This window comes from Hymenobacter arizonensis (genome assembly GCF_900115775.1).
In the GTDB taxonomy this organism is placed as follows: Bacteria; Bacteroidota; Bacteroidia; order Cytophagales; family Hymenobacteraceae; genus Hymenobacter; species Hymenobacter arizonensis.
The window spans coordinates 689,641-804,218 of the sequence record NZ_FOXS01000001.1 but is presented as its reverse complement, the minus strand read 5'-3'; the positions used below and the strand labels follow the sequence as shown (position 1 = coordinate 804,218).

Annotated in this window: 99 protein-coding genes (1 of these 99 running past the window's edge); 51 read left to right on the top strand and 48 right to left on the bottom strand. The window is 58.5% G+C overall.

Annotation, left to right across the window (positions count from 1 at the left end; all coding sequences use genetic code 11):
- Positions 1-53: 53 nt before the first annotated feature.
- On the bottom strand, positions 54-1,379 hold the full coding sequence (locus BMZ66_RS03365; protein ID WP_092668949.1) for an MFS transporter: 1,326 nt from the start codon (positions 1,377-1,379) through the stop codon (positions 54-56).
- Between the two features lie 240 nt (positions 1,380-1,619).
- Here BMZ66_RS03365 and BMZ66_RS03360 point away from each other — a divergent pair, with 240 nt between their 5' ends.
- Both BMZ66_RS03360 and BMZ66_RS03355 read left to right on the top strand, forming a co-directional pair.
- Positions 1,620-3,188 carry an NAD(P)/FAD-dependent oxidoreductase gene (locus tag BMZ66_RS03360; RefSeq protein ID WP_092668947.1) on the top strand — a complete coding sequence of 523 codons (1,569 nt, stop codon included), beginning with the start codon at positions 1,620-1,622 and terminating at the stop codon, positions 3,186-3,188.
- A 108-nt stretch (positions 3,189-3,296) separates the two neighbouring features.
- Entirely contained in the window at positions 3,297-3,656 is a 360-nt protein-coding gene (locus tag BMZ66_RS03355; protein ID WP_092668945.1) for a CoA-binding protein, read from the top strand.
- A gap of 365 nt (positions 3,657-4,021) precedes the next feature.
- Here the strand turns inward: BMZ66_RS03355 and BMZ66_RS03350 are convergent, their stop codons facing one another.
- Entirely contained in the window at positions 4,022-4,522 is a 501-nt protein-coding gene (locus BMZ66_RS03350; protein ID WP_143080036.1) for a hypothetical protein, read from the bottom strand.
- Positions 4,523-4,760: 238 nt separating this feature from the next.
- A complete protein-coding gene (locus tag BMZ66_RS03345; protein WP_092668941.1) occupies positions 4,761-5,750 on the bottom strand; it encodes an ABC transporter ATP-binding protein in 990 nt (329 codons plus the stop codon).
- Between the two features lie 399 nt (positions 5,751-6,149).
- Between BMZ66_RS03345 and BMZ66_RS03340 the strand changes: the two genes are divergently transcribed.
- On the top strand, positions 6,150-8,429 hold the full coding sequence (locus BMZ66_RS03340) for a heavy metal translocating P-type ATPase (RefSeq protein ID WP_092668939.1): 2,280 nt from the start codon (positions 6,150-6,152) through the stop codon (positions 8,427-8,429).
- Here BMZ66_RS03340 and BMZ66_RS03335 read toward each other — a convergent pair.
- Positions 8,417-9,292 (bottom strand): bestrophin family protein, encoded by an 876-nt coding sequence (locus BMZ66_RS03335; RefSeq protein WP_234794957.1) that lies wholly within the window; start codon positions 9,290-9,292, stop codon positions 8,417-8,419. The genes BMZ66_RS03340 and BMZ66_RS03335 overlap by 13 nt on opposite strands.
- A gap of 226 nt (positions 9,293-9,518) precedes the next feature.
- Here BMZ66_RS03335 and BMZ66_RS03330 point away from each other — a divergent pair, with 226 nt between their 5' ends.
- Genes BMZ66_RS03330 through BMZ66_RS03320 form a run of 3 tightly spaced genes read left to right on the top strand, consistent with a single transcriptional unit; the run spans position 9,519 to position 12,350 of the window.
- Complete coding sequence (locus BMZ66_RS03330; RefSeq protein ID WP_234794956.1) at positions 9,519-10,079, top strand: RNA polymerase sigma factor; 561 nt, start codon at positions 9,519-9,521, stop codon at positions 10,077-10,079.
- Between the two features lie 4 nt (positions 10,080-10,083).
- The gene (locus BMZ66_RS03325; protein WP_092668935.1) at positions 10,084-11,178 is read left to right on the top strand and encodes a hypothetical protein; all 1,095 of its coding nucleotides are present in this window, start codon (positions 10,084-10,086) and stop codon (positions 11,176-11,178) included.
- Between the two features lie 20 nt (positions 11,179-11,198).
- A complete protein-coding gene (locus BMZ66_RS03320; protein WP_092668933.1) occupies positions 11,199-12,350 on the top strand; it encodes an outer membrane beta-barrel protein in 1,152 nt (383 codons plus the stop codon).
- 121 nt (positions 12,351-12,471) lie between these two features.
- Here BMZ66_RS03320 and BMZ66_RS03315 read toward each other — a convergent pair whose 3' ends face one another.
- The gene (locus BMZ66_RS03315) at positions 12,472-13,230 is read right to left on the bottom strand and encodes an RNA methyltransferase (protein WP_092668931.1); all 759 of its coding nucleotides are present in this window, start codon (positions 13,228-13,230) and stop codon (positions 12,472-12,474) included.
- A gap of 2 nt (positions 13,231-13,232) precedes the next feature.
- Here BMZ66_RS03315 and tamL point away from each other — a divergent pair, with 2 nt between their 5' ends.
- Complete coding sequence (gene tamL / locus BMZ66_RS03310) at positions 13,233-15,908, top strand: translocation and assembly module lipoprotein TamL (RefSeq protein ID WP_143080035.1); 2,676 nt, start codon at positions 13,233-13,235, stop codon at positions 15,906-15,908.
- 75 nt (positions 15,909-15,983) lie between these two features.
- On the opposite strand, the gene BMZ66_RS03305 is transcribed toward tamL, so the two are convergent.
- Positions 15,984-18,188, bottom strand: a complete 2,205-nt coding sequence (locus BMZ66_RS03305) for an alpha-ketoacid dehydrogenase subunit alpha/beta (RefSeq protein WP_092668927.1) — start codon at positions 18,186-18,188, stop codon at positions 15,984-15,986.
- A 133-nt stretch (positions 18,189-18,321) separates the two neighbouring features.
- On the opposite strand from BMZ66_RS03305, the gene hemF reads away from it, so the two are divergent.
- From hemF to BMZ66_RS03290, 3 genes are read left to right on the top strand one after another with little or no spacing between them, the layout of a single operon-like run.
- On the top strand, positions 18,322-19,254 hold the full coding sequence (gene hemF, locus BMZ66_RS03300; protein ID WP_092668925.1) for an oxygen-dependent coproporphyrinogen oxidase: 933 nt from the start codon (positions 18,322-18,324) through the stop codon (positions 19,252-19,254).
- Complete coding sequence (locus BMZ66_RS03295) at positions 19,247-19,825, top strand: phosphatase PAP2 family protein (protein ID WP_092668923.1); 579 nt, start codon at positions 19,247-19,249, stop codon at positions 19,823-19,825. Before hemF ends, BMZ66_RS03295 begins: the two co-directional genes overlap by 8 nt.
- 12 nt (positions 19,826-19,837) lie before the next feature.
- On the top strand, positions 19,838-20,398 hold the full coding sequence (locus BMZ66_RS03290) for a flavodoxin family protein (RefSeq protein ID WP_092668921.1): 561 nt from the start codon (positions 19,838-19,840) through the stop codon (positions 20,396-20,398).
- 84 nt (positions 20,399-20,482) lie between these two features.
- On the opposite strand, the gene BMZ66_RS03285 is transcribed toward BMZ66_RS03290, so the two are convergent.
- The 6 genes from BMZ66_RS03285 to mnmA all read right to left on the bottom strand — a co-directional run bounded on the left by BMZ66_RS03285 (position 20,483) and on the right by mnmA (position 25,803).
- Positions 20,483-20,683, bottom strand: coding sequence for a hypothetical protein (locus BMZ66_RS03285; RefSeq protein WP_092668919.1), 201 nt, complete (start codon positions 20,681-20,683; stop codon positions 20,483-20,485).
- 63 nt (positions 20,684-20,746) lie between these two features.
- A complete protein-coding gene (locus BMZ66_RS03280) occupies positions 20,747-21,337 on the bottom strand; it encodes a riboflavin synthase (RefSeq protein WP_092668917.1) in 591 nt (196 codons plus the stop codon).
- Between the two features lie 120 nt (positions 21,338-21,457).
- Positions 21,458-21,790 (bottom strand): hypothetical protein, encoded by a 333-nt coding sequence (locus tag BMZ66_RS03275; RefSeq protein ID WP_143080034.1) that lies wholly within the window; start codon positions 21,788-21,790, stop codon positions 21,458-21,460.
- Between the two features lie 126 nt (positions 21,791-21,916).
- Positions 21,917-23,611, bottom strand: coding sequence for a S8 family serine peptidase (locus tag BMZ66_RS03270; RefSeq protein ID WP_177204576.1), 1,695 nt, complete (start codon positions 23,609-23,611; stop codon positions 21,917-21,919).
- 183 nt (positions 23,612-23,794) lie between these two features.
- Complete coding sequence (locus BMZ66_RS03265; RefSeq protein WP_092668911.1) at positions 23,795-24,616, bottom strand: hypothetical protein; 822 nt, start codon at positions 24,614-24,616, stop codon at positions 23,795-23,797.
- 29 nt (positions 24,617-24,645) lie between these two features.
- Positions 24,646-25,803 (bottom strand): tRNA 2-thiouridine(34) synthase MnmA, encoded by a 1,158-nt coding sequence (gene mnmA, locus BMZ66_RS03260; RefSeq protein ID WP_092668909.1) that lies wholly within the window; start codon positions 25,801-25,803, stop codon positions 24,646-24,648.
- Positions 25,804-26,365: 562 nt separating this feature from the next.
- Here mnmA and BMZ66_RS03255 point away from each other — a divergent pair.
- Positions 26,366-26,953, top strand: coding sequence for a BLUF domain-containing protein (locus BMZ66_RS03255; RefSeq protein ID WP_092670244.1), 588 nt, complete (start codon positions 26,366-26,368; stop codon positions 26,951-26,953).
- A 53-nt stretch (positions 26,954-27,006) separates the two neighbouring features.
- On the opposite strand, the gene BMZ66_RS03250 is transcribed toward BMZ66_RS03255, so the two are convergent.
- A complete protein-coding gene (locus BMZ66_RS03250) occupies positions 27,007-28,428 on the bottom strand; it encodes a sugar transferase (RefSeq protein WP_234794955.1) in 1,422 nt (473 codons plus the stop codon).
- A 260-nt stretch (positions 28,429-28,688) separates the two neighbouring features.
- On the opposite strand from BMZ66_RS03250, the gene BMZ66_RS03245 reads away from it, so the two are divergent.
- The 3 genes from BMZ66_RS03245 to BMZ66_RS03235 all read left to right on the top strand — a co-directional run bounded on the left by BMZ66_RS03245 (position 28,689) and on the right by BMZ66_RS03235 (position 30,958).
- The gene (locus BMZ66_RS03245) at positions 28,689-29,348 is read left to right on the top strand and encodes a protein-L-isoaspartate(D-aspartate) O-methyltransferase (RefSeq protein WP_092668907.1); all 660 of its coding nucleotides are present in this window, start codon (positions 28,689-28,691) and stop codon (positions 29,346-29,348) included.
- Between the two features lie 247 nt (positions 29,349-29,595).
- A complete protein-coding gene (locus BMZ66_RS03240) occupies positions 29,596-30,114 on the top strand; it encodes an acyl-CoA thioesterase (protein ID WP_092668905.1) in 519 nt (172 codons plus the stop codon).
- Between the two features lie 70 nt (positions 30,115-30,184).
- Positions 30,185-30,958 carry a hypothetical protein gene (locus BMZ66_RS03235; RefSeq protein ID WP_092668903.1) on the top strand — a complete coding sequence of 258 codons (774 nt, stop codon included), beginning with the start codon at positions 30,185-30,187 and terminating at the stop codon, positions 30,956-30,958.
- 254 nt (positions 30,959-31,212) lie between these two features.
- Here the strand turns inward: BMZ66_RS03235 and BMZ66_RS03230 are convergent, their stop codons facing one another.
- From BMZ66_RS03230 to alaS, 6 genes are all read right to left on the bottom strand, one after another.
- Positions 31,213-32,328 (bottom strand): TlpA disulfide reductase family protein, encoded by a 1,116-nt coding sequence (locus tag BMZ66_RS03230; RefSeq protein ID WP_214606945.1) that lies wholly within the window; start codon positions 32,326-32,328, stop codon positions 31,213-31,215.
- A gap of 168 nt (positions 32,329-32,496) precedes the next feature.
- Positions 32,497-33,954, bottom strand: a complete 1,458-nt coding sequence (gene gatB, locus BMZ66_RS03225) for an Asp-tRNA(Asn)/Glu-tRNA(Gln) amidotransferase subunit GatB (RefSeq protein WP_092668899.1) — start codon at positions 33,952-33,954, stop codon at positions 32,497-32,499.
- A 164-nt stretch (positions 33,955-34,118) separates the two neighbouring features.
- Complete coding sequence (locus BMZ66_RS03220) at positions 34,119-34,973, bottom strand: TonB family protein (protein WP_092668897.1); 855 nt, start codon at positions 34,971-34,973, stop codon at positions 34,119-34,121.
- Between the two features lie 262 nt (positions 34,974-35,235).
- Positions 35,236-36,003, bottom strand: a complete 768-nt coding sequence (locus BMZ66_RS03215; RefSeq protein WP_092668895.1) for an energy transducer TonB — start codon at positions 36,001-36,003, stop codon at positions 35,236-35,238.
- Between the two features lie 47 nt (positions 36,004-36,050).
- Positions 36,051-36,857, bottom strand: coding sequence for an energy transducer TonB (locus BMZ66_RS03210; RefSeq protein WP_092668893.1), 807 nt, complete (start codon positions 36,855-36,857; stop codon positions 36,051-36,053).
- Between the two features lie 10 nt (positions 36,858-36,867).
- On the bottom strand, positions 36,868-39,552 hold the full coding sequence (gene alaS, locus BMZ66_RS03205) for an alanine--tRNA ligase (RefSeq protein WP_092668891.1): 2,685 nt from the start codon (positions 39,550-39,552) through the stop codon (positions 36,868-36,870).
- Between the two features lie 82 nt (positions 39,553-39,634).
- On the opposite strand from alaS, the gene BMZ66_RS03200 reads away from it, so the two are divergent.
- The 3 genes from BMZ66_RS03200 to BMZ66_RS03190 all read left to right on the top strand — a co-directional run bounded on the left by BMZ66_RS03200 (position 39,635) and on the right by BMZ66_RS03190 (position 42,110).
- Positions 39,635-40,000: a MerR family transcriptional regulator gene (locus BMZ66_RS03200; protein WP_092668889.1), complete on the top strand. Its 366-nt coding sequence runs from the start codon at positions 39,635-39,637 to the stop codon at positions 39,998-40,000.
- Positions 40,001-40,132: 132 nt separating this feature from the next.
- Positions 40,133-41,260 (top strand): DNA-processing protein DprA, encoded by a 1,128-nt coding sequence (dprA, locus tag BMZ66_RS03195; protein WP_092668887.1) that lies wholly within the window; start codon positions 40,133-40,135, stop codon positions 41,258-41,260.
- A gap of 52 nt (positions 41,261-41,312) precedes the next feature.
- Complete coding sequence (locus BMZ66_RS03190; protein WP_092668885.1) at positions 41,313-42,110, top strand: aminotransferase class IV; 798 nt, start codon at positions 41,313-41,315, stop codon at positions 42,108-42,110.
- Here the strand turns inward: BMZ66_RS03190 and BMZ66_RS03185 are convergent.
- The 5 genes from BMZ66_RS03185 to BMZ66_RS03165 form a co-directional block, all read right to left on the bottom strand.
- Positions 42,105-42,848: an energy transducer TonB gene (locus BMZ66_RS03185; protein WP_143080033.1), complete on the bottom strand. Its 744-nt coding sequence runs from the start codon at positions 42,846-42,848 to the stop codon at positions 42,105-42,107. The genes BMZ66_RS03190 and BMZ66_RS03185 overlap by 6 nt on opposite strands.
- A gap of 103 nt (positions 42,849-42,951) precedes the next feature.
- Positions 42,952-43,746, bottom strand: coding sequence for a thymidylate synthase (locus tag BMZ66_RS03180; protein WP_092668881.1), 795 nt, complete (start codon positions 43,744-43,746; stop codon positions 42,952-42,954).
- A 231-nt stretch (positions 43,747-43,977) separates the two neighbouring features.
- Positions 43,978-47,118, bottom strand: a complete 3,141-nt coding sequence (locus BMZ66_RS03175) for a T9SS-dependent M36 family metallopeptidase (RefSeq protein ID WP_234794954.1) — start codon at positions 47,116-47,118, stop codon at positions 43,978-43,980.
- A gap of 682 nt (positions 47,119-47,800) precedes the next feature.
- Positions 47,801-48,010, bottom strand: coding sequence for a hypothetical protein (locus BMZ66_RS03170; protein ID WP_092668877.1), 210 nt, complete (start codon positions 48,008-48,010; stop codon positions 47,801-47,803).
- Positions 48,011-48,097: 87 nt separating this feature from the next.
- Complete coding sequence (locus tag BMZ66_RS03165) at positions 48,098-48,550, bottom strand: ankyrin repeat domain-containing protein (RefSeq protein ID WP_177204575.1); 453 nt, start codon at positions 48,548-48,550, stop codon at positions 48,098-48,100.
- Between the two features lie 300 nt (positions 48,551-48,850).
- On the opposite strand from BMZ66_RS03165, the gene BMZ66_RS03160 reads away from it, so the two are divergent.
- From BMZ66_RS03160 to BMZ66_RS03145, 4 genes are all read left to right on the top strand, one after another.
- Positions 48,851-51,160, top strand: coding sequence for an efflux RND transporter permease subunit (locus BMZ66_RS03160; RefSeq protein WP_092668873.1), 2,310 nt, complete (start codon positions 48,851-48,853; stop codon positions 51,158-51,160).
- A gap of 166 nt (positions 51,161-51,326) precedes the next feature.
- Positions 51,327-52,748: a Glu/Leu/Phe/Val family dehydrogenase gene (locus tag BMZ66_RS03155; protein WP_092668871.1), complete on the top strand. Its 1,422-nt coding sequence runs from the start codon at positions 51,327-51,329 to the stop codon at positions 52,746-52,748.
- Positions 52,749-52,959: 211 nt separating this feature from the next.
- Positions 52,960-53,433, top strand: coding sequence for an FKBP-type peptidyl-prolyl cis-trans isomerase (locus BMZ66_RS03150; RefSeq protein ID WP_234794953.1), 474 nt, complete (start codon positions 52,960-52,962; stop codon positions 53,431-53,433).
- 188 nt (positions 53,434-53,621) lie between these two features.
- Positions 53,622-54,509, top strand: coding sequence for an FKBP-type peptidyl-prolyl cis-trans isomerase (locus BMZ66_RS03145; RefSeq protein WP_177204574.1), 888 nt, complete (start codon positions 53,622-53,624; stop codon positions 54,507-54,509).
- A gap of 128 nt (positions 54,510-54,637) precedes the next feature.
- Here the strand turns inward: BMZ66_RS03145 and BMZ66_RS03140 are convergent, their stop codons facing one another.
- Positions 54,638-58,252: a DEAD/DEAH box helicase gene (locus tag BMZ66_RS03140; RefSeq protein ID WP_092668865.1), complete on the bottom strand. Its 3,615-nt coding sequence runs from the start codon at positions 58,250-58,252 to the stop codon at positions 54,638-54,640.
- 72 nt (positions 58,253-58,324) lie between these two features.
- A complete protein-coding gene (locus BMZ66_RS03135; RefSeq protein ID WP_214606944.1) occupies positions 58,325-58,714 on the bottom strand; it encodes a hypothetical protein in 390 nt (129 codons plus the stop codon).
- Between the two features lie 127 nt (positions 58,715-58,841).
- Here BMZ66_RS03135 and BMZ66_RS03130 point away from each other — a divergent pair, with 127 nt between their 5' ends.
- The 4 genes from BMZ66_RS03130 (at position 58,842) to BMZ66_RS03120 (ending at position 62,476) form a co-directional block, all read left to right on the top strand.
- Positions 58,842-59,450, top strand: a complete 609-nt coding sequence (locus BMZ66_RS03130) for a hypothetical protein (RefSeq protein WP_092668861.1) — start codon at positions 58,842-58,844, stop codon at positions 59,448-59,450.
- A gap of 15 nt (positions 59,451-59,465) precedes the next feature.
- Entirely contained in the window at positions 59,466-59,825 is a 360-nt protein-coding gene (locus BMZ66_RS03125) for an Imm51 family immunity protein (RefSeq protein ID WP_092668859.1), read from the top strand.
- A 35-nt stretch (positions 59,826-59,860) separates the two neighbouring features.
- Complete coding sequence (locus BMZ66_RS25020) at positions 59,861-60,385, top strand: carboxypeptidase-like regulatory domain-containing protein (RefSeq protein WP_143080031.1); 525 nt, start codon at positions 59,861-59,863, stop codon at positions 60,383-60,385.
- Positions 60,386-60,487: 102 nt separating this feature from the next.
- Positions 60,488-62,476 (top strand): AAA domain-containing protein, encoded by a 1,989-nt coding sequence (locus BMZ66_RS03120; protein WP_092668857.1) that lies wholly within the window; start codon positions 60,488-60,490, stop codon positions 62,474-62,476.
- A 202-nt stretch (positions 62,477-62,678) separates the two neighbouring features.
- Here the strand turns inward: BMZ66_RS03120 and BMZ66_RS03115 are convergent, their stop codons facing one another.
- A complete protein-coding gene (locus tag BMZ66_RS03115) occupies positions 62,679-63,827 on the bottom strand; it encodes an SMP-30/gluconolactonase/LRE family protein (RefSeq protein WP_092668855.1) in 1,149 nt (382 codons plus the stop codon).
- 215 nt (positions 63,828-64,042) lie between these two features.
- Between BMZ66_RS03115 and BMZ66_RS03110 the strand changes: the two genes are divergently transcribed.
- A complete protein-coding gene (locus BMZ66_RS03110; protein ID WP_092668853.1) occupies positions 64,043-64,558 on the top strand; it encodes an FKBP-type peptidyl-prolyl cis-trans isomerase in 516 nt (171 codons plus the stop codon).
- A 168-nt stretch (positions 64,559-64,726) separates the two neighbouring features.
- On the opposite strand, the gene BMZ66_RS03105 is transcribed toward BMZ66_RS03110, so the two are convergent.
- Entirely contained in the window at positions 64,727-65,323 is a 597-nt protein-coding gene (locus BMZ66_RS03105; protein ID WP_092668851.1) for an acyl carrier protein phosphodiesterase, read from the bottom strand.
- 114 nt (positions 65,324-65,437) lie between these two features.
- Here BMZ66_RS03105 and BMZ66_RS03100 point away from each other — a divergent pair, with 114 nt between their 5' ends.
- On the top strand, positions 65,438-65,947 hold the full coding sequence (locus tag BMZ66_RS03100) for a pyridoxamine 5'-phosphate oxidase family protein (RefSeq protein WP_092668849.1): 510 nt from the start codon (positions 65,438-65,440) through the stop codon (positions 65,945-65,947).
- A 105-nt stretch (positions 65,948-66,052) separates the two neighbouring features.
- Positions 66,053-66,781, top strand: coding sequence for a spheroidene monooxygenase (locus BMZ66_RS03095; RefSeq protein WP_092668847.1), 729 nt, complete (start codon positions 66,053-66,055; stop codon positions 66,779-66,781).
- Here BMZ66_RS03095 and BMZ66_RS03090 read toward each other — a convergent pair.
- The gene (locus BMZ66_RS03090; protein ID WP_143080030.1) at positions 66,769-68,370 is read right to left on the bottom strand and encodes a hypothetical protein; all 1,602 of its coding nucleotides are present in this window, start codon (positions 68,368-68,370) and stop codon (positions 66,769-66,771) included. The two genes, BMZ66_RS03095 and BMZ66_RS03090, sit on opposite strands and share 13 nt — an antisense overlap.
- Before the next feature lie 173 nt (positions 68,371-68,543).
- On the opposite strand from BMZ66_RS03090, the gene BMZ66_RS03085 reads away from it, so the two are divergent.
- The gene (locus tag BMZ66_RS03085) at positions 68,544-70,166 is read left to right on the top strand and encodes a hypothetical protein (protein WP_143080029.1); all 1,623 of its coding nucleotides are present in this window, start codon (positions 68,544-68,546) and stop codon (positions 70,164-70,166) included.
- 110 nt (positions 70,167-70,276) lie between these two features.
- Complete coding sequence (locus BMZ66_RS03080) at positions 70,277-71,800, top strand: hypothetical protein (RefSeq protein ID WP_092668841.1); 1,524 nt, start codon at positions 70,277-70,279, stop codon at positions 71,798-71,800.
- A gap of 117 nt (positions 71,801-71,917) precedes the next feature.
- On the opposite strand, the gene BMZ66_RS03075 is transcribed toward BMZ66_RS03080, so the two are convergent.
- The gene (locus BMZ66_RS03075) at positions 71,918-73,321 is read right to left on the bottom strand and encodes a S41 family peptidase (RefSeq protein WP_177204572.1); all 1,404 of its coding nucleotides are present in this window, start codon (positions 73,319-73,321) and stop codon (positions 71,918-71,920) included.
- Between the two features lie 180 nt (positions 73,322-73,501).
- Positions 73,502-74,611: a DNA topoisomerase IB gene (locus BMZ66_RS03070; protein WP_092668837.1), complete on the bottom strand. Its 1,110-nt coding sequence runs from the start codon at positions 74,609-74,611 to the stop codon at positions 73,502-73,504.
- 105 nt (positions 74,612-74,716) lie between these two features.
- On the opposite strand from BMZ66_RS03070, the gene BMZ66_RS03065 reads away from it, so the two are divergent.
- On the top strand, positions 74,717-75,874 hold the full coding sequence (locus BMZ66_RS03065; protein ID WP_092668835.1) for an App1 family protein phosphatidate phosphatase: 1,158 nt from the start codon (positions 74,717-74,719) through the stop codon (positions 75,872-75,874).
- Positions 75,875-75,897: 23 nt separating this feature from the next.
- Here BMZ66_RS03065 and BMZ66_RS03060 read toward each other — a convergent pair whose 3' ends face one another.
- On the bottom strand, positions 75,898-76,359 hold the full coding sequence (locus tag BMZ66_RS03060) for a YybH family protein (protein ID WP_092670240.1): 462 nt from the start codon (positions 76,357-76,359) through the stop codon (positions 75,898-75,900).
- A gap of 26 nt (positions 76,360-76,385) precedes the next feature.
- On the bottom strand, positions 76,386-77,150 hold the full coding sequence (mtgA, locus tag BMZ66_RS03055) for a monofunctional biosynthetic peptidoglycan transglycosylase (protein WP_092668833.1): 765 nt from the start codon (positions 77,148-77,150) through the stop codon (positions 76,386-76,388).
- A 168-nt stretch (positions 77,151-77,318) separates the two neighbouring features.
- Here mtgA and BMZ66_RS03050 point away from each other — a divergent pair, with 168 nt between their 5' ends.
- A complete protein-coding gene (locus BMZ66_RS03050) occupies positions 77,319-77,954 on the top strand; it encodes an LON peptidase substrate-binding domain-containing protein (protein WP_092668831.1) in 636 nt (211 codons plus the stop codon).
- 197 nt (positions 77,955-78,151) lie between these two features.
- Here the strand turns inward: BMZ66_RS03050 and BMZ66_RS03045 are convergent, their stop codons facing one another.
- On the bottom strand, positions 78,152-78,964 hold the full coding sequence (locus tag BMZ66_RS03045; protein ID WP_092668829.1) for a M48 family metallopeptidase: 813 nt from the start codon (positions 78,962-78,964) through the stop codon (positions 78,152-78,154).
- A gap of 120 nt (positions 78,965-79,084) precedes the next feature.
- Positions 79,085-79,834 carry a murein L,D-transpeptidase catalytic domain family protein gene (locus tag BMZ66_RS03040; RefSeq protein WP_177204571.1) on the bottom strand — a complete coding sequence of 250 codons (750 nt, stop codon included), beginning with the start codon at positions 79,832-79,834 and terminating at the stop codon, positions 79,085-79,087.
- Positions 79,835-79,991: 157 nt separating this feature from the next.
- Between BMZ66_RS03040 and BMZ66_RS03035 the strand changes: the two genes are divergently transcribed.
- On the top strand, positions 79,992-80,411 hold the full coding sequence (locus tag BMZ66_RS03035; protein ID WP_143080028.1) for a hypothetical protein: 420 nt from the start codon (positions 79,992-79,994) through the stop codon (positions 80,409-80,411).
- 58 nt (positions 80,412-80,469) lie between these two features.
- Here BMZ66_RS03035 and BMZ66_RS03030 read toward each other — a convergent pair whose 3' ends face one another.
- Both BMZ66_RS03030 and BMZ66_RS03025 read right to left on the bottom strand, forming a co-directional pair.
- The gene (locus tag BMZ66_RS03030; protein WP_092668823.1) at positions 80,470-80,880 is read right to left on the bottom strand and encodes a hypothetical protein; all 411 of its coding nucleotides are present in this window, start codon (positions 80,878-80,880) and stop codon (positions 80,470-80,472) included.
- Positions 80,881-81,061: 181 nt separating this feature from the next.
- Positions 81,062-81,541 carry a DUF4199 domain-containing protein gene (locus BMZ66_RS03025; protein WP_092668821.1) on the bottom strand — a complete coding sequence of 160 codons (480 nt, stop codon included), beginning with the start codon at positions 81,539-81,541 and terminating at the stop codon, positions 81,062-81,064.
- A gap of 280 nt (positions 81,542-81,821) precedes the next feature.
- Here BMZ66_RS03025 and BMZ66_RS03020 point away from each other — a divergent pair, with 280 nt between their 5' ends.
- Together BMZ66_RS03020 and BMZ66_RS03015 are read left to right on the top strand one after the other, a co-directional pair.
- Entirely contained in the window at positions 81,822-83,444 is a 1,623-nt protein-coding gene (locus BMZ66_RS03020) for an ABC-F family ATP-binding cassette domain-containing protein (protein WP_092668819.1), read from the top strand.
- A gap of 99 nt (positions 83,445-83,543) precedes the next feature.
- On the top strand, positions 83,544-84,368 hold the full coding sequence (locus BMZ66_RS03015; protein ID WP_092668817.1) for a hypothetical protein: 825 nt from the start codon (positions 83,544-83,546) through the stop codon (positions 84,366-84,368).
- A gap of 81 nt (positions 84,369-84,449) precedes the next feature.
- On the opposite strand, the gene BMZ66_RS25015 is transcribed toward BMZ66_RS03015, so the two are convergent.
- Positions 84,450-84,608, bottom strand: a complete 159-nt coding sequence (locus BMZ66_RS25015; protein WP_143080027.1) for a lmo0937 family membrane protein — start codon at positions 84,606-84,608, stop codon at positions 84,450-84,452.
- A 202-nt stretch (positions 84,609-84,810) separates the two neighbouring features.
- Between BMZ66_RS25015 and BMZ66_RS03010 the strand changes: the two genes are divergently transcribed.
- Complete coding sequence (locus BMZ66_RS03010; protein ID WP_092668815.1) at positions 84,811-85,698, top strand: 3-hydroxybutyryl-CoA dehydrogenase; 888 nt, start codon at positions 84,811-84,813, stop codon at positions 85,696-85,698.
- 138 nt (positions 85,699-85,836) lie between these two features.
- The gene (msrA, locus tag BMZ66_RS03005; RefSeq protein ID WP_092668813.1) at positions 85,837-86,370 is read left to right on the top strand and encodes a peptide-methionine (S)-S-oxide reductase MsrA; all 534 of its coding nucleotides are present in this window, start codon (positions 85,837-85,839) and stop codon (positions 86,368-86,370) included.
- Positions 86,371-86,542: 172 nt separating this feature from the next.
- On the opposite strand, the gene BMZ66_RS03000 is transcribed toward msrA, so the two are convergent.
- The gene (locus tag BMZ66_RS03000; protein ID WP_092668811.1) at positions 86,543-87,364 is read right to left on the bottom strand and encodes a 2,3,4,5-tetrahydropyridine-2,6-dicarboxylate N-succinyltransferase; all 822 of its coding nucleotides are present in this window, start codon (positions 87,362-87,364) and stop codon (positions 86,543-86,545) included.
- 81 nt (positions 87,365-87,445) lie between these two features.
- Here BMZ66_RS03000 and BMZ66_RS02995 point away from each other — a divergent pair, with 81 nt between their 5' ends.
- The 5 genes from BMZ66_RS02995 to BMZ66_RS02975 all read left to right on the top strand — a co-directional run bounded on the left by BMZ66_RS02995 (position 87,446) and on the right by BMZ66_RS02975 (position 93,511).
- Complete coding sequence (locus tag BMZ66_RS02995; RefSeq protein ID WP_143080026.1) at positions 87,446-88,627, top strand: glycosyltransferase; 1,182 nt, start codon at positions 87,446-87,448, stop codon at positions 88,625-88,627.
- 111 nt (positions 88,628-88,738) lie between these two features.
- Positions 88,739-89,749, top strand: coding sequence for a 3-oxoacyl-ACP synthase III family protein (locus tag BMZ66_RS02990; protein WP_092668807.1), 1,011 nt, complete (start codon positions 88,739-88,741; stop codon positions 89,747-89,749).
- A gap of 118 nt (positions 89,750-89,867) precedes the next feature.
- A complete protein-coding gene (locus BMZ66_RS02985) occupies positions 89,868-90,530 on the top strand; it encodes a metal-dependent transcriptional regulator (RefSeq protein ID WP_092668805.1) in 663 nt (220 codons plus the stop codon).
- Between the two features lie 57 nt (positions 90,531-90,587).
- On the top strand, positions 90,588-92,012 hold the full coding sequence (mnmE, locus tag BMZ66_RS02980; protein ID WP_092668803.1) for a tRNA uridine-5-carboxymethylaminomethyl(34) synthesis GTPase MnmE: 1,425 nt from the start codon (positions 90,588-90,590) through the stop codon (positions 92,010-92,012).
- 206 nt (positions 92,013-92,218) lie between these two features.
- Positions 92,219-93,511, top strand: a complete 1,293-nt coding sequence (locus BMZ66_RS02975) for a citrate synthase (RefSeq protein ID WP_092668801.1) — start codon at positions 92,219-92,221, stop codon at positions 93,509-93,511.
- Between the two features lie 107 nt (positions 93,512-93,618).
- Here the strand turns inward: BMZ66_RS02975 and BMZ66_RS02970 are convergent, their stop codons facing one another.
- From BMZ66_RS02970 to lepA, 5 genes are all read right to left on the bottom strand, one after another.
- Positions 93,619-93,996: a hypothetical protein gene (locus BMZ66_RS02970; RefSeq protein WP_092668799.1), complete on the bottom strand. Its 378-nt coding sequence runs from the start codon at positions 93,994-93,996 to the stop codon at positions 93,619-93,621.
- A gap of 730 nt (positions 93,997-94,726) precedes the next feature.
- Positions 94,727-96,703 carry an OmpA family protein gene (locus BMZ66_RS02965; RefSeq protein WP_234794952.1) on the bottom strand — a complete coding sequence of 659 codons (1,977 nt, stop codon included), beginning with the start codon at positions 96,701-96,703 and terminating at the stop codon, positions 94,727-94,729.
- Between the two features lie 8 nt (positions 96,704-96,711).
- Positions 96,712-97,293: a 7-carboxy-7-deazaguanine synthase QueE gene (locus tag BMZ66_RS02960; protein ID WP_214606960.1), complete on the bottom strand. Its 582-nt coding sequence runs from the start codon at positions 97,291-97,293 to the stop codon at positions 96,712-96,714.
- 207 nt (positions 97,294-97,500) lie between these two features.
- Positions 97,501-98,409 (bottom strand): bifunctional 5,10-methylenetetrahydrofolate dehydrogenase/5,10-methenyltetrahydrofolate cyclohydrolase, encoded by a 909-nt coding sequence (locus BMZ66_RS02955; RefSeq protein ID WP_092668795.1) that lies wholly within the window; start codon positions 98,407-98,409, stop codon positions 97,501-97,503.
- Between the two features lie 156 nt (positions 98,410-98,565).
- The gene (lepA, locus tag BMZ66_RS02950) at positions 98,566-100,353 is read right to left on the bottom strand and encodes a translation elongation factor 4 (RefSeq protein WP_092670236.1); all 1,788 of its coding nucleotides are present in this window, start codon (positions 100,351-100,353) and stop codon (positions 98,566-98,568) included.
- A gap of 156 nt (positions 100,354-100,509) precedes the next feature.
- Here lepA and BMZ66_RS02945 point away from each other — a divergent pair, with 156 nt between their 5' ends.
- From BMZ66_RS02945 to fdhA, 3 genes are all read left to right on the top strand, one after another.
- Positions 100,510-101,373: a hypothetical protein gene (locus tag BMZ66_RS02945; RefSeq protein WP_092668793.1), complete on the top strand. Its 864-nt coding sequence runs from the start codon at positions 100,510-100,512 to the stop codon at positions 101,371-101,373.
- Between the two features lie 139 nt (positions 101,374-101,512).
- Positions 101,513-101,920 (top strand): GlcG/HbpS family heme-binding protein, encoded by a 408-nt coding sequence (locus BMZ66_RS02940; RefSeq protein ID WP_092668791.1) that lies wholly within the window; start codon positions 101,513-101,515, stop codon positions 101,918-101,920.
- A 93-nt stretch (positions 101,921-102,013) separates the two neighbouring features.
- Complete coding sequence (fdhA, locus tag BMZ66_RS02935; protein ID WP_092668789.1) at positions 102,014-103,240, top strand: formaldehyde dehydrogenase, glutathione-independent; 1,227 nt, start codon at positions 102,014-102,016, stop codon at positions 103,238-103,240.
- 112 nt (positions 103,241-103,352) lie between these two features.
- On the opposite strand, the gene BMZ66_RS02930 is transcribed toward fdhA, so the two are convergent.
- The gene (locus BMZ66_RS02930) at positions 103,353-103,637 is read right to left on the bottom strand and encodes a TIGR03643 family protein (RefSeq protein WP_092670234.1); all 285 of its coding nucleotides are present in this window, start codon (positions 103,635-103,637) and stop codon (positions 103,353-103,355) included.
- A 190-nt stretch (positions 103,638-103,827) separates the two neighbouring features.
- Between BMZ66_RS02930 and BMZ66_RS02925 the strand changes: the two genes are divergently transcribed.
- From BMZ66_RS02925 to BMZ66_RS02915, 3 genes are all read left to right on the top strand, one after another.
- Positions 103,828-104,694, top strand: a complete 867-nt coding sequence (locus BMZ66_RS02925; RefSeq protein WP_092668787.1) for a carboxypeptidase-like regulatory domain-containing protein — start codon at positions 103,828-103,830, stop codon at positions 104,692-104,694.
- A gap of 109 nt (positions 104,695-104,803) precedes the next feature.
- The gene (locus BMZ66_RS02920; protein WP_092668785.1) at positions 104,804-108,220 is read left to right on the top strand and encodes a methylmalonyl-CoA mutase family protein; all 3,417 of its coding nucleotides are present in this window, start codon (positions 104,804-104,806) and stop codon (positions 108,218-108,220) included.
- Between the two features lie 80 nt (positions 108,221-108,300).
- Complete coding sequence (locus BMZ66_RS02915; protein ID WP_092668783.1) at positions 108,301-109,632, top strand: hypothetical protein; 1,332 nt, start codon at positions 108,301-108,303, stop codon at positions 109,630-109,632.
- A 190-nt stretch (positions 109,633-109,822) separates the two neighbouring features.
- On the opposite strand, the gene BMZ66_RS02910 is transcribed toward BMZ66_RS02915, so the two are convergent.
- Together BMZ66_RS02910 and BMZ66_RS02905 are read right to left on the bottom strand one after the other, a co-directional pair.
- Entirely contained in the window at positions 109,823-110,668 is an 846-nt protein-coding gene (locus BMZ66_RS02910; protein ID WP_092668781.1) for an aminotransferase class IV, read from the bottom strand.
- Positions 110,658-111,782 (bottom strand): DmpA family aminopeptidase, encoded by a 1,125-nt coding sequence (locus BMZ66_RS02905; RefSeq protein ID WP_092668779.1) that lies wholly within the window; start codon positions 111,780-111,782, stop codon positions 110,658-110,660. The genes BMZ66_RS02910 and BMZ66_RS02905 overlap by 11 nt, the downstream gene beginning before the upstream one ends.
- Before the next feature lie 164 nt (positions 111,783-111,946).
- Between BMZ66_RS02905 and BMZ66_RS02900 the strand changes: the two genes are divergently transcribed.
- Together BMZ66_RS02900 and BMZ66_RS02895 are read left to right on the top strand one after the other, a co-directional pair.
- Positions 111,947-112,573 (top strand): chloramphenicol acetyltransferase, encoded by a 627-nt coding sequence (locus BMZ66_RS02900; protein WP_092668777.1) that lies wholly within the window; start codon positions 111,947-111,949, stop codon positions 112,571-112,573.
- A gap of 416 nt (positions 112,574-112,989) precedes the next feature.
- Complete coding sequence (locus BMZ66_RS02895) at positions 112,990-113,244, top strand: hypothetical protein (RefSeq protein WP_092668775.1); 255 nt, start codon at positions 112,990-112,992, stop codon at positions 113,242-113,244.
- A 235-nt stretch (positions 113,245-113,479) separates the two neighbouring features.
- Here BMZ66_RS02895 and BMZ66_RS25010 read toward each other — a convergent pair whose 3' ends face one another.
- On the bottom strand, positions 113,480-113,770 hold the full coding sequence (locus BMZ66_RS25010) for a hypothetical protein (protein WP_143080025.1): 291 nt from the start codon (positions 113,768-113,770) through the stop codon (positions 113,480-113,482).
- A gap of 168 nt (positions 113,771-113,938) precedes the next feature.
- Here BMZ66_RS25010 and BMZ66_RS02890 point away from each other — a divergent pair, with 168 nt between their 5' ends.
- Positions 113,939-114,578, top strand: the beginning of a protein-coding gene (locus tag BMZ66_RS02890; protein WP_092670232.1) for a TonB-dependent receptor. 1,715 nt of this gene lie beyond the right edge of the window; only the first 640 of its 2,355 coding nucleotides appear in the window; the start codon lies at positions 113,939-113,941; the stop codon falls past the right edge of the window.

Below are 114,578 nucleotides of genomic sequence, written 5' to 3'. Positions count from 1 at the left end.
GCGTCTCTACACCACCGGTTCAATAGTCGCATAAAAGCACATTAAACTGCGCCCTACTCCGGCGCCATGCGGGAGTTTTTCTGGGTTTCGCTCATGCGCCAATACACGAGCAGAGACAGGAAAGAACACACCGTGACATACCAGTAGAACCACTCCTCTACGCCCTGGTTTTTCGCGAAAAGGGCAACGTATTCGGCCGTGCCACCGAAGATGGCCACCGTGAGGGCAAACGGCAGGCCCACGCCCAGGGCACGGATTTCCGTAGGGAACAGCTCGGCTTTCACCACCGCACTGATGGAAGTATAACCGCTCACCACAAACAGGGCGGCCACCAGCAGGCCTGCCGCCACCCAGGCATCCTGGGTTTGGGCCAGTAGGCGTAGCAGTGGCACCGTGCCCAGCGTGGCGCCTATGCCAAACATCAACAAGACCGGCCGCCGGCCCACCCGGTCCGAGAGCGCGCCCAGCAAGGGCTGGAAGAGCAGCGCCACGGCCATCACGCTAAAGGATATCAACGTGGCCATTTCCTTGGTAAAGCCGGAGGTGTTGACCAGGAACTTCTGCGCGTAGGTGGTGAACGTGTAAAAGGCCAGGGTGCCGCCGAGCGTGAGCCCCACCACCGTCATCACCGCTCGTGGGTGCTGCATGAGGCGGCGCATTTGGCCGGGCGGCGCCGGGGCTTGCTCTACCCCGGCCGCCCGGGCCGCGACTAGCCCGTGCTGCTGCTCTTCAAAGGCGGCGGTTTCGCCCATGTGCGTGCGCAGATATAAGGCTCCAATGGCGGCCACGGCCCCAATCACAAAGGGAATGCGCCAGCCCCACTCGCCAAGCTCGGCGGGCGTAAGCACCCGTTGCAATCCCAGCTGCACCACCAAGGCCAGCAGCTGCCCGCCCATGAGCGTGAGGTACTGAAAGCTGGACCAGAACCCGCGGTGCCGGGCGCCGGCCATCTCGCTGAGGTAAGTAGCCGAAGTGCCGTACTCGCCTCCCACGCTGATGCCCTGAATTAAGCGGGCGAGTAGCAGCAGGGCCGGTGCCGCAACCCCAATGCGAGCAAACCCCGGCGTGGCGGCAATCAACAACGAGCCTCCGGCCATGAGGCGCACCGAGAGCAGCAGGGCAGCCTTGCGGCCGTGCCGGTCGGCGTAGGCGCCCAGCATCCAGGCTCCGAGTGGGCGCATCAGAAAGCCGACGGCGAAAATGGCCGCCGTGTTCAGGAGCTGTGCCGTGGGGCTACCCTTGGGAAAAAACACCGGCGCGAAATACAGGGCAAACGCGGAGTAGGCATACCAATCGTACCACTCTACCAGGTTGCCAATCGAACCGCTGACGATGGAACGCAAGCGAGAAATGGGGCGTGCGGAAGGAGGAGAAATCATGCGGCAAAGAGAGTGGAAAGAATGCGTGTTGAAGGCTTGAGCCAGATTCAGACTTAGTATTTAAGCCAAGCTTATCTGTTTAGTATATGCGCCTTTCGGTTCAGACGCATTCTTCCTACCTGATGTTGCCCGCCAGTTTTTATGCGGGAACTAAGCCACAACCAAGGGCCTTAACTTTGCGAATTCAAGATGCTGGAAAGCACATCAACCTAAAGGATAGCCACCTTTCATATTATACAAATGTTAAAACAAGAGTTGGAGGTATTATTAACTCCAGAAGTAGCTTTTGATGAATTATCCCGTTACGAGGCCATATTGCAGCAGGCAGGGTTAAAACCGGGGGAAGCTGATTTTGTGCACTTACGCCGGCGTTCAATTGATGCCCGGGGCCGGCAGCCTTTGGTTCGGCTGCGTGCCGATGTATATACAACGCCCGCACCAAGCGACCTGTTTGGACCATGGTTTATTTATCCAAATGTGAAAGGAAATGCGGCCCGGGTTCTCATAATTGGAGCTGGTCCAGCCGGGTTGTTCGCGGCCTTGCGCTGCATTGAGCTTGGTTTAAAACCTATAGTGTTGGAGCGGGGGCTGGACGTACGCGCCCGGCGCCGTGACCTTGCGGCCATCAATAAAGAGCAATTGGTAAACCCCGATTCTAATTACTGTTTCGGTGAAGGCGGGGCCGGTACATATTCCGATGGCAAACTTTATACCCGCGCCACCAAGCGCGGCGATGTGGGCCGCGTGCTGCGTCGCTTGGTGCAGCACGGCGCTACCCCCGACATTCTGGTAGACGCCCACCCGCACATCGGCACCAACAAACTCCCGGCCGTGGTGCAGGCCCTGCGCGAAGCCATAATAGAAGCCGGCGGGGAAGTGCGCTTCGACACGCGCGTGACCGACTTGATTTTGGAGCGCGACCACCTGCGCGGCGTAGTCACGGCCAAAGGCGAGGCCCTGGAAGCCGAAGCCACCATCCTGGCAACCGGCCACTCGGCCCGCGACATCTACGAGCTGCTGCATCGGCGCGGGGTGCTCATCGAGGCCAAGCCCTTTGCCCTGGGTGTCCGGGTAGAACACCCGCAGGCCCTCATCGACCAGGCCCAGTACCGGCGCCCCGAACGCGGCCTGCTGCCGGCTGCCTCTTATGCGCTGGTGCACCAGACGGAAGTGCGCGGCGAGCAGCGCGGCGTGTTTTCGTTTTGCATGTGCCCGGGCGGGTTCATAGTGCCGGCGGCCACGGCCCCGGGCGAGGTGGTGGTGAACGGCATGTCGCCGAGCCGGCGCGACTCTCGCTTTGCCAACTCCGGCATAGTGGCGGCCGTGGAGCTGGCCGACATGAACGTAAAAGAGTACGGGCCCTTGGCCGGCCTGTATTTCCAGCAGGAGATTGAGCAGCTGGCCTGCCGCGCGGCGGGCGGCACCCAGCGGGCCCCGGCGCAGCTCTTGGGCGACTTTCTCAAGAACAAGCGTTCAACTGACCTGCTCGAAACTTCTTACCAGCCCGGCCTGGTATCAACCCGCATGGACGACGTGCTCGGGCCCATACTGGCCGAGCGCCTGCGCCAGGGCTTCCGCGACTTCGGCCGCAAGATTCCCGGCTATGCCACCAACGCCGCCCAGATTGTGGGCGTGGAAAGCCGGACCTCGGCTCCCGTGCGCATCCCCCGCGACAAAGTCACCCTGCAGCACCCGGTGGTGCGGGGGCTTTTCCCCTGCGGCGAAGGCGCGGGCTACGCCGGCGGCATCGTGTCGGCGGCCATGGACGGTGAACGCTGCGCGGAAGCAGTGCTGGCTATCCGGAATTAGCGCCGGGCTTTTACCTGTGCTCTGGGGTTTTTCGTATCTGCAGGAAGTAATCGTTTGTTTCAGCATCATCTCAGGCGGTGGGCCAACTGCCCGCCGCTACTTACTCCTATGAAAAAGACCCTCGTTCTCGGCGCTTCCGACAATCCGGACCGCTACTCGTTTCGCGCAGCCCACATGTTGAAAAACCATGGCCACGAAGTGGTGCCCGTGGGCCTACGCAAGGGCCAAGTGGCGGGCCTGGACATCCACACCGACCGCCCCCAGGCCGATGACATTGATACCGTCACGCTCTACGTGGGCACCCGCAACCAGCCCGTTTGGTACGACTACATCCTGGACTTGAAGCCCAAACGCATCTTGTTTAATCCGGGCACCGAGAACCCGGAACTTGAGCGCCTGGCTCACGAGCGCGGCATTCAAACCGAGGAAGCCTGTACCCTAGTGCTGCTCTCGATTGGGCAGTATTAGGCAATGGCGTTTTATGCGCCAATAACAAGTTTATTGAGTCTTTAGACCGAAAAAGGCCCGCATACTTTGCGGGCCTTTTTCGGTCTATCCTATATTATATGAGCGTGTTTGGGAATTCGAAGAAACGTCATGCTGAGCTTGTCGAAGCAGCTCTACCGCTTCGTTAGTGCCATTCAACGGAGCGGTAGAACTGCTTCGACAAGCTCAGCATGACGTGCTATTTACGAATCAAGCAAAATCCGAACACGCTCTGAGGCTACGCGGATTGCCTCGACTTTAATATTGCACTGCGAAGGGTGCGTAAGGAGTCCTTGTTGTGTGCTGCGGCCTGTTCGCTACGGCCAATAGAAACAGGTTGAGAAACCTTAAAAGTTAAATCGCAGTTGCTCGCCCTGTTTTTTATAGTCCAAGGCTGGCGGAAGCATTGACTTGGGCCCGCATTCGTGGGCACCTTGCTTCCGGAGCCAAGCCAAAGCGGGTTCCTCTTCTTTAAACCAACCTACCCGGGCGCCCCAGGCTGGCCAGGCACTCAGCGGGTCGAGGCTGGGCTGTTGCAGGCCCTGCCACATGGAGGGCGCCACCACCATCGCAATGCACGGAAATAGCCCCAACTGGGCCCGAACCCTTGGAAAGTAGTCTTCCTCCAGCCACTCGTGCAGTGCGGCTGGCTGCTCCTGCGGACTCACCCGTCCGTCGAGCAGCCAGTACCGACAGCGCCGCCGCAGAGCTGCCGCGAGCAGCACTTCACAGGTTTTGGTTATCTCTTCAGCCGTTAGGGCCCGCCGTGTGCGGCCACGCAACAGCGAGGAACCATCTCTACACGAGACCGGAAAAAAAGTAAGAGTAGACAATGGAGCGTGCATCATAGGGCGGGTACTGGGCTAAAATTCACAATCAACCCGCCAAAGAAACACTATTTCCTCTTTATATCATATTATTAATATGAAAATAATTTCTTTCGCTTATACTTTGAGGAGATGCATAATGAATAGCATAAGCAGTCAGCGCTTTTATTTCGAAATTATAGATTGACAACCAGCAATTTAATAAGCAGTCGCATTAGATAACCTGCAAACTAGTTCGTTAGCAATGCACCAAATATTATTACTTCTTCATATTCCATTCAGCGCCCGGCAATACAGAAATCGGCACTAAACTCCCTGGCTTCCATTCATTGCGAGCAGTCCGGACCCGTATCATGGTTTCGGGAAGGACAATTTCCAGCTCATAATAGCTTCCATAAAATCGAACAGCTTTCACTGTGCCAAGCAGGGTGCCGCGAGACTGGGGGCCGAGCACAAACTGCTCGGGCCGAACCAGCAGCACGGTTTCGGCAGCCTTGCGCTTAACTACCGGTGCCAGGGCCTGGCGGTCGGCCCCGCGCACAATATTATAGTCGCCGAATAAAGCCGCAGTGTATTCATCCACGGGTTGCTGATAGACTTGCTCGGGCGGGCCCTGCTGCACAATGCGGCCCTGGCGCATCACCATTATTTCATCAGCCCACGACAAGGTGTCGGCCGGGTCGTGCGAAACCAGCAGGCAGGTTATGCCCAGGCGCTGGCCCAGGTCCTCTATGATGCCCTGCAGGATGCGCTTGTGCACGCGGTCCAGGTTGGAAAACGGCTCGTCAAGCAGCAACAGCCGGGGCGACCCCAGCAGCAGGCGCGCCAGGGCCACCCGTTGCTGCTCGCCGCCGGAGAGTTGGTCGGTGCGGCGCTCGGCCAGGTGGCTGATGTGGCACAGCTCGTAAAGAGCTTGGGCCTCGGCGGCGGGGCGCTTGTTGGCGTAGCGCAGCACCTGCTCGACGCGCAGTGAATGCGGCAGGGCCGAATTTTGGGTGAGGTAGGCCACGCCGGGGTGGTCGGGCACTAGGATGTCGGCGGGCCCACGCACGCGGCTGCCGTTGGCGTGCACCTCTCCGGCGCTGGGCTGAATGAGGCCGGCTATTACCTGCAGCAAAGTGCTTTTGCCAGTGCCTGACTCGCCGGCCAGCGCAACCTTTTGGCCGGCCTGCTGGGTGAAGCTCACGTTCTGCAGCACTACCGTTTCCCGTTCCGTTAGGCTGATACCTGAAACCGTGAGCAAATCCATGCGGGGCTGAATGAGAAGCGGGCGGCAAAGGCTGCCGCCAATTGGTGGGAAGGCTGGTTTTGCCCGACCGGGAGTGCAAGCTACGCAAGCCGGGCGCTTGCGGCTGGCGCGGGAGGAGCATTAGCAGAGTGCGAACCTGGCAGTGTGGCGTGGCCCGCCCGCTCCGTTGGGGCGAGTGGGTCTGTCGATTTTGGCAGCTATGCCCATCACAATCATGCACGTTGCAAACAGAATTATGGGGGTATAGCACCCGCGGGCCGGGCATTCTAATTCTGCATGTTTTGTTGGTGATTATGTACCGAGGCCGGTTCGCGTGAGCCGTTCCTTTGTGCTGCCCATTGGGTTGGCTGGCGCCGAGCCGGCTTGTTCCCTTTCTGTATAAATAGAGTTACCTGCAATATGTCACCCTCTCCCGAAACCACAACCCTCGACATTGAAGGCATGACCTGCGCCTCGTGCGCCTCCTTCGTGCAAAAGTCGCTGGCCCGCACGCCCGGTGTGCAAAGCGCCGTGGTGAACTACGCCACTGAAAAAGCAACCATTGAGTACCTGCCCGACCTGGCCACGCCCGCCGCGCTTAAAGAAGCCGTGGTGCAGGCCGGCTACGGCGTAGTGGAACAGGCGCCGGACACCAGCGCCGCCGAGCGTACCGAAGAAATAGACCGCCAAAAAGCCCTGGCTTACCAAAGCATCAAGCGGCGCTTTTGGGTAGCCGCGGTGCTGGCGGCCGTCATCATGCCCCTGAGCATGCTCATGCTTTGGCCCGCCCTGATGGCTCAGGTAAACATGCAGTGGCTGAACTACGGTCTGCTCCTGCTCACCCTGCCGGTGCTGCTGTTTAGCGGCCGGGAGTTCTACGTGTCGGCCTGGAACAGCTTCCGGCACCGCACCGCCAACATGGACACCCTGATTGCCATCGGCACCGGCGCGGCCTTTTTGTATAGCGTGGCGGCAACCGTGGTGCCGGGGTTCTTCACCAGCCGTGGCCTCATGCCTGAAGTATACTACGACACCACCGCCACCATCATCGCCCTCATCTTGCTGGGCAAGGTGCTGGAACTGCGCGCCAAAACCCGAACCTCGGCGGCCATTAGGGCCTTAATGGGCCTGCAAAGCAAAACCGCTCGCGTGGTGCGTCCCAACGGCGAGGAAGTTGACCTGCCCATCGAGCAGGTGCAGTTGGGCGACGTCATTCTGGTGCGCCCCGGCGAAAAAGTGGCCACCGATGGGCACATCATTGAAGGCCAGTCGGCCATTGACGAAGCCATGCTAACAGGCGAAAGCCTGCCTGTCGACAAAAAAACCGGCGACCCGGTGTTCGGGGCCACCCTCAACAAAACCGGCTCTTTCCGCTTCCGCGTAACCAAGGTGGGCGCTGACACCATGCTCGCCCAGATTGTGCGGCTGGTGGAAGACGCCCAAGGCAGCCGGGCGCCCATTCAGCGCCTGGCCGATAAAGTCAGCGCCGTATTTGTGCCCACGGTGGTGGTCATTGCCTTGCTCACGTTTGCCGTGTGGTTTGCCGTATCGCCGGCCGAAACCCGCCTGCCGCTGGCGCTGGTCAATTTTGTGGCGGTGCTCATCATTGCCTGCCCCTGCGCGCTGGGGCTCGCCACCCCCACCGCCATCATGGTGGGCACGGGCAAGGGCGCCGAGCACGGCGTGCTCATCCGCAATGCCGAAGCGCTGGAAAAGGCTTACCAAGTGAATACCGTGCTGCTTGACAAAACCGGTACCATCACCCGCGGCGAACCTGCTGTGACTGAGTTTCTGTCCAGTCCCGGTCACGACCTTTCTCACTTAATAGCACTGGTCGCCGCCGTGGAGCGCAGCTCCGAGCATCCGCTGGCCGAAGCAGTAGTGCGCTATGCCGAGGCCCAGGGAATTAGCGCTCTACCCGCCACCGGATTCCGCGCCATTGAGGGCAAAGGCGCAGCCGCCGACGTGGCGGGCCAGCCGGTGCTGGTAGGCAACCGCCGCCTGCTAGCCGACGAAGGCATTAGCCTGCCCTCCGAGCTAAACGCGCAGGCCGAGCGACTCCTGGCGCAAGCCCAAACCGTGCTTTATGTAGCCGTCGGGGGCCAGGCTGTCGGCTTGGTTGCCGTAGCCGATACGGTGCGCGACACTTCGGCGGCGGCCATCCAGCGCCTGCAGGCGCTGGGCCTGGAAGTGGTGATGATGACCGGCGACAACCCGCAAACGGCTGCCCGGGTGGCGCAGCAAGTGGGCATCAAGCGCTACTTCGCCGAGGTGCTGCCGCAGGACAAAGCCGGCAAGGTGCAGGAGCTGCAGGCCGAAGGCCGCGTGGTGGCCATGGTGGGTGACGGCATCAACGACGCCCCGGCGCTGGCCCAGGCCGACATCGGCCTTGCCATTGGCTCGGGCACGGACGTGGCCATGGAGGCGGCCGGCATCACACTCATGCGTTCCGACCTGCACGGCGTGGTGACGGCCATCGACTTGTCGCGCCAAACCATGCGCACCATCCGGCAAAACCTGTTCTTTGCCTTCGTATATAATACGCTGGGCATTCCGATTGCGGCCGGCGTGCTCTACCCCTTCTTCGGCGTGCTGCTTTCGCCCATGCTCGCAGCCGGGGCCATGGCGCTGAGCTCGGTATCGGTGCTCACCAACTCGTTGCGGCTGCGGGGGTTCCGGCCCGCGGCCTACATCAAATAATACGAGTCAGCTTTCACCGGCGCAGGCACTTCTTCTTCCTGCAACAGCTGCTTGAGGTTGATTTCTATGGTGCGGGCAATAGACGTAACGGGCGTGTCGGTAGGCCGGTTGCTGAATGGGTCTTGCAGGTAGCGGGCGGTGCGCTCCAGCAGGAAATAGGTGCTAGCGATGGCCAACAGCAGCGGAACTTCCCACAGCCCCATGGTCTCGACCAGCCCCAGCGAGAGGGTGCCCAAGAAGAGGTAGATAAACAGGTACACCAGCAGGCGGTAGCTGGAGGGAAACACCGTGCTGTTAATGCGTTCGGCCCGGCCCTGGGCATCAACCAGCCGCACCAGAGTAGAGTCTAGCTGCACTTGCTGGAAGGCATTGAGGGCTTTGGCCTGAAAGAGTCCCTTTATCTGGCGGGCGTGCAACGCTATCAGGGCCAGGGGCTTATTGTTGTGCCGCAGGACGTAGGCCAGCTCCTTCTCAGTTAAAAACTCGGCAAGGTTGGCGGCCCCGTCCTGGCCTCGCAACGACTGGCCCAAGCTGTAGCACCAGGCTATCTGGCGGTAGGCCAATAGCTTTAGCGCATTTTCGGGAGCCCCTCTCTCCAGCTCATCTTCCTGAACAAAGCTGGCTACCTGCACTACAAGCGAGCGGGAGTCGTTCACAATAGCGCCCCACACTTTGCGCGCTTCCCACCACCGGTCATATGACTGGCTAATTTTGAAGGCCAGCAGCAAGGAAATCGAGCCCCCCAGCACCGTAGGCAGCTGCAGCGGTATCTGGGGCAGCCACCCAGCATAAAACATTTTCAGCAGCTGAAAGGCAACGGATATGAGTAATACCCGAATGGTATCGGGCATAATATCTTTCACGATATAACGAAAGGGTAGTTTGGTATTGAGCAGCATAAGGGCGATAAACCAGGAAGTATACACTCTGCATACGCAACACTGGGTCACTCGGTAGGAAATTCTACACGGACGGACCGCCCAGAGCCGGGGCCGGCTGGGTGAAAACAGAGGAATTTTTTTGGCGGCTCAGGCAACCCTCTTCCCTACTTTCGCATCTGACGCGCTAACTCACCATTGTTTCTGCACTTTGCCAACCCTTACCGTGACAACCGAAGCCGACCTCATCGCTGCGTGTGTGCGGGGCGAGCACCGGGCCCAGCGCCAGCTCTACGACCAACTGGCCGGGCTGATGCTGACCGTGTGCCGCCGCTACCTCAAGCGCCGCGAAGATGCCGAAGAAGCCCTGCTGCTGGGGTTTGCCAAGATGTTTCGGGCCCTGCCCAACTACCGCTTCGAAGGCAGCTTCGAGGGCTGGGTGCGCCGCATCATGGTCAACGAAGCCCTGATGCAGCTGCGCCAGCGCGAAATGATGACCGTGTCGTTTGAGGATTTTCCCCAGCCCGAAAACCTGGCCACTACCGCTGCCACCGCCGACACCCAGCTCCAAGCCGAAGACCTGATGGGCTTGTTGGCCGGGCTGCCCGCCGGCTACCGCACGGTGTTCAACCTGTATGCCCTGGAAGGCTACGGCCACCAGGAAATAGCCGAGCTACTGGGCATCTCGGAAGGCACCAGCAAGTCGCAGTTGAGCAAGGCCCGCGCCATGCTCCAGCGCCGGATTCAATTTTCCGCCATTGCCAGTAACTGATATCATGTCACTCGAAAATATAGACGACTTATTCCGCGATAAACTGGACGGCCATTCCTCGCCGCCCGGCGATGCGCTGTGGGCCCGGCTCCAGGCCGGGCCGCCCGCTGAGCCCACTCCGGCAGCAACCGACGAGCGCCTTGACCGGCTATTTAAGCAAGGGCTGAATGCCCATGCCACGCCGCCCAGCCGCGAGCTGTGGGAGCGCCTCGAAGACGAGCACCTGCGCCCCCGCAAGCGCCGGGCCGCTGCCTGGTGGCCCATGGCCCTGGCCGCCGCGCTGGCCCTGCTGCTGGTAGCGGGCGGCGCCGGCCTGTGGCTGGGCTTTCCTTCAGGCAACTCATCCCGCGGGACCATTGCCACTCAGCAAAACCCCACCCCACGCAACCAATCGGTGGCACCTAAGCTGCAGACCGGAACCGCCCCAGAAACGAACTTCTCAAATGCTGCCGAGCAGCCCGCCACGGTAGCCGCCACGTTGCCAGAGCAACCCAAAACCGCTGCTGAGAACACCAATCAAAAAATTTCTACCTCCGAGGCAACCCGCTCCCGCAGCCTCGCATCTACCACACCAAAGGCCAGGATGTCAGCCCCCGGGCAGTCGCCTCGCCACTTGTCAGGAACCAACCGGCAGCCGGACGCGGCTACCGCAAAAGCTCCCCTCGTGGCCCGCACGGCTGCCCGGTCTGCCACCCGCCCGGCCCCAATTAGGCCAGCCGCTGCTGACGAGCCGCGGCCCACTGCCCCACCCGTAGTGGCCAGCCTCCCCAAACCTGCCACGGCGGCGGAAAACGTCCCCGCTCCGGCAGTGCCCGCCCCCAGCCTGGCCACCACCGGCGAGCTCATTACCGTAGACGTGCGCAGCGGCAGCCAGCCAGCAGTTCAACCCTCCAAAATTGCCAACCTGGCTGCCACGGTGGCAGCCACCGCCGATGCTCCCGAAGAACGGCGGCGGCTGGGGGGCCGCCTTCTGCAGCAGGCCGGCCACCTGGTGCGCGGCGAGCGGGTGAGCCTGGCCGAGGTAACCGGCCTTCCCGAAAACGTGACCGTGCGTGCCACCGTAGGCGGCCGCACCCTCACCAAGTCCATTCAACTCTAATTTTTTTATTCCTAGAAATCATGCAACGCGCTTTTCTCTCCTTTTTTCTGTTGCTCTTGGTGCTGGGCGCTGGGCTAAACGCAGCCCAGGCCTCCCGCTTGAGCAGCCGCTCTTTCGTTAAAGACACCATTGTCATCAAGCTGCCCAACCAGGCCACCATCACCATGGTGGTTCGCGACGCCGCCCAGCTGCGCCAGATGAAGAACTACCAGCTCGACTCGCTCACCTCGCGCCTAGCCGGCTACATCATGCAGGCTGAAGCGGCCGCCAAAACCGCCACCACCGACCGGGTGACCATGCAGTTTTACCCCGACAAAGACCAGCCCGGCAAAAACCTGCCCGAGCAAATCCGCATCACTACCCACAGAAAGCAGCCTAAAAGCAGCGCGGTGGTTGTCCTCCTGAACAAAAAATTCGGCATCGACGTGACGACCGACGACGACGGCGATACCAACATCCGGAAATCTAACCCCAAAACCAAGGAGCAACGTGCTGCCGCGCGTGATTCGGCCCGCTTGCGCCAAATCGAAAACAAACGCACTTCTTCTGACCTGACTTTGGACCTGGGGCTGAATGCCCTCGTGAACCAGAAGAACATCAGCGCTACGCCGGGCCAGTCGGAAGCAGCGGACCTGCGCACCGAAGGCTCGCGCTACGTCAACATCGGCCTGGACTGGAACACCCGCCTCGGCGGCAAGCGCAGCCCCATGAGCCTCACCTTCGGCCCCCACTTCGCTTTCAACAACTACATGCTGAGCGGTAATAACAAGTGGGTGAGCCAGGACGGAATCACCAGCGTGGTACGCGAAACTGACGGCCGCCAGTACCAAAAGAGCAAGCTCGGCACCTCCTCCGTCAACCTGCCCGTAATGCTGCGCATGCAACTGCGCGACAAGCACTATAAAAACACCTTTGCCGTGGGCGCCGGCGGCTTTGTGGGCTACCGCATCAAGTCCTGGACCAAGCTGAAGTACACCACTGAAGGCAACACCATTAAGGACAAAGAAGAGGGCAGCTACAACATGGAGAACTTCCTCTATGGCGTGCAGGGCACCATTGGCTACGGCAGCCTGGAGCTCTTTGCCAAGTACAATATGAACAGCCTGTTCAAAACCAACGCCGGTCCCGACACCCAAGTATTGAGCTTCGGCGTGCGGCTGTTCGGAAACTAACGAGGCCTGCTGCTAAAAGCGAAAGTCCCGACTCTGTGTAGAGCCGGGACTTTTTGCTGCATAGCGTTGACACTATCAGGAAAGCACTGCTAAGAGTCGAACGCTTGATAACTGCGGCTTGCTACTGATTTCTAAAAAAATTATCGAGCAAAATGGCGGCCGAGATGGCTACGTTCAGGCTTTCGGCCCCACCGCTGGTGCCTCGCGGAATGTGCAGGCGCCGGGTGAGGCAGCCCTCCACCGCCGGGGTTAGGCCGTGCGACTCGCTGCCCATCACCAGCACGCCGCTGGGGCGCAGGGTGAGGCGGTGCACGTTGTCGCCCTCCAAATCGGCCCCGAAAATGCCCGTGCCCGGGGCCAACGTGGGCAGCCACGCGGTCAGGTCGCGCTCCCATAGCTGCACCCGTGCAAAGGCGCCCATGGTGGCCGAAACGGTTTTGGGCGAGTACGGGTCGGCGCAGCCCGGGCTGAGGACTACGCCGGGCAGCCCGTACCAATCGGCGAGGCGCAGCAGGGTACCGAGGTTGCCGGGGTCGCGAACTTCGTCGAGGGCGAGCAACAAACCGGATTGCGGCAGCGTTGGAGACAACGCTTTCTCCTGGGGGAGGCGGGCCACTGCCAGCGCGGTGTTGTTGGTGGCCAGCGTACCCAATTGCGTCAATTCATACTCGGTGGCAATCACCAGGGCAAGGCGCTCGGGCAGCTGCGCACGGTTTTGGGAAGCAAACTCGGCCGTGACCAGCACATGTTCGGTTTCCAGGTCGGAACTTAGCAGCTCCAACACGCTTTTGCCGCCTTCCACCAGGAACGCCCCGTGGCGTTGCCGATACTTCTTTTGGTGCAGCGACTGCACGTATTTGCTAAGTGCTTTTGAAACCATTGTTGTCTAAGAATTCCTCGAAGCTACGGCCTGGTGGCCGACTACGCTGGCCCATGGGCCCGGTGTTGGCGCTGGCGCTGCTGGCGGCATGCTCGCCGTTTAAGCTCCTACGGCCTGGAGAGCGCCTGCTCAGCCGCGTCGAAATTAAGGGAGTGGAACAGGCCGACAAAGAACGGCTCACTGCCCTTGCCCAGCAAAAACCCAACACCCGGTTTCCGCTGCCCAAGCTGGCCATCTACCAGTTGGGCTATAATTTCTACGACTCGGTGCGCATTAAAGAAAAGATGCGGACCATCCAAACCGAGTACGATACCCGCATTCAAGCGGCCAGCACCGACTCGGCCAAGCTGGGCAAGCTGCTGGCCCGGCGCGAGCGCAAGCTCAACCGCAAGCAGCTGGCCCTGGATAAGGGCAACGCCATCATGCGCCTGGGCGAGGCGCCGGTGGTCTACGACACCCTGCTCACGCGGCGCTCCGTGGAGCAGATGACGACGTTTCTGCATTCGCAAGGGTTTTTCCGAGCCGCGGTGGCGGCCACCGACACGGCCCGCTACCACCGCGGCCTGGTAAAGCGGGTGCTGCAAGGAGTTGGCTCCATCTTTCCGAGCACGCCCGACTCGGCAGACTTGGCCAAGCGGTACCGCCGCGTGACGGTGACCTACAACGTGGTCGAAAACAAGCCTTTTTTGAACCGCCTGCAGCCCCCCAGCATTGCCGACTCCGGGGTGGCCGCCGTGGTGAGTGCCGCCCAAAATGGGTCGGTGCTCAAAGAAAACGAGCGCTACAACGAGGAGTTGATTGGGCAGGAACGCACCCGCCTCGAAACCCTGCTCAAAAATGCCGGCTACTTCGATTTTCGGCAGCAGTTCATCACCTTCGAGGCCGACACCAGCTTCGAAACCTACACCGTGCGCCTGCGCACCCTTATTGCCAACCCGGCCCCCGGCCAGGGGCACCGTGTGTATACTTTGCGGCAGGTTCGCTTCGTGACCGATGCCGGCGTGAACCGCACCTTGCGGGCCTCTACGCTCGATACCCTACGCCGGGCGGGCGCCCCGGGGGTTCGACGCATCCGGCCCGAGCTTGGGATTCGGACCGATACCACCGTTACCGATTCGGTGCGCTTTGCAGCATACGTACAGAAGTACAGCACCCGCCTGCTGGCCCGCAAAGTGCTGGTGCGCCCCGGTCAGCGCTACAACCTGGACCGCACCATGCAAACCCAGCGCCTGCTGGCCGACCTGGACATGTTCCGGTTCAACAACCTCAACTATCGTAAAATAGCCGACCCACCCTCGGCCGACAGCGTGGGCATCAACCCCACCAAGGGCGAGCTCATTGCCGTTATCAACGCCTCGCCCGCGCCCAAGTTCACGGAAACCAGCGAAGTTGGCGGCACCTACGTGGCGTACCTGCCCGGGCCTTTCGTCAACCTTCGTTTGAAAACGCGCAACCCCTTCGGCGGCGCCGAGGTGCTGGAGCTGGGCGTGCGGGCAGGCTTAGAAGGTCAGCTCAGCCGCGTAGCCGGCGGCGTTAGCGAAACCACGGAGGCCGTCTACACCACCCAGCTCGGCGCCACGGCGTCGCTGGTGCTGCCCCAGTTTCTGGTTCCGTTCAACAGCAACCGTTTCCTGTCGCGCTATAACCCCAAAACCCGCTTCACGCTTTCCGAAACCTTCGTCAGCCGTCCCGAATACACCCGCTCAAATTTTGAGTTTGCCTTCGACTACATCTGGCAGAAATCGGCGTTTCACCAATATGTCTTCTCTCCGGTGGTCGTCACGTTTGTCAACACCCTTAAGACTAGCGACCTGTTTCGTGAACGGCTCGATTCGCTGCGCATCAACCAGGGCTCACCACTTTTTCGCTCATTTGTTAAGCTGATTGAGCCCAGCTTTAGCTTCACCTCACTCTACAACTCCAACGACTTCAACCAGACCCGCGACGCGCATTACCTGCGGCTGTTTGCCGAAATTGGAGGCCTCACGCGCGGCTTGTACCGGGAAGCCCTGCTGCGGCAAACAGGCCTGAACGTGTACGACTTCGCCCGCCTCAGCGTCGACTACCGCCGCTACCACCACCTTACGCCCAAAACCTTTTTTGTGTGGCGCCTCAACGGTGGCGTGGTGCACGCCCTCACGCGCACCCCGGAGCCAGATGGCAGCAATTCTCAGTTCGTCATTCCCTACGACAAGTCGTTTTTTGCGGGTGGCTCCACCAGCCTGCGCGCCTGGCAGCCCCGCCGCCTGGGCCCCGGCGGCTTTACCCCGCTGCGCACCACGCGGCAGGGCGAAGTGGTGCGGGACTTCCTCACCGAGCAGCCCGGCGAGCTGTTGCTGGAAGGCAGCGCCGAATACCGCTTTCCCATCTACAGCTTTGTAAAAGGGGCTTTCTTCACCGATTTTGGCAACGTGTGGGGCCTGCAGGAAATCAAAAACGAAAGGGGGCAATACCTGCGCCCCGGCGCTCAGTTTCAGGCAAATACTTTCTACAAGCAAATCGCCGTAGGGTCGGGCTTTGGCGTTCGTTTCGACTTCACCTTCCTGATTCTGCGCCTCGACGTGGCCACCAAAGTCTATGACCCCACCGCTCCCGATGGCCAGAAATGGGCGCTGCGCAACTTCGACACCAGCGCCAACCCCATAGCCTTCAACCTCGGCATCGGCTATCCTTTCTAAACCGCGCCGCCAAGCGAAAGGCCCGCCCGCTGTTCCTAAATACAGCGGGCGGGCCCTTTCGCTTAAGCTCTGTTCTTAATACCCGAGTAGCTCTTCGAGGGCGTCGGCTACCTTGGCAGCGCTGGGCAGCATTTGCTTTTCCAGCTCCACGTTCAGGGCAATGGCCGGCAAATTGGCGGCTCCAAGGGTAAAGACCGGCGCGTCGAGCTCCTGGAAGCAATGGCGCTGAATGCGACCCGCCAGACTTTCGGCAAAGCTGTTCATCAGAGGCTCCTCGGTGAGAACGAGCACCTTGCCGTGGCGGCGGGTGGCAGCGGTTACGGCATCAAAGTCGAGCGGGTTGAGCGTGCGCAAATCAAGGATTTCAACTTGGCCGGGAAAGTTTCGGCTGGCGGTTTTAGTCCAGTGCACGCCCATGCCGTAGGTCACCACCAGCGCCGTATCGCCCTGCCGCAGCTTTTCGGGGTCGGCGGCCTGGGACACGGCGGCTTTGCCTAGTGGCACCACGTAGCCCGCGGCGGGCTCCAGTGTCTTGGCATCTTCGGTGCCCGGCACCTTGCTCCAGTACAGGCCTTTGTGCTCCAGCATAATCACCGGATTGGGGTCGAGGAATGCCGCGCGCATGAGGCCCTTCATGTCGGCCGCGTTGCTTGGGTACACCACTTTGATGCCCCGAATGGTGAGCAGCGTGCTCTCAATGGAGCCCGAGTGGTAAGGCCCGCCGCCGCCGTAGGCCCCAATGGGCACCCGAATCAGGGCCGGAATGGGAAACTTACCCATGGTGAGGTAGCAGGATTTCGACAGCTCTTCTACCAGCTGGTTGAGGGCCGGCCAGATGTAATCGGCAAACTGAATTTCGACTATGGGCCGGGCGCCCACCGCCGCCATGCCGGCCGTGCTGCCCACAATGTAGGCCTCCTGAATGGGCGTGTTGAACACGCGCGAGTCGCCGTACTTTTTAGCCAGCAGCGCCGCTTCCCGAAACACGCCGCCCAGCTCGCCACCCACGTCCTGCCCGTAGAACAAGGCCTCAGGGAACTCCCGCAAAATATCGTCGACGGCATGCAGGGCCGCATCCACCATCAGGGCTTTGTCGGCCCCGGCGGGGCTGCGCTCGCCGCGTTCTTCGGTCACGGCTGGCGGGGCAAACTCATGGTCGGCAAAGGTGGCGGGGTCAGGGTTGGGCGCAGCGAGGGCTTCCTTCCAATCGGCGCGCACCGTGGCCTGGGCTTCGGTGGCCAGCGCAGCCAGTTCGGCTTCGTTAAACCCGCTTTGCAGCAGTAACTGGTGCAGGCGCGGCAGCGGGTCCTGCTCCTGGTGGGTGGCCAGGTCGTTGCGGTACCATTCGCGGCGCACGCCACTGGTGTGGTGGCCCAGCAGCGGGCATTTGGCGTGCACGAGCACTGGCCCGCGGCGGGCCCGCACGTGCGCAAAAGCTTCCACCAATCCGTGGTGCGACGACCGGAAATCGGCCCCATCCACCTGCAGGCGCAGCAGGCCTGGGAAGCCCGCCGCAAACTCGTAGGCATTCATGGCCCGCATTTCGCGGCCGGTGGCCGAGATGCCCCAGTCGTTGTCCTGCACCAGGTACACTATGGGCAGTTGGTGCAGCACGGCCATTTGCAGAGCCTCGGCTACTTCACCTTCCGTCATGGCGCCGTCACCAATGGAACACAGCGACAGCGAGCCATTAGCGCGCAGCGCCGCGCACTTGGCCTTGAAGGCGTCGCTGCTCGCCGCCAGCTGCTCGCCACCTACCGACTCGAGGTACTTAATGGCATGCGCCATGCCTGTAGCGGGTATGGCCTGCATGCCAGTAGCCGAGCTTTGGTGAGGAATGACCGGAATGCCTGCCCGACGTAGCGAGGGGTGCGAGTAATAGGTACGGCCCCCGCTAAACGGGTCATCGGCTTTGGCCAACAGCTGCAGCATCAGCTCGTAGGGGCGCAGGCCCAGGCCCAGCAGCAGGGCATCGTCGCGATAGTAAGGGGCGGCGTAGTCGTTTTCGGTAAGCAAAAAAGCGGCGGCCAGCTGCACAGCCTCGTGCCCGCGGGCGGTGGCGTGTACGTAGCGCGAGGCCGTGGCTTTCTCTTCTTCGTAGAGCGTGGCCATGGCGGCGGCGGTGTGCATCAGGCGGAAGGCGCGGCGCAGAAGCTCGGCATCGAGGCCGGGGGCAGGAAGGGCGGCCGGGGCCGTGAAAGCCGCGGCGGCAGCGGCCGCAGCAGCCGTCACACGGGTAGAAGCCAGGTTGGCGGTATCGGAAACAGCGAATTCGGACATCGGTGGCGTGGGAAGTTAGGCTACAAAAGTACGCTCTACCCGGCACCCTATCTTTGGGGCGGCAACGAGGCCTATTCTTCCGACTCGGCCGCTGCCATCCCTCTGCGAATTATTCTGCGTCCTCTGCGGTGAAATGCTAACGTCCTCTACTTCCTCCCCCACCACGCGCCCCGAAATCCAAACCTGGTTGGCCGATTTTCAATTGCGCTTGTGCCAGCAGCTCGAAGCCGCCGATGCCGGCCCAGCCCACTTCCTCACCGATGCGTGGGAACGCGAAGGCGGCGGGGGCGGCCGCTCCAAAGTACTGGAACACGGCCGCATCCTCGAAAAAGGCGGGGTTGGTTTTTCGGCCGTATGGGGGCAGATGAGCGAGGCCGCGGCCCGGCAGCTGCACATGCCCGACCCCTCTTTTTATGCCACCGGCGTGAGCGTGGTACTGCACCCGCGCAGCCCACGCGTGCCCATCATCCACATGAACGTGCGCTATTTTGAGGCCGGCAACGGCGAAGCCTGGTTCGGAGGCGGCATCGATTTGACGCCTATTTACGTGGACGAGGCCCAGGCCCGCCGCTTCCACGAGCGGCTGCGCGCCGTGTGCGACCAACACAATCTGGCGTACTACCCCAAGTTTACCCGCTGGGCCGACGATTATTTTTTCTTGCCCCACCGCCAGGAAACCCGCGGCGTGGGCGGCATCTTCTTCGACCGACTCACCGTGGGGAAAGACGGCTCGGCCGAGGAGCTGTTTCGCTTTGTGCAAGACGTGGCCGAGCTATTCGGCCCCTTCTATACCGAGCTTATGGCCGAAAACCACGCCCTCCCCTTCGCCGAGCGCGAGGAATCCTGGCAGAGCCTGCGCCGCGCTCGCTACGCGGAGTTCAACCTGGCGTTTGACCGCGGCACCCGCTTCGGCCTCGAAACCGGCGGCCGAACCGAGTCCATTCTCATGAGCCTGCCCCCGCGCACTGGCTGGGCCTACAACCCCGCCGCCCCAGCCCCAGGCACGCCCGAGGCCAACACCCTGGCCTGGCTGCGAAAAGGCGTAGACTGGCTCGCCCATGCTTGAAGCCGTTAAAACGCTTGACCGGCAGCTGCTGCTGGCCGTCAACCGCGCCCACACGCCGCTGCTGGATAAGGTGATGGGCTTTGCCTCCGACCGCAACGTTTGGATACCAGCCTATGTGCTCCTCATTGCGGCCCTCATCTACCTGTTTCGGCGCCGGGCTCTGCTGGTGCTGCCTTTGGTGATAGCGGCCGTGGCCCTGGCCGACAGCATTACCAGCCGCTTGTTCAAGCCTTTTTTTGCCCGCCCTCGCCCCTGCCACGAGTCCGTGCTGGCGACCTACCTGCATTTGCCCGATGGGTGTGGTGGGCAATTTGGGTTCTTGTCCTCACACGCGGCCAACTCATTTGCATTAGCAGTTTTTCTGTCCGTGGTGCTTCCCGCAGGCCGGTATAGGTTGCTAAAATGGACCGTCTTTTCGTGGGCTCTCTTATTATCCTATAGTCGAATGTATCTTGGCGCCCACTATCCTACCGATGTTCTGGGGGGGGCTGCTCTGGGCAGCTTGCTGGGTTGGGCCGCCGCCGCGGCCTACCGGCGCTGGGCCCCGCGCTTGTGGCCCTCCCACGTCTAGACTGTTTTCCACATGAATGACGTAGCGCGCCACTTCTTTTTTCTGCTTTGCAGCACCCGCAGCCTGGGCAACAGCGAGCAGTTGGCATATTGCGCCGCATACCCGTTGCCTCCCCAAACCAAACAACGGTGGCTGCACCTGCGCGACTTCTCCCTGCCGGAGTTCATCGACATGCGGCACCACGGCTCCTTCCCGGTGCCCACCGGCAACGTGCAGAAGCTGCTGGATGCCACCCTCGAAGCTACCGACCTGGTGCTCGCCGCTCCGTTGCTCTGGTACAGCCTGCCCGCCGCCGCCAAGCACTACCTCGATTATTGGTACGCCTGGATGCGCACACCCAACTTGGAGTTCAGGGAAAAAATGCAGGGCAAAACTTTGTGGGCCATTATCGTAAGCAGCGGCAGCCAAGCCGATGCTGCTCCCCTGGAGGCCTCCCTGATGCTGACGGCCCAGGCCATGGGCATGCACTGGGGCGGGCTACTCTATGGCACCGGCTCGCGCCCAAACGATATTCAGCAAGATGCAAAGGCCCTGCAGCGGGCCCGTACTTTCTTTCAGGGCGCCCCGGCCTAACTTAAGCCCATTTGCTTCTCCGGTTTCGGCTGCCATCCTAAACCAAAAAGCCCCGTTGAGAGCTCAACGGGGCTTTTTTTGTGGCTACTTAGCGGGCTTTCGGTTGCCGGTGTGGCCGTCGCCTCTATCGCCCTGGCCGGGCTTGCTGGTCTTTTTGGAGTTGTGTTTATCGTCTTGCGACAAGGATTTATTCAAATCGACCGAATCGGTAATTCGTCCTTTTTCATCGCGGCGGATGTATCGTTTGTCGCCCTCGTTGGGCTCGATTAATTCTCGTTTCGACATGGCGGTAAATGCGTTACGTGAGGGTTCCTCTTTCTACGCAGCTACCGCCTTCAGGTTCCTCGCTTATTTACCCAGCAGCTTGGCCACGTACTTTCCTACAATGTCAAACTCCAGGTTTACGGTTTCGCCCGCGCGCAGCTGCTGAAAGCTGGTGTGCTCGTAGGTGTAGGGAATGATGGCCACGGTGAAGCCTTCGTCGGTGCTCTCGAAGCAGGTCAGGCTGGTGCCGTTCACGCAAATAGAACCTTTCTCCACGGTGAGTCGGCCGGGGCCAGGCGCGTGGCCAAACCGAAACAGCCAGGAGCCGTCCTGGTCGGTCACGCTCAGGCAGGTGGCCGTGGCGTCGACGTGGCCTTGCACAATGTGGCCATCGAAGCGGCCGTTGGCGGCCAGGCAGCGCTCCAGGTTCACGTGGCGGCCAAGCTGCCACTGGTTCAGGTTGGTGACGCGCATGGTTTCGTCGATGGCCGTGACCACGTGCGTGCCGGCGGCGGGGTTCACGGCCACCACGGTCAGGCACACACCGTCGTGCGCCACGCTTTGGTCAATTTTCAACTCGGCGGCAAAGGGCGAGGCCACCGTGAAATGGCGGTTGCTGCCCTGATTGTCAACGGCTACTATGGTGCCCAGGGCTTCAATAATTCCAGTAAACATGAAACGCGGATTTGGTCAGATTTGGCAGATGCCATTGATTTTATGCAAAGAACGGCACCCTGCGCCAGGGTGCCGTTCTTAAACTTGGCAGCGCTATAACCGCGCGGCGGGCCGAAAAGATTAACGCTCGCTTTTATCCAGTGCTTTCCAGTCAAACTCCCCGCCTTCGCGGCGGCGGAGAAACACGGTTTGGTCGTCTTTTTGGGTTTTGCCAAAGGTGAGGTCGGCGCGGCAGTCGATGCACTTCACCGAGGTGTACTTGAATTTATCCTGCGCCACGCGGCTGGTCAGGTCCAGATTATCCGAGCCGCAAAGGCCGCAATTGGGCACGTCGGGGAAGCTAAGCCGGTCATACTCAGCCACGGTTTCATGGAAATTATTGCCCTGCACCGTGAAGTGAAACTGGCGGCGCCCGATGCGCTTGGAAATCATCATTTGCAACATGTACTGCAAGAAAATGGTAGTGAATTGATGCTTTAAAATTACAAAATATAGCCCTCAAAAACAAGCTGATATACAGCGCTGCGGGCATAAAAAAAGGCGCCGTGCAGCGCCTTTTTTTATGCCTTGAAAAGGAGGTTATTGCTGCGTGAACTTCACCGTGCGACGGGCGTCGCGGGTGCTTACTTCGCACGTGTAATTGCCCTTGGCCAACCGGCCCAGCTGCAGGCCCGCGGTGCTGCTGGCAGTGGCTGCAACCTGCTGGGTAGCTACCACGGCCCCACGGGCATCGAGCACCCGCACGCGCAGGGGCTTACCACGGAGCACCGAGGGCAAGGCTAGCGTGACGGCTCCGTCGCCGGTGGGATTAGGGAATAAGCTCAGCGCATCACCATCCAAGTCCTTGTTGTTTTTCGAGCTTAGTGGCGCATTGGGGTTTAGGGCGTTGTAGGCCGTAACAAAGTTGGGAATGCCGTAGCCCAAAGCGGGGCTTGGCGTGTTGGCCTGAGAGGCCGTGTTGCGCAAAGCGGTAATCACTTGCTGAGCCGTCAGCGTGGGATTGGCCTGCCAGAAGCCCGCGGCCATGCCGGCCAGAATGGGACAGGCAAATGAAGTACCGTTGCCACGGTATGCGGCCCCGTTGGGGGAAAGAACAGCGGCAGCCCGGCCCATGGCCATCAGTGTCGGCTTGATGCGGCCATCGGAGGTGGGGCCGAACGAACTAAAGCTGGCGTGGTTACCTAAAGAGTCTACTGCGCCTACCGACATAATGGAGTCGGCATCGGCGGGTGCCGAGATGTAGCGCCAGGAGCTACTGCCTTCATTGCCGGCCGCATTCACCACCAGAATACCCACGTGCGCGGCAATGGTAGCCGCCCGCGAGCTGATGGCCGTACGGCCGTTCATGTCGGCGTAGGTATAAGAAACCGAAGGAGAATCGAACGTGGTGTAGCCCAACGACGAGCTAATGATGTCGACTCCCACCGAATCGGCGTATTCGGCTGCGGCCAGCCAGTTGGCTTCTTCAATGGGATGCTCGGAGCTAACATCCTCCGTAATGCAGAGATGATAAGTTGCTTTGGGGGCGCTGCCGATGTATTTGCCCGACTCGTTGGCGGCCATGGCCGACAGGCAGTTGGTGCCGTGGCCGCTGCGCAGAAACACGCTGGTGCCGCCGTCGACAAAGTTGCGGGTGCCCGCCAGCCGCTGCTCCTGGAACAGCGGCTGCAAGGCAGAAATCTGGTCAACGCCGGGGAAACCAGCATCAAAAACGGCAATCTGCATGCCTTCGCCGCGGAAGCCGGCATCGTGCATGGCCAAGGCGCCAATTTGCTCGTTCTGGCGGTAAGCGGGCCCGTATTGGGCACGCGTGGCCAGGGTGCCGCGGGCGGCTGCGGGCGGCACTTGCGTGGGGGCCGCCGTGGGGCTCACATCCCGGAAACTGCGGTTGAGCGTAGCTGCGCTGCGCACCGGGGCCAGCGCCATGACGCGAACCAGGGTAGCCGAGTCGCAGGACACGACAGCCGCATTAAACCAGCGCGAGGTGTAGTGAATCTGGGTGCCGGCCACGCCGCGCACCTGCGCCACGTAGGCGGGGTTCACGGGCAAGTCGCGCGGCAATACGGCAATGCCCTGCCGGTTTCGGCGGGCCACCGAGCGGGCCGACAAAAACTCTTGGGGCTGGGCTACCGAATACGGCGAACCGGCTTTGTCCCGGAAGTACACCAAATGGCGGCGCACCGTGCCCTGCGCCGAGACCGGCGCGGCCGCCACTAAGTTAACCAGGCCAGCAACGGCCAAAAATACCAAGCTTTTTATTGAGGAAGGCACCATGGCAAAGAGTAAGCTGGAACTAGTGGATAGTGGATTGCGCATTGCGGTATACTTGCCATTGATACTCAGGGGAAATCTTTGTTAAGCCCAAGATTAATGCCTAACAACCAACGCTACCATAAAGCATAACCTCCCAAGGCATCAACCGCCAATTGACCTGTTTCTGTTCAAATAGATGCACCCCTAGCGGGGGCCGTGGTCAATCAGCGTTTCGCGGCGCGTGAAACCCGAGACGTACGCCCGAGGCGGGTACACCTGAATGCCGCCCGCCCCTACGTAAGTATAGGGCAGGAAATACACGCGCCGCCGAAACACAGGGCCCACTCCTTTGGCAAACACCTGCCGGTAGCTGGCCTGCTTCACCAGGCTGTTTTCGGCCGCGGCCCCGGTATTGGCGGTAGTCACCGTGACGGGGTACGACTGCGCCGGCACACCGCCCGACGCCGCCAGGGTAAAGGGCAGCCCGATGGCGCTATACTGCCGGGTTTCGGCCGTGATAGTGTCGTTGAAGTTGTTGTTGAAGGCGTTGAAATTCCACGAGCGGCCTTCCCGCACCGGAAATATCAGCTCCACGGAGCGCGCGTTGTTGCGGTTCAGGGTCACAAACTGTTCGTTGGCGCTGAGCACGAAAACGCTGTCGTCGCGGAAAGCGGCCGTGGTCCCCACCCGTTTTGAGCGCACCATGCGGTAGGCTTTTTTGCCCGCTGCATCCGTCAAAATCTCCGTGATGGTCTCCTTCAGTTGGTAGGTGCTGTCGCGCGGCACGCTAGCTATGAGCTGCGAGCCGCCTACACCGCCAGAAGCCCGGCTCCAGGTAGTGTCCACTACGGCGTAGGTCCAGTAGTTGCCCACCGCAATGGGGTAATAGTCCACGCCGGTTTCGGGCGCGGGCATCGACTCGTTTTTGCATCCTGCCGCACCCACGGCCAGCCCGCCCGCCAAAAGGGCCACGCTGGTGCGGCGGGCGAAGTGTTTAACCAGGAATGCGGCTGAAATGAGATGCATAAAAAGGGTAGATGAAAGCAGGAAAGCGCTTAGATGCCGGCCTCTGCGGCCGCAAAAGGTAAGGGGAATTCGCCGATTACGTGGCGCTCAATCCAGCCGCCGCCCAGCACGTCGTTGCCGTCGTAGAACACGGCCGCCTGCCCGGGCGTGATGGCGTGCACGGGCTCCTCAAAATAAACACGGATTTTTCCGTCCAGTTCTTCCAGAAAAGCCGGCGCGCCGTCGTGGTTGTAGCGCACCTTCACCACGGCGGGCACCAGGCCCTGGCCCGCCAGGCTGGCCTGCTTGCCCATGTTCAGCTTGCCAACCACCGTGGCCGTACTGGCCAGCTCGTCGTAATTGCCGAGCACCACCTCGTTGGTATCGGGCCGAATTTCGAGCACGAACGCGGGATAACCCAAGGCTACGCCCAGGCCTTTGCGCTGCCCAATGGTGTAGAACGGGTAGCCCTCGTGCTTGCCGATAACGCGCCCGTTTTTGGTCACGAAGTTGCCGCCGGCCACCCGCGCCTCCAGGCCCGGCACGCGCCGCCGCAGGAAGCCCCGGTAGTCGTTGTCGGGGATGAAGCAGATTTCGTAGCTCTCCGGCTTGTTCACCAGTTCGTTGAAGCCCCGGCGGCGGGCTTCGTCATAAATCTCGGTTTTGCGCATGCCGCCCAGCGGGAACAGCGTGCGGCTCAGGCTCTCCTGGCTCACGCCCCACAGGGCATAGCTTTGGTCTTTGTTTTCGTCTAGGCCTTTGCTTACCACAAAGCGGCCAGTATCTGCATCCTTGCGAATGTTGGCATAGTGGCCGGTGGCGATGTACTGGCAGCCCAGTTGGTCAGCGCGGCGCAGCAGCGCATCCCACTTGATGTGGGTATTGCAGAGCACGCAGGGATTAGGGGTGCGGCCGGCGAGGTACTCGTCGGTGAAATTGTCGATAACGAAATCACCGAACTCGTCGCGAATGTCGATGATGTAGTGCGGAAAGCCGAGCTGCACGGCAATGTCGCGGGCGTCGTTGATGCTGTCGAGCGAGCAGCAGCCGGTTTCTTTTTTGGAACCGCCCGCGCTGGCGTAGTCCCAGGTTTTCATGGTCATTCCAACCACTTCGTAGCCTTGTTCGTGTAGCAGCACGGCGGCTACGCTAGAGTCGATTCCGCCGCTCATGGCAACGAGTACTCTTCCTTTTACTTCGGTATTCATAGGTAATGTAATTCACCCGGGACTTGAATGGTCCAGGCTAAATAAGGTCCTGCCCTTGCCCCATTCGGCCCTGATTGGGACTTTCCTGCGGCTTTTTCCGCACGTTGCGCGGCAGTGCAAGTGCCCCGTGCCGTGGCAGCTGAGCTAAAGCAGCTTCGCGTTTTTTCAGCAGCGCGGAGCGGCATAAGAAGCGTTGCCAAACTGCTAGTTGCGGGGCCAACTTTAAAACCTGGCCCACCAGCGCGGGGTACTTGCGCTACAAAACTACGGACGGCAGCGTTTCGTTCTTGGTTATGCTCCAAAATCCTGCGTCACCGGCTTGGCACAAAACTCTAATTATCAGCATTAAGCTCACTTTTAGCCCTCTACTTTCCCAGAAAAGTTTTAATAAGGCACAGTAGAAATTTACCCTCTGTGCCGAGCCAGCCACATATGCTGCACTACGGCCAGCTTAGCGTGTCGCAGCCCGGCTACCACTTCACGGGGCCCGAAACCTGTTTGCTGCAGAGAATGATTTTGCGGGAGACGCATCGTTATAGCCAAGTCAGCGTACAAGATGTCCATGCTCAACCTCCTCACTACCGAGGTCCACCCTTGGCGCGCTGAGGATTGGGCCCAGGCTCTACTCACTACCTCGCCCCTACCTCGCCAACGCTACGAGCGCCAGCTGCTAGCCCGCTATCAGCACGGAGAGCTAACGGCTGAACAGGTTCGGGGACTGCTCGAAGCGAGTCAATACCACATACTCTACCGGAGTCACGCCACGCATCCCACCACGGAAGTACAGCTTCAGGCATTGCTCCGCAAGTGCCGCCCTTACAACGCCGCACACGGAATTACGGGCTTGCTGCTCCACAGCAATGGCTTATTTGTGCAGGTGCTGGAAGGGCCCGAGGCCGCCGTGTGTAACCTATACGCCCGCATTAAGCAAGACGTCCGCCACTCGCAGGTAGTCACCGTGAGCGAAGGCAAAGGGCCGGCCCGGCGCTTCGGCCACTGGGATATGGGCTTTGGGCGCGTGGCTTGCGCTGCGGTAGTGCGAGCCTTCGACACCGTGCTGGCGCAAGACCTCCCCCCCGGTACCCAGCCCGACGATACGCTTCTGCAAGCGCTGCTAAACGCGTTTGACGTAGAAGAGGGAGCCGCATAAATAGAACGGCTTGCTCGTGTCGAATACGCCCACAGTTTTGGGCTTGTATCCGATTACTTCCCGCGGCCTTCCACGATGATTTTAAGGGTGTAGAGCAGCACCCGGAAATCCATGGCCAGGCTCATATTCTCGATGTAGAGAATGTCAAACTTCAGGCGCTCAACCATCTGGGCTACGGTTTCGGCGTAGCCGTATTTTACCTGGCCCAGCGAGGTAAGGCCCGGGCGCACGCGGTGCAAATGCCGGTAATGAGGGGCGATTTTCACGATTTGGTCGATGAAATACTGCCGTTCGGGCCGGGGTCCCACAATGCTCATGTCGCCTTTAAGCACATTCCAGAACTGAGGCAGCTCGTCGAGGCGCACTTTGCGCATGAAGCGGCCCCACTTGGTGATGCGCGGGTCGTGGTCGGAGCTGAGAGCAGGGCCGGCCTTCTCCGCGTCGACGTACATGGAGCGGAACTTGATGATGCGGAACGGGTGGCCGTTTTTGCCAATCCGCACCTGCCGGTAGAACACCGGGCCCGGCGATGACAGCTTCACCATCAGGGCTGTAAAAGCATACACCCAGCTGGCCAGCACCATAAACAAGGCCGAACCCAACACGTCGATACCCCGCTTCACAACCACCTGCCACACGGGCAGCAAGTCCTGCTTGATTTCGATGAGTGGCGTCCCAAACAAGTGGTTCACCTTCACCGAGCCCAGCAGCATTTGGTAGAGGTCGGGTAGGATGCTCACTCGGGCGGGCGTGCCCTCCAGCAAGGCCAGCAGCTCCTGAATTAGCTGGTGCTCGCGGGGCTCAATGGCAATCACAATTTGCTCGATTTTCAGGGCGCGCACCAGGGCCGGCACCCGCTGAAGCGAACCCCGGGCCGGCAGCTGCGCTGCCAGTTCGGGGTCGATGGTGTCGCCCACAGGAGTGAACCCCACCATTTTCAGGCCCAGGTGATGGCTCGTACGGGACAGCTCATGGAAAGTATTCAACGCCAGTGCGTTTGAGCCAATCAGCAGCGTTGGGAAAGATATTCGCTTCTTTCTAATCTGGCGCTGCACACTGCTAACGGCCAAAGTCCGCAGCACCGCCGTTATAAAGAAATGCAGCAGGAAGTACGCCGTAATCGTCTTATAATAAAGCCGATAATTGATAACTCCTTCGTCATCGAGGAGCAGGGCAAAGAAAATTACCACGACTCCCAGCACCGAAACGCGGGCCAGCCTAATGATTTCAGCAAGGCGCGACTTGCGGAAAATGTCGCGGTATTCGCCGATGAGAACGTACAGAACCGTCCAGAAAATGGCAACTGCCAGGGCCGAATAAGTCAGGTCGAACAGGGCTGCCTCCGTGAAGCGGTAGCCCGTCATTTCATTGAGCAAGTACTTGCGCAACAGGAAGAAACACATCCAAGCCAACAAAGCTGCCCCAAAATCGGCAGCCACGAGCTTGGCGTATTGAAAGCGGCGAATCAGCAGCAAAGCGACGGGTTGGGTAGTATTTTAGCGGCCGGTAGATGAAAACCGCGCCGGGCAAAGGTAGGAACGAAGGGCAGTGTGCAGTTATCGATTTGCAGGAACGCGCTGCGCGCGAACAACTATTGGTTGGCAATGAGCTGATTTATATTTGACTTTTTCCGTGCTAATCACTTGTCCTGCTTCACCCAAACGCGTGTCTACTGTTGGCTTAACTGCTGGTCGAAACGGCAGCCGGCAGCTCATCGATAAATGGCAATTACGACTTGACTTACACTGATACATATCGCCACCAGGGCCAGCGCAGGGCACTGGTGCGCGAGCTGCGCCAGCGCGGCATTCACGACGAGCGGGTGCTGGCAGCCCTCGCGGCTGTGCCGCGGCATCTGTTTTTTGAACCGGCTTTTGAAGCCCATGCCTACCAGGACAAGGCCTTCCCCATTGGTGAAGGCCAGACCATTTCGCAGCCCTATACGGTGGCCTACCAAACCCAGCTGCTGGGCGTGCAGCCCACCGACCACGTGCTGGAGGTAGGCACCGGCTCGGGCTACCAATGCGCGGTGCTGCTGAAGCTCACGCCGCACGTCGAGAGCATAGAATTCAACGAAGTATTGTTTGCCCGCACCCGGCACTTTCTGGCCGCGCTGGGGGCGCACGGTGCCGCCCTGCATTGCGGCGATGGCTCCCTGGGTCTGCCCGAACGCGCCCCCTTTGATGGCATCCTGGTTACGGCCGGCGCACCGGGCCTGCCGCCGGCCTTGCTACGCCAGCTGAGGGTGGGCGGGCGGCTTGTAATTCCGGTAGGCGACAACCAGACCCAACGCATGGTGCGCGTGACACGCGAAGGCCCCGAGTCGTTTGTGCGGGAAGAGTTTGAGGTGTTTCGGTTCGTGCCACTTTTGGGCGCAAGCGGCTGGCGGCAGTAGCTCCTAGCTAAAACAACAATCAGCCGCGCCGGAGTTTACAAAGAGACTCAAGCCTAACGGCGACGTTTTCACCACCAAGATTAGTAGTAAACGCTACCCAAGGGACAAACGCTCACTAAAACTCCTAGCTCGCGCTCAGGACTTTCTTGATACCTCGAAAATTTCCGCAGGAGGCAAGCCTTACCTTTGCACGGGCATTGCAAGGCCCTTTCTGCAAGCAAATTTTTACTGCTCACTCTTTTCGCTGATGCGCAAGCAAAAACCTGTCGCCAATTCGTTCGTCATCATGACCGAGCTGGTGCTCCCCAACGATACCAATACCCTGAACAACCTCATGGGTGGGCGCATGATGCACCTCATGGACATTGCCGCGGCCATCTCGGCCCAGAAGCACTCCAACCGCATCGTGGTCACGGCGTCGGTCGATAACGTGTCGTTTCGCGACAGCATTCGGCTGGGCAACGTGGTTACGCTGCAGGCGCAGGTAACCCGGGCTTTCAGCTCGAGCATGGAGGTTCATATCGACGTGTGGGCCGAAGACATTCCGAGCGGCACCAAGATGAAGACCAACGAAGCCTTTTTCACCTTCGTGGCCGTCGACCAAGCCGGGCGGCCCATCGACGTGCCCGAAGCCATTCCGGAAACAGACGAGGAAATCCGCCTCTATGATGGGGCCCTGCGCCGCCGTCAGCTTCGCCTTGTGCTGGCCGGCCGCATGCAGCCAGCCGAAGCCCAGGAGCTAAAAGCCTTGTTTGCATTGGAATAGCCGGTCTTTCGCGCTACTTTTAGCTAATTGCTTCCCCGCACCCACCGGTCTTCATTCCTTTTCCCTGGCCATGTCTGCCGAAAAGCTAGCTTTCCTGCAAAACTTCTATACTGACGTCACGCTCTATGTGCCGGCAGAAGCACCCGCTTCAGCGGCTGCCACTCCGGTAGCGACCACTGAGGCACCCACGCCCGCCCCACCTAAGGCCCTTGCACCAGCGGTGGCCACAGCTCCCGCTGAACCGGCACCTGTCCGGATTCCGCAACCTTCCAAGAGCTACAGCCATCCTTCCGCAGGACTGGAAAGGCTTTCAGCTGGCTTCAACCAACCGCCCGCCTTTCCCGAGCCGCCCGTGGTGCCAGCTGCCCGCGTAGTGCCTCCAGCCATTCTGGCGGCAGAAGTTGCCCCCGTAGCGGCGCCCGCCGTGCCCCCGGTTATGCTCACCCAGTTCACCACGCTGGGCAACAACCCCGAGGGGGTGGTGCTGTTGTTTCGGTTGCCCAAGGAGCAGTTCCTTAAACTGCACCGCAACGTATTTCTCAACAAAATGCTCCAGGCCCTGGGCTTGGTTATGGCCGATGTAGTGCTGGTGAATGTGGAGGCCGAACTGCCGGTAGCGCTGGCCAACCTGCGTCGGGAACTGGCAGCCACGCACATAGTGGCCTTCGGCAAGAACCTGCTCGACGCCACCATTCGCAATACCCAGATTTACGAACCCGTCCAGTTCCCAACGCTTGGCCTCTCCTATCTGTCCTCCGCTACGGTCGACTTGGTCGAGTACGACGTGAGCCTCAAGAAGCGCCTCTGGCCGGGCCTCAAGGCCATGTTCTTACAGCACCAATAGCAAGCTTGGCTGTGCGAACAGTGGGCAGCGTAATGCATTAATCGAACGGATGTAGAGACGCAATATTTTGCGTCTAGGCGTTGAACGAAACCCGAACAATGTTTACCTAACGGCGCCGATGCCGAGACACCAAGTGTGACGTCTCTACACTTGTTCGGCAATAGTACCGCTTATTTGCCTGCCTGCATTCCTATGTAAAAGCAAACGGGCCCGGCTTCTAAAAGCCGGGCCCGTTTGCTTTAAACTTAAATAACCTATTTCAGCACCTCGGCCAATTTAGCAGCCAGAGCTTCACCGCGCAGGTTCTTAGCGATGATTTTCCCTTTGGGGTCAATCAGGTAAGATGCAGGAATAGACTTCACGCCGTAGGCTGCCCCGCCCACGCTGTTCCAGCCCGCCAAGTCTGAGACGTGGTGCCAGGTCAGGCCGTCGGCGGCAATGGCTTTCTCCCACTTGCCTTTGTCCTGGTCCAGTGACACGGAATAGATGGTGAAGCCTTTGTTTTTAAACTGATTGTAAGCCTTTACCACATTTGGGTTTTCCTGGCGGCAGGGACCGCACCAGCTAGCCCAGAAGTCGAGCAGCACGTACTTGCCACGCAGGCTGCTCAGGGCGAGCGTACCACCCTCGGGCTTAGGGAGGTTAATTTCGGGAGCCGTGGCCCCGGCCGCCGTGGCCCGCATGGGCTCCAGGCGAGCCGTCAGCTCCTTGGTGAAGGGCGAGTTCGGGTTGGCTTTACGCTGCACGGTAGCCACGGAGTCAACAAACTGAAACTCCTCTTCGGGATTGAGGAAGGCCCCGACCGCAAACCCTCCCACCACGGTGGTTACATTCCGGCGAATCAGCGATTTAATCTTGTTGTTGTTACGGCCCTGAATCACGTAAAATTGCTTTTCGATGTCCTTCATTTCCTCGGCTTTTCCGGCTTGGCCGGCGGCATTATAGCGCTGCCCCAAGCTTTCCATTTCGCCCTTTGTGCCCTGCATTACCTGCGTGAGCTGGCGCAGTACTTCGGCGTCCTTGCTGCCCTTCACGGTGTAAGTCACGGGCAGGCTTTTGGCATCGCCGCTGACCTGCACCTTGGTCTTGTTGTCGAGCATCAGCAGCACTTGGTTGGCGTCGTCAACTTTCAGCTGGAAGATGCCGGGCGTAGCACTGCTGCCCTTGAGCGTGAAGCTGCCCGAAGCATCGGTTTGGGCCTGACCTTTCTCCACAAACTGATTTGAAACCAGCTCCGACAGGCGCACCACGGTGCCAGCGGGCGCATTCTTGAGTTGGCCCGAAACCTCGTATCCATCGGCCGCATCGGCGTTTTGGCAGGAGTTGGCCATGGTCAGCACAGTGGCAGCCAGGAAAACAGATTTAATCATGTTGGAGGGTTGAAGCATACGCTGAAGCTTGTGCGTAAAAATAGCCAACGCAGGCCATAAAGAATATTGTTCCAAGGCACAGAGCCGGTAGCCTCGTGAAAGCAGAACCGCGCAGCAACGCCGCCCTTCGGTGGTGCTGCTGCACGGTCCTGAAAACGCTTTGCAGCCTTATCCGTCCAGCGCTGTACGCAGCAACTGGTTGGCCAGTTTGGGGTCGGCCTTGCCACCGGTCAACTTCATTAGCTCGCCCATGAACATGCCCGTGAGCGACTTTTTGCCGGCGCGGTACTCCGCTACTTTGGCGGGATTGGCGGCCAGCACTTGCTGCACCAAGCCAGCCAGCTCGCCATTATCAGCCTGCGTCAGCAAGCCCAGGCTCTCGGCCGCACCGGTGGCGTTGGCCTGCGGGTGCTCAAGCAAGTGCGGGAAAAGCTGCTTGGAAGCTACTGAGTAATTGAGCTTACCCGCATCAATGAGGTCAATAATGCCGGCCAGCTGAGCGGGGTCGAGGGGGAAGTCGGCCATGGTCAGGGCCCGCTCGTTGAGGTAAGACTTCACCGGACCCATCACCCAGTTAGCCGCGGCCTTGGCGTTGGGGGTCAGGCGCGAAAGGTCATCGAAGAACAGGGCCACTTCTTTCTGGTCGACCAGCACCGAGGCGTCGTAGTCGTTCAGGCCCAGCTCGCCGGTGAAGCGGGCGTAGAGCTGCTGCGGCAGGGCCGGCAGCTCGGCGGCCACGCGGTGCAGCCATTCGTCGGAAATAACCAGCGGGGGCAAGTCCGGCTCGGGGAAGTAGCGGTAGTCGTTGAGGGTTTCCTTGCTGCGCTGGCCGTTGGTGGTGCCGCTGGCGGCGTCAAAGCCGCGGGTTTCGCTGTCTACTTCCTCGCCGGCTTCGATGATGGCAATTTGCCGCTCGACTTCGTAGGCAATGGCGCGCTGCACGTTGCGGAAGGAGTTCATGTTTTTCACCTCCACCTTCATGCCGAACTTGTCGGCCCCCTTCAGCATCACCGAGATGTTGGCGTCGCAGCGCAACGAACCTTCCTCCATGTTGCCGTCGCAGATGCCGAGGTACTCCACCAGCTTCTTGATTTCGATGAGGTAGGCGTAGGCTTCCTCGCCGGTACGGATGTCGGGCTCGCTCACAATCTCGATGAGGGGCACGCCGGCACGGTTCAGGTCGACGAGGGTTTCAGTTTCGCCGGCCAGGTGCATGCTCTTGCCCGCGTCCTCCTCCATGTGAATGCGGGTAACGCCGATTTTCTTCACCGTGCCATCGCCGAGGCGCACGTCGACGTGGCCGTCGTGGCAAATCGGGGTTTTGTCCTGCGTAATTTGGTAGCCCTTGGGCAGGTCGGGATAAAAGTAGTTTTTGCGGGCAAACAGGTTGTCGCGCCGAATCTGGCAGTTGGTGGCCAGGCCCATTTTCATGGCAAACTCCACGGCTGTGCGGTTCACCTTAGGCAGGGTACCGGGGTGGCCGAGTGTAATGACCGAGAGGTTGGTGTTGGGCGCTACACCGTACTCGTTTTCGTCCGACGAATACATTTTGCTGTGGGTCAGCAGCTGAGCATGTACTTCAAGGCCGATAACGGGCTGGTATTTGGCAAGAATGGCTTCGTCCATATCAAAAAAGCGGGGTACTAAGGGCTATTTGCCCCTAAAGGTAACGCCTATAAGGAAGGTGGGCACACGCATACGTGGCCAGCAACCGCCATGGGCACCTCAGGTACGTTGGCCGCGGACCTGCACTGCGGCCTATTCGTCAAATTTTTCCTTATAATCCGACCTCAGCGGTCCCGAAATGGAATCGGACGTCTCATCATCGACCGGTCAAGGGATTGGCCGCCAGGTAAGTTTAAGGTGTAGAAAATGGGCACCACAAAATTGCTTTTTACCACCTGGCCATCGAGCCGGGCCGGCACAAACTGCCGCTTGAGCTTGGCCACGGCGCGCAAGGCAGCGTTGTTCAAAAAATGCGAGTTGGACTTCACTATCTCCGCACCGGTTACCCGCCCATCTTCGCCCACTTGCAGCTCTACCAGCACTTCAAGCTTCCAGCTTTTATTCACCATTTGCATCGCTTTCAGACTCTCGCGACGCATCTCCAGAGCTTCATTGGAGTTTAGCAGAATGCCCGTCGTAAGCTCTCGCATTAGGCCGGCTTGGCCGCCGGGATAAAGCGGCAGTTGCTCGTAACCGAAATAAGGCACCTGCGAACCATCTGGCGCGTAGCAAACTCCCACGCCCCCGCGGCCGTTCTCGTACTTCTCGCGGCGCCTCAGCGAGCCATCGGGGTAGTAAGTCAGCAGTTCGCCGTGGCGCTGGCCGCCCACATAGTCTTCCTTGGAGCGCATGGTCCCGTCTTCGTACCAGTTGGTAATTGTGCCGAACACCGTGCCCCGCTCCACATTGCTATAGGGCACATATTGCTTCAGCTTACCCGAGGGGTAATAAATCCGGCTCACGCCAGCCACGCTGTCGCGAAAGGTGGTCTCGGCACAGTAAGCCGTAGAATCTTCAGGTGTAGACCGTTTAAAGTCGGCCGTAAAAAAGACGGCAGGTTTCGACACTTGCAGCGCTTGGGCCTGGCTGGCGAGAGGCCCAGTTAGCAGCAAACCCACGGCAAGTAGTTGATTTCTCATGCGGATATGGCGGGTTGCCGGTTGGTTAGGGTAACTTCAATCGGAACTAGCGTCCATCAATTCTTTTTAGCCAGCCCAGCACCACTGGTAACAACACTTTTTGAATGTACGCTAACAGCTCCTTATTTGTAGTACTGGAGGTACAAACCTATTGTTTCGCAACTGCTTAAATGAAGTCAGTATCCAGTTGCTTTGGAGCTAAGTGCTACACGCCATGCTTTAATATTCGAAGCAGTGCCCTATGCAGCCCCACTTTCTCATCCTACTCCATGCGAAACAAGTAGGGCATCGTAAACGAAACCGCCACTGGTTTCCCGTCCTGCGTGCCGGGAACAAAGGATTTTAGCTGCTTTACCGCCTGCAAAACTGTTGCATCAAGCGACGGAAACACGCCTTGCACTAACTTGACATTCGCTACTTCGCCGGTGGCAGTCACCACAAAGCTTACGATGACACGACCCTCGGCCTTGGCTTTGCGGGCATCACGCGGATAGTTAACATTCCTCATCACGGCCTTGATAAGGGCTTCGAAGCCCCCATTGCCCTCAGGATAAACCGGCATGGTCTCAAATTTGAAAAAGGCGGTGGGCTGGCCATCTTCCAGGAAGCATTCGCCTTTTCCGGCGTGGGCAGCGTCCATTATCTGACGGCGTTTGAGTTGTCCGTTGGCGTAGTAGAGCCGAAACTCACCCACTTGTTTATTGTGGCTGTACTCCGTGTGGTAGCTTACTTGCCCGTTTGGGAAGAAAATCTCATCTGGCCCATTGCGAATCTGCTTGCGGATGTGCTCGTACGTGGTTCTGTAGCTCAGCTTCCCATCCATTATATACGCACTCACCATGCCCCCGATACTGTCGGCATATGTCGTTTCGCGGCGCGAATGCGCTCCGAGTTCCGAAGGCAGGATTACTCCAGTTGAGTCCAGAAATTCAATTTTAGAAGGAGGAATTACCTGCTGCGCCGCGGCTGGCGCAACCGCGCAGCCAAAGCATAAGCTTGTCGCAACAAAAAAAGCGTAGAGTTTAATCATAGTAAAACTTCAGCGCAGCCACATACTAGTTCGAAAAGGGCAGCCAGTTAGTAGGGATTGCTCATCCCCCGCCCTTCGTTTCTGAAAGGAGTCGGCTCAGCGGTGATTGTATAGGTAATGGGAACAGTGAGATGAACCGCCACCGGTTCGCCATCGACTTTTCCGGGCGTTACACCGGTCAGCTTTTTAACTGCTGCAATAGTGGCCGCGTCCAAGGCATCAGATACGCCTTTCACAATCTTGATATTTTCAACCTGGCCACTTGCGGCAACAGTAAAAGCCACGAATACTCGCCCCTGGGTTTGCGCCCGCAGAGCTTCTGCGGGGTAGCGCACATTCATTTGGATAGCCCTTACAAAAGCTTCGGTGCCGCCGCCTTTGTAGCTGGGCATGACTTCGTAGGGGAAATAGGCTACCACACTCCCATCGGGTGCAAAGCATTCGCCGGTTTTGCGTTGGTCTGCTTCGTAGGTTTCCTTTCGCTTCAGCTTGCCTTCTGGGTAATACACCAGTAATTCTCCCTGCCGCTTGTTGCCCACAAAATCTATCTTGGTTCGGACATTCCCATTGTCATAAAATGTGGTGTGGGGCCCCAGCATTATCTGGTGCTTTATGTCGGCATAAGGCGTGCTTTCCTTGAGGTTGCCAGCCGCATCATACAGCCGTACGCTTCCAGACAAGCTATCCCGAAAAACCTCCTCTTTTCGGAACTTAGCGCCCTCCGGGCCCGGCAGAACCGCACCACCTGGTGCCAAGTAGGTCACCGTCCGATACGGATAAGCAGGAGCCGTTTGCGCAGCACCTACGCAAACGGCTCCCAACCAAATTCCTACACAAACCAGTGTGGTTTTCATCGTAGCGCAGTTAGGCAAGCACACTGGTCACCACTGCCTCAGCCTTGGCAATAGCAGCGCCCAAGCCGGCCACATTCTTACCGCCCGCCGTGGCGAAAAACGGCTGGCCGCCGCCGCCACCCTGGATTTCCTTGGCCAGCTCACGCACCATGATGGTAGCGTTCAGCTTGCCGGCTTTGGCAATCTCATCGTCCAGCATCACGGCTAGCTGGGGCTTACCGTCGATTTCGGCGCCGAGCACGGCCACCAAGTTGGGCACCACCTGGCGTAGGTCGTAGGCCAGTTTCTTGAGGCCTTCGGCGCTGCTGGCTTGCACCTGAGCGGCCAGGAAGTTGACGCCGTTCACTGCTTTTACCTGGGCGGCCAGCTGAACTTTTTGCTGGTTCAGGCTTTGCTGCTCAAATTGCTCCAGCTGCTTGCGCAGGGCGGCAATTTCCTCGCTCTGCTTTTCGATGCTGCTGATTAGGTGCTGAGGGTTGCCCAGCGTTTCGCGCACTTGCGCCAGCAAGTCAAGCTGCTGGTCGATGTAGGCTTCGGCCCCAACGCCCGTAGTGGCTTCGATGCGGCGCACGCCGGCCCCCACGGCACTTTCAGCGGTGATTTTGAGATAGCCAATGCGGCCGGTGTTGGGCACGTGCAGGCCGCCGCACAATTCTACCGAAAAGTTTTTATCGAAGGTGATAACACGCACGAATTCGCCGTATTTCTCGCCGAACAGTGCCATAGCGCCCAACTCTTTGGCCTCGGCAATGGGCACGTTGCGGCGCTCGTCGAGCGCAATTTGCTGGCGAATCCGCTCGTTCACGATGCGCTCAATCTGGCGCAGCTGGTCGTCGGTTACTTTGGTGAAGTGCGAGAAGTCGAAGCGCAGCAGCTTCTCATTCACCAGCGAGCCTTTCTGCTGCACGTGGCTGCCCAGCACTTCGCGCAAGGCAGCCTGCACTAAGTGCGTGGCCGAGTGGTTTTGCCGAATTTGGGTGCGGCGGGCCACATCGGGAATGGCCAGGAAATCAGCGTTCAAGTCCTCAGGCAAGTGCAGCAACGTGTGCACAATCAGGTCGTTTTCCTTTTTCGTATCAATTACGCGCACCTTCGACAGCGGCGATTCCAGGTAACCCGTATCGCCGATTTGTCCGCCGCTTTCGGCGTAGAACGGGGTTTGGTCGAGCACTACCTGATACTCGGTTTTGCCTTTGGCGGTGGTTTTGCGGTAGCGCAGAATGCGCGCCGGGGCCTCGTCGAGGTCGTAGCCCACGAAAGCGGGCTGCTCATCGGAATCTGCCACAATGGTCCAGTCCGACTGCTCGGTTTCCTGGGCGTTGCGGCTGCGGTTCTTCTGCTGCGCCAGCTCCTTTTGGAAGCCTTCCTCATCCACTGTCAAGCCTTTTTCGCGGGCGATGAGTGCCGTAAGGTCCAGCGGGAAGCCGAAGGTGTCGGACAGTTCGAAGGCGGTTTTGCCGTCGATGCGGTCGCCGTTGGCGCGGGCAGTTTCTTCGAGGGCATCGAGGCGGCGCAGGCCGGTTTCGAGGGTTTTGAGGAAGGCGATTTCTTCTTCCTCAATCACGCGCTGCACGAAAGCCGTCTGGGCTTTCAGCTCCGGGAAAATGTTGCGCATCTGGTCGGCCAGCACGGGCACCAACTTGAAGAGGAAGGGCTGCTTTTGGTTGAGCGACGAGAAAGCGTAGCGCACGGCCCGGCGCAGAATACGGCGGATAACGTAGCCGGCCTTCACGTTGCTCGGCAGCTGGCCGTCGGCAATGGTAAAGGCAATGGTGCGGATATGGTCGGCAATAACCCGAATGGCGATGTCCGTTTTCTCGTTTTCGGTAGTCGGCTGGTCAGTCACGGTGGCCGGAGCCGTGCCGTGGTACTCCACTCCTACTTCCTTGGCGATAAACTGAATGAGGGGCTGAAAAACGTCGGTGTCATAGTTCGACTTCACGCCCGACACGGCCATCATGAGGCGTTCGAAGCCCATGCCGGTGTCCACGTGCTGCGCGGGCAGCTTCACCAGGCTTTTGTCGGCCAGGCGCTGGAACTCCATAAATACGTTGTTCCAGACTTCCACTACCTGGGGGTGGTCGGCGTTCACCAGCTCGCGGCCCGACTTGGCGGCGCGCTCCTCTTCGGAGCGCAGGTCGATGTGAATTTCGGTGCAGGGGCCGCAGGGGCCGGTGTCGCCCATCTCCCAGAAGTTGTCCTTCTTGTTGCCAGGCAAAATCCGGTCGTCGGTAGTGTATTGGAGCCACAGGTTCTGCGTTTCGGAGTCGGCAGCCAGCTTATCGCCTTCATCACCTTCGAAATAGGTAACGTAGAGCCGGTCCTTGTCGAGCTTGTATACTTCGGTGAGCAGCTCCCAGGCCCAGGCAATGGCGTCTTTCTTAAAATAGTCGCCAAACGACCAGTTGCCGAGCATCTCGAACATGGTGTGGTGGTAGGTGTCGTAGCCCACTTCCTCCAGGTCGTTGTGCTTGCCGCTCACGCGTAGGCACTTTTGGGTGTCGGCAATGCGCTTGTAGGGCGCCGGCTTGTTGCCCAGAAAATAGTCCTTAAACGGGGCCATGCCGCTGTTGATGAACAGCAGCGTGGGGTCGTCTTTCACCACGATGGGAGCCGAGGGCACAATGTGATGGCCCTTGGAGGCGAAGAAATCAAGGAATTGCTGACGAACAGCGGAAGCAGTAGGAAGCGACATAAACAAGAGGGGCTACGCAGCCAAAATAGCGGCGAATGCAGTTTTTTTAGGTACTTTTCGGCTGAAAAGCAAAGGTAGCCATATGCCCTATAAAGAGCGCAGCATTGAGAAACAGTACTTCACCATAGGCGAAGTGGCCGCCCAGTTCAAGGTGGCCGAGTCGCTGGTGCGCTTCTGGGAGACTGAATTCGACGAATTGCGCCCCCGCCGCAGCAAGAAGGGCAACCGCCTCTACACGCCTCAGGACATTGAAATATTCCGCACCATCTACCATTTGGTGAAGGAGCGCGGCTACACCATCCCCGGCGCTCGCGACATGCTCAAGCAAAAAGGCCCGCAGCTCAAGGAAAAGATTGACGTGGTGCAGAGCCTGGAAAAGGTTCGGTCTTTTTTACTCATGCTCCGCAAGGAAGTAGAAGCTGCCGGCAAGGCTGAGCCAGAGGTCTAACCCGCCACGGTTAAGCACAAGCTCGCCAAGTTGGTACTTGCCCGAAAGTCTGCTGCAAATCCACAGCTCTAATACAAAACACTCTACCAAGTAGAATTCGCTGCGCTCGTCGCAAGCTGAAGCTTACGCTCCATGGCCGACGAAGCCCTTTTTCACGAACTCGCGCTAACCCTTCTGCCTGGCATCGGCCCGCAGCTTACGCGGCAGCTGATGAGCTACGGCGGTGCCGCCAAAACCGTGCTTACCATGCCGCCCGGGAAGCTGCGCCGCATTCCCGGCGTGGGCGATGCCACTATTAAAATCCTGACCGGGCCGGAGCGCGAAAATGCCTTTCGCCGGGCCGAATCAGGCCTGAAGAAAGCCGAGAAAGATGGGGTAGAAATACTGTTCTACACTAGTAAGCGCTACCCCAGCCGCCTCAAGCTCATTCCCGATGCGCCGGCCATCCTATACTACCAAGGCACGGCCGACCTGAACGCTCCCAAAACCATTGCACTGGTCGGCACGCGCAAAGCCACCGAATACGGTCGCGAGCAAACCGAGCGCATCATTCATGGTTTATTGCCGCATCGGCCTTTGGTAGTTAGCGGCCTGGCCTATGGCATCGACATCATGGCCCACCGCGCCGCTTTGCAGGAAGGACTCGAAACGGTCGGCGTCATGGCTACGGGTCTGGACATCATCTACCCGCCCACGCACCGCAAAACGGCTGAAAAGATGCGCGAGCAAGGCGGCCTCATTACAGAATTCGCCTTTGGCACTCAGCCCGACCGCTACAACTTCCCGGCCCGCAACCGCATTATCGCGGGCCTGTGCGATGGCACGGTGGTCGTGGAAGCTGCCATAAAAGGCGGAGCCCTCATCACCGCCGAGCTGGCCCTGAGCTACAACCGCGACGTGCTGGCCGTGCCCGGCAACCTAAGCTCACCAGCTTCAGAGGGCTGCAACGCGCTTATCAAAAGCAACAAGGCTGCTCTCTACGCCGAACCGAAAGACCTGGAGCAGCTGCTGAACTGGGACGAAGCCCTGCACCAGTCGGACAAGTTTAAGCCGGCTCCCTCCTACTCGGCCGATGATTTTACGGCGGATGAGTTTGCAATTATTACGGTGTTGGCGGCTGCCCCGGGCCGGGAAGCGCAAATAGACGACCTTGCTTGGAAAGCACAGCTTCCTATTCACGCCGTGGCCTCTCTGCTGCTTGCGCTGGAGTTTCGGGGCGTGGTGCGGGCATTGCCGGGCAAGAAGTTTCTCTTAATCTGAACCACGGATTCATGCGGATTATTCGAATTTCACGGATTTTGTGGCCGGCGCGATGAGACAGTTGCTTCACAACGGCACGCTGTTGCCGGCCAATACATTCCGCTTGGAGTTGCCCAACCGAGGGCTCGCATTCGGCGACGGATTTTTCGAGACGCTAGTGTTTGCTGAAAACAACCTGCGCTTGGCTGCCGACCACTTTGCACGTATGCAGCAGGCAGCGGCGGCACTTTACCTTGCACTGCCTGAAGCTCTGGCCACGCACCACGCACTAGAAGCTACGCTTACCGGGTTAGTTAAGGCCAACCAATTGCCGGCTGCACGCCTGCGCCTGCAGCTGTGGCGCACTGGCGGTGGGCGCTACACGCCAACTGGTGATGCCGCCGAATGGCTGGCCACCGCCGAAGCCTTTGTGCCCGATGACACGCACATTGCCAAGGCTGATTTCGCGCTTGAAACGCACGCTATTCACTCGCCACTTAGTTTCTGCAAGGGGCCGCAGGCGTGGCTCTACGTGCGCGCCGCCCACGAGCGGCAACGGCGCGGGCTGGATGAAATTATCCTTTGCGACGCTGCCGGGCATGTGGCAGAAGCGGGTGCAGCGGCTATTTTTTGGCTGAAAGACGGGGTGCTGTTTACGCCCGCGTTAGAAAGTGGCTGCGTGGCGGGCGTGCAACGTGCGCAGGTACTGCGTGCGGCGAGAGCAGCCAGTATCAGGTGCCACGAGGGCTTATTCAAACAAGAAGTTCTTTTAGCTGCGGATGCGGTCTTTACCGCGAATGTGGCCTCTGTGAGAGCCGTACGTGCCATTGGCAATACATCATTTGCGCAGCCTAGCTTGGCGTTTTTATAACAAGGCGGTGATAATCCCGCGGCCACTTATGATAATAGAACGGGTGGCCTTGGCCTCATATTTGGGTGGTGGCCCGGCATGATTAGGGTAGTGTTTGCTACTGCTGCCCTGCCCCTCTTTCAGAGGTACAAACCGATGGTAGATGGTAACGGTATCGACTTCAAGTTTGGGTTGGGCAGCATCCCCTTCGTCCGTTACATCGGTTATGTCCATGACGTCGGTGCTGTCGGTGCTGGCGGTAGCGGAGTCGGTGATGTCAATATTCTCGAGGCTGTCGGCACTGACACTGGTGCTGCTGGCAATGATGGTGCGGCTAGTGCTATCGGTGCGCGGCTGGGCGGGTTTGAAGCGCAGTTTCCATGCCACCCGCTGCAACTCAGCGTCGAGGGCCATTACAGCTTTGATGGGTGGTGAATTAGTACTCAAATCCCGCCGCGTGATGGAAATACCACTTACTCGTCCATCGGGCTGCACGGTTAGGCGGGCGTAGATAGTACCGCCCAGGCCAGCCTGAAGCGCCAGCGTGGGGTAGCTGATAAAGTGCCGTAGGTACTGAGTGAAAACTTCCGCCGCATCCGTTCGCTCGGCCGAATCGGTCAGTTGCCAGAAGCGCGGCAGCAAAGGCATCATGCCCGCAGGCGCGGCCGGCGGCGGAACGGCCTGCGCTGTTTTGGCGGTTTTGCCGCGGGGCGAGGGCGTGGTGCGCCGTTGGGCGCTGGCCTCGCAGGCGAGCCCCATTCCCAGCACGAACAAAATAAAACAAGCCAGCCAGCGATACATCACTTAATCCTTCAATAAAAAGCCTTCGCCGCTAAGCCGCGGGCAGAGAGAGCCAGCCGCACTAGACCGCTACGGGCGCTTTGATGGGCGGCCACGGCTCATAGTTTTCCAGCTTAAAATCCTCAAACTGGAAAGCAAAAATATCCATAACATCGGGATTAATGCGCATCTGTGGTAGCGTGCGGGGCTCGCGCTCCAGTTGCAGGCGGGCTTGCTCGAGGTGGTTGCTGTAGAGATGCGTGTCGCCGCCGGTCCAGATGAATTCGCCGGGCTGCAGGCCGGTCACCTGGGCCACCATGAGCGTGAGCAGCGCGTAGCTGGCAATGTTGAAGGGCACACCCAGAAACACGTCGGCCGAGCGCTGGTAGAGCTGGCAGGAAAGCTTGCCATCGGCCACGTAAAACTGGAACAGGGCGTGGCATGCTGGCAACTTCATAGCGGGCAAGTCAGCAACGTTCCAAGCAGAAACTACCATTCGGCGTGAATCAGGCTGCGTCTTGATTTGCTGAATAATTTGGCTGATTTGGTCGATATGACCCCCATTGCCGTCTGGCCAGCTTCGCCACTGGTAACCATAAACTGGCCCAAGCTCACCGTTTGCATCAGCCCATTCGTTCCAAATTGTTACGCCATTATTTTGCAGATATTTAATATTTGTATCACCTTTTAGAAACCACAAAAGCTCGTGGATAATACTTTTCAGATGCACTTTTTTGGTTGTAACCAAGGGAAATCCTTTAGTTAAATCAAATCTCATCTGGTGACCAAAAATTGACATCGTGCATGTGCCGGTTCGGTCGGTTTTGAGGGTACCGTGGTCAAGAATCTGGTGAAGCAAGTCGAGGTATTGGCGCATAACGAGGCGGAATAACCCTTTTACAGGGTGATAGACGGCGGGAATTAGTTGACTCAACAACGCGCCAAGTCAATAAACAAAAGTAGCCAAAGCGGGCGGCAGTTTGCCGCCCCGCCCCGGCTACTTAGTGAACAAATAGCGGAGACCATTGGCAGCCTGACCAAAAGCAAAAAGGGAGGCCGCAGCAGTGCTGCGGCCTCCCTTTAAGAGGAACTCGTGTTGAAGGCTAGATTAGTCCATCAACATGATGCGGGCAAACTGGCTCTGGCTGCCGGTTACCAAACGCACCACGTACATGCCCGTGGCCAAGCGGCCCTTGCTGAAGCTGTAGTCGCGGCGTTCGCCGGCATCGCCTGTGCCTTCAGCCACTACCGATACCAGGGCGCCTTGCATGTTCAACACTTCCAAGCGGTACGAACCGGCTTTGGTGAGTGTGAACGACAGGTTGGTATTAGATGCGGTGGGGTTGGGCGAAGCCATCAGCTGCAGTTCGTTGGTGCCGCCGTCGGCCACTACCAGAGCAGACTCGATAGCCTTGGCCTGGGGCGTGGTGCACTTGCCAATGGTGGCCCGGCCATCAGCGAGGAGCTGACCAGCTTCGGTAACATCTACGCACATGGGCTTGCCTTTAAAGCATACCTCCACTTTTTTGGCGTTTGCAGGGCCGCACTTCACGTCAACTACCTCAATGGTTACGTTGGCGGTCCGGGTGCACTCGTTGTTGTTCTTCACGGTTACAGTGAAGGTGAAGGTGCCAGCTTTGGTAGGCGTGAACACGGGGTTGGCAATAGTGGCATTGCTCAGGCCAGCAGCCGGGGTCCAGGTGAAGGACGTGAAGGCGGGGTCAGCCGAGATATTGCTAGCCGTCAAGGTCACCGTCTGAGCGCCGTAGCCCAGGTAGATGGTTTTGGCAGCAGCGCCAGGGAAGCCTGCAGTAGCGGGCGACACCGTGATGGTGGGCGCCGAGCAAGCGTACACGGGAGGAAGGTCGAAAGCTTCCTCTTGGTCAGAGCGGTTGGTGCTCAGGCCTTGCTTGGCGCTGAAGCCCAGGCCACGCTTGGCAAATGCACGCCAGATGAGCTCCTGGTTAGCACCACCGTTGTTCTGGCGGTCGGCCAACAGAATGGCATCGCGACCATCCACGAAACCGGGGCGGCAGGGCTGCAGCTTCATGCCGTCGATTACCAATTGCATGGCGAGGTTGTTGCCGCCGGTGCCGTTGTAGAGGTCGGCTTTGAAGCCGTACTTGTCAATGAGGCTCCAAGTCATGTCCCAGAGCATCGTCGACCATACGAAGCCAATGCCGTGGGGCTGGGTGATGGCGGGGTTGTTGGTAGCAGCGTACGTGAAGCTGTTGATACCAAAGTCGGTGCTGTAAGGAGCAGGGCGAATGCCGTTGCCGTCGGTGCTTTGGCCCTGCACATAAGTACCAATGCCGCGCTTCTTGGCGCCAGTGTCGCCGGGCTTCATGGTCATCACCAGGCCCAACCAGTCGCTCCAGCCTTCGCCCATTTGTTCGGCGTTGTTCAAGCAGGCCGCTTGCAGGCGACCACCCGTGAGGCGGTTCGAAACGCCGTGGCCGTATTCGTGGGCAATGATGCCGTTGTCGAAGTCACCGTCGAGTTCGGGCTTGCCATCGTCTTTGAGTGCGATGGTAACCTCCTGGCCGGCGTTCATCTGGTTGCGAATGGCTAAGCCCGTTACGTCGCTCACCATCACGACTGGAATCGTTACGGGAACGGTAGGAACACCGCCCAGGGCAATGGGAGCACCGGGAGCATTGTTAATAATAACAACGGCAGTAGCACCTGCCTTTTGGGCAGCTTCTGCCTTTTCGGTGAAGGGGCAAGTGCCCCGGTACACGACGGCAATTTTGCCTTCAATTTCAGCAATGTTGGCAAAAGTGCCGCAGCCCTCTTGTGGATTAGCACCCGTGCCCTGGGCAATGACGAGCGTGCCCGTGAGCGAAGCCGAGGTCAGCTGCTTGCCCCAGCCGGCCTGCGTGGATGGATAGGTACCGGCAATGGTTGCAGGCGCCGTCACGCGGAACATGTCCGGGTCGGCCGGGCTGCTCCACAGGTACATCTGCATGCGGGGCGCGCCGCCATCGGCAGGAGTCGCGAAGTTGGCGTTGTTGCGGGTAGTCGGGATGTTCCGGCTGTCCTGCGATTCGGCCAGCACGGGGTCGCTCTGGGCGCCTCCTTTTTCAAAGTTGTCGTACTGGAAGTTGCCGCTGATTTCATCAAAGCCATACTGGTACCATACATCGTGAATGATGTTGCTCCAGTAAAACAGGTTGGCCGTGGCCGCGTCGCGGTTCACAACGGGCTGCTTGGTGAGGTCCAGCGGGAAGTTGAAATTCAGGTCAGCACCGCCATCGGGGCTGTAGTTCAGGTTGAAGTTGTTGTTGTTGTTAGGGTCTTCGTAGGCGAAGACGTTGTTGCCGCGGGTCCGGGTCTCATCGCCAAATGGCGTGTAGTGCCAGCCCCTGGGCGAGGCTTTTGCATCGGCTTTGGAGGTCTCAACCACCGACCGCTCACCATGGCTGGGGCTTTCCAACGGCGAGTCAAACACGCTGTAAGAATTAGCGCCCGTGATGCTGGCGATAACGCGGGAGAAGTCAAAGGCTTTCACTTCTGCCTTGGCGGCGTGGGCATGGCCGTCGTGCATGGCCACTCCGCCAGGGCCGTTGTTGTCGAATTGGCAGTGCGTTACCAGGTTGTCCTTCTCCAGGAATTCGCCGGTAGCGGCATCCACACGGATGTTCCACCAGTTTTGGGCGTCCAGCTCGTAGATGGACACTTCGTAGGCCAGGCGCAGGCTGCCGTCGGCCATGGGCTGGTACACAAGCTTGCTCGTGATGGGCTCCAGCGAGATACCGCCTTTGGAGAATACTGTAGCATCGCCAGTGCCTTCGGCGCGCTTCTCAACCGTGAGGGCTTTGGGGGACAGGTTGAGGTGCTTGGCAGCAGCCGCCACAGCGGCCTGAGCCGACATTTTGGAGCCCTTGGCTTTTACTTTTTTACCCGCCTGCTTTTCGAAACGGTTGCCTACCTGCACGACTTCGTCGTTTTTGGTCAGGCTCATGTTGGTAACGGCGTTGTGAATCTCGATGCCCTGGTACCGCTGCTGCAGGTACAGGTGCCGGAGGCCGCTTTTTTTGGAGCTGCTTTCGCTGCTCAGTACCAGGTCTGCAATGTCTTCATCGGAGAGTTGCAGGGCCTGCTTTTTACCCTTGAGGTGTTCGAGTGCGGCACGAGGTACGGCTGCGTTCTTGGCAGCGGGTGAGCCTTGGCTAAATGCCGCATTTCCCGAGGAGATGAGGGCTGCCGTCAGCATAAGACGAGCGACCCGAGGTAGTTGTTTTCTCATTAAAATGGAATGAATGTGTAGTGGAAGTGCCCTAAAATTAGGAATTCCATTATAAAATACCCCAAAATGCACGACCCACATAAACGCAACGCATTATGGTACTTTTTATATGTTAACTTCAATATCGTTCCCTATTCAACGTGAGGCTGGATTCCGCACAACGAAAATTTCACTGTATAAAATTATGGCATTGCGGAAACCACCATGTGCACATGGGCCCGTATAGGCGCATTTTGGTCGATAACTAGCCCAATATCACCTACCTAATGCTCAGCTTAAAGAAGCTCTTGAAAATTTAAGACACTTACAAGGCAACCAGCATCTAGATGCCGTTTTATGAGTTATTGAAGAATCATTTATAATATGCCCCAAATAATGGCAATAACTTTTTCACCGAATTGTTATAATCAATCATTAATCCTCTAACTGTATAAAATACAATCATCTACTTACCAGCACTTTAATATCGACTCATAACAACACGTCAGTGCGGTGTGGCATTTCGTGAGAGTTGCCACCAGTATTCTCAGTGGCTAACAACCTTTCCCATTCGCGTCGAGGGATAACCCTCACCCCGGAATTCAGTGGCACAAAAAAGCCAGCACACAACAGCCCCGACCAATAAGGGGCCGGGGCTGTTGTGTGCTGGCTTAACTTAAAAAGGGAGGTGTGCTTGCGCCGCCTATAGTTTCACGGTAGCGGGGGTTTTCACAGCGGGCTTCACGCTGGCGGTCTTGCCTTCTTTCTTCATGCAGCAGGAGCTGCCAGCGGCCATGGCTTTGGAGCAGGACTCCTTCTTGCCTTTTTTACCGTCTTTGTCGTGGCCATCGTGGGCAAAAGCGGTGCTGCCGGCGAAGGCAAACAAGGCGAGGGCGAGCAGGGTCTTTTTCATGATAATTACCGTGATGTGATGATAGCTGGTTTGTAGGGTCTAATATACGACGGCAAGGTTAACGCTCCTTGAATGCGCGTGGGTCAGCTATTTCAGCTTCTGTTCCATCAGGGCGATGACTTCGGCGCTGCCATTTTCCCGGGCCAGGGCCAAGGCGTCTTTGCCGTCCTCGTCTTTGGCGCGGACATCGGCGCCGTTGGCCAGCAGCACCTCCACCATCGCCTTGTTGCCTTTGCTGGCGGCGGCCATCAGCGCCGTAGACTTGAAGGCATCGGCCTGGTTTACCTGGGCCTTGTGCTTGAGGAGAAGCTTCACCAGGTCGAGGCTGTTGTTGGAAGCAGCTGTGATGAGGTAGGTGGTCGCGAAGCCCGGCACTATTTCAATGGGGGCGTTAGGGTTGGCGCCGGCGCTGAGCAGCGTTTCGGCGGCGGCAGCGTTGTTTTTCAGGACGGCCTTCGACAAGTCCCGACTTGGCGTTTGGGCGTGGGCGGAGGAGATGAAGCAGCAAAGGGCGGCAGTAAAGAATAGAGCTCTTTTCATATGATAAAAAATGCTTTCGGTTGAAACCAACCACAAAGATGGGTGGCTCATGCCCTGCTTTCGCACATATTATAGGCCCACTGCTATAATTATAAGTCCTTGTAAAAAAAATAACATGGACTGGCCCGCTCCCACCCGGCGCTCACAACGGCGCGGGTGCGCGCCCGGTTGCCGAAACAATTGCCAAAATCGAGGCGTTGCTGATACCGGCGACGCCCCATGGCCCGGAACTGTTCCGAGGTCCAGTGGTTCGCCGCCGAATCAATACGGCAGACCCCTATGTCTGCCCCCCTTCCCTCCATGCCCCTTCGTCGCCTCGCTCACCTCACCCTGTTCCTGCTGGGCCTTATCACGGTCTTGAGCATCTACTCGACTGCCCAGCTGCGGTTCAACTACAACTTCAACGATTTCTACCCCGCCGGCGACCCCGACCTGGAGTATTACCAAGCCTACACCCAGCGCTTTGGCAACGACAACGACTACGTGCTGCTGGGCCTGGAAGCCCCGGCCGGCAAAACAGTATTTGACCCCGGCTTCCTCGCCCAGGTCGACACCCTGACCCAGCTGGCCCGGCGGCAGCGGCACGTGCTCAGCATCACCTCGCCCACCACCCTGGCCAATCCGGTGGTGGAAGGCCTGGGTGTTTTCAGCCTCCCCTACCTGCACCCCAACGAGCCTGAGCGCCGCGCCGACGACTCCACGCTCATCTATCGCACACCTGGCCTGGTGGGCAACGTCTTCAGTCCTGATGCTCGCGCCGTGGCCCTGGTGCTGCAAATCACGCCGGACCTGGAAAAGCCGCCCGGCGATTCCCTCTTTGCCGCACTGCGGGCGGGCTTGGCGCGCGCGGGACTGCCCGACGAGCGGGTGCACTTTGCCGGCAAGCTGGTGGCGCAATCGGTATTTGTCGACCGCCTGAAGTGGGAACTGGTCGTGTTCATGTCGCTTTCCGTGATACTGGTAACGGGCTTGCTCTGGCTCACCTTCCGCACGTGGTGGGGTGTGGTGCTGCCGCTGATAGTGGTGCTGGGGGCCATACTCTGGGGCCTGGGCGTGATGTCGGCCTTTGGCGTAAGCATTGATTTGATGACGGCCCTGCTCCCGCTCATGCTCTTTGTGGTGGGCATGTCCGACACCATTCACATCATCAGCCGCTACGTGAGCGAGCTGGGCTACGGCGCGGGTAAGAAGGAAGCGCTGTGGACTACTATAAAGGAGTCAGGCTTTGGGTCGGGCCTGTCGGCGCTCACCACCAGCCTGGGCTTCTTTACGCTGATGACCTCGACCATTCGGCCTATCCATAACTTCGGGTTGTTCACGGGGGTCGCCATTATTCTGGCTTTCATCCTCAGCTTCACGCTGCTGCCGGCCATGCTGGTGCTGCTAGGCAAGCCCCAGCTGCGCGAGCCGCGCCGCCAGGGCCACAGCTGGGACGGCGTGCTGGGGCGGCTATTTCGCCTGGTGCTGGTGCGGCGGCGGCTCATTTTTGTAATGAGCGGGCTGGTGCTGGCCACGGCCATCGGGTTTTCGACGCGGGTCCGCATCAACTCTTCCCTGCTGGATGACCTGTCGAAAAGCGACCCCGTGCGCCAGGACTTCTTCTTCTTTGAGCGCCAGTTTGCCGGCGTGCGGCCCTTCGAGATGGAGCTGAAGCCAGCGCCCGGCCGCGACATTTACGACCTGGCGGTGCTGCAGGAAACCGAAAAGATTGAAGACTACCTGCAACACACCTACGGCCTGCGCTTCGCGGCCTCGCCGGTCACGCTAGTAAAGTCGGTACGCAAGGCTCTGAATGGCGGAGGGCTGGCCGAATACCGCTTGCCCACCGACAGCCTGGAGCTACAGCGACTGCGCAGCAAGCTCAAGCTATTCCGCAAAAAGCCCGAGTTCAGCGCCCTGGCCCTCCCCGATGCCTCAGCCGGCCGCCTCACCGGCCGCATGGCCGACGTGGGCAGCGTGCGCGCCGGCGCTCTCAACAATGAGCTGCGCCAGCACCTGCGCGCCACCCTCGACACCACGGTGCTCACCACCCGCCTCACGGGCTCTTCCAACCTCATCGACAAAAACAACGAAAACCTTACGCTGAACATGATTCAGGGCATGGCCATCGATGTACTGATGGTGATGGTGATTGTGCTGGCGCTGTTCAAATCCCTGCGCATGACGCTTGTAGTGCTCATTCCCAACCTGCTACCCATCGTTATTGTGGCGGGCGTGATGGGCATGGCCGGCGTGAGCATGAAAGTGAGCACCAGCATCATCTTCACCATTGCCTTCGGCATTGCCGTTGATGACACTATTCACTTCATCTCCAAGCTGCGGCTCACGCTTGCGAAAGAACCCGACATATTTAAGGCCGTGCGCCGGACCTACTTGCTGGCCGGCAAAGCCGTTATCACAACTTCTCTGATACTAGTAGGCGGCTTTTCGACACTGCTCTTCTCGAAATTCGACGGCACGTTCTACGTGGGCCTGCTCATTGGCTTAACGCTGCTGTTCGGCGTTATAGCCGAGCTTACGTTGCTGCCCTTGCTGATTCTGTATTTCTACAAGCGGCCAAAAGTGAAAGAATCTCTGGCCGATGCATTAGTGGTGGAAGGCCGGTCTTGAACGCCCCTTTTGCAGCGTGAGGGCTGTGGGTGAAAAGGACAACGGTGCGGCGCAGTTTGCCGTTAGAAATTACACTTGTGCCTGAATAAAAGGAATTCGTGCAAAAAGCCGAGCTCAATCATTCAGGCATGAGTGTACCGAAAAACCCCCACTCAACACTTACCTCATGAGCCAAGAGACACAGGGAAAGGATTTCTACGACAGCGTGCTGCAGTTCTATGACCAAGCAGCCCAATTTTCCAAGCTGGACCCCGGAATCATTGCGCAAATCCGAGCGTGCAATAGCATCTACAAGGTCAATTTTCCGGTGGAGGTAGACGGCCACATTCAAGTGTTCGAAGGCATTCGGGTGCAGCACAGCCATCACAAGCTGCCCAGTAAAGGCGGCATCCGCTTCAGCACTTACGTCGACGAAGAGGAAGTGAAAGCCCTGGCTACGCTCATGACGTTTAAGTGTGCTTTGGTCGATGTGCCATTCGGCGGGGCCAAAGGCGGGGTAAAAATCAACCCGCGCACCAGTTCGGTGCAAACCCTGGAACGCGTGACGCGGCGCTACGCCAGCGAGCTCATCAAGAAAAATCTCATTGGCCCGGGCGTAGACGTACCCGCCCCCGACTACGGCACCAGCAGCCGCGAAATGGCCTGGATTGCCGACACCTACCTCACCTTTAAGTACGGCGATACCAGTGCCCTGGGCTGCGTCACGGGCAAGCCGGTGGGCCAGGGCGGCATCCGCGGACGCACCGAGGCTACGGGCCTGGGCGTGTTTTTCGGCCTGCGCGAGCTCTTTGCCGACACCGACATGCTGAAGCCGTTGGGCCTGAGCAGCGGCATGAGCGGCAAGCGTATCATTGTGCAGGGGCTCGGCAACGTGGGCTACCACGCCGCGCACTTCTGCCAGCAAGAAGGCGCCCTGATTACCGGCATTGCCGAACGCGAGGGTGGCATTTTTAACCCCGACGGACTGGACGTGGAAGCCGTAATGAAGCACCGCACCGAAAGCGGCTCCATTCTCAACTACCCCGGGGCGAAAAACCTGGAAGACACCTTGGCGCTGCTCGAATACGAGTGCGACGTGCTGCTGCCGGCGGCCCTCGAAAATCAGATTCACGAAGGCAACGCGGCCAACATCAAAGCCAAAGTGATTGCGGAAGGCGCCAACGGTCCGGTTACCAAAGGCGCGGAAAAAATCTTGCTCGAGCGTGGCATCGTGGTTCTGCCCGACTTGTACCTCAACGCCGGCGGTGTGACGGTGTCTTATTTCGAGTGGCTGAAAAACCTGTCCAACGTGCGGTTTGGCCGCATGGGCAAGCGCGCCGAAGAAGCGTCGCTGCAGCGGCTGGTCACCACCATCGAGCAGACTACCGGCAAAAGCATCAGCGCCCAGGAACGCGAGCTCATCGTGCGTGGGTCCGACGAAATTGGACTGGTACGGTCGGGGCTGGAAGACACGATGATTGTGGCGTACCACGAAATCAGAGCGGTGATGAACCAGATAAAAGGGATTCAGGACCTACGTACCGCGGCCTTCTACAGCGCCATCGAGAAGGTGGGCGTCAGCTACCAGTCACTGGGTATATTCCCGTAGGCCGCGCGAGTTGCCTTGCTTAGTAATGCTGAGCGGGCGAAGCCTCTTCTTACGCCACCTGATTCTGTCAGTGGCGCGAAAAGGTTTCGCTCGCTCAGCATTTGCTTTTTAGCTTCAGCATCAGGCATGAGAACTGCCTATGCAGCGCTTCGTATGGCCGCAATGCGCTAATTTTATAAAAAGTATCAAAACCAATTCTCAATCCCCTCCAGTGGCAAACCGTCTCTTACTATTTTTCATCCTGGCAATCGCAAGCTTGTTTTCGGCTTCCTGCACCAAGGACTACGTGAAGATTGATGAAAAACTCATCACCAATTACATCAGCGACCAGAAGATTGCCGATGCCCAGCGCATAGGCTCGGGCTTGTATTATGTACCGGTTTCGCCCGCTCCCACCGGCACGCGGGCCACGGTGGGCAAAACCGTTTCGGTGCTGTACACGGGCATGCTGCTCAACGGCAAGGTATTCGATTCTACGTCGTCGCGGCAAAATCAGCCTTTCGAATTCGTCATTGGCCGCGGCGAGGTTATCAAGGGCTGGGACCAAGGCATTGCGCTGATGCGCAAGGGCGAAAAGGCCATTTTGCTAATTCCATCAGCGCTGGGCTATGGCGACCGGGGTACTGGCCCCATTCCGGCCAATTCTGTACTGCGCTTCGATGTAGAACTGGTTGACGTGAAATAGCCACTTGATATTAATACTGAAAGACAGCCGCATAACAGCGGCTGTCTTTTTTTGTACACAGCCCATTAGGGTCGATGGTCAGTATGGTCAGGCCCGAACTGAAACGTTGTTCGCTGGAACTGACTTGACCTTTATACTGTAGTTTTGAAAAAAATCAGAAGCTTATGACATATCCTTTCTTCTCTAATTTGAACCGCTTGTTATTACTGACTTTCCTAGTCGCCAGCGGTTTGTTTACTACCGCTTGCCAAAAGGACGCTCCTGAGCCCAAGGACTATAGTGGCATCGACGACGAAATCATCACAAAATATCTGGCTGAAAAGAACATCACAACTGCACAAAAGCAGCCTTCCGGGTTCTACTTTATTCCCGTAACTAGCAATCCGAACGGGGTGAAGGTCACGCCAGGCTCCACGGTGTCGGTGCTCTATACTGGCCGGCTACTCGACGCTTCCGGCACCGTTTTCGCGACGTCGAGCCAAAATAATACCCCCAGCAGCTTTATAGTAGGTGCACGCCAGGTGATTCCTGGGTTTGAGGCTGGCGTTGCGCTAATGAAAATAGGCGACAAAGCCGAATTCATTATTCCTTCGGCTTTGGCCTACGGTCCAGCAAGCCAAGGAGGAGTTCCGGCAAACTCAGTAGTGCGGTTTGAAGTTGAGGTAGTTGACCAAAAATTGTATGATGACTCCCTAATTGTCCAACATCTGGTAAACAAAAACATCACCAATGCGCAACGACAGCCCTCTGGACTTCACTTCGTTCCCGTGACTACCAACCCCAATGCTGTGCCCGCTACAGCCGGTAAGACAGTTTCGGTATTGTACACCGGACAGCTCCTGGACGGAACCGTTTTTGATGCCACTTCGCGCCGCGGCAACGTTCCCCTCGAATTTATAGTTGGTAGGGCGCAAGTAATTGCTGGCTTTGACGAGGGCATCGCCCTTATGAAAAAGGGCGAAAAAGCCACACTGTTTATCCCTTCGGCACTTGCTTATGGGACCCAGGGCGCCGGTGCGACTATCCAGCCCAACACGGTGTTACGATTTGATGTAGAATTAGTAGACGTAAAATAGCTACTTGCTTGGTTAGTGAAAGACAGCCGCTCTACAGCGGCTGTCTTTTTTTATGCCTCTTAAGCAGCATTCGAAGTCGGCAACCAAATGCACCAGTGCAAGTGGGCACACCCTAACAGAACGAAGACCTATTGAACACCCGCCTTAATGCGCGCCAGCAGCGCCGCGTGGTGCGGCGCCCGATTCAATATCTGCTCGTTGCCGAGCAGCACCAGTTGCTGCCGCGCCCGCGTGAGGGCCACGTTGAGCTTGCGGTCGACCTGGCCTGTTTCGTCCGGCGATACCATAAGTTCCAACTGGTGCTCATGGTGGCAGCAGAAGCTCACGATGATGACCTCGCGCTGGCTGCCCTGGTACCGCTCCACAGTGTCGACGCTTACCTGGGCCAGAGCGGGCAGTTCTAGTTGGGTAGCCAGCTGAGCCAAGCGCGCGCGAATTCTGGCCGCTTGGTTGCGGTAGCTAGCAATAATGCCCAACGTGGTTTCGGGGTTGAAGAGTTGGCCGTAGCCTTGGGCGATGTAAGCAGCAGCACGGGCCGCCAGCTCGGCTTCCTCAGCCGATTCCTTCATCGACAAATCTTCGGCCATGCGCCGGGTGGGCACGAACACCACGCGTTGCGAGCGCAACGAAGTAGCATAGGCATCGGCCGGCGCCGGCCAGGCGGCGCGGTCCAACGGGGCGGCCTGCCAGAGCTGGGGGCAGCGGAGCTGGTTTTCGTAGAAATCCTGGTTGACGAGTGCGGCCAGGTCCTGGTGCATGCGGTACTGGTCGGCCAGCGTGCCGTGGGCGTGCGGCCACCGGGCTTCGGCGCGCCGAAACAGGCGTTCGAAATAAGAGTTACGCAGATTGGTGAGGCCAAGCTCGTCGCGCAGCAAATCGGCGCATTCGGCGGCCACGGCGCTGGTTTCGGACTCCTGCGCCACCACGGCCGGCAGCTGGCGGTGGTCGCCGATGAGAATAAACTTCCGCACCTTGGAAAGCAGCGCCAGCATGGGCGACTCCAGCACCTGGCTAGCCTCGTCGACCACTGCTACGTCGAACTGCTTAAGCATGAACAGCTCGGGCTTGCCGAGCAGGCTGGCCACCGTGCCCACGTAGAACGGGCAGGTACCCAGCCGGTCGCGCACGGCCTGGCGGTTGGTGCAGTCGCGCAGCATGTTATCCAGCAGGTACGGCCGGTATACCGGTGCCGTGCCCAGCCGCGACCCTACCCGAATAAAAGGCAGGCCGGCATCAACCAGCTGCTCGCAGATTTCGTCGACGGCGCGGTTGGTATAGGCCGCCAGCAGCACCTGCTTGTCTTGCCGATAGAGGTTGACGGCCAGCTCCCGGAGCACAGCTCGGGTCTTGCCGGTGCCGGGAGGGCCGCAGAGCACAAACCAATCGGGCGCGGCCAGAGCGCGTGCTACTACGTCGGAGGCGGTAATGGCCGGGCCCGCCGCGGCCGACCACCCCTCCGGCTCTCGCGGGCCAGTGCGGGCCAGCAAGCGCCGCCGCCGCTCCGGCGCCAAACACAAAAAGGACGACAGCCCAGCCCACTCCCGCCGAAACGTGTCGTAGGTATCGGGCTCCAGGGCCCAGTGCGAGTGCCCCAGCAGGTAGCGCGGCGCCATGCGGCGGTTGCGCACACTGAGCACCACCTGGCCGTCGGCCCCGAGGTCTTCGGCCAGCACTACTTTCACCACCTGCGCATCCAGCACGGAAAGAGTCTGGAAGGCGAGCTGCGGGGTGGCTGGTTGCGCTTCAGCCTCCTTCGGGGCGCGGCGGCGTGGGTAGAGAATGAGGGTGTCGCCGGCCCGGAAGTTTACCTCACGCCCATTGGCAGGGCGCTGAAAAACGAGGTGCGGCCCCAGGCCGTCGCGGGCATCGTCGGGGGCATTGCTGTGGTCTTCGAGGAGCACTAGGTCATCGAGCAAACTGAAGTTTTGGTGCTTGCGGGCCTGGGGCAGCAGCCAGAGGCCGGCCTGCCCGCCGGCGTCGCCGGGGCGGGCTTCGTCGCCGAGCAGGGTCAGGCGCATTTCACGGGCCGTGAAGCGGGCCAGCTCCAGGCAGTAAGCGCGTTCTACGGGGTCGGCGGCAGCCCAGGCGTTGGCAACTTTTTCGGCCTTGCTCTTGCCAAATGAGGGCAGAGCCGCGAGGTTGGGCTGCAGCACAGGCGCTAGCAGGTGGGCAGTTTGGCGGGGACCGGTGGCGCGGGCCAGCTGCAGCTCGGTGCCCACCAGCTGATTCCGGGCCGAGAGCAGGCGGTCAATCAGTTCCTGGTCCTGGTCGACGCGACGCACGGCGGGCTGGCCCATAGCCGCGTTGGAGTACAGGATGCTGGTGCGGCCGCGACCGGCGGTTTCGCCATCGGCACCAAACACCGATTCCAGCAGCAGGCGGTAGAGCTGGGCCTGCGCGGCGTGGTTGCTCCACGGCTCGCCAAAAGGTACTTTGGTGGAGCTTTTTAATTCCACCAGGTCGTAGCCGGTGCTGCTTTCGTGGAGCAGGTCGAGGCGGCCCTGCAGGCCGTAGGTGGCTGATAAAAAGGTGGGTTCGAGGAAACAGTCGGCTAGGTGCAGCGGCTCCTGCTGGTAGCCCGTGCGGCTCTGGGCTACGAAGCCTTGCTCGCGGGTTTCGCGCAGGGTGCGGTGGTGGCGGCGCAGGTCGTTGAGCAGTTCAGGTACACCGGTGCGGGTTTGAAACTCCGGCAGAGTGCTCAAGGCCAGTGGCGAAGTGCGGAAAAGGCGTTTACGCAGAAAGTCTTCTAAGTTAAATTCTTGTTCGACCTCACCTCCTGCATGCCCGGTGTTCAACTCTTCAAGAACCACAGAAGGATGAAAGGCACTGCTGCCACCGCTGCTTTCACTGACAGCCACCAGTTGCTTTTCAAGTCGAATCCGGGCGGCTTCGCTTTTAGTTTTTCCCTCGGCTTGCCTGGCGGCGAAGCTTACTTCCTCATCCAACAGTAGGTTCACCAGGTTTCCCAGCACCAGAGGGCGCGAGGTTTCATCGGGCAAAAACGCGTTTAGCAAGGCCCATTCGGGGATAGTGCCGTCGCGTTGGGCGCATTCAGCCACGGTGGTCACGCTCACCAAGTAGTCGGGCTCGAGCACCACGCGGCGCGGGCGCACGCTGCCATCGGGCAGCAGTACCGGCCCCACCAAATGCAGCGTGGGATGCAAGGCCGCCGCTAAAGAAAGTACATTTTCGTAGGCGGGCGGTAGTATGAGGCGGAACGGAGCGCTAGGACGGCCGTCGGCGGGAGTGACCATCTCTACGGTCAGCTCGCCGGTGGCTTCGCTGGCATGCAGCACGTTTACGCGCCAGGGCTGCCCAGCGGCTGCCACGCTGACGTCGGGAGCCTGAGCCGCAACGGCACTAGGTGCCGCTGCGGTTGTGGCGTTTGGCTGTGCGGACACCGGGCCATCGTACAGCGTGCCGGTGAGGTATAGCACCAGGGCCGCCACGGCTGCAAAACCGCTTGCCACTTCGGCCGGCGTACCGGCGTAGCTTTCGTGCACCACAAGGTTGGCGGCCAGGCGTAGGGCTTGCAGCTGGCTGCGCAAAGCGGCGGGCAAGCTGCGCTCGTAGGCTACCAGGCCAATGGCTTGGTTAAGGTTCACGAAGGGTGCCTCCTGCCGCTTGCACTCGTCGCGCAGCACCGTTTCGAGCAGCTTGCGCAGCTTGGGCAGCTGGTCGGCGGGCGCAGCGGCCGGGTCGGTGGCCAAGGCCGCAAGCCGAGGATAGTAACGAGTGGGCATTGGGGGCAGAAATCAGCGGAAGAACCTATAAAAGTAACGGATTCCGAGCCACATTTCTCGGCTGTGGAGCCGTTAGCGGGCGGCCGTGAAGCCTTGCGGAGCCATTAATTTGCCCCCACGGTACATATTTATGTAGAGGGTGACCGGCGTGGGTTTGCCGGCCCAGCTAACTTTGTACACGTCCAGCAGGCCCACGTTGTCGACTTCGGCGCGGCGGGTTCTGAAGGCGCAGCAGCTGGCCTGGCGCTCGTAGGTGATGGGCTGGCCCTGCGGGCCTTTCAGGGCATTCAGGTAGCGCAGCTGGTTGCGGGCACCGGCTGTGCGGCCACCGCCTACCCGCACCGGGTTCTCGGCGGTGTAGCCATAGGTTTCGTCGTCGCTGACTTCGTTTACCACAAAGGGCAGCACTGCCGTACTCGTGTTCGCGTTAGTTACCGCCGCACTGGTAGACGTTCCGTACAAAGTGGGCGTTTTGCCACTGTTGACACAACCGCCCGCAACTATTCCAAGAGCTCCAAAAAGGAGCCACGTATTTTTATTCATAACCACTAAATTGATGATGACTGCCTCTCTGCACCCTATCCTTTCGATGCCACAAAGAACGCAGACGCACGCCAAACGGCACTTTTTTCTTCTGCTGGCTCTGATTGGAGCCCTCTGCAGTTCGCCGCTCAGCGCCGCTTTTGCTCAAACCGACACCGCCGCGCCCGACTCCCGACTGCCCGGCCTGCTCCGCGAGCGGGCGGTGCTCACCCGCCGCTACGCCGAGGCCAGTGCCCAGCGACACAGCCTGTTCGGCAACAAGCCTTCCAAAAAAGACCTGCAGGAAGTGGTTGATGCGCTGCAAGGAATTGTCGACAAAGACCAGCAGATTGTGGACATCCTCAACGAAACCGCCCGCAGGGCCCAGACCACCTCCGTACGGCTGGCCGCTACCACCACCCACCTGGAAAGCACCGGCCGCGACGACCGCAACCTCACCGCCCAACGCCTCTCCGAGCTCCAAAACGAGACCGAAAACCTACGGCAGCGCGAGAAAGCAAACATTGCCCGTCAGCGCGACCTCCAGGCCGAAGTGAAGGAAGTGAAAGAAGGCCAGTTTGTGCGCGATGCCCTCATTGCCGGACTATCCATCCTCAGCGTGGGCCTTATAGTGGCTTTGAGCCGCCGCAAACCAGCCCCACGAGCACGGAAATAGCCGACCTTTGTGCTTATGCCCACCACCTTCCCTTTTCAGGTAGCCCCGCTGCCGCTCCCCACTCCTCCCGAGCGCCAGCTGGCCATTTTCGCCGATGTGGGCGGGCTGGAGGAGTACTATGTGCTGTTTCAGAACTACGGTTTCGGGGGCACGGCCGAGTCGTGGGTTGAGCACATCGAAACCATTATCGAAGAGCACCAGCCCGAGTTGCTGGAGGAACTGGAGTTTGAAGAAGGCGGCCACACATTTGTGGCGTACGCCCCTAGCCAGGCTGTAGCAGAACGCTTTCTAGCCTGTGTGCTGCCGTTTTTCGGCACCTTGCCCCGGCTACAGAAATACCTGAGTCAAGCGGACCCGGGGGATTTTTTCGCTTGATTAAACTCTAGTACGCCTCTCGTTGATTAAAGCTGATGATAAATCCACGCTTTTATATCGGCATAACACCTTGGCCTGCTTACCAAATGCTGAGCTTGGCTAAGGTTGGGCTCTTGGTGTCTGCGGGATGCATAATTGGTTGTCGTCAGCAACCCACTCAAATTTTGACTTATGCCCAAGGCAAGCGCCTGAGCGCGGAATATTTATCTAACCACAAACCTGGTAAGGCGCCCGCATATTGGGTAGGTCCCTCCACGACCTACATTCATCTGCGTCAGGTAAAACCAGCCAAAGATGCCATTATTGTGGGGCATGTTGATGTGCAGGAAGAAAACGGAACGATGCGGCCTTGGCCTAGCGCAATTATCTCCATTGACCAAAAACATACCTTCGCCAATGAAAATGGTGATTATGCGCGGGTAATATCTCCTGGCCTTCACACCATGCGCGTTGGCTGGATAGGCATGCTTTGGTCGGAAGCACCTCCGCTGCGGGTTCAGGCGGGAGATTCCATCAGAGTTGATTTTCAGCTTTTACCCGAATTCAGACCTTTACATTGATTAAGTAAAAGTCAATTAAGTAAACTCACTTTTCCTGCCTATTTCGGCCACTCATTTCTCGTTTTCGTTGTTACCACGTCAACGAAATCAATCCGTATTCTTTTGTCAGAAGTATTCACCCCCACCGACCCTTACGCCCTCGAAAAAGAGCTGCGCCACACCCAGGCCCTCATGCAGCTGGAGCAAAAGGAAGACCTGGAGCAATTCAAGATTAAAAATGCCAAGGCCAGCATTGCCGAGCGCCAACAGCGCGGCCTGACTTGGTACCCCGTTACCATCACCAAGGAAGACATCGGCTTTGGCGGCAAAGTCGTGCTCGAGCTTGAGCGGCCCGCCGGCCAGCAAGGCCTGCACTTGTTTCAGGTAGGCAAAAACGCTTCGCTTTTCGGCAACATTCCCGGCCGTTCGGCCACCGACCGGCCTACCCTAAGCGGCGTCATCACTAGCGTGCGGCGCAACAAGCTGCTGCTGGCTACCACCAAGGAAGACCTGCCCGATTGGGTGCTCGACGGCGGCAAGCTGGGCATCGACCTCACCTTCGACGAGGTGAGCTACCGCGAGATGGACTATGCCCTGGGCAAGGTCATGGGCGCCTACGGCGACCGGCTGGCCGAGCTTCGCGACGTTGTTCTCGGGGCCAAAGAAGCCCGGTTCCGCGAGGAAAAGCCCGACGACCTGTTCTACCCCAGCCCGCTGAACGAATCGCAGCTGGCCGCCGTGCGCCACGTAATGGCTGCGCAGGACGTGGCCATTATCCACGGCCCGCCCGGCACGGGAAAAACCACCACGCTGGTGCAGGCCATTATGGAAACCATCCGGCGCGAGCGGCGGGTGCTGGTGTGCGCCCCCAGCAACACGGCCGTGGACCTGCTCACCGAAAAGCTGGCCGAGCGTGGCGTGAACGTCATCCGCATGGGCAACCCCAGCCGGGTGTCTGACCTGCTTTTGGAGCACACGCTCGATGCGCAGGTAATGGCTCACAAGAGCTACAACGAGATGCGCTCGATGCGCCAGACGGCCGACCAATACCGGGAAACCGCCAGCAAATACGTGCGCAACTTCGGCTACGAAGAGCAGCAGCAACGCAAGATGCTGAAAGAGGAAGCGCGTATGCTATTTCAGCAGGCCGACGACCTGGAGCGCTACATCACCGAAGACCTGTTGGAATCGGTGCAAGTGATAACCTGCACGCTGGTAGGGGCTTCAAACCGCAACATTCGCCACCTGACCTACGAAACGGTGTTCATCGACGAGGCGGCCCAGGCCCTGGAGCCGGGCTGCTGGATTCCGATTTCCAAAGCCAAGCGTGTAGTGCTGGCCGGCGACCACCACCAGCTGCCGCCCACCGTGAAGAGCGAAAAAGCGGCCCGCGACGGCCTCCGCGAAACGCTGTTCGAGAAGTGCATCAAGCGCCAGCCGGCCACGGCCCGCATGCTCACGGTGCAGTACCGCATGCACGAGCAGATTATGGAGTTCAGCTCGGAGCAGTTTTACGAAGGCAAGCTGGAAGCGCACCACACCGTGCGCCACGCCGACCTGGCCGACTACGACTTGCGCTTTGCTCTCGACCTTCCCGTAGAGTTTCTGGACACTGCCGGCTTTGGCTTCCAGGAAATCACCATCCCGGAAAGCCGCTCCACCGCCAACCCGGAGGAAGGTGACCTGCTCATCAAGCGCTTAGCACAACTCCTCGAACCTTACGACCAGGCCGACCACGAAGAAGACCTGCTCACCATCGGTGTTATTGCCCCCTATCGCGCCCAAATCAACTATTTGAAGGACGCCATCGAGGAAAACGACGAGCTTAACGGTCTCATGGCCCACCGCATGCTCAGTGTGGGCACCGTGGATTCGTTTCAGGGCCAGGAGCGCGACATCATCGCCATTTCCCTCACCCGCAGCAACAACCACGGTGAAATCGGTTTTCTCTCCGATATCCGCCGCATGAACGTTGGCATGACCCGGGCGCGGCGCAAGCTGCTGCTCGTGGGCGACTCATCGACGCTGAGCTCTAATCCGTTCTTTAAGGAGATGCTGGCTTATGTGGAGAGGATTGGCGGTTATCGCACGGCGTGGGAAATGCAGGATTAAAGTGACCTTAGAACAAAAACTCCCCTCCTTAACAAGGAGGGGATGTTGTCGCGCCAGCGACAACGGGGGTGGTTGCGGTCGTTGAACGATGGGCGAACGACTTGTTCACGTATCGTTCAACGAGGTCAACCACCCCCGTCCGAGCCGTTGGCTCGAACATCCCCTCCTCAGCTGAGGAGGGGAGTTTTTTTGTACTGGCTTTCTACTTCAAGTCAATCACCGATACCGTATGCGGGGCATCAGACTTCGTATTCACGAAATTCTTATCCGGCTTGTCGAAGTTGGCTACATACAGGCGGTTGCCTTTCAGCAATACCTCAGCGGGCTGGTCGAGCAGGCCGCCGGCGCCATCGGTATCGCCATTCTGGGCGATGGTGGTAACCTGATTGCCATTGCGCAAGTCGACCATTTCAATGGCGTTTTCGCGGGAGTTGCAGAGGTATAGCTTATCGCTGCTGCGGTCGATAATGAGGCCATCGACGCAGGGTATCTGCTTGCCCTGGAGCGCGAGCACTTCCTGCTTGGCGAAGCTGCCGTCGGGTCTGAGCGAAATTTTATACAGCGTGCCATCGCCGAAAGAGCCGGTGTACAGGTTACCCTGGCTGTCGTAGTCCAGGCCATCGGCGCCGTTGTCGAGGCCGGTCTCGTTCACTTTGGTGGTGAAGAAGGCCAGCACGTGCGGGTCCTTGGTTTTGGGCTTGAGGTGCACCACGCCTTGGTTGAGCTCGGCCAGCGAGAAGCGCATTATAGCGCTGCCCTTGTCGTTGTCAGGCAGGTCCCACTGGCTGTCGGTCACGTAGAGGGTGTTGCCTTTCCAGGCCACGGCATTGGCCAGGGCGAAGCCGTCGGCTACAGTCTCAATCTTGCCGGGCTTGCCGTTGGTCACCTGCACGCGCATGAGGCGCGATTTGTGGTTCTTGTCGTTTTCGTACTGGTTTTCGGCGTAGTACAGGTGGCCATCGGGGCCGAAGGCCAGGTCCATGGGAGCTCCTTTCTTAGTGCTAGGCTCTACGGGCAAGTTGGTGGCGTAGGGCCGGATGGTGGTCCCCACGATTTCCATGAGGGAGGCCGGCTGGCTGTTATCGGCCAGGTTGGGCACCGATAAAATGATGTTGCCATTCGGCGCCAGGGCCATGCCATCGGGCGTGTTGTGGGCTTCATCGAGCGAGAACAGCAAGGTGGGATTACCCACGGGCACACTGGCTTCTGGGGCCGAAGCCCGCGCAGCGGTGACGGAATCGGAAGTGACCACAGCCTCTTTGGCTACTGCCTCGGCTTCGGTTTTGGGTTCATTGGCTTGGCAGCTGGCCAGCAGGGCGCCGCTTAGGAGGAGCAAAAACAGCTTTGACATGGGTAGAATGCAGATAAGTTGACAATCAGGCAGAAACACTTCTGCAGCGCAGACATAACGCGAGCCTTGGAATTGAGTTGCCCTCTGGCGCACTGTTCAGCCTAAGAAAACGGAACTGCATGTGGCCCTGGCTCCACTTTTTGCGTACCTATCTTGCCTGAAATTTACTTCTTCACCCAACCCAATGGCCGGCCCCGTCGGCTGCCCCTTCCATTATGGCTGCAATCAGCGAGAACAAAGTTGTCACCATCACCTACGACCTCAGCGTGACCGACGAAAACCAGGAAAAAGTGCTGGTTGAATCGGCCGAAGCCGATGCACCCATGGTGTTTCTTTTTGGCCACAGCGGCCTGCCCGAGGAATTTGAAGCTCAGCTCAACGGCAAAGCTGCCGGCGACGACTTTCAATTCAGCCTCACCCCCGACCAGGCCTACGGCGACTACGACGAGCAGGCGCTGGTAGAAATTCCCAAAGAAGTTTTCCTCATCGACGGCAAGCTGGACGATGAAATGCTACAGGAAGGCAACTTCCTGCCCATGGCCGACAACGAAGGCAACCACATGCAAGCCAAGGTGGTAAGCATCGGCGATTCGGTCGTTAAGATGGACTTCAACCACCCGCTGGCGGGCATGGTAATGCACTTCGCCGGCAAAGTGCAGGACGTGCGCGATGCCTCGGCCGAGGAGCTGGCCCACGGCCACGTGCACGGCGCGGGCGGCCACCAGCACTAGCGTTTGTTGGGGTCCAGGAACAAACCTGTAGCCCAACTACAATAAGCAGAACGTCATGCTGAGCGGAGCCGAAGCATCTCGCGTGCAGTAGTAATCCATTCGATTGAGTTACTGCTGCACGCGAGATGCTTCGGCTCCGCTCAGCATGACGTTCTTTTTCTTTTGAAACTATATCAATAACCCCGCTACGTGCGCTTGCAGCTGCGGAAAGAACTCTCGGAAATCCGCTTCATAAGCGGCATAGTTTACCCGCAGCTCTGCCACGGCGGTTTCCATGCCGGAGCCCGGCGAGGCGCGCCGGCTTAGGCCACTTAGGGCACGGGTGATGCTGTCGAGGTCGGCGTAGCTCAGCAGCCAGTTGTGCTGGGTCATGTAGGGCAGAAAGTGTTGCACGCGGGACGGCATTTCGGCGTGGCGGGCCGTGAGCAGGGCGTAGATGCGTTGCGCGAAATCGGCCAGGTGCTCGGTGGTAAATTCTGGGAAATGCCGGGCCAGAAAATGGTCGAGAAACATGTCGGATATCACCCCGGCGTATTTGCCGTAGCCCGCGGCGCGCAGACGCTGGGTGGCGCGGCGCACCACGGGGTGCTGGTCGGTGAAGGTATCGATGGCGCGGTGCAGCCGGATGCCGGTTTGCACGGCCACGGGGTAATTTTCGAGCTGCTTGCCCGGCACCGAGTCGGCAATAAAATTACCGAGCAGCACATCGGCGTAGGCAGGAGAATCGGGCGGGCCGGAAAGGAACAGGTGAGCGAGAAAATTCATGGGTACGATGGTAGGCAGAGCCTGCGGAAATCACAACAGTAAGAAACAAGTACTGGCGGGGGCCGTAAACCAAATGCTTTCCAATCTCCTCATTTCCCTAAACACCCCATTCCCATGGCCGACCAAGTTGCCGTAAGCCACGACGTAACCAAACTCGTCGACAAAATTAAGGACATCAAGATTGCCATGATGACCACCATCGAGAACGGCCAAGAGCTGCACTCGCGCCCCATGTACACCACCAAGCCCGAAGAAGACGGCACGCTGTGGTTCTTCACAGAGCTGGACTCGCAGAAAGTAGACGAGGTACAGCAGGACCGTCACATCAACCTGGGCTATTCCAAGCCCGAGGACAACCTGTACGTGGCCATCACTGGCACGGCCAAGGTGGTGACCGACCGCGCCAAAATTAAGGAGCTGTGGAGCGAGGCCATCCGCGGCTGGTTTCCCGATGGCTCGGATGACCCGAACATTGCGCTTTTGAAAGTGACCATTGACAAGGGCGAGTTCTGGGATTCGCCCAACGCGACCTTGCTGCGGGCCTACACCTACCTGAAGGCGGTAATTACCGGCGAGCGCGACCAGCCAAGCGCCGACCGCCAGTCAGTAGTCATTCCGAAGTAAATTCCTCGCAATCACATTGCGTAAAAAAGGTCGGAAGCAATTCCGGCCTTTTTTTGTTGAATGAAACCCGCTGGCTGCTCTTATGGCGCTGGCCCACGTTCTGGCATGCCGCATACCACCCTCTCTGTCTTCACGCTCAAGCCCGGCAACCGGCGCTGGGGCCTGGCCCAAATGGGCACTTCGCCTCCCACCCTGCAGCGCGTGCCGGGCCTCCAATTTTATAAGCTGATGGGCAGCGGCGCCAACAACGGCTTCGGCTTTTGGCCCAATCTGGACCGTTACGGTTTCGTGAGCGTGTGGGACGATGCTGCGGCGGCCGCCTCGTTTTTCGACCAGCACCCGCTCTGGGCCACCTACCAGGAGCGCAGCGCCGAAATGTGGTCGGTAGACTTAGCACCGCTGAAAGCCCAGGGCCTGTGGGATGGGAAAACACCGTTTGACTACCCTCCTGCCCAGTTGCAGGTCGATACTGGCCCGATGGCCGTGCTCACCCGCGCCAGCATTCGCCTGCGGAAAACGCCCCGCTTCTGGCAATTTGTGGAGCCCACCAGCGCAGCCCTGGCCGATGCCGTGGGCGTGCGCGCCGCTATTGGCCTGGGCGAGCTGCCCTTGGTGCGGCAGGCCACGTTCAGCGTGTGGGAGTCGGCGCAGGCTATGCAGACGTACGCCTACCGCGACGTGCGCCACCGGGAGGTAATCAAACTCACGCGCAGCGAAAAATGGTACGGTGAGGAGCTGTTTGCCCGTTTTCAGGTAGTGGGCAGCCGCGGCACGCTCAACGGCCAGGACCCGCTGGCGGGACTTTTGCTGCCCCGCCCGGCTCAAAGTCGGTAGCGCTTCATCCAGCTTTGGGTATTGGCCGTGGCGGCGGCATCGGGGTTGGGCCTGACGGTGATGCCCCGCCGTTTCTGGCTGAATTTATCGGCTGAATTACTATGCCAGGTAATGCCGGCGATGGCCGCACTCGCGGCGGGCAGCACCAGTTGGTTTTGGCCTGCGCCTTCGTAGAGATGCACCCTGATGCGGCTCTTCAGTCGACCCGTCAGCTCAAATACATCATTTCCGGCCAGGCCATAAATAGCCAGGCTGGAAGTACGCCGGCGGTTATAGGTGCGCTCCATTATCAGGCTATCGGCCTGATTAGGCCTCTGGGCAAACATTTTTACCCGCAGCAAGCCCGGTCCTGGCTCGCTGAGCACAAACCGTTCGGCTTTATCGGTGCCCACCAGCAGAGCCCTTTTGGCCAGCAGTTGGTAATACCACTGGGCTACCTGGGGTAGTTGGTCACGCCGCGCACGCAGCATTGGCGCAAACCGCTTGGCCACAGCGGCCCTGGTTTCGGGCGGGCCGGCTGTCAGGGCTTGGGCAATGGTCGCATCGGTCAGCCGCCGGCGCAGCGAGTCGGCCACTTCCCGGAAGTCTTCGGACTGGAGGGTAGCCAGCAACGTGCGGTCAAGCTCACGAGCGGTGAGGGTAAGGCCATTGACGGCCTGGGCACTGAGGCTCGCCTGAAAGCTTTGGTACTTGGGGACAAACCACGAGACGACGCGGGTAATAGCGCCGTCGTTGAACAGGAAAAAGGCCTGGTCGCGGTCGCGGGGAATGGGACGGTAGCTTACCTGGCCCGCCTGCTCGAAGCTGGCCCAGCGCCATTGGTCTTCGCGCCGGCTCCAGTCGCCCAGCCACATGTCGAGGAGCCGGGCCCGCAGGTAGGCGCGGGCCTCCACTCGGGCGCTGGGGCGCTGGTGGATGTCGGCCAGCATGCGGCCCGTGTTCACCACCAGCGGCGAGTGGCCAAAGCTGGCTACGTCGGTTTGGTTGCCATCGGGCCGCTCTTCCAGCAAATACAGGTCGTTGGCGTAGGCTTTGCGGAACGTACCCAGGCCGGGGTCATCGCCCACATACACCAGCCGGGGATTGGTGTGGTAAACGCCTGCCACCTCGGCCAGCTGCGCGGCCACGTACGCACCGTAGGGCTGCGCCACGCTGGTTTGGTCCTTCATAAGGCCGCCCAGCAGCTTGCGCTTCCAGCCAGCGGGCAAGGCCACGCTGGCGTCTTTGTCGACGGACCGCAGCACAAAATCTTTGCCATTGGCGGCCCGCAGGCGCAGGGTGCGGGTTTGGTAGCTGCCACCTGCCTGCAGCGGGTGCAGGCCCCCGGGCAGCGCCGTGGCCAGCCGGAGCACGGGCACGGTAACGGGCGTGGCCCAAATGTCGCGGTAGTGCTTGCCCCAGAAAAACTCCCATGCGGCACTGCGGTCATATTCGGGGCCGGCCGGCCGCACCACCGTGGTCGAATCGGGCGCCCACTGGGCGGGCACTCGTACGGGGGCCGTCTGGCCCGTGCAGCCGGCCGGCACCGTCGCCAAGGCACAATACAAACATAGCAGGATGTACGGGGCGAAGGCAGCTAAGCGAGGCATAAACGAAAAATCTTCAGGGCCACAGCGCCCCAAGGCGGGCCACGAACTCGGAGAGTGCGGTGCGTATACTGCAAACGGCGGGGCAACGGTTGTAAATACCCGCCCTGAGTTGACCCGACCTTTGCGGCGGGTTTGCGTTAAAGGCTTATTCTTGCCCTCCTGCCTTTCCCTGAATGCCTCATTCTTTTGCTCTCCTGCCCCCCTCCCGTTTACCTCTGTTCATATTAAGCCTGGGGTTGGCAGTGAGTGGCTGTGCCCGCCGCAATTTCTTTCAGCCCGACGCCCGCATCGGCCCCGGCAGCGCCCAGGCCCTTCCCCCGGGAGCCGACAGCGTTTTGGTCGTGGCCGGCCGGCAATACAACCGCCATTCCAAGCTGCACGACGTGTTTTGGGGCCGGCACTACCGCGAGGTGTGGGCGGCCCCGGTCAAGGTTCCGGTACTGAACCTGCGGACTGCGGCCCCCGGCGGGCTGAAAGCCGGCAAGTCCGGCGGTGGCTTTCAAAGCATCAGCATGACGCTGGAAGGCAGCAAAAAGCGCGAATACGCCCTGCGCGCCCTCGACAAAGACCCCAGCAAAGTCCTTCCTAAGTTTTTGCAAGGCAGCTTTTTGCTGAACGCCGTGCGCGACGCGACCTCGGCAGCCAATCCTTACGGCGCGCTCACGGTGCCGCCTCTGGCCCAGGCAGCGGGGGTGCCCCATACGCGGCCCCGCCTGGTGTATGTGCGCACCGACGAAACGAGCCTGGGCTCCGCGTCGGAGCGGTTTCAGGGCAAAATGGCCATGGTCGAAGAAAAGTACGAGGCCCTGGCTTCGCAAACTCCTGACTTGTCGGGAGTCACCAACTTCGTGGGCGGCGAGGGCCTGCTGAAAAGAGTTTATGCCAACGCTTCTCATACCATTGATGAGCAGTCCTTCCTGCGAGCCCGCCTGCTCGACGTGTGGCTCGGCGACTGGGACCGGCACGAAGGCCAGTGGGATTGGGCCGAGTTTAAAGCGCCGGATGGCCGCGTACGCTACCGCGCCATTCCCAAAGACCGGGACCAGGTTTATTTCCGGTTCAACGATGGGTTTGTGCCCTGGCTGGTCAGCCTCCCGTTCCTCATGCCCCGCTTCCAAACTTTCAAGCCTGCCTATGGCAACGTGGCGGGCCTCGTGGAGCAGGGACGCTTCATCGACCAGCGCGGCCTGGCGCAAATGACCCGCGCCGATTTCCGCCGCATGGCCCTGGACCTGCAGCGCCGCCTCCCCGACTCGCTTATTGAGCGGGCCATGCGCCGCATGCCCCCCGCCGTGTATGCGCTGGAAGGCCCCACCATTGGCGGCATTCTCAAGGTACGCCGCGAGTCGCTGCCTAAGGCCGCCGACAAGTTTTACCTGACGCTGGCCCGCGAGCCCGTGGTGGGCGGCACCAACGAGCCCGAACGCTTTGTGGTGAACCGCTACGCCGACTCCACCACGGTTCGGATTTTTTCGCGGGCGCTGATGCAGCTCACGCGCACCGATTCGCTGCTGTTTCGGCGCACCTACTACGCTGCCGAAACCCGCGAGCTGACCCTGGAGGCCCTCGGCGGCAACGATGTTTTTGAAGTAGAAACAACCGGTTCGGGCAAGCTCATGCCGCTGCAGCTCTACGGTGGTGCAGGCCAGGACCAGCTGCGCCTGACCGGCAGCAGCCGTCGCCTCAAAACCTACGACGAGGCATCGGACATGACCACAGCCAATGGCCCCCGCCCGCAGGAGCCCCGCAAAAACCGGCTGGGCTACGACCAAACCATCGGCACCAAAGGCCGCTAGCCGGAAAGAGCTGAACAGTTGGCCTTTTTTGGCTCCCTGTCGTTGTAGTCTCGTCAGTGCCGTTTTTCTTATAATTAATGCAGTCGCGTTCCCCTTACCATTCTCTTTTATTGACCGCACTCGCCGGGCTGGGCATAGGGTCGGGCTGCGTGCGCAAGCAATTTTTCCAACCCGATGCCCGGCCCGATGCGGTGCTGACCCAACCCCTGCCTGCCGCTGCCGACAGCGTGCGCGGCGTCACGGCCGGGCGCCATTATGCTCGCCACGGCCGCTTGTATCAAGCATTAGTGGGCCGGCACTACCGGAGCTCGTGGGCAGTGCCCATCACGGTGCCGGTGCTGCGCCTGCCCAGTGTCCGGCCCGGAGGGCTGACCCCCGGCAAGGTGGGCGGCGGCTTCAACAGCACCAGCCTGAGCCTGAGCACCCCGAACGGCTCCGCGTATATGCTGCGCACTGTTGATAAAGACCCCATTCGGGCCACGCCAAAGCTGCTGCGCGGCACATTTCTGGTGAATGCTCTCCGCGATAATATCTCGGCCACGCAGCCCTACGGCCCTTTGGTGGTTCAGCCGTTGGCCCAGGCCGTGGGCGTACCCCGGGCCGCGCCCCGGCTGTTTTATGTGCGTCCCGACGACCCCAATTTTCAATCAGACTCCTTGCGCCTTTTTCGGGGCCAGCTCGCGTATCTCGAAGAACGATATGCCGTTGCGCCGGCCGCTTCTGGTGCCGCCGGCAAAGTAGTAGGCAGCAAGCCAGCTTTCGCTGCAGTAGTGGCCACTCCCGACCAGCAGTTCGACCAGCGCGCCCTGCTCCGGGCCCGGCTGCTCGATGCGTGGCTCGGCGACTGGGACCGGCACCCCGGCCAGTGGAACTGGAACGTGCGCCCCCAGCCCGAGTCGGGGGCCAGCATTTCTCCTTTGCCCAAAGACCGGGACATGGTTTTTTACCGCCTTGATGACGGCGTGCTGGGCTGGCTGGTCGGGCACCTGGCCATTCCCCACTGGACCACGTTTCGGGCCCGTTACCCCAAGCTCGCCCACCTCATGTCTAACGGCCACTACCTCGACACCCGCGGCCTCAATCAACTCAGCCGGGCCGAGTATAAAGCCGAGGCGCTAGCCATGCAGCAGCTCCTGCCCGATGCCGTCATTAGCACGGCCGTGCACCGCATCCCGTCCGCAGCCTTTGCCTTGGAAGGGCCAGGCATCATTGCCGCTTTGCAAGCTAGGCGCGACAATCTCCCGGCTTTTGCCGATGGCTTTTACCAACACCTCGCCCGCCGCCCCATGGTGGCAGGCACCGCCCTGCCCGAGCGGTTTGTGGTTCATCGCTACTCCGATTCAACGGTGGTAGCCGTGTACCCGGCGCAAGCGGCCATTAGCCAGCAAAATGCCTTTTTCCATCGCACCTTCTTTCCTGCCGAGACTAAGGAAATTCAGCTCGAAGGCCTGGGTGGCGACGACGTGTTCACCATTGAACAACACGGCCAGAAAACCGTGAGCCGGCCCGTCCTTCGCATCTACGGCGGCCCCGATGCCGACGAGCTGCAGGGCAGCAAGTACGGGCGGGGTGTGCATTTCAGCCAAGGCAGTGCCCGCGCCAAGGATGCATTCGATAAGTCCCCTAAAGAGTAGCCAGCCCTCCTGTCGCAGTACTACAGGAATGACGTTCGTTAAAAGTTGGGTTTAAAAATCGAATAGGTAACTCGTGCTCCCGGGTAGCTACATCACCTTCCTTTTAAAAACCACCTGCTAGGGCTGCTCTATCAAGCGTTTAGCCTGGGTCAGCCAGTCCTCGTCCAACCCAAGCGGCACATCGGGCGCTACGCCGACGGCTTCATACGATACTTGATTAGGTAAGCGCATCGTCGTGCTCGTCAGCACAAAGCCCAAGCAGGGCGTAGGTACGGAAAAAACATTGCCGTAGCCCACGTAGCCGCCCGAATTCTCGCCTACCAGCGTCGTTTTGGCGGAATGCTTGGCCCAGAACAGGAGCGTTTCACAGGAACTAGCGCACCCACGGTCGTATAAAATCACGACCCGATTTGGCCGAGCAGCCACCCCAGTAAAGGTCTTGAGCAAGGCCGTTGGGTCTGCCAGGAACTGGCCGATAGGGGCTTGCTGCAACCACCTCAAGGTACTGCGAACATGCTGCAGCGCCGCAGCCCCATAGCTCACGGAATCGCGTTGCATGCCCCGGTAGTGTTCGGCAAGCCGTTGCACGTTGTCCGGGGTCACGTAGTATTCTTCTAGTTGGTCGTCTTGGAATGGAGCCGTGAACATAAAGGGAACCAACCCCGCCACGTTGCCGTCTGAGCCGCCCCCGTTACCCCGCACGTCTATGATTAAGTTCTGGGGCGAGGCAGCTGCCACTTTCTGGTACACCGAATATAATTGCGCGTGCAACCCGCCATTAAAAGAGGGAATCCGCAAGTAGGCGGTAGCCGGCGTCAGCGCTCGATAAGCGAGTGTGTCCGTTATCCGCGGTGGTGCTGCCGGCACGCCAAGTTTCTGCCAACTAGTGCCCCGTAGGTAGCCTTGCACCTGGCGGATTTCCCCCAAGTAGCTAGCAGAATGATTTCGGTTGTACTGGATAATGCGGTACCTTGAGCCATGCGGCAGCTGTTTCAACTCCAGCTTTACTTGGCCTACCGCCCACAGGGGCGTGCGCGACTGCACAACGACCCCTACGAAATCCCGAAACCTGGTGCGAGCGGGCTGAATTTGAATCTGGTAAGTGCTGTCGGTGGTCTGGTAACGGCCTTCTATGGCAGCGAGTGGATAAGAGCGTACTGGCTGCAAGCGGACAGTTTCCGTTTGTTGATACACCGCGCTGGCCAGAAACCGTCGCACGGCGAGCGAATCTTTGTCATTTACTGCCACCCCAGCAGAACCAGCGATAGTAGTGTGCTGGTCGCGAAAGAATTCAACGTAAGCGACCAATATGGGCAGGCAGCGTGTCGGGGTCGACTGCAAGGAGGCACCTTGGCGCAATCGTCGTTTAAGTCGCTCGTAAGCGGGGCGGGTTTGAGCGGTAACGTCGCGCGGATAAGCCGGCAGGTTGCGCTCCAAATAGCTAACCACAAAATCGAAGTCCTGCACGCAACCACAACTCGGTGCTACGGCTGGCAGCGCCCACCCGGGCAATGCGAACAACAGTAATAAGAGACTTAGAATTGAAAATGAAAGCTTTTGGGATGGATGCCTCATCTCAGGATAGCAAGATTCTAGGTTAACGGAGCACCGCCACTCGGCCCTGCAACAGTTACGAAGTAAACTAGCTAAACTTTATTGAGCTCGCTTTGGCAAACCGGATTGTCGAGGTGCTACTCGCCTTTACACCTGCTCCAACATTTTCAGAACCAGCCGCTCCACCGGCGATAGCAAATCTCCGGGAGCCGCTTCGGCGTCATGCTTGCGGAGGTATTCAATCAGCTGCCCCGATTTGAACAACTCCACTACCTGCGGGTGAATGTAGTATTTCGAGCACACCGTTGGGGTATTTCCCAAGCCGGTAGCCACTTCCTTCACCGCCTTTTTCACCACTTTTTCGGGCTCCAAATCCGGCTCTACGTCCAGCACGGCTTCCAGGCATTTCACCATTTTCACGGTGCCGCCCCAGGTGCGGAAATCCTTCGCCGATAGGGCCATGCCCGTATGGCGCTGTAAGTACTCGTTCACATCGCCCGACTCCAGTGCGTGGCGCTGCCCGTCGGTCGAGTAATACTGAAACAGGTGCTGGCCCGGTATCTCCTTGCACTTGCGCACCAGCCGGGCTAGGCGGGCATCGTGCAAGGTCACGTCGTGCGGCACCCCTTTTTTGCCCACGAAGCTAAAATTCACATCGGCCCCCTCTATGGCCACGTGCTTGTCGCGCAGGGTAGTGAGGCCGTAGCTCTTGTTCTTTTTGGCATATTCCTTATTGCCCACCCGAATGAAGGACTGGTCCATGAGCGTGAGCACCAGGGCCACCACTTTTTCGCGGTCCAGCGCCGGGCGGGTCAGGTCTTTGTTGAGCTGGGCCCGCAGGTCCGCCAGCTTTTCGCCGAAGGAGCGCAGGCGCGAGAACTTGGTCAGGCTGCGCATTTCGTCCCAGGCCGGGTGGTAGCGGTACTGCTTGCGGCCCAGGCTGTCGCGCCCGGTCACCTGCAAGTGGGCCGTGGGCGAGGCCGAAATCCAGACATCGGTCCAGGCGGGCGGAATCACGAAGCTGCTGATGCGCTCCAACGTTTCAGCATCCGTAATTTTCTGCCCTTGGGCGTCATGGAAGGTAAATTTGCCCGTGCGGGTGGCCTTGCGGGTAATGCCCGGGCCTTGGTCGGTGGCGTAGCGCAAGCCCGCCATTTGGGCCTGGCGGGCGGGGTCTTTATACACAATATGGGCCTCCTCTTGCGGCAGAAGAGCTTTTTTACGGGTTTTGGGGCGGGGCGCGGTGGTAGTAGGCATAGGTGGAGCAAAGCAACCCGAATTTTCAGGCATGGCCATTCTACGCAAGCACGGCGCTGGCGGCCAACCTTGGCGGTTGCGGGCTGCAAGCCGTAGGTTTGCCACATGAAGCTGCTCGACGCCCTTTCTACCTTCACCGAATGGACCGACCACCTCCTCACGCGCTCCACGGCGCGCGCGGGCTTGCTGCGCCCGCTGCAGCTCGATGCCTACCGCAGCTACGGCACGGCCGCCCGGTTCTACATCAAAGGGCGCCTGCTGGCCGACCGCGGCCTCACGGCCCAAGCCGCAACTGACTCGCGCTGGCGCAATTTCCGAAGCATGGTGCGCCGCTTCAATAGCCGCGAAGTAGCCGGGGCCGACCTCGTGGCCGAGCTGCCCGATGGCAGCCAGCACCTCGTCACGACTGACGACGAGGGCTACTTCACGCTCATCATTGAGCCCCAGGCCCTGCCCGAGCCGGTGGCCTACCTCTGGTACCCGGTGCCGGTGAAGGTTTCGCGACTGCCCCGGCAGTTTCGGCCCCCGCTGCCGCTGGTGCAAGCGTCGGCGCTGGTGCTGGTGCCACCGCCCACGGCCGAGTTCGGCGTCATCAGCGACCTCGACGACACCGTTTTCGAAACCAGCGCCACCAACGTGCTGAAAATGCTCGGCCGCACGCTCTTCAGCAACGCCCACTCCCGACTCCCCTACGTGGGAGTGGCCGACTTCTACCGCCGCCTGCAGCGTGGCCGCACCAATCGGCCCGACAACCCGTTTTTCTACGTGAGCAGCAGCCCCTGGAACCTCTACGACATGCTCGATGAGTTCATGGGCATCCACGAGATGCCCCCCGGCCCGCTCCTGCTCCGCGATTTGGGCATTTCCCGTCCCAAAAATTCTCCGCCGCCCGGCGTGGTGGGCTCGGCGGCCGTTCACTTTGCGCACAAGCTGCACGAAATCAACGACGTGCTTGGCGCTTATCCCAATCTATCTTTCGTGCTCCTCGGCGACAGCGGCCAGGAAGATGCCCGCATCTACCGGGAAGTGGTGCGGCAGCACCCCGGCCGCATTCTGGCCATCTACATCCGCGACGTGCAGGTGCCAGCCCGCGCCCTGCTGGTAGGCCCTATCACCAAAGAGCTGCACACCGAAGGCGTGCCCATGCTGCTGGTGCCCGACTATGCCACTGCCGCCGCCCACGCCGCCAGCCTTGGGCTGATTGTGAACGAGCCCATTCCTGAACAACCGGTGGAGACGATTATTGAGAAAGCCAGCGAGTAAGCGTCGGCAGTTCCGAGAGCTTCTTATTGGCTATTGGTGTGGTCGGCCGCAACCACCCACTTCCCGTCAATTTGCCGCATCACCAGCAGGAAGTGCCCTTGCACATCGCCGGCCACGGGCCGGGCTAGGTGCCACCGGCCAATTACCTGGGCCGCATTGGGGTTGAGCACCGTCACGCGCAGGCCACTGAAATCGAGCTGGCCCATGGCCGCCGCATCCGGGTAACCCTTCTTGTAGTTGTCCAGCGTTTGCTGCCAGCCATAGGTTGGCCCCTTCCGGCCGAGAAACACCAGCGAGTCCGACTTCCAATATCCTTCCATAAAACCTGGGATGTCGCCCCTATTCCAGGCAGCAGTTTGGGTGGTGAGCACTTGCCGAATAGCTGCTGCAGCGGTAGCCTCCGAAGCTTGCCCCGCCCCACCCGGCTGCGAGCCGGCCGCACACCCGCCCAGGCTAAGCGCAAGGCCTCCCAGCAAGGTTTTCATAACTAAAGGCTGAAGGATGCTCATGGCTAATGGTTCAGAAGAGTGTTGACGTAAGAGGTGCCGCCCAGGCGGCGCATGTTGCGCAGTACGCGTTGCTGCTTAGCCCGCGCCACCGGCCCCGGGTTGGAAGCCCTAAACCGCAGTGGGTTGGGTAGCACGCCCGCCAGCAGGGCCGCTTCGGCGGGCGTGACCTTGCTGGCCGATTTGCCAAAGTAACGCTGGCTGGCCGCCTCCACCCCAAAGGTGCAGTCGCCCATCTCGGCCACGCTCAAATACATTTCCATGATGCGCCGCTTGTTCCACAAAAACTCGATGAGTACGGTGAAATACGCTTCGGCCACTTTGCGCACGTAGCTGCGCCCGTGCCACAGAAACACGTTTTTGGCTACTTGCTGCGAAATAGTGCTGCCACCCACAATGCGGGTGCCGTCGCCGTTCCAGTTACGCTTAGCTGCTTTGGCCATGGCATCGAAGTCGAACCCGCGATGAATGAGAAAGCGCTGGTCTTCGGCCGCCACCAAGGCCAGCGGCACGGCCGGCGCCACCTCGTCCAAGGTCCGGAATCGGTAGCTAATTTGCCGGGAGTCTTCCTGGATGCCGTAGTAGCCCTTGCCGATGGGCGCGTGGGCTCGCCGCTCCAGCATGAGCCAGGTGGCGGGCGGCGCCACCCACCGATAAATCAACACCCACGCCACCGAAGCCAAAAACAGCGCCGTGCCCACCTGCAGCAGCAGCCGGATGGCTTTTTTGAGCAAAACTGAGGCGTTGGGAAGTAGCGGGGTAGCGGCCATTGGGGCAAAAGTAGGGCGAGGGGCGGTGTTTCGCTATTCACTCCTACCTTTCGCCTGCTTCCGCGGCCGTTTGGCTGGGCGTTTCTGTGCTTTCCATCGGGCGCAGTTAAACCCAATCAACGGTCTCGTTTGTTGAGGCCTTAGTTCTCTTCTTTCGTTTCGCCTGCCATGCCGCGCATGTTACCGCTGTTTCCGCTCAACCTGGTGGTTTTTCCCGGGGAAAAACTCAACCTGCACATCTTTGAGCCCCGCTACCGCCAGCTGGTACGCGAGTGCATTGAGCAAAATATCACCTTCGGCATCCCGCCCTACCTCGACGATTCCCTGAGCGAGCTGGGCACCGAGATGCGCCTGCTCAGCGTAGAGCAGACGTACTCAAGCGGCGAGCTCGACATCAAGACGAAGGCCGTGGGCGTGTTTCGCATCAACAAATTTTACCGCCAGGCCCCCGGCAAGCTCTACGCCGGCGGCCAGGTTGAAGACGTGGTGCAGGACGAAGTACCCGACCCGGTGCTGCGCGAAATCATTGCCAAACAGGTGCGGCAGCTCTACGAAGCCCTCGGCCTGCGCAAGCTGTTGCTGGAACTGGCCCCCGATTACTGCATTTTCGATGTGGCCCACCACATCGGCTTCAGCACCGAGCAGGAATATCAGCTCCTGGCCACTACCAGCGAACTCGAACGCCAGGAAATGGTGCGCGACCACCTCGACACCATCCTCCCGGTAGTGCTAGAAACCGAACGCCTCAAAGAACGAGTACGCCTAAATGGCCATTTCAAAAACCTGACTCCGCCTAATTTCTGAACCACGGATTCATGCGGATTTTTCGGATTTCGCGGATTTTGTAGACGCCACAAAAGTTTCAAATCTGAACCACATGCTTTGGCATTAATAGCAAAAAAGGCCACTCTGTCGAGTGGCCTTTTGCAATTTAAAAATTTGGGTGAACCGTCTACAAAATCCGCGAAATCCGAAAAATCCGCATGAATCCGTGGTTCAGATTAGTTCTTAAGCCCAGCCGGCACACCCTGCGGGAAGTCGGCAGTAATTTCCTGCTCCAGCAACGCAATGCGGTTGCCGGGGTCAGGGTGAGTGCTCATGAACTCTGGTGTGGAGCTACGGCCACCCGCCTGCGCCAGAATATTCATTACCTCAATCATGGCGCGGGGGTCGTAGCCGGCCTGGGGTGTGAAATCCACGGCCAGCTTGTCGGCCTCCAGCTCATCGTTGCGGCTGAAGCGCATGCTCACTACCTTGGCAATGGCTGCGGCAATGGCGGCCTTGGCAATCGAGCTGCCCGGGCTGTTGGGGTCATAAGAGGCAATGGTTGCCGCGCCGGCCAGGCCCTGCGTTAGGTTAGACTTGGCTACCTGCGCCGCTGAGTGGCGGCCCACCACGTGGCCAATCTCATGCGCCAGCACGCCGGCTAGCTGGGCCTCGGTCTTAAGGTTTTTCAGCAGGCCTTCAGTAATGAAAATCTGGCCGCCGGGCAGGGCGAAGGCGTTGATGGTCTTATCGTCGGCCAGCAGGTGAAACTGAAATTTGTAGGGCGTTTGACTGGCTTTGGTGCTGGCAATGAGTTTTTGCCCCACTTGCTGCACGGCCGCCCGGGCCTGGGCATTGGTGCTGACGCCGCCGTACTGAGCGGCCATGGAGGGAGCGGCCTGAAGCCCAAGAGCTATTTCCTGGTCGGCGCTCATGCTCACGTGCTGGGTTTCGCCGGTTATCTCGTTTTTCGAGGTGTTGAAGTAGTAACCAAAAAGGGACACCGCCGCCACAATAATGGCAATGATGAAGCGGAGATTGAGTTGCATGGAAGGAAAAGGGAATGGTGAAGTGAAAAAGGCACGGCCCCTAGCCGTAGCCACCGGGTTTTGCCCAATGGCCTTTTAACGCGCCCTTTTCTTTCTGGTTATCCCAATTCTGCCCGCGGGCTACTGCAGGCCCGCGAAGGCGGTCACGGCCGTATCCACATTCAGCCAGCGCGAGCGGTAGCCCGCTTCTTCTGGTCCGTGCAGGTACATCACGCTTCCGCCCTTTATCGCCTTCACAATGGCCGTGGTTTCGGCCACCGGCAAGGCCGGGCAGCCCTGGCTCCGGCCCAGGCGGCCGTGCGATTTCACAAAGTCCTGGCACACGTATTCGGCCCCGTGCACCACCACTGCCCGGCTCTCGGCATTGGTGTTGAAGCCTGGGTCGAGGCCAATGAGCCGGAGCGAGAGGCCGTGCTTGCCGGTGTAGGTAGTGGCTGCGGTGCGATAGAACCCCAGGCTGCTCATTTCCGACCCGTTTTTGTTAGAAAAAGCCACGGGCACGTCGGCTCCGCTGGCCTTGCCGTGGGCTACCAGGGTGTGAAACAACACCTTGCCTTGCTCCACATTAATCACCCACAGGCGCTTCTGCTTGCTGGGACGGCTAAAATCCAGGAGGGTGAGCACTGGCGGGGCACTGGTGCGCTTGCCTGCCGGCCGCAGGTTATAGTAGCCCACCAGCCCTTTCCGAAACACAGAAAGCGGCAGGCCATCGGCGCTTAGGCCGAGCTTTATATACAGTTGAGCCGCCTTCTGCTCGAAAGCGGTTTGATAGTATGCCCGTTGCGCTGCTGGTGGCAGCGCGTTGACCGCGGCTGCCGGAGCCCGTTGCGCTGCCAAGTGCCCAACAGGCGACAAAACGGCCAAAAGCACGCCGACCTTAAAAAACTTCCCAAACATTGATGACATCAACTCCTTTATTCGGTTTTGAACATTTCTAGGTTAGCCTTATACACAAGTACCCCAAATTTAGTGCTTAGTTTCGCTTGTTAACCGAGAACGCTGCTTCGGTTACCCTTATTTTATTCTGATGTTCATTTCTTCTTCGCCTTTCCAACGGTCTCGTTTTCTGGTTCTGCTTGCACTTAGCAGCCTCATGATGGGCTGTGGCCACTCCCTGCGCGAGCTTCCGGACTTCGATGCCAAGACCTGGCGCAGCGACCCTTACGCCTGCCGCAACATGCGCAGCAGCGCCGTGCCAGCCCTGGTCAGCGCCAAGGAGGAACTCTACGAGGCGCGCGCCAACGACGTTACGGCCCTGCTGGGGCCTCCCGATGAAGAAGAGCTTCGTGCCGGCACCGAAAAGGTGTATTACTACTACCTGGAGCCCGGCACCCATTGCGAAGGCCGCCGGGCCCGCTCCGGGGCGCCATGCTTAAGCATCCGCTTCGGCCCCATCGGCACCGTCACCGAAGTCCTGATTGACCCACTCACTCCCCGCAGCAACTAATAAAAAAGGCCCGCCAATCATTTGGCGGGCCTTTTTTTGGCGTTAAGCGGTGCGGGTACTAGCCCAGGCCAGGGCCGGGGGCCGTAGCCGAATGGTCGTTGTCATGCTGCAATTGGCTGAGCTGCGAAGGGGTAAGCACGCGGCTGCAAGCCTCTTCGTACTGAGCCTCCAACTCAGCAATTTTGGCGGTGCGGGTGGCCGGGTCGTTGCGGTACTCGCGGTTGATTTGCTTCAGGCCCACCAAGCGGGTCCGGTTTAGCGGCAACAGATGCAAAAACTGCCCTTCGTTGAGGTGCAGCCGGTTCGTCATTTCCCGGGTCATAATAAGAGCATCATCGCCCGCCGCCTTGCTTATCGAAGCAGTGCTGAACGCGGGGTGCTCCGACATGCGGTCGGCCATTTGGGCATGGGCGGAAAACGAGCCCAAAGTGAGAAACAAGCCTAAAAGAGTAAATATGATTTTATACATAAAAACCAAGAGTATGGGGTGAAGATTCTTGCAGTTCAGGTGCTAATTGTTCGAAAGGTAATGGTTAGTTTCTCTTTCTTCTAACTTTTATTATAAAAATTTATTTTTCGATATATTCAAAAAAGAAGCAGCAAGCACATTAGTCCTTGCTGCTTCCCATGAATTACTGCGGTACGAAGGCCTAGTCTAGGCTGGCCACGGGCTGGTGGTCGGGACTCTTAAAATACTGCATGGCAACCAGTGAGGTGATTACCCCAGTCATGGAGCCAAGCAAGATAATACCTAGTCCGCCGATAAGAATACCAAGGTCGGCTCCGAACAGGTCGCGGGCTTGAATGCGTTCTACCGAGCCCATCACGCCATCGCTAAGGCCACCGATTAGCCAGAAGAAGCCCGCCAGCAATACCGAAGCCACAATGGCCGTGACCACGCCAGTGCCATATCCCTGCAGATAGGACATTTTGTTGCCGCGCGATTTTTTGAAGCGCCTGATGGCCATCACTACACCCACAATCAATATCAGGATATCGAGTGTGCCAGCCTCAATTTTGTCAAGGAAGCCGGCCAGTGCAGCAATTCCTGTGTACGCCATCAATGCTACGGCCGTGATTATGCCCATTCGCATGCCGTTGTTTTCTGGTGTTATTGAATGGTCAGCCATGCCCGAAGGTTGTTTTAAAGTGAGAAATAACCGGCCAAGCTGGCCGTTTCGCTTTTTATACTTGCTCTTCTGCTCAGAAGTTATATAAAATGTGTTTTTTCATTGGTGCATCAACTTTTTTCGCGAATTACCATGGCACTAATTCGTCAGTTAGTCAGTTATTTTCATCCGAACCGGGCCTACTTTTTGCGGTCCGGATATTAGCCCGCGCGCTATTGCGTAATTTTGCGGCTCAGCGCGTACCTGCGCGCTTTTTTGTTTGCTATTATTTTCTGACTGAATGATTTCCACCACCAATGTGAGCCTGCGCTACGGCAAGCGCATCCTGTTTGAAGACGTTACCGCTAAATTCTTGCCCGGCAACTGCTACGGCCTTATTGGCGCCAATGGGGCAGGCAAATCCACGTTTCTGAAGATTCTCTCCGGCGAGCTTGAGCCCAACACGGGCTCAGTGGAGATGCCCGCCGGCCAGCGCTTGGCTGTTCTTAAGCAGAACCAGTTTGCCTACGACGAACAGCCCGTGCTCCAAACCGTGATTCAGGGCCACCAGCGCCTGTATGCGGTGATGACGGAGAAGGACGCCCTCTACGCCAAAGCTGATTTTAGCGACGCCGACGGTGAGCGCGCTGCCGAGCTCGAAGGCGAGTTTGCCGACCTGGAAGGGTGGAATGCTGAGTACGAAGCGGCCGAGCTGCTCTCCGGCCTTGGCATTGTGGAAGACAAGCACCATTCGCTGATGGCCGACCTCGGCGCTAGCGAAAAAGTGCGCGTGCTGCTGGCCCAGGCCCTGTTTGGCAACCCCGACGTGCTACTGCTGGACGAACCCACCAACAACCTCGACGCCGAGAGCGTACTCTGGCTCGAAAATTTCCTCGACAGCTTCCAGAACACGGTGATTGTAGTGAGCCACGACCGCCACTTCCTCGATGCCGTGTGCAACTACATGGCCGACCTGGACTTCGGCAAAATTACGATGTACCCCGGCAACTACTCGTTCTGGTACGAAAGCAGCCAGCTCGTGCTGCGCCAGCGCCAGGACGCCAACAAGAAAACCGAAGACCGCCGCAAGGAACTCGAAGAATTTGTGCGCCGCTTCTCGGCCAACGCTTCGAAGTCGAAGCAGGCTACTAGCCGCCAGAAGCTGCTGCAAAAGCTGACCCTGGAAGACATCAAGCCCAGCTCGCGTCGCTATCCTTACATCGCCTTCAAGTCGGAGCGTGAGCCCGGCAACCAGCTGCTCAGCGTGGACAACCTGAGCGCTAAAGTCGACGGCCAGACGGTGTTCAAGAACGTGAGCTTCACGCTCGACAAGAAAGACAAGGTGGCCATTGTGGGCCGCGACGACCGCGCCGCTTCCCTCCTCTTCGACATCTTATTCAATGAAGCCAAGCCCGCCACGGGGGAGGTGAAATGGGGCACTACTATTACGCCCAGCTACTTTCCGAAGGAAAACAACCGTTATTTCGAGTCGGGCGAGCTAAACCTGGTGGACTGGCTCCGTCAGTATTCGGTTGATAAAGATGAAAGCTTTGTGCGCGGCTGGCTAGGCCGTATGCTTTTTTCCGGCGAAGAATCGCAGAAGAAGAGCAACGTACTCAGCGGAGGCGAAAAAGTGCGCTGCATGCTGTCTAAGATGATGCTGGAGGGTGGCAACGTGCAAGTGCTCGACGACCCAACCAACCATTTGGACCTGGAAAGCATCACGGCGCTGAACAACGCCTTGCGCGACTATCCCGGCTCGCTGTTGTTTGCCTCACACGACCTGCAGTTCATCGACACGGTGGCCAACCGCATCATCGAGCTCACACCCGAAGGCATCATCGACCGCCGCATGAACTACGAAGAGTACCTGGCCGACGAGACGCTCAAAATGCAGCGTCAGAAAATGTATAAAATGGCTTAATGCTGCGATAAACGAGGAGTGACTGATGAAGCATTAACGTTTGCTTATACTTCGGTCATTCCTCGTTTTTCATTCCTCATTTTTCAACCTCTTCTTTCTATGAAACGCCATCTGCTTCCCCTGCTGCTTCTTGCTGGCGTGGCTTGCTTGCCTGCCCACCGCGCTCAAGCGCAGGAAAAGCCGGTGCTGAACTCGGCTCCGCCCGCTGCTCCACCTGTTCAACCGCGCCCGGCCGAAACCACGCCTGTACCCGCCCCAACACCCCAGGAACCAGTCACGCAGCCCGAACCCCAGCCCCAGCCCGAGGCTGAACCTGTTCCGCGGTTTCCACAGCCTACCCGGGACGCTCCGTCGGGCTTGGATTTCCCCAACCGGGGCACGGTAAAAAGTGGTGAAAATGGCCCGGAGCTGACCAAGAAGTTCATTTATACCAACTTTGGGTTGGGTTTTGCATCGAATGGTGGCCTGAACCAGTTCAATGCTAGTGCCGCTCCGGCATTAGGCTTCCGTATTACTGATAAGTTTGCCATAGGCCCCGGCATCTCGTATGCCTACAGCAGCTTTAGTTTGAACAACAACGCTCGGAACGCCGGCTTAGCGCTGAATCGGCAGGGCGATAGCAGCATCAAGTCCAGCAGCTTGGGGTTGAAAGCCTTCGCGCAATATATCGTGTATAAGGAGTTTTTTGTGCACGCCGAATATGAGGTTACCAACGCTGAAATCATTGATTTTGAGCCAAACAATGGCTACTTCAAAGCCAAGCGCACAGTAACCACTCCGCTGGCCGGCGTGGGCTACCGCCAGTACGTGGGCGACAAAGCAGCGCTCGACATTGTGGGTCTCTACAATTTTGACAGCACCATTTACTCCCTGTATCCTAGCTTGGTGCTACGCTTCAGCTTCCTCTACAACATCGGTAAATAAGCAGACCTGCCAAAAGCTAAAAAGCCGCCCTGATTGCTCAGGGCGGCTTTTTAGCTTTTGATTAATCCAGAGGGTGTATTGCTACACTGCGCTTCGGCCACTGATGACACGCAGCAGGATGGCGATGATTGCAATTACGAGCAAGGTGTGGATGATGCCGCCCGTAAAGAAGCCACCAAAGAAGCTGATTGCCCAAATGATTACAAGAATGACGGCGATGATATACAGGAGGTTACCCATGGCTAAAGAAAGTGAAGGAGGTGAAAGAAAAGAGAAGTGTCTCTGCGGCATTGTACGCACCGTGTTCTGAAAAGGATATAATAAATCAAAAAATGTTTTCAACAATGCAAACAAAAAGAGCAGTTGAGTACGACGCCGTAGCTTTGCAGCAGCGTGCCATACGGCCGCTCTTTCCCACCCTTCCCTACTTTTCCCGCTAGTTATGAACGTAGCCGTTATTGGTTCCGGTACCATGGGCAATGGCATTGCCCACGTCTTCGCACAGCACGGTTTCACCGTTGCGCTTATCGACATCAACCAGCCGGCGCTGGACCGTGCCATGGGCACTATCACCAAAAACCTGGACCGCCAGGTGGCCAAAGCCGCGTTGAGCGAAGATGACAAAACGGCTACCCTGGGCCGCCTCACCACTTTCACTTCGCTGGAAGAAGGCGTGGCCGGCGCTGGCCTGGTAGTAGAAGCCGCCACCGAAAACGTAGAGCTGAAGCTGCAAATCTTCCGCGACCTGGACCAGTACGCGCCCGCCGATGCCATCCTGGCGTCGAACACTTCGTCTATCTCCATCACCAAAATCGCGGCCGTTACCAAGCGTCCCCAGCAGGTGATTGGCATGCACTTCATGAACCCCGTGCCGGTGATGAAGCTGGTGGAGGTTATCCGCGGCTATGCCACGTCCGATGCCGTTACCAACCAGGTAATGGATTTGTCGCGCCAGCTGGGCAAAACGCCTACCGAGGTCAACGACTACCCAGGCTTTGTGGCCAACCGCATTTTGATGCCCATGATAAACGAGGCCATCATTAGCCTGTTTGAAGGCGTGGCCGGTGTGGAGGAAATCGACACGGTGATGAAGCTGGGCATGGCCCACCCCATGGGGCCCCTGCAGCTAGCCGACTTCATTGGCCTGGACGTGTGCCTGGCCATTCTGCGCGTGCTGCACGAAGGCCTGGGCAACCCCAAATACGCGCCCTGCCCGCTGCTCGTGAATATGGTGATGGCGGGCCGCCTGGGCGCTAAGTCCGGCGAGGGCTTCTACCAATACACGGCCGGCTCCAAAGAATTGGTGGTAGCGGAGCGGTTCCGCCGGTAGCTCTCGCTACTTAAATCGCTTATTAAACCGTCAGGCTGCGCGCAGCCTGACGGTTTTTTTTGTTCGCTGGAGCTATTAGAATAACCTGCACGATACCATGCGCGTTGTTGTTCAAACGAAGAAACAATCCCAATCTATATGGAACATGCAACGTTCGGTGCCGGCTGCTTTTGGTGCGTCGAGGCCGTCTTTCAAAATTTAAAAGGTGTCGAGAAAGTGGTGTCTGGCTACGCCGGTGGCCGCATCGCCAACCCGACTTACAAAGAAGTGTGCAGCGGCCTCACGGGCCACAACGAGGTTATCGACATCACCTTCGACCCCGCCGTTATCAGCTACAAAGAGCTGCTCGAAATATTCTGGAAAACCCACGACCCGACCACCCTCAACCGCCAGGGCAACGACGTGGGCACTCAGTACCGCTCGGGTATTTATTACCACAGCGACGAGCAGAAGCAGCTTGCCGAGGAATACAAGCAGAAGCTCAACGATGGCCAGGCTTTCCCAAACCCCGTGGTGACCGAGATTCTGCCCGCGCCTACCTTCTACCCCGCCGAGAACTACCACCAGAACTACTACAACCAGCACGGCCACGAGCCCTACTGCCAGTTTGTAGCCAAGCCCAAGGTGGACAAGGTGAAAGCCCTGTTCGGGGAGAAGCTAAAGGCTGTCTAAACCACGGATTCGACGGATTTTTCGGATTGCTCGGATTTTGTAGTAATCACCAACGACTTCAACTACAGAAATTAAAAGCAGCAAAGAAGGCCACTCGAATGAGTGGCCTTCTTTGCTCTAACAGCGCACGGTAATCGTCTACAAAATCCGTGCAATCCGATAAATCCGCGGTTCAGACAGACACGCCAAAATCCCGCAGAGCGTCATTCAGCGACGTTTTCAGGTCAGTGCTGGGCTTGCGCTGGCCGATAATCAGGGCGCAAGGCACCTGGTATTCGCCAGCCGGAAACTGCTTGGGAATCGAGCCGGGGATAACCACCGAGCGCGGCGGCACATACCCGCGGTATTCCTTGGGCTCGCTGCCCGTTACGTCGATGATTTTGGTGCTGCCTGTGATGGTGACGCCCGCGCCAATCACGGCTTCCTTGCCAATGCGGCAGCCCTCCACCAGAATGCTGCGCGAGCCGATGAAGGCGCCGTCTTCAATAATTACGGGAGCTGCCTGCACCGGCTCGAGCACGCCGCCCAAGCCCACGCCGCCGCTTAGGTGCACGCCTTTGCCTACTTGGGCACACGAACCTACGGTAGCCCAGGTGTCGACCATGGTGCCCTCACCCACATAAGCGCCAATGTTGACGTAGCTGGGCATGAGAATAACGCCAGGGGCCAGGAACGCACCGTAGCGCGCCGTGGCAGGCGGCACCACGCGCACCTGCTGGCCGGCGTAGTCGGTTTTGAGGCGCATTTTGTCGTGGTACTCAAAGGGACCCACCGACTCGGTGTGCATTTGCTGCAGGGGGAAATACAGGATGACGGCTTTTTTCACCCAGTCGTTTACCTGCCAGTCTTCGCCGTCGGCGGTGGGCTGGGCTACGCGCAGGCGGCCTTTGTCCAGCTCTTCGATGACGTGGGCAATGGCGGCTTGGGTTTCGGGATTTTGGAGCAGGGCCCGGTCGGACCAGGCTTGCTCGATGAGGGTTTGAAGTTCTGACATGCGAGGAAAAATAAGCATCTGGCGAGGCCGCTGAAAAATGCCAGCGCCCCTTAGAAGCGGCAAAACTACCATCTTTGGGCTGTGCTTGGCTCTGGTTCTTCTCAATTAGTGGTGCTGCTGGCTTCCGTCCTCAAACCGGTTGATGATACCCGCATGCGGGGCAAGTTTGCCAAAACCCTTCTTAGCCGGGCTCATACGCAGATTCATGTGGCGGGCCAGGGCGCCAAAGGCTACGAAACCTACCCCGACCGGGGCGGCCAACGCATTTATCAGCACAGCATTTTTAGGGGAGCAAGGATGAGCTTGGGGCGGCTGGCGGCCCAGTGGCGTTACTGGCGGCTACTGCAGCGCCTGGCCCCCAGCCTGGTAATAGTGCATGCCCCGGAGCTACTGCCCCTCACCATGCTCTGGCAAAAGCTGGGCCCGGGCCGCAAGTTCATCTACGACATCCGCGAAAATTACGCGCTCAACATCTCTACCCAGCAGGTATACCGGGGGCTCACCCGCCGTTGGCTGGCCGCGGGGCTGCGCTGGGTCGAGGGCCAGGCCGCCCACCAAGCGGCGGCCATCATTCTGGCCGAGGCGAGCTATGCCGACGAGCTTCCTTTTGTGCCCACCCTGCCCAGTGACCGCGTGTTAGTATTGGAAAACAAGTACCAGCCAGCACCGGGCGAAACCATGCCAGACACGCCCGGCAGAATCCCTACCGCTACCGAAACCCTGCACTTGCTTTACTCAGGCACTATTTCAGAGCTCAACGGGGTTTGGGAGGCCATTGAACTCACCCAGCAGCTACACACAGCTTGGCCGGGCGGCGCCCACCTCACCATTGTGGGCTTTTGCCAGCAGCCGCCTTTGCTTCGGCAAATCCAGGAAAAGGTGGCCCGGCATGCAGACTGGCTCACGCTGGTGGGGGGAGGCAACATGGTGCCGCACGCCCGCATCGTGGCCGAAATAAACCGCTCTCATCTCGGGCTGCTGCCCTACCGGCCCCACCCCAGCACGGAACGCTGCCGACCCACCAAGCTGTTTGAATACCTGGCGCACGGGCTACCGGTTATTTCTTCTCCCAATGTGCTGTGGCGCGAGCTGCTGGTAAAACATCAAGCCGGTTTCCAGCTTGACTTTACAGCTTCTATCGACGGTGCCGTCTTGGCCGAGCAATTGCAACAGGCCAACTTTTATCCCGATGGCATGCCCACAGACGTACTTTGGGAAAATGAAGGCAAAAAATTGTGGCTTTTGCTAGATTCTTTGCGTTAACCTGCCACCTTTGCCCCCCGTTTTGCGTCAACTGCGGAGTTTTGTTTTGACCCCCGGCTCGCTGCTCTCAGCATTTCACATTCAGAAATCCTACACCCTTTTCCGTCATCCATGGCAACTTTACGTCAATCTTATATTGCCGGTGTCGGCCACTACGTGCCCAGTCGGGTGGTAAAAAACGCCGAGCTTGAGCCCCTGCTGAACACCTCCGACGCCTGGATTCAGGAGCGGACCGGCATTCAGGAGCGGCGCTGGTTTGAGGAGGGCAAGGACACGACGGCCAACATGGGCGCCAACGCCGCCCGCAAAGCCCTCGAGATGGCCGGCGTTGCGGCCAACGACGTGCAGCTGATTGTCTTCGCCACGCTTTCCCCCGATTATTTCTTTCCGGGCTCCGGCGTGCTGTTGCAGCGCGAATTGGGCATTAACAACAACGCCCCCGCGCTCGACGTGCGCAACCAGTGCTCGGGCTTCATCTATGCCCTCTCGGTGGCCGACCAGTTTGTGCGCACCGGCATGTACGACACGGTGCTGGTGGTAGGCTCTGAAATCCACTCTTCCGGCCTCGACAAGTCGCCAAACGGCCGGGGGGTGTCCGTCATTTTTGGCGATGGCGCGGGCGCCGTGGTGCTGCGGCCCAGCACCGAGGAAGGCCAGGGCATCCTCAGCACGCACCTGCACTCGCAGGGCGAGCACGCCGAGGAGCTCATCGTAAAGGAGCCTAGCTCTAACCGCGAAGAGCGTCTGCAGTACATTCTGGACAATCCCCAGGACCTGTTCCCCATCATGAACGGTCAAAACGTGTTCAAGCACGCCGTGGTCCGCTTCCCACAGGTAATCAAGGAGGCGCTAGACCAGAACGGCTTCCAGCCCACCGACATCGACATGCTCATTCCCCACCAAGCCAACCTGCGCATCACGCAGTACGTGCAGCAGAAAATGGGCTTGTCCGACGACAAAGTGTTCAGCAACATTCAGCGCTACGGCAACACCACGGCCGCTTCGGTGCCCATTGCCCTGAGCGAAGCCGTCCAGGAGGGCAAAATCAAGCGCGGCGACTTGGTATGCCTGGCAGCCTTTGGCAGCGGCTTCACGTGGGCCAGCGCGCTGATTAAGTGGTAGTTTTGTTCATGCCACTTATCAATTAACGTTTAACACTCAGTCATTTGCAATTCCGTTTCTGACTTTTGAATCGGTCAGCGGACTGTTAATTGATAAGTGTTAATTGTTAAATGACTCCATGCCCAGTCACACCGAAGAAAATTACCTTAAAGCCATATATAAGCTGGCCGAAGCAGAGCCTGATAATGCCGGCGTGAGCACCAACCGCATAGCCGGCGCTCTGGATACCCGCGCGGCCTCGGTCACGGACATGCTGCGCCGCCTCGCCGACAAAGGCCTGCTGGCCTACGAGCGCTACCGCGGGGTGCAGCTGACTGCGGAGGGCAAGCAAGTGGCTCTGCTCACCATTCGCAAGCACCGGCTGTGGGAGGTATTTCTGGTGCAGCACCTGGGCTTCAACTGGGACGAAGTGCACGAGGTGGCCGAGGAGCTAGAGCACGTGCAGTCGCCGCTACTTATGCGGCGCCTCGATGCCTTCCTGGGTCACCCCGCGCTCGACCCGCACGGCGACCCCATTCCCGCCGAAGACGGGGCCATGCGCCGCCCTACCCACCGCCTGCTAGCCGACATGACTGTGGGGGAGCGCGGCACTCTGGCAGCCGTCAAAAACACTACCGCGCCCTTCTTGCAGTACCTCGACAAGGTGGGCCTGCAGCTCGGCTCGCTGGTTGAAGTACTCGATAAGGTGCCTTTTGATAATTCATTTGAAATCAGAATAAACCGCGAGCGCACAACTTTGATTTCAGCGGAAGTAAGCGGCAATTTGTTTGTAACTGAATAACTCTTTCGCGGCTTTCTTATCCAAGTATCGTGCGCTCAGCTTAACTCGAACAACTCCGTGGTCCAGACAATTTTTTCCGACACCATTGTCGCATTGTCCACGCCACCGGGCGCGGGCGCGCTGGCCGTAATTCGCCTCTCTGGCCCGGCCGCTATCAGCATCACCGCTTCAGTTTTTTCGCGCAAAAGCCTGGCCGAAGCCGGGGGCCACACGCTTCATTACGGCACCATCCGCGACCCGGCAAGTAGCGACATCCTCGACGAGGTGGTAGTGGCCCTGTACCGCAACCCGCGCTCCTTCACCCGCGAAGACGTGGTTGAAATCAGCTGCCATGGCTCCGACTACGTGGTGCGCCAGGTGCTGGCCCTGATGCTCCGGCAAGGGGCCCGCCTGGCCGAGGCCGGCGAGTTTACCAAGCGCGCTTTCCTCAACGGCGCCCTCGACCTAGCCCAGGCCGAGGCAGTGGCCGACCTTATTGCCTCCGACTCGGCCCTGAGCCACCGCGTGGCCTTGAACCAGCTGCGCGGAGGCTTCTCGCAGGAGCTGCGCGACTTGCGGGCTCGCCTCATCAAGTTTGCCGCGCTGCTGGAGTTGGAGCTGGATTTTGGCGAAGAAGACGTGGAATTTGCCGACCGCACCGGCCTAGCTCGGCTGCTGGCCGAAGTGCGCGGAGTAGTGGCGGGCTTGCTTCGCTCCTTTGAGTTAGGCAACGTCATCAAAAACGGCATTACTGCCGTGATTGCCGGCCGGCCCAACGCTGGCAAATCTACTTTGCTCAATGCCTTGCTCCGCGAGGAGCGCGCCATCGTATCGGCCATCCCAGGCACTACCCGCGACTTTATTGAGGACGAAGTCAGCATCGATGGCTTGCGGTTTCGCTTCGTGGACACGGCCGGGCTGCGCGACAACCCCGCCGATGAGGTAGAAGCCATCGGAGTAAAGCGGACCCGGCAGCGGGTGCGCCAGGCCGCCCTGCTTCTCTACCTCTTCGACCTGACCGAGATGACACCCGCTGATGTGCAGGCCGAAATTCAGGAGCTCACTACTGGCCTGGAGTTGCCAGTGTTAGCTGTTGGCAACAAAACCGACCTGGCCTCGCCCGAAATTCAGAACGCATTTGCTGCCGAGTTCAACGCCACCATTCCTACTTCGCAAGCCACAGTCCCACTGGTGCTGCTGGCGGCTGGCCGTAACCAAGGATTAGAAGACTTACAGTCGGCCTTACTGACGCAAGTGCGCGGGTCTGCGCTCGAAAACACGGCCTCGGCCACCATTGTGACCAACGTGCGCCATGCCCGCGCGCTGGAAACCGCCGCTTTGCACCTCGCCGCCGTACAAGCAGGGCTCGACACCGGCCGCGGCACCGAGCTACTGGCTGCCGACCTTCGCCACGCCCTCGCGGCCCTGGGCGAAATCACCGGCGACATTTCCTCCGAAGACCTCCTCACAAGCATCTTTACCGAGTTCTGCATCGGCAAATAATCACGGCCAATACCTATTCCAAAACCCAAACCCGTAAAATCGACGCAAACGTTGCCAAAGGTTCCTATGGCAGTTTTAGCGCTTTTTTGCAAAACTTCCGGGCAAATACTTTTGTAGTGATTGCACGCCGAAGGGCGTAAATATTTCCCGGCTTAGGCCTTATGCCTTAGTTTCGCATTCCATTCTCTCTCATACTCCTCCCGCCCATGGCAGAAACTGCTGAACTTATCCTCGACGGCAAATCTATTACCTTGCCCGTCATTGAAGGCTCCGAACACGAAAAAGCGTTTGATATCGGCAAGCTGCGCGACCAAACCGGCTACGTTACCCTCGACTCGGGCTACAAGAACACCGGTGCTACCAAAAGCGCCATCACCTTCCTCGACGGCGAAGAAGGCATTCTTCGCTACCGCGGCTACCCAATCGAGCAGTTGGCCGAGAAGTCGAGCTTCCTCGAAGTGGCCTACCTGCTGATTTACGGCGCGCTGCCTACCAAAGAGGAGTTTGACAAATTCCAGTACCGCATCACCCAGCACACCCTCGTGCACGAGGACATCCGCAAGATTCTCGACGGTTTCCCGTCGTCGGCCCACCCCATGGGCATCTTGTCGTCGCTGATTTGCTCGCTGACTGCGTTTTACCCCAAGAGCATTGCCCCCGAAATCAGCAAAGAGGAACTCGACCTGAACGTCGTGCGCCTGATAGCCAAGATTTCGACCATTGCTGCCTGGAGCTACAAAAACTCGGTGGGTCACCCGCTCATCTACCCGCGCAACGACCTCGACTACTGCGCCAACTTCCTGTACATGATGTTCAGCTTCCCTACGGAGAAGTATGAAATCAACCCCACCATAGTAAGCGCCCTCAACAAGCTGCTCATCCTGCACGCCGACCACGAGCAAAACTGCTCGACCAGCACGGTGCGCCTGGTGGGCTCGGCCAACGCCAGCCTCTACGGCTCGGTATCGGCCGGCATCAACGCCCTGTGGGGCCCCCTACACGGCGGTGCCAACCAGGAGGTGATTGAAATGCTGGAAGCCATTGAGGCCGATGGCGGCGACACCAGCAAGTGGATTGACAAGGCCAAAGACAAGAACGACACGTTCCGCCTCATGGGCTTTGGCCACCGCGTGTACAAGAACTTCGACCCCCGCGCCACCATCATCAAGAAGGCGGCCGACGAAGTGCTGCAAGCCCTGGGCCTGCAGGATAGCCCCCTGCTGAAAATTGCGCAGGAGCTGGAGCAAGCCGCCCTCACTGACCAGTACTTCATCGAGCGCAAGCTGTATCCGAACGTGGACTTCTACTCCGGCATCATCTACAAAGCCTTGGGCATTCCGACTGAGATGTTCACGGTGATGTTTGCCCTAGGCCGCCTGCCCGGCTGGATTGCCCAGTGGAAAGAAATGCGCGAGAACAAGGAGCCCATCGGCCGTCCCCGCCAGATTTACACCGGCGAGTTGGAGCGCGACTATACTCCCATTGCTGAGCGCGCCTAAGCTTTAACCGCTTTAGTGCTCAAACAAAAAGCCCGCTCTATGGAGCGGGCTTTTTCGTGTCCGGTTGAGTAGGTGGGAAGGGCTCCCTCCCTCCTACTTCCTCCCTCCTACTTCAGGCGGTGCGCGGTAAAGTTGGAACGCAGAGATTGGTAGGCTACCAGCTGCTGGGGCTTGAGCAAGTACATCAGGTCGCTTTCGTAGCGCTGCTGCGCCCAGGACAGCTGGGTGTCGCGCTCTTCGGCGCTGGCACCATTCAGGAGAATCTCCAGGTCGCGGCGCTCAGTGAGCATGTTGAGGTGAAGCTGCTTCACCGCGAGGTATTGCGCTTCGTTGAAGTGGATGCGGTCGGCCAGTGCCCGGGTGAGCGTAGTAGCGCGGCTCATCATAGCCTGAGAGTATGAGCCATCGCCAGGACCTTTAGCGTTAGCAGCTGGGGAAATGCTAACGCCCGCAGCGATGCAAGTGGCCAAGAACAAATTTTTCATGGGTATGGGGGTTGGTTGTGAATAGATGAGTGAAAGCGCCAAGTGGTTAGTGTTTGACTGGACCAAACGTAAGCACAATTTATTTTTGAACGAAAAATATTTTTTTTGGCACTTTTTTCACTAACAGATTTTCCATGCCACCGCTAAAAAACTGATTTACAAATTTATAACTCATTTAAAAAAACTAAGTCCTTAAGCAAAAAAATAGCCCGCCAACGGGCGAGCCATATTTATTTGTAGCCAAAATCCTACTAAAACTTTACTTACCTAAAGCCTTACTTTAAGTAAAACAGCCATCAAAAGCGGATTTATTTGCCAGCTAAAGTTTGACTTTACACGGTGATTTTTCCCTAGAATGAATATGCCGGCCTACCACACTATAACAATAGTTAGTTCTAATTATACAACAGGCTTTTAAGTGGCGTTTGGCTTCGGCAGTACTGAGCAGCTTATGCCTGCATTCCATAGCAGCCGAGTGCACATAGCGAAACTTGTGAGTGTTGGCCAGTCATCTTTCGGTCGCAGTTTCACTGGCGAATACCGAAGGATAAACCTGAGCAATGTCTGTCTGTATCAATTGGTAGCAGCGCTAAACGGCCAAAAACCATGCACACTAGCCTCAAAGTGGAATCATGCTAGCGGCACGAACCAAAGGTGAACGGGCGCCAAGACGCAAAATACTGCGTCTTGGCGCCCGTTTGGTTCAATGCCAATGCTTGTGTACGTTCCCCTACAAAATGCGAAGCTCGATGCGCCGGTTGAGTTGGCGATGTGCTTCTGTATCGTTTGCCGCTAGGGGGTTGCGGTCACCGTAGCCCTTGGAGCGAAGGCGGGCAGGCGGGATGCCATGGCTTGAGAGATAGGTTACAACCGCCTCGGCCCGCTTCTCCGAAAGCTGCAGGTTGGCTTCTGGCGTGCCCACGTTGTCGGTATAGCCCGACACCTGAATCTGAACGTCTTTATACTGGCGCAAGAACTCAATCAGGCGGTTTAGTTCCGTGCGTGAATTCGGCTTTAGGTCGTACTTATTGGTATCGAAGAATAGGTTATTGAGCACCATGCTCCGCCCTGAACGGACAGGCTCCAGGTAAATATCGAGGGAAAGCGGGTCGAAGTTCTGCTGGTTGGAATAATCAAAGCTGAGGCTCTTGAGCAGGTATTTATCAGCCGAGGCGTACATCGCGTATTGGTGGCCTTCGTTGAGAACCACCGTGTAGTCGCCATACTCGGGGTCGGAGGTCACGAACTGGGTCAGCACGTCGGTATCCACGTCGTAAAGCTTGACCTCGGCTTTGAGGGGCTTCTTGGTAATGGCATCGAACACCCGGCCCTGGGTATAGGTGCTGGTTTCGCGGGCTTTCACCACCGGTGGCACCACAAAGCTGAACAGCTCTACTGGCCGCTCACGAGTCAGACGCGAGCCCGCGGCGGGCTCGTCGGTGGCCCGGCTGCGGGAGCAAAAGCCTTTTAGGTTATCGGATGTGATGAACAGCGACGCCTCGTTTTCGAAGGTGTTGAGTGGATAACCCAAGTTGCGAGGTTCGCTCCATTTGTTAGCCAAGGTTCGCTCGCACCGGAACACGTCGAGGCCGCCCATGCCCACCAAGCCATCGGTTACATAGTACAGGGTGGTACCGCTGGCGTGAATAAACGGCGCCATGTCTTTGCCGGGGGTGTTCACGGGCGTACCCAGGTTCTGGGCCGGGCTCCAGCTGCCATCGGGCTGCAGGTTAGTCACGTAAATGTCTTCCTGGCCCTGGCCACCGCGGCGGGTAGATGTGAAGTAAAGCGTACGCCCATCGGCCGAAAGCGAGGGCTGCGAGTCCCATTCTGTGGAGTTAACGTTGATACCCAGATTCACGGGGGCGCTCCAGTTGTTGCCCGTACGGCGCGAGATGTACAAATCGCAGTTACCGATGGCTTTGGGGCGGTCGCAGGAGGCGAACACCAGAGTTTTGCCATCCCCGGAAATGGTACCGGCGCCTTCGTTGTAGCTGGTGTTGATGGCCGGCGAAATGGGCACCGGCGCGCCCAAAGAACCATCTTTATTCTGGCGACTCACAAACAGGTCCTCGCCGCTACTGGCCGCCGGACGGCCGGTAAACAGCAGGAAGCGGTTGTCGGCGGTGAGGGCCGGAAAATACTGAAACTTAAAGCTGTTCATGGGCGACGGCAGCGGCACCGGCGCCTCGCCCACAGGGTTTTTGATGGCTTCCAGGGCAAACTCGCAGGTGCGCAGTTGGCGCTCCGACTTGGCCAGGTTTTTCTGCGCTTTGGGCGCCACTTTCAGAAGCTGCTTGTAGGCATCCAGCGCGGTTTGGTACTCGCCGTAGCTAAGGGCTAAGTCGCCCAGCAACTGGTACTCCGAGGCGTGGGAAGCATCAGCGGGTACTTTGCTCAGGCCGTCACGGTAAGCGGCCATGGAGCCGCGGTTGTTCCCGATGGCTTTCAGCAGCGAACCTTTCATCAGGAAAGCTTCCCCAAACGAAGGAAACTTCTCGTTGAGCTGGTTCAGGGTCTCAATGGCTTTGATGAAGTCCCGGTCCTTGGTTTGCTGCTGCGCTTTTTCGAGCAAGCTGCGGGCCTTGGTGTTGGTGGGCGTTTGAACCTTCACGGGCATCTGACACCAGGCCGAGCCCGCCGTGGCCAGCCACAACAGAAACACTGTTCCGAGGCGCAGAGCCCCCCACACTATAAAACCACGCATAGGACAGGCTACGGGATGTCAAGATATTTGTGAGTTTGCAGCGACACCTGCCAGCGCGGGTGCTGCTTCACGTACTCCACCAGCTCGGGCGTCATGCGCGCGGCGCGGCTCCATTCCGGCTGCAGATACAGCCGCGTGGCAGCCGGAACCTGTGCCGCGTGCTCCTCGGCCCAGGTAAAATCGTGGCTATTGAACACCACCACCTTCAACTCGTGGGCAGCAGCCAGCACGTCGGGCAAAGGAGCTTTGAATTTCTTGGGAGAAAGGCAAATCCAATCCCAAGTACCCGACAGCGGGTGCGCGCCCGAGGTTTCGAGCCAGGTGCGGCAGCCCGCAGCTTGCAGGGCGGCCGTGAGGGGGCCGCAATCGTGCATGAGCGGCTCACCGCCGGTAATCACCACATCACGACCAGGATAGGCCAGCACGGCGTCAACTAACTGCGCGATGGACTGCCGCGGGTGAGCATCGGCATCCCACGACTCCTTCACGTCGCACCACACGCAGCCCACATCGCAGCCGCCCAGCCGAATAAAATAGGCGGCGCGGCCGGTGTTGTACCCTTCGCCCTGAATGGTATAGAACTGCTCCATCACAGGGAGCATGGTGCCGGTAGCGGGTGCCGAGACGGCACCGTTTGGTACAACTAATTCTGAAGAAAGTAGAGTCACTGGAATCATAACGTAATGCGTCCGAAAGCTAGGCTTTCTGAACGTTGGGACAGGAACACACCGTTCCCTATGCCGAACTTTAAAAGTACGGCTTTGGTATAGGTTAACCAAATATTTATAAAATCAACCTTATGCTTTTGGGTATATTTCACCCTTTGCAGCGCGCAGGGTATTAAGCAAAAGCATGGCGATGGTCATGGGGCCCACGCCGCCCGGCACGGGCGTAATAGCAGAGGCCAGGGGGGCAACCTCGGCAAAATTCACATCGCCTTTTAGGGTATAGCCGCTTTTCTTAGAAGCGTCGGCCACGCGGGTTGTGCCCACGTCAATTACAACTGCGCCCGGCCGTACCATGTCGGCCGTCACGAACTCAGGACGGCCAATGGCGGCCACTACAATGTCGGCCGTCCGGCAGATTTCAGCCAGGTTCTGGGTGCGCGAATGACATAAAGTAACCGTGCAGTTGGCGGTATCCAAATTCTTCGCCAGCAGTATGCTAACTGGCGTACCCACAATATTGGAACGCCCGATAACTACGCAGTGCTTACCACTGGTTTTGATGCCCTGGCGGCTTAGCAGCTCGACTATGCCAGAGGGCGTAGCGGGCAGCAGTGCCGGCAAGCCAGCCACCATGCGGCCGATGTTCATGGGGTGAAAACCATCGACGTCCTTCTCCGGCCGGATGGCCTCGATGACCTTCTCGGGGTTGATGTGCGCCGGCAGCGGCAGCTGCACAATGAAGCCGTCAATCTCGGGGTCGCGGTTGAGCTCGTCGACCTTGGCCAGCAGGTCAGCTTCGGTGATGTCGTCTTCGTAACGCAACAATGTGGAGTTGAACCCGACCCGCTCACAAGCCAGCACCTTGTTGCGCACGTACGTTTCAGAGCCTCCGTCGTGCCCGACTAGGATGGCCGCTAGGTGTGGCACCTTCTTGCCGGCCGCCTTTATTTCGGCAACAGAAATGGCGATTTCGGCTTTAATGTCTTCGGCGGTTTGCTTGCCGTCGATGAGGTTGTTGGTGGTGGTGGTTGGGCTCATAAGAATTCGTTGGTCGTCTTAAGCGGAGGGAAAGACCTTGTCGCGTCCGCGCCGCTAATAAGTTAGTGATTCTGACGAAAGCCGCCGTGATAAGGGGCTTCCTATGTCAGCATGACAGCAAAAAAAACGCGGCCCTTGAGGAGCCGCGTTTCAGAATTAATCAATTTTCAAAACTGCCAGGAAGGCTTCTTGTGGGATTTCGACAGAGCCCACGGAGCGCATCCGCTTTTTGCCTTCTTTCTGCTTTTCGAGCAGTTTGCGCTTCCGGCTGATGTCGCCGCCGTAGCACTTGGCAATTACGTTTTTGCGGAGAGCCTTTACGGTTTCGCGGGCAATGATTTTTTGCCCAATCGACGCCTGAATGGCGATGTCGAACATCTGGCGGGGCAGCAGTTCGCGGAGCTTCTCGCAGAGGCGCTTGCCCCACTCGTAACTCTTGGAGCGGTGCACGATAGCCGACAAGGCGTCGACCTTCTCACCGTTCAGCATCACGTCGAGCTTCACCATGTCGGACTCGCGGAAGCCAATCAGCTCGTAGTCGAGCGAGGCGTATCCGCGGCTGATGGACTTGAGCTTGTCGAAGAAGTCAAACACGATTTCGGACAGCGGCAGTTCAAAGCTCATTTCCACCCGCTCGCTGGTCAGGTAGCTCTGGCCTTTGATGATGCCGCGCTTGTCCATGCACAGCGTAATGATGGCGCCAACGTACTCCGAAGCCGTGATAATCTGAGCCTTGATATAAGGCTCTTCAATGGTCTTAATCAAGTTGGGCTCCGGCATTTCGGAGGGCGCGTTGATGGTCAGCAGCTGGTCTTTGGTGCCGGTGGCGTGGAACTGCACGCTGGGCACCGTGGTGATGACCGTCATGTTGAACTCGCGCTCGAGGCGCTCTTGCACAATTTCCATGTGCAGCATGCCCAGGAAGCCGCAGCGGAAACCGAAGCCGAGGGCCACCGACGTTTCGGGCTCCCACACCAACGAAGCGTCGTTGAGCTGCAACTTCTCCATGCTGGAGCGCAACTCTTCGTACTCGGTGGTATCGACGGGGTAAATGCCGGCGAATACCATGGGCTTCACATCGGCGAAGCCCTGAATGGCTTCCGGTGTGGGGCGATGTACGTGGGTGATGGTGTCGCCCACCTTCACTTCGCGCGCTTCCTTGATGCCGGAAATAAGGTAGCCCACGTTGCCCGCGTGCATTTCCTGGCGCGGCTCCTGGTTGAGGCCCAGAATGCCAATTTCGTCGGCGCCGTATTCCTTGCCCGTGGCCATGAAACGAAGCTTGTCGCCCTTTTTCATGGTTCCGTTCTTGATACGGAACAGGACTTCAATGCCGCGGTAGGAGTTAAAGACCGAATCAAAAATTAGGGCCTGCAGCGGTCCGTCGGGGTCGCCCTTGGGAGCGGGTACCCGCTCGATAATGGCGTTCAGAATGGCTTCGATGCCGATGCCTGCTTTGCCCGAAGCATGGATAATGTCTTCCGGCTTGCAGCCAATGAGGTCCACGATTTCGTCGGTCACCTCCTCCGGCATGGCGTGCGGGAGGTCGATTTTGTTGAGCACCGGAATGATTTCCAGGTCGGCCCCGATAGCGAGGTAGAGGTTGGAAATGGTCTGGGCTTCGATGCCCTGCGAAGCGTCGACGATGAGCAGGGCGCCCTCGCAGGCCGCGATGCTGCGGCTTACTTCGTAGCTGAAGTCGACGTGGCCGGGGGTGTCAATCAGATTGAGCGTGTAAATCTCCCCTTTGTAGGGAAACTGCATCTGGATGGCGTGGCTCTTGATGGTGATGCCACGCTCGCGCTCCAAGTCCATGTTGTCGAGCAGCTGGGCCTGCATGTCGCGCTTGGCCACGGTGCTGGTAAACTCCAACAGTCGGTCGGCCAAGGTGCTCTTACCGTGGTCGATGTGAGCAATGATGCAAAAGTTACGAATATTCTTCACAGAGGGCAGTTTTTCAGTCCGCGAAGGTACGAACTGCCGGGCGCAAAAGCCAGCCGGGCAGCATTTGGCTACCGTATAGCTCAACTGGTTTTATAAGAATAAGGTGCTTAGTTTTGCTATTTATCATATTTGAGCGCGATTTTATCTCAACCGCCTATGCAACCGGAAACCGCTACTCTCCCCTCCGATACCCACGAAACTGACAGGCACAAATTCCTAATCTCGGCGCTGAATGGCACGGCGCTGTACGTACTGGCTTATTACGTGGTGTGGGGCGTGCACCAAATGGCCAAAGTGGGCCTGTCGCAGGTCTACAGCTTGCGCGGCAACTGGGACCCCAGCCGCGTGGTGTACACCATGGTCGACAGCGAATGGTGGCCGCTAGCCATTATTGCGGTTTACGGCATAGGGCCACTGGTGTGCCTGCTACTGGGCGTTGTGGCATTTTTGTGGTTTTGGAAGCGCCAGCGGGCCCACCGCGGGCAGTTGAAGCTGTTGTTGCTGTGGGTCGCTTTTCATAGCTGCAACGCCGTGTTTGGCGCCATGCTGGCCGATACCTTCACCCAGTCCGGCTTCTGGTACGTGCCCGATTGGTTGTTTCGGATGGGCAATGTGGTGAATGCGCTGGTGGGCATACTGTTTGGGCTGGTGCAACTGGCGGTGGGCTACTTTGGGTCCATTGCATTTCTGCAGGCGCACGACTCTCGCACGGTGATGCGTTTTTCCAATCGCCGCTTCATGGTGATTTTCACCCTGATGGTGCCGTGGGTGGCGGGTGGCGTTTTCATCACGCTCACCAAGCTGCCTTACTTCTCCCTGCAGGAGTCGCTGCATCTGATGATGATGGGCTTGCTGGTGGCCCCCATGGCATTGGGCTGTCTGAATGAGACCTTCTCCGATACCGTTCGCCGGCCCTTGCCCACGCACGTATCGTGGGGCTTGGTGGGCCTTGCGGTTTTGCTGGCAGTGGCCTGGCGCCTGGCTCTGAGCCCGCCGGTCACGTTTGGATACGCCGGGTAAAACCGGTTGGGGTTTGGTGGCGGTTGTAGTATCGTCGCAATGTTGGGCAGTATTGTATCAAACATGGGCGGGGAGCAAACCCGACGGCCGCTACGCCGTTGTGTTAGGAGACCTTTTCTCCTAAACCCCTTAGAAAACCATGGGAATTACCCTAGCACAAGCGCAGACAGCCCTGGAAGCTGCCCACCAGAAAGCCGTCGAAATGAACGTCAAGATGAACATTGCCGTGGTGGACGCGGGCGCCAACTTGGTGGCTTTCATCCGCATGGACGATGCCTGGCTCGGCTCGCTCGACATTTCCATTAAGAAGGCTAAGACGGCCCGTTTTTTTGACATGCCCACGGGCGCCATCGGCGGCCTGTCGCAGCCTGGCGGCTCGCTCTACAACATTGAGCACTCCAACGGCGGGCTCATCACCTTTCCCGGCGGCATTCCCATCATGGGCGACGGCGGCAAAGTAATGGGCGCCATTGGCGTATCGGGCAGCACCGTGGAGGATGACCACGCCGTGGCAGAAGCTGGTGTACAAGCCATCGAAGGCAAATAAGCCTGTTTTGAACTGGTAATAACAACGTCATGCTGGCCTCGTCCGGCATGACGTTGGTTTTTATATCTCATTCACTTTTAAAACCCCAGCATCATGGCCGACAATAGAGGCGTTGTGTACCTGGGCCCCGGCAAAGTCGAGGTTCAAAGCATTGATTTTCCCGAACTGAAAAACCCTAAGGGCAAGAAAATCACCCACGGGGTTATTCTGAAGGTGGTTTCGACCAACATCTGTGGGTCGGACCAACACATGGTACGCGGCCGGACCACCGCCCCGGCTGGCCTGGTGCTTGGCCACGAAATCACAGGCGAGGTAATAGAAGCCGGCGAGGATGTGGAATTCCTCAAAAAGGGCGACTTGGTATCGGTGCCATTCAACGTGGCTTGCGGCCGCTGCCGCACATGCAAAGAAATGAAAACCGGCATCTGCCTGACCGTGAACGAAGGCCGCGCAGGTGGCGCCTACGGCTACGTCGACATGGGCGGCTGGGTCGGTGGCCAGGCCGAATACGTAATGGTGCCTTACGCCGATTTCAACCTGCTCAAGTTCCCGAACAAGGACCAGGCAATGGAGAAAATCCGCGACCTGACCATGTTGAGCGACATCTTCCCCACGGGCTTTCACGGCGCCGTGAAGGCAGGTGTGGGCCCCGGCACTACGGTGTATGTAGCCGGTGCGGGCCCGGTGGGCTTGGCCGCGGCGGCTTCGGCGCAGCTGCTGGGTGCGGCCGTGGTGATTGTAGGCGACATGAACAAGGCTCGCCTGGCGCACGCCCGCTCCTTCGGCTGTGAAACGGTGGACTTGACGCTTGATGCGACGCTTACCGAGCAAATCACCCAGATTCTGGGCGTGCCTGAAATTGACTGCGCCATCGACTGCGTGGGCTTCGAGGCCAGCGGCCACGGCACTGATTCCAAGAAGGAAGTGCCCGCGGCGGTACTCAACTCGCTCATGGAAATCACCCGCGCGGGCGGCTCCATTGGCATTCCGGGCCTGTATGTAACGGACGACCCGGGCTCCAAAGATGAATCGGCGCAGAAAGGAAATCTTTCCATTCGCTTCGGCTTGGGCTGGGCCAAGAGCCACTCTTTCCACACCGGCCAGACGCCGGTGATGAGCTACAACCGCCAGCTCATGCAGGCCATTCTTTACGACAAAGTGCAGATTGCCAAAGCCGTGAACGTGGAGATTATCACCCTCGACCAAGCCCCCGAAGGCTACGCGGAGTTTGATAGTGGCGTGGCGAAGAAGTTCGTCATCAACCCACACAACATGATACCGGACGTGAAGGCCAAAGCCAAGGAAAAGGCTACCGCCTAAACTTCGGTTAGTTGAACGAAAGAGCCGGAGCGCCTGACAGGCACTCCGGCTCTTTCATTTTTAAGCAGTTCGTTTTTGCTTGCTGAAGCTGCAACAAGAACCCGCCCGGCCCTTAGCGGCGCTTGGAAATCTTATTAAAGGTTATGTTCTTCTGCAAAGTGGATTTGAAGCGCGCATCGTCGACGGCACTCTTTGCGCGGTGCTTGGTGGCGCGGCCTTGTACTCGCTCCCGCCACATCCGCCACGAGGAGGCTTTCATTTCCTGACGCATGAGTTTGATAACGTTGGCTTCTGATAAGCCAAACTGCAACTCGATGGCTTCGAACGGGGTGCGGTCTTCCCACGCCATTTCGATGATGCGGTCAATGTCTTCCGGCGTTAGGGTTCGTTCTTCCATATCTATTAAATTTTTGCTGCGCTTTGCGCCCTTGGCATAGTAGAACAGGCGAAATTGATTTGTGGCCACTGGTAGGACGAGAGAAAATTTTACAGGATGAGAAATGCGGTTCCACTTAGCCGAAGCGACGGGCTTTGGTGCAACCAAGTGTGGTGCATAGAGCCTCACTTTGGCAACTTAACCGCCCGCTATGCTGCCTTTTTTCGTTCGCTTGCTGACCTCGCTACCTCTATTGTCGCTGATGGCGACCACGCCTGTTCCGCCCACGCGCATCGTGGATTCGGTTACCGGAAATCCGATTCCCTATGGTTCGGCGGGGATAAAAAATAAGCCCATTGGGACTGTGGCGGACAGTTTGGGGCGCTTCAGTACCGAACGTCTCCAAGGCGCGGCGCTGACAGATACGCTGGTGGTATCCTGCGTGGGGTACCTATCTCAAAAAGTGGCGGTAGCTGATTTGGCCAAGCTCAGCGAAATAAGGCTGGAACCTCAAGTGCAGGCGCTGACTGAAGTGGTGGTGCGGGGTGCCGGATGGAAACGCCACTCCATCGGCCGCAACGGGGCATGGGGGCTCACCTACTACAATTTTCACCTCGCTACCGACCAGATGCCCGCCAGCAAGCTGGGCCGGGAAGTAGGCACCATTTTGCATATGAAAGCTAACAGCTTTGTGGAAGACGCCCACTTTTACATTGGCCGCAACAATTTTAAAAACTTGAAATTTCGGCTGAACGTCCGCGCCCTCAATTCAGAGGACCATCCATCCGTTGCACTCCTTACTCGTGACGTCATTTTCAGTGTTCCTAACCAAGCCAGCGGGTGGCAGCACATCGATTTAAGGGCCTATGATATCAACGTTGGGGTCCATGCCCGGGTGGCCGTAACGCTAGAATGGTTGGATGGCGCCCCTGACAATCAAGCGGAATGGAGCGCACTGCTGGTACCGGCGGCACTATCAGCCACGCACCGCATGGTTTTCCGCGATAAGTCCGAAGACCAGTGGAAAGTCCAGCCCCTCAACCTGAGCCTGTATGTGACGGTACTAAGCCCCAACTGAGCACGCAACTCCAACAAAGGAAGGAAACCTGAAAAGCCCCGGCGCCAACGTGCCGGGGCTTCTTTCGTACCTTCACCCCGTCAAATTCCCACTCGCTACTCCCCTGCTCATGCAAGCTCCTGTTGCGCCCTACAAGCCCAAAAATCACGTTCGTATTGTAACTGCTGCCGCGCTGTTTGACGGCCACGACGCGGCCATCAACATCATGCGCCGCATTATTCAGAGCAGCGGCGCCGAGGTTATTCACCTGGGCCACAACCGCTCGGTGCAGGAAATCGTGGATTGCGCCATTCAGGAAGATGCCCAGGCCATTGCCATCACCAGCTACCAGGGCGGGCACAACGAGTACTTCAAGTACATGCACGACCTGCTTAAGGAGCGCGGCGCCGGTCACATCAAAATCTTCGGTGGCGGCGGCGGCGTGATTTTGCCTACGGAGATTGCCGAGCTGATGGGCTATGGCATTACGCGCATTTATTCGCCCGACGATGGCCGCGCCATGGGCCTTCAGGGCATGATAAATAACCTGCTGGAGCACGCCGACTTCCCTACGGGCCAGAACCTGAACGGTGAGGCCGGCCACGTAAAAGAGAAAGACGCCCGTAGCATTGGCCGCTTGATTTCGGCAGCTGAGAACTTCCCCGAGGAGTTTGAGCGGGTGAAAGACCAGTTGGTGCAGGAGTTTCAGCAGAGTGAGGCTAATCAGAATCAGGAGTTGAGCGCCAAGCACTCCGCTCCCATTCTCGGCATTACGGGCACGGGCGGCGCGGGCAAGTCGTCGCTGGTGGATGAGTTGGTGCGGCGCTTTTTGATGGACTTCCCGGACAAGACCATCGCCATTATCTCCGTGGACCCCAGCAAGCGCAAGACCGGCGGCGCCCTGCTTGGCGACCGGATTCGGATGAACTCCATCAACTCGCCGCGGGTGTACATGCGCAGCCTAGCCACGCGCCAGAGCAACCTGGCTTTGAGCAAGTATGTGCAGGACGCGGTAGACGTGGTGAAGGCCGCCAACTACGACCTGATTATCCTCGAAACCTCCGGCATCGGCCAGTCTGATACCGAAATCATCGAGCACTCCGACGCCAGCTTGTATGTGATGACGCCCGAGTACGGCGCGGCTACGCAGCTGGAGAAAATCGACATGCTCGATTTTGCCGACGTCATTGCCCTCAACAAGTTTGACAAGCGCGGTGCCCTCGACGCCCTGCGCGACGTGCGCAAGCAGTACCAGCGCAACCACGGCCTGTGGGACCAGCCCACGGACGAAATGCCCGTGTTCGGCACCATTGCCTCGCAGTTCAACGACCCAGGCATGAACCGCCTCTACCGGGCTGTGCTGAAGATGCTGGAAACTAAAACCGGCGCCACCTTCGCTTCCAGCCTCGAAACCACGGTGGAGGATTCGGAGAAGATTTACATTATCCCGCCGCACCGCACCCGCTACCTCTCGGAGATTGCCGAAACCAACCGCGCCTACGACCAGCGGGTGCGCGAGCAGGCCCAGATTGCGGAAATAGCCGGCGCATTTGCCAAGCTCGAAGAGCACTACCGCGCCGAGAAAAAAGACGGCGACAGCACTGTAGAGGAGTTCAGCAAGAACAAGCAAACCCAGCTCCGCCGCCTCGATGCCGACAGCCAGGCCATTCTGGAGAACTGGGAAAATACTCTTCAGAATTACCGCAACCCGGAGTACGTGTACTCGGTGCGCGGCAAGGAAATCCGGGTGCAGACGCACAGCAAGTCGCTGTCGGGCAACATGATTCCGAAGGTGGCCACGCCGCGCTACACCGGCTGGGGCGACCGCCTGCGCTGGGCCATGCAGGAGAACTTCCCCGGCGAATTCCCCTACACGGCCGGCGTGTTCCCCTTCAAGCGCGAGGGCGAAGACCCCACCCGCATGTTTGCCGGCGAGGGCGGACCGGAGCGCACCAACCGCCGCTTCCACTACGTGAGCATGGGCCTGCCCGCCAAGCGCCTGAGCACGGCCTTCGACTCTGTGACGCTCTACGGCGAAGACCCAGACCTGCGGCCCGACATCTACGGTAAAATCGGCAACGCCGGCGTGAGCATCGCCTGCCTCGACGACGCCAAGAAGCTCTACTCCGGCTTCAACCTGGCCAACCCCAGCACGTCGGTATCGATGACCATCAATGGCCCGGCGGCGCATCTGGCTGCGTTTTTCATGAACGCCGCCATCGACCAGCAGTGCGAGCTGTACATCAAGGAAAACGGGCTGGAAGCGGAAGTCGACGCTAAAATCGACCAGATTTACGCGGAGAAAAACCTCACCCGCCCTCGCTACCAGGGCGAGCTGCCCGACGGCAACGACGGCCTCGGCTTGATGCTGCTCGGCGTGACCGGCGACCAGGTGCTGCCCGCCGACGTGTACGAAACCATTAAGGCCCGCACGCTGACGCAGGTGCGCGGCACCGTGCAGGCCGACATTCTGAAGGAGGACCAGGCCCAGAACACCTGCATTTTCAGCACCGAGTTTGCCCTGCGCCTGATGGGCGACGTGCAGGAGTACTTCATCCAGCAGAAGGTTAGAAACTTCTACTCGGTGTCGATTTCGGGCTACCACATTGCCGAGGCAGGTGCCAACCCGATTACGCAGCTGGCCCTCACGCTCTCCAACGGCTTCACGTTCGTGGAGTACTACGTGAGCCGCGGCATGAGCGTGAACGACTTTGCGCCCAACCTGAGCTTCTTCTTCTCCAACGGCATCGACCCGGAGTACGCCGTGATTGGGCGGGTGGCGCGCCGCATCTGGGCCAAGGCCATGAAGCTGAAGTACAACGCCGACGCCCGCAGCCAGATGTTGAAGTACCACATCCAGACCTCGGGCCGCAGCCTGCACGCCCAGGAAATCGACTTCAACGACATCCGCACCACGTTGCAGGCGCTGTATGCCATCTACGACAACTGCAACTCCCTGCATACCAACGCCTACGACGAAGCCATTACCACGCCTACTGAGGAGTCGGTGCGCCGCGCCATGGCCATTCAGCTCATCATCAACCGCGAGCTGGGCCTGGCCAAAAACGAAAACCCGCTGCAAGGCTCCTTCATCATCGAGGAACTGACCGACCTGGTGGAAGAGGCGGTGCTGCTCGAATTCGACCGCATCACGGAGCGCGGCGGCGTGCTCGGGGCCATGGAAACCATGTACCAGCGCGGCAAAATCCAGGAGGAAAGCATGCACTACGAGATGCTGAAGCACACCGGCGAGTACCCCATCATCGGCGTGAATACCTTCCTCTCGTCTAAGGGCTCGCCCACGGTGGTGCCGGCCGAAGTCATCCGCGCCACGGAGGAGGAAAAGCAGTACCAAATCGACATGCTCACCCTGCTGCACCAGCGCAACGCCGACCAGGCCCCGGCGCGCCTCAAGCAGCTCCAGCAAGTGGCTGTGGCCAACGGCAACCTGTTTGCCGAGCTGATGGAAACGGTGAAATACTGCTCGCTCGGGCAGATTACGAATGCGCTGTTTGAGGTCGGCGGGCAGTACCGGCGCAATATGTAATTCTATATTTTGTCCCACTCGAAAGAGGTGCTACCTTGCTGAGGTGGCACCTCTTTTTCATTTCATCCTAGCTCAAATCCATGTCTACTGAAGCATTAGATACATTAAAATCAGCTAATAAATTTGATAACGTCAACAAAGAATTCATAAAACAAATTGATGGATTAAGAGACACTTTCCCGGTCGTCATGCTTTTCGTTACAGCTAGCAATGCTAATGCAAGCAAAGCACTGTTGGATTTTGTTAATTCGAATGGGATAGAAGAAAAAAATGAGAATAATGAAGAGTATTATATTTTTTCATCAGAAGATAGTCACAAGTACAGTATTTTAAAAAGAAATTCCGAGAATGCATCAGTAGCATCTACCATAATTCCAAGTAGTTTACTCGTCTCTTTGGTAAGTCAATTCGATTCCTTTATTGGAAAACTTATCAAGGAAATTTTCCAAGTAAAACCCGAAATATTAAGCTCAAGCGAAAAGAGCTTAACTTTTGCTCGGCTCCTTGAATTGAAGTCAATTGAAGAAGCTAGGGAATCCCTAATTGAGAAAGAAGTAGAAACAATCCTAAGGGACAGTCATACTGAACATTTCATCTGGCTTGAAAGCAAACTTGGAATTCCGATGAGGAAAGATTTACCAATCTGGCAAGATTTCATCGAGTTAACAGAACGCAGAAATTTGTTTGTCCATTCAGATGGAATTGTTTCTAATCAATACTTATCTGTTTGCAGGCAGAATAATGTCAAGCTCAAAAAGCCACTCAAACCAGGTGATAAGCTAGTAGTAAATTCAGAATATTTTGAATCTGCTTATAAGTGCCTTTATGAGTTATCTGTTAAATTGACGCAAGTAGTGTGGCGAAAAATCCTTCCTACTGACCTTGAGAAGGCCGATAATAGCCTAAATGAAATTTGCTATGACTTATTGCAGCAGAAGCATTTCAATATTTCTGATGTGTTGCTAGATTTTGCCACTACAACATTGAAAAAGCATTACAATGAAGAGAGCAAGAATACATTATTTGTTAATAAAGCTCTATCCTACAAATTAGGTGGAAACCAGAAAGCCTGTAATGAATTAGTTTCAAGTAAAGACTGGAGTGCTTGTAGTGACAAGTTTAAAATTGCAAAAGAAGCGCTTTTAGGCAACCATGAAAACGTTGCTCAAATCATGAAAAAGCTTGGAAGCGAAGGTGATATAGACAAAGCTTCTTATAAGATGTGGCCATTATTTAACGATTTTCGTGAAACTGACCTTTTCCTAGAAACATACAAAGAGTTGTTTAATGAAGACTATTTAGTGGTTGAAGCTCCCAAGAAAATGTTTGAAGTGATTCTTAGTCAAGCTGCTGAGGTCGGAAAGCAAAAGGACAAATATGAGACTGAGGTCAAGCAGCAACAAGGAGAATAAATATCATAATTATATGAAGCCTAAACTCGTGACTGGCTATGACGTGGAGGTTGGGCCTCCACTGCCGCAACGCGGCAAGAAAGCGTAAGGCTGGGTACAGGCCTTATGCGGGTCGTTCTGATGCGAGGCGCAGCCTCGCTCGATGGCCAGTCACGAGTTACGGCTGCGCCTAAACTCGCGCCAGTTGCCGCTACCGCTGCTGTTGCGCCTCCAGTTCCAGCAGCGCTTGCAGAAAGGCCAGGGTCACGGGCCCGGGCTGACCCGAGCCCAGGACGACGTCATCAATCTGCACCACCGGCAGCACCCGCTTGGTGGTGCTGGTCAGGAAGGCTTCCTTGGCTTGATACACCTCGGCCAGGGTCACCGGGCCTTCGATTATGCGAGCGGGCGGCGCGGATAGGGTCAACAGATTGTGGCGCGTGATGCCTGCCAGCACGTCGATGGCGGGGGTCACGACTGTATTGTCGTGTTTTACCACGAAAAAATTCGCCCGCGGCGCCTCCGTCACCACGCCCTGGTGGTGGTAGAGCACGTCGTCGGCGCCCTGCGCTTTCATCTGCTTTAGCAGCCGGATGCCCGTGGCGTAGTTAATGGTTTTGGCCGATGGAAGCTCGCGCAGGAAGTCGTGGATGATGAGCTTAATGCCCTTTGCGACTTGCTCGGGCGTGGGCAGCGCTAGTGGCTGCTGAGTCAGTAGCAGGTTGGGTTTGCCGGGCTCGTAGCCATTGGCCGAGTAGCCGCCGGTCAGGACCATTTTGATGCCGGATAAGGGGAGGTTGTTGCGTTGAATCAGCTCCTCAATTACTCCTGCCAATGCCGGGCGCTCCAGGGGCACGGTTAGTTCCAGGAGTTGCGCCGAGCGGTAGAAACGGTCGAGGTAAGCGTCGAGAAACAACGGCTCCCGAGCATGCACCTTGAAGAAATCGAACACGCCGTAGCCGCGCAGAATGGCCAGGTCGCTGACGTGCAGAAACGCTTGGTCGAGGGGCGTGAATTGGCCGTGAATGTAGGCGTAGAGCGGCGAGCTAGCGGGCATGATGTTGCTTTAAAATCTTCAGCACTTTGTCCAGGGGTAAGGCTTCGATGCGCTGCTTGCCCTGCATCGTTTCGGCTCGGAACATGGAGTTAATGATGGCTTCTTCGGTGGCTTCTATCACAGCCAGAAACAGCGGCGACACTGCCTCGTTGGTTAGCATGGTAGTCGTTTGGGTCGCGGCTGTGGGCGCGTAGGGCACGAACCCGCCAGCATGAGTGGAGAAGGCGACGACGTAATCTCCGCTGCCGTTGGCGGCAATGCCGCCAGTTTTGGCCAGGCCCATCATAGCGCGTTTGGCCAGCCGCTCCAGGTTGCGGGCCTCGAGCGGGGCATCGGTGGCCACTACTATCATGCAGGAACCATCGGCGGGGTCGGGAAGGTGCTGGCTCAGGTAAAACTGCTTCAATGCCTGGCCGACTGGGGCCCCGTTTATCTGGAGGACGCCGCCAAAATTCGTTTGCACCAACACGCCCACGGTGTAGCCGCCTAATGCAGCTGGCACCACGCGTGAGGCAGTGCCGATGCCTCCCTTGAAGCCAAAGCACACCGTGCCCGTGCCGGCTCCGACATTGCCCTCGGCCACTGGCCCGGCCTGGGCCTGCTCGATGGCTGCCAGCACGTGCGCGGCCGTCACGTGACGGCCGCGGATGTCGTTGAGTCCGCCGTCGTTGGTCTCCCCCACCAAGGCGTTCACCGATTGCACCTTTTCATTGCCGGGTTGACGCAGCACGTAGTCCACCACAGCGTTCAGGGCCGTGCCCACGCCCAGGGTGTTAGTCAGTACAATTGGGGTTTCCAGCACGCCGAGCTCCTGTACCTGCGTGCTGCCCGCCAGCTTGCCAAAGCCGTTGCCCACGTAGACCGCGGCAGGCACTTTCTGCTGAAACACGTTGCCCGGGTGCGGCACAATGGCCGTGACGCCAGTTCGCACAGCCTCGCCTTGTATTAGGGTGGTGTGCCCCACGCGTACGCCGGCCACGTCGGTAATGGCGTTGAGTGGGCCAGTTGGCAGCACCCCAATGCGGATGCCGTACTCGCGGGCACGCTTGCGCTCCTGGCTTCGAGCCTGAAAACTTAGGCTTATCAGCAGCAGCACGAGTAGGAGTTGTTTCATGCGCGGATTGAGTAGCACGTTTATGGATTAAAGGTATCGGGCTTCAAGGTAAATGATAGTAGGCCACGGCGAAAAAGCCATGAGCAGAAGTGCCTGCTAACAATCCCCCCGTTTCAGGCGCGAAAAACTTGAACAAGACATATATCCCCGTCCTTTGCCGGCCCATGAAGCACCTACTTGACATAGCCAGCTGGAACCGGCGCGAGCATTTCACTTTCTTCTCCGCATTTGAGGAGCCTTTTTTCGGCCTGGTGGCCACCGTTGACTGCACCCGCGCTCTGGCTGAAGCCAAGCGACTCGGCGTGCCGTTTTTCTTGTACTACCTCCACGCGGCCTTGCAAGCGGTGAACGAGGTAGAGGCCTTTCGCTACCGCATCGAGGACGGGCAGGTGTACTGCTACGACCGCATTCACGCCTCGGCTACCATTGGCCGGGCCGACAACACGTTTGGGTTCTCCTTCATCGAGCACCACAACGAGCTGGCGGACTTTATACAGGCTGCCACTGCCGAAATCGCGGCCGTACAGGCCAGCCAGGGCCTGCGCCTAAACGAAACCACCAGCCGGCCCGATGTCATTCACTTCTCGGCCGTGCCGTGGGTGCGCTTCACGGGCCTGAGCCACGCCCGCAGCTTCAGCCACCCCGACAGCTGCCCCAAGATTTCGGTGGGCCAGACCTATATGGAGGGCGGGGCTACGCTCATGCCGGTTTCCATCAATATTCACCACGGCCTGGCCGATGGCTACCACGTGGGGTTGTTTCTGGCCGCGTTTCAGGAGCGGTTGGGCTAAGCACCTTTAAGACAGTTTGCTGGTGATGCTGACTTGGGCAGCGCCACGCTTTGCGCCGAGTGGCTGATGAATACGAGCCACAGGGCCGAACGACAGATAGCCGAGTAGTCGCTTGCATGCTTGTAGAGGCACCAATTTGTCGAGCTGGCTAGACGCCGCGTGCGCTCCACTCATTATGAGGATTGGACTGAAAACCAATGAGGTGTTACTAACATCAGTCACGGAGCTTGGCACTTGCCGGGCCGGTAAAGCTGCGAAATATTAGTAACCCTAAGGACTTTACCCGCGTTTGGCAAAGGGTATCATTACCTATCCTTGTGAAGTACGTAGCAATAGCATTGCTAGGCGGTGGCCTGCTGCTGGTCGCGTACCTGGCGCAAAGGGCACCTATCACAAAGCAACAACTCCACGCTCCCATGAACGACTCCAATTCTAACCCCCAGGCGGCCAACGACACCACGGCCAACGATTCATCCCAAGAGGAAGTTAACGTCCAAGCCACTGCGCAACACGAGCAGGAAGGTGAAAACAATCCGCTCAAACGGTTTCAGGACTTGGTGAACTCGCCAGCTACGCCCGATGGGCACAAAGTAGTAGCGGCAGTGGCAGCCGCCAGCACGGTTACTGTAACTGCGGTGGCTAATTGGTTGATAAAAGCAACCAAAAAGTAGTCTGCTGACAAGTTGCGCTCTGGACGGCTAGCTACTCTGCTAAAAGCAGTTAGGGCCGCTCGTTTCAGGGCAGCAAGTAGAGGCGGGTAGAACCCTTTGCTTATGGCTGAGGCATGTTTCGTTATACCCTGATTTGTATTGGCTAAAGCAAGCTCGTTTAGCCAACGCGGCATGCCATTCCTACATGGTTCAAGCACGGCTTCCTATAGAGGTTAGAGGAATGGTAGCCTGTGCATTATTGCTCGGCGTTGAACAGGTCTGTAACGACTGAAGCTGAGCTTGGCTTTAGCCTGAAGTGAGAAGTTTCCGCCTTGGCAACTTGCTTTGAAGCAGCTTCAGGTGCCTTAAAAGCGCTTTGGTATGCGCCTTCTTTATCAAATGTCGCTTTGCCGTATTTGCTGATACCAGCAGTAAGCTTGTACGTTCTTCTGCTGTTCGGCTTGGCTAAACCACCTCTGCCCCGGTAGCTGCGGAAGAAACCGGCAGACTGTTTACCAACCTTCCGACCCGTTAGGTAGTTACCCAAAAGTTAAAGCGAGCAGCACGGGTCTAAATCGGGCTGAGTTGTGGCTTAGTCATCGATTCAGATAAACCCAGACGCCTCTGCGATAAGGAGCAAGTCTTGCGAGTTTTTGGTTGAGAGCTTTTGGGTTTGACTCTCGGTGAGGAAATTAAGGTAATTCAGGAGCAACGTATGCCGACAAGAATTTGCACTAGCAGCCGGGCCGCCATTATCCTAACGCTGCTGGGGCTGCTGGCTCCCCACTTGGGTTGGGCGCAGGTGCGACACATCCTCAGCGGCCTGGTGCGCGGCACCGATGGCACGGCGCTGCCGGGGGCCACGGTAGCTGTGCCCTCCCTGGGCCTGGGCACGGCCACCGATGAGCTGGGCCGGTACCGCCTGGAGATACCGACCGGGTCCCAAGAGGTTACAGTGTCCTTTGTGGGCTACTTGCCGCAAACCTTCCGCGTGAACATGGGCCGTAACCAGCAGCGCGACCTGGCACTGGCCCCCAGCGACAACGAGTTGAGCGAAGTGGTGGTGCAGGGACAGCAAACCTTGCAGGAAAAGCTCGAAACCACGCAGATGGGCGTCGAGCGCCTCACGGTGCGGGAAGCCAAGCTACTGCCGGCCCTGTTCGGCGAGGTCGATATCCTCAAAACGCTGCAGCTCAAGCCTGGTGTGCAAAGCGGCGGCGAAGGCAGCAGCGGTCTGTTCGTGCGCGGCGGCTCGGCCGACCAGAACCTGGTACTGCTCGACAACGCACTGGTATACAACCCTAACCACTTGTTCGGGCTGTTTTCGGTGTTCAACTCCGATGCGGTGCAGTCGG

Excerpts from the sequence above, each read along its gene's own strand:
- gatB (WP_092668899.1), bottom strand. The coding sequence starts at position 33,954 with ATGGACGAAGCCATTCTTGCCAAATACCAGCCCGTTATCGGCCTTGAA.
- BMZ66_RS03360 (WP_092668947.1), top strand. The coding sequence starts at position 1,620 with ATGTTAAAACAAGAGTTGGAGGTATTATTAACTCCAGAAGTAGCTTTT.
- BMZ66_RS02960 (WP_214606960.1), bottom strand. The coding sequence starts at position 97,293 with ATGGAGCAGTTCTATACCATTCAGGGCGAAGGGTACAACACCGGCCGC.
- BMZ66_RS03175 (WP_234794954.1), bottom strand. The coding sequence starts at position 47,118 with ATGAGAAAACAACTACCTCGGGTCGCTCGTCTTATGCTGACGGCAGCC.
- BMZ66_RS02895 (WP_092668775.1), top strand. The coding sequence starts at position 112,990 with ATGAACGACTCCAATTCTAACCCCCAGGCGGCCAACGACACCACGGCC.
- BMZ66_RS03060 (WP_092670240.1), bottom strand. The coding sequence starts at position 76,359 with ATGAAAACCTTGCTGGGAGGCCTTGCGCTTAGCCTGGGCGGGTGTGCG.
- BMZ66_RS03185 (WP_143080033.1), bottom strand. The coding sequence starts at position 42,848 with ATGGGGCTCGCCTGCGAGGCCAGCGCCCAACGGCGCACCACGCCCTCG.
- BMZ66_RS02975 (WP_092668801.1), top strand. The coding sequence starts at position 92,219 with ATGGCAGAAACTGCTGAACTTATCCTCGACGGCAAATCTATTACCTTG.
- BMZ66_RS03295 (WP_092668923.1), top strand. The coding sequence starts at position 19,247 with ATGCTTGAAGCCGTTAAAACGCTTGACCGGCAGCTGCTGCTGGCCGTC.
- BMZ66_RS03180 (WP_092668881.1), bottom strand. The coding sequence starts at position 43,746 with ATGCGCCAATACCTCGACTTGCTTCACCAGATTCTTGACCACGGTACC.
- BMZ66_RS03240 (WP_092668905.1), top strand. The coding sequence starts at position 29,596 with ATGCGCAAGCAAAAACCTGTCGCCAATTCGTTCGTCATCATGACCGAG.
- BMZ66_RS03305 (WP_092668927.1), bottom strand. The coding sequence starts at position 18,188 with ATGTCCGAATTCGCTGTTTCCGATACCGCCAACCTGGCTTCTACCCGT.
- BMZ66_RS03320 (WP_092668933.1), top strand. The coding sequence starts at position 11,199 with ATGCAACGCGCTTTTCTCTCCTTTTTTCTGTTGCTCTTGGTGCTGGGC.
- BMZ66_RS03290 (WP_092668921.1), top strand. The coding sequence starts at position 19,838 with ATGAATGACGTAGCGCGCCACTTCTTTTTTCTGCTTTGCAGCACCCGC.
- BMZ66_RS03350 (WP_143080036.1), bottom strand. The coding sequence starts at position 4,522 with ATGATGCACGCTCCATTGTCTACTCTTACTTTTTTTCCGGTCTCGTGT.
- BMZ66_RS03085 (WP_143080029.1), top strand. The coding sequence starts at position 68,544 with ATGCCTCATTCTTTTGCTCTCCTGCCCCCCTCCCGTTTACCTCTGTTC.
- BMZ66_RS03045 (WP_092668829.1), bottom strand. The coding sequence starts at position 78,964 with ATGCAACTCAATCTCCGCTTCATCATTGCCATTATTGTGGCGGCGGTG.
- BMZ66_RS03355 (WP_092668945.1), top strand. The coding sequence starts at position 3,297 with ATGAAAAAGACCCTCGTTCTCGGCGCTTCCGACAATCCGGACCGCTAC.
- BMZ66_RS25020 (WP_143080031.1), top strand. The coding sequence starts at position 59,861 with ATGATAAATCCACGCTTTTATATCGGCATAACACCTTGGCCTGCTTAC.
- BMZ66_RS03155 (WP_092668871.1), top strand. The coding sequence starts at position 51,327 with ATGAGCCAAGAGACACAGGGAAAGGATTTCTACGACAGCGTGCTGCAG.
- BMZ66_RS02905 (WP_092668779.1), bottom strand. The coding sequence starts at position 111,782 with ATGAAACAACTCCTACTCGTGCTGCTGCTGATAAGCCTAAGTTTTCAG.
- BMZ66_RS03125 (WP_092668859.1), top strand. The coding sequence starts at position 59,466 with ATGCCCACCACCTTCCCTTTTCAGGTAGCCCCGCTGCCGCTCCCCACT.
- BMZ66_RS03220 (WP_092668897.1), bottom strand. The coding sequence starts at position 34,973 with ATGAGAAATCAACTACTTGCCGTGGGTTTGCTGCTAACTGGGCCTCTC.
- BMZ66_RS03105 (WP_092668851.1), bottom strand. The coding sequence starts at position 65,323 with ATGAATTTTCTCGCTCACCTGTTCCTTTCCGGCCCGCCCGATTCTCCT.
- BMZ66_RS03020 (WP_092668819.1), top strand. The coding sequence starts at position 81,822 with ATGATTTCCACCACCAATGTGAGCCTGCGCTACGGCAAGCGCATCCTG.
- BMZ66_RS03190 (WP_092668885.1), top strand. The coding sequence starts at position 41,313 with ATGAGACAGTTGCTTCACAACGGCACGCTGTTGCCGGCCAATACATTC.
- BMZ66_RS03170 (WP_092668877.1), bottom strand. The coding sequence starts at position 48,010 with ATGAAAAAGACCCTGCTCGCCCTCGCCTTGTTTGCCTTCGCCGGCAGC.
- BMZ66_RS03070 (WP_092668837.1), bottom strand. The coding sequence starts at position 74,611 with ATGCCTACTACCACCGCGCCCCGCCCCAAAACCCGTAAAAAAGCTCTT.
- BMZ66_RS03000 (WP_092668811.1), bottom strand. The coding sequence starts at position 87,364 with ATGTCAGAACTTCAAACCCTCATCGAGCAAGCCTGGTCCGACCGGGCC.
- BMZ66_RS03255 (WP_092670244.1), top strand. The coding sequence starts at position 26,366 with ATGCTCAACCTCCTCACTACCGAGGTCCACCCTTGGCGCGCTGAGGAT.
- BMZ66_RS03140 (WP_092668865.1), bottom strand. The coding sequence starts at position 58,252 with ATGCCCACTCGTTACTATCCTCGGCTTGCGGCCTTGGCCACCGACCCG.
- BMZ66_RS03340 (WP_092668939.1), top strand. The coding sequence starts at position 6,150 with ATGTCACCCTCTCCCGAAACCACAACCCTCGACATTGAAGGCATGACC.
- BMZ66_RS03230 (WP_214606945.1), bottom strand. The coding sequence starts at position 32,328 with ATGATTAAATCTGTTTTCCTGGCTGCCACTGTGCTGACCATGGCCAAC.
- hemF (WP_092668925.1), top strand. The coding sequence starts at position 18,322 with ATGCTAACGTCCTCTACTTCCTCCCCCACCACGCGCCCCGAAATCCAA.
- BMZ66_RS03285 (WP_092668919.1), bottom strand. The coding sequence starts at position 20,683 with ATGTCGAAACGAGAATTAATCGAGCCCAACGAGGGCGACAAACGATAC.
- mtgA (WP_092668833.1), bottom strand. The coding sequence starts at position 77,150 with ATGGCCGCTACCCCGCTACTTCCCAACGCCTCAGTTTTGCTCAAAAAA.
- BMZ66_RS03115 (WP_092668855.1), bottom strand. The coding sequence starts at position 63,827 with ATGTCAAAGCTGTTTTTGCTCCTCCTAAGCGGCGCCCTGCTGGCCAGC.
- BMZ66_RS02955 (WP_092668795.1), bottom strand. The coding sequence starts at position 98,409 with ATGAGCCCAACCACCACCACCAACAACCTCATCGACGGCAAGCAAACC.
- BMZ66_RS03365 (WP_092668949.1), bottom strand. The coding sequence starts at position 1,379 with ATGATTTCTCCTCCTTCCGCACGCCCCATTTCTCGCTTGCGTTCCATC.
- alaS (WP_092668891.1), bottom strand. The coding sequence starts at position 39,552 with ATGTCGCTTCCTACTGCTTCCGCTGTTCGTCAGCAATTCCTTGATTTC.
- BMZ66_RS03210 (WP_092668893.1), bottom strand. The coding sequence starts at position 36,857 with ATGAAAACCACACTGGTTTGTGTAGGAATTTGGTTGGGAGCCGTTTGC.
- BMZ66_RS03265 (WP_092668911.1), bottom strand. The coding sequence starts at position 24,616 with ATGCATCTCATTTCAGCCGCATTCCTGGTTAAACACTTCGCCCGCCGC.
- BMZ66_RS02915 (WP_092668783.1), top strand. The coding sequence starts at position 108,301 with ATGTCTACTGAAGCATTAGATACATTAAAATCAGCTAATAAATTTGAT.
- BMZ66_RS03160 (WP_092668873.1), top strand. The coding sequence starts at position 48,851 with ATGCCCCTTCGTCGCCTCGCTCACCTCACCCTGTTCCTGCTGGGCCTT.
- BMZ66_RS03100 (WP_092668849.1), top strand. The coding sequence starts at position 65,438 with ATGGCCGACCAAGTTGCCGTAAGCCACGACGTAACCAAACTCGTCGAC.
- BMZ66_RS03090 (WP_143080030.1), bottom strand. The coding sequence starts at position 68,370 with ATGCCTCGCTTAGCTGCCTTCGCCCCGTACATCCTGCTATGTTTGTAT.
- mnmA (WP_092668909.1), bottom strand. The coding sequence starts at position 25,803 with ATGAATACCGAAGTAAAAGGAAGAGTACTCGTTGCCATGAGCGGCGGA.
- BMZ66_RS03280 (WP_092668917.1), bottom strand. The coding sequence starts at position 21,337 with ATGTTTACTGGAATTATTGAAGCCCTGGGCACCATAGTAGCCGTTGAC.
- BMZ66_RS03200 (WP_092668889.1), top strand. The coding sequence starts at position 39,635 with ATGCCCTATAAAGAGCGCAGCATTGAGAAACAGTACTTCACCATAGGC.
- BMZ66_RS03035 (WP_143080028.1), top strand. The coding sequence starts at position 79,992 with ATGTTCATTTCTTCTTCGCCTTTCCAACGGTCTCGTTTTCTGGTTCTG.
- BMZ66_RS03315 (WP_092668931.1), bottom strand. The coding sequence starts at position 13,230 with ATGGTTTCAAAAGCACTTAGCAAATACGTGCAGTCGCTGCACCAAAAG.
- BMZ66_RS03325 (WP_092668935.1), top strand. The coding sequence starts at position 10,084 with ATGTCACTCGAAAATATAGACGACTTATTCCGCGATAAACTGGACGGC.
- BMZ66_RS03015 (WP_092668817.1), top strand. The coding sequence starts at position 83,544 with ATGAAACGCCATCTGCTTCCCCTGCTGCTTCTTGCTGGCGTGGCTTGC.
- BMZ66_RS02940 (WP_092668791.1), top strand. The coding sequence starts at position 101,513 with ATGGGAATTACCCTAGCACAAGCGCAGACAGCCCTGGAAGCTGCCCAC.
- BMZ66_RS02920 (WP_092668785.1), top strand. The coding sequence starts at position 104,804 with ATGCAAGCTCCTGTTGCGCCCTACAAGCCCAAAAATCACGTTCGTATT.
- BMZ66_RS03050 (WP_092668831.1), top strand. The coding sequence starts at position 77,319 with ATGCCGCGCATGTTACCGCTGTTTCCGCTCAACCTGGTGGTTTTTCCC.
- BMZ66_RS02990 (WP_092668807.1), top strand. The coding sequence starts at position 88,739 with ATGGCAACTTTACGTCAATCTTATATTGCCGGTGTCGGCCACTACGTG.
- BMZ66_RS02945 (WP_092668793.1), top strand. The coding sequence starts at position 100,510 with ATGCAACCGGAAACCGCTACTCTCCCCTCCGATACCCACGAAACTGAC.
- fdhA (WP_092668789.1), top strand. The coding sequence starts at position 102,014 with ATGGCCGACAATAGAGGCGTTGTGTACCTGGGCCCCGGCAAAGTCGAG.
- BMZ66_RS03235 (WP_092668903.1), top strand. The coding sequence starts at position 30,185 with ATGTCTGCCGAAAAGCTAGCTTTCCTGCAAAACTTCTATACTGACGTC.
- BMZ66_RS03130 (WP_092668861.1), top strand. The coding sequence starts at position 58,842 with ATGCCACAAAGAACGCAGACGCACGCCAAACGGCACTTTTTTCTTCTG.
- BMZ66_RS02930 (WP_092670234.1), bottom strand. The coding sequence starts at position 103,637 with ATGGAAGAACGAACCCTAACGCCGGAAGACATTGACCGCATCATCGAA.
- BMZ66_RS03215 (WP_092668895.1), bottom strand. The coding sequence starts at position 36,003 with ATGATTAAACTCTACGCTTTTTTTGTTGCGACAAGCTTATGCTTTGGC.
- BMZ66_RS02965 (WP_234794952.1), bottom strand. The coding sequence starts at position 96,703 with ATGCGTGGTTTTATAGTGTGGGGGGCTCTGCGCCTCGGAACAGTGTTT.
- BMZ66_RS03030 (WP_092668823.1), bottom strand. The coding sequence starts at position 80,880 with ATGTATAAAATCATATTTACTCTTTTAGGCTTGTTTCTCACTTTGGGC.
- BMZ66_RS02910 (WP_092668781.1), bottom strand. The coding sequence starts at position 110,668 with ATGCCCGCTAGCTCGCCGCTCTACGCCTACATTCACGGCCAATTCACG.
- BMZ66_RS02985 (WP_092668805.1), top strand. The coding sequence starts at position 89,868 with ATGCCCAGTCACACCGAAGAAAATTACCTTAAAGCCATATATAAGCTG.
- BMZ66_RS02925 (WP_092668787.1), top strand. The coding sequence starts at position 103,828 with ATGCTGCCTTTTTTCGTTCGCTTGCTGACCTCGCTACCTCTATTGTCG.
- BMZ66_RS03095 (WP_092668847.1), top strand. The coding sequence starts at position 66,053 with ATGCCGCATACCACCCTCTCTGTCTTCACGCTCAAGCCCGGCAACCGG.
- dprA (WP_092668887.1), top strand. The coding sequence starts at position 40,133 with ATGGCCGACGAAGCCCTTTTTCACGAACTCGCGCTAACCCTTCTGCCT.
- BMZ66_RS03010 (WP_092668815.1), top strand. The coding sequence starts at position 84,811 with ATGAACGTAGCCGTTATTGGTTCCGGTACCATGGGCAATGGCATTGCC.
- BMZ66_RS25015 (WP_143080027.1), bottom strand. The coding sequence starts at position 84,608 with ATGGGTAACCTCCTGTATATCATCGCCGTCATTCTTGTAATCATTTGG.
- BMZ66_RS02900 (WP_092668777.1), top strand. The coding sequence starts at position 111,947 with ATGAAGCACCTACTTGACATAGCCAGCTGGAACCGGCGCGAGCATTTC.
- BMZ66_RS03110 (WP_092668853.1), top strand. The coding sequence starts at position 64,043 with ATGGCTGCAATCAGCGAGAACAAAGTTGTCACCATCACCTACGACCTC.
- BMZ66_RS03025 (WP_092668821.1), bottom strand. The coding sequence starts at position 81,541 with ATGGCTGACCATTCAATAACACCAGAAAACAACGGCATGCGAATGGGC.
- BMZ66_RS03065 (WP_092668835.1), top strand. The coding sequence starts at position 74,717 with ATGAAGCTGCTCGACGCCCTTTCTACCTTCACCGAATGGACCGACCAC.
- BMZ66_RS03345 (WP_092668941.1), bottom strand. The coding sequence starts at position 5,750 with ATGGATTTGCTCACGGTTTCAGGTATCAGCCTAACGGAACGGGAAACG.
- BMZ66_RS03165 (WP_177204575.1), bottom strand. The coding sequence starts at position 48,550 with ATGAAAAGAGCTCTATTCTTTACTGCCGCCCTTTGCTGCTTCATCTCC.
- BMZ66_RS02970 (WP_092668799.1), bottom strand. The coding sequence starts at position 93,996 with ATGAAAAATTTGTTCTTGGCCACTTGCATCGCTGCGGGCGTTAGCATT.
- BMZ66_RS03270 (WP_177204576.1), bottom strand. The coding sequence starts at position 23,611 with ATGGTGCCTTCCTCAATAAAAAGCTTGGTATTTTTGGCCGTTGCTGGC.
- msrA (WP_092668813.1), top strand. The coding sequence starts at position 85,837 with ATGGAACATGCAACGTTCGGTGCCGGCTGCTTTTGGTGCGTCGAGGCC.